At 44.5% G+C, this 99278-nt stretch carries 68 protein-coding genes, 1 pseudogene and 2 riboswitches; of the genes and pseudogenes, 35 read left to right on the top strand and 34 right to left on the bottom strand.

Annotated features, from left to right (window positions below):
- Positions 1–152 precede the first annotated feature (152 nt).
- Both DWX23_RS22125 and msrB read right to left on the bottom strand, forming a co-directional pair.
- Positions 153–2570 carry an outer membrane beta-barrel family protein gene (locus tag DWX23_RS22125; RefSeq protein ID WP_122376093.1) on the bottom strand — a complete coding sequence of 806 codons (2418 nt, stop codon included), beginning with the start codon at positions 2568–2570 and terminating at the stop codon, positions 153–155.
- A 63-nt stretch (positions 2571–2633) separates the two neighbouring features.
- Positions 2634–3092 (bottom strand): annotated as a pseudogene (gene msrB, locus DWX23_RS22120) (peptide-methionine (R)-S-oxide reductase MsrB); the annotation flags it as partial.
- A 322-nt stretch (positions 3093–3414) separates the two neighbouring features.
- Between msrB and DWX23_RS22115 the strand changes: the two are divergent.
- From DWX23_RS22115 to DWX23_RS22105, 3 genes are read left to right on the top strand one after another with little or no spacing between them, the layout of a single operon-like run.
- Complete coding sequence (locus DWX23_RS22115) at positions 3415–5274, top strand: SLC13 family permease (RefSeq protein ID WP_122376092.1); 1860 nt, start codon at positions 3415–3417, stop codon at positions 5272–5274.
- A 50-nt stretch (positions 5275–5324) separates the two neighbouring features.
- Positions 5325–6287 (top strand): DUF2156 domain-containing protein, encoded by a 963-nt coding sequence (locus tag DWX23_RS22110; RefSeq protein ID WP_122376091.1) that lies wholly within the window; start codon positions 5325–5327, stop codon positions 6285–6287.
- Positions 6241–7200, top strand: a complete 960-nt coding sequence (locus DWX23_RS22105; protein WP_122376090.1) for a GNAT family N-acetyltransferase — start codon at positions 6241–6243, stop codon at positions 7198–7200. The genes DWX23_RS22110 and DWX23_RS22105 overlap by 47 nt, the downstream gene beginning before the upstream one ends.
- Positions 7201–7218: 18 nt before the next feature.
- Here the strand turns inward: DWX23_RS22105 and DWX23_RS22100 are convergent, their stop codons facing one another.
- Both DWX23_RS22100 and DWX23_RS22095 read right to left on the bottom strand, forming a co-directional pair.
- Positions 7219–9615: a glycoside hydrolase N-terminal domain-containing protein gene (locus DWX23_RS22100; RefSeq protein WP_122376089.1), complete on the bottom strand. Its 2397-nt coding sequence runs from the start codon at positions 9613–9615 to the stop codon at positions 7219–7221.
- A gap of 10 nt (positions 9616–9625) precedes the next feature.
- Positions 9626–9850, bottom strand: a complete 225-nt coding sequence (locus DWX23_RS22095; RefSeq protein ID WP_122352656.1) for a hypothetical protein — start codon at positions 9848–9850, stop codon at positions 9626–9628.
- Between the two features lie 88 nt (positions 9851–9938).
- Between DWX23_RS22095 and DWX23_RS22090 the strand changes: the two genes are divergently transcribed.
- Positions 9939–11483, top strand: a complete 1545-nt coding sequence (locus tag DWX23_RS22090; protein WP_122376088.1) for a ClC family H(+)/Cl(-) exchange transporter — start codon at positions 9939–9941, stop codon at positions 11481–11483.
- A 10-nt stretch (positions 11484–11493) separates the two neighbouring features.
- Here DWX23_RS22090 and DWX23_RS22085 read toward each other — a convergent pair whose 3' ends face one another.
- The gene (locus DWX23_RS22085; RefSeq protein WP_122376087.1) at positions 11494–13170 is read right to left on the bottom strand and encodes a putative transporter; all 1677 of its coding nucleotides are present in this window, start codon (positions 13168–13170) and stop codon (positions 11494–11496) included.
- A 112-nt stretch (positions 13171–13282) separates the two neighbouring features.
- Between DWX23_RS22085 and DWX23_RS22080 the strand changes: the two genes are divergently transcribed.
- Positions 13283–14092, top strand: a complete 810-nt coding sequence (locus tag DWX23_RS22080; protein ID WP_122376097.1) for a peptidylprolyl isomerase — start codon at positions 13283–13285, stop codon at positions 14090–14092.
- 33 nt (positions 14093–14125) lie between these two features.
- A complete protein-coding gene (locus DWX23_RS22075; RefSeq protein ID WP_233587740.1) occupies positions 14126–14497 on the top strand; it encodes a hypothetical protein in 372 nt (123 codons plus the stop codon).
- A 9-nt stretch (positions 14498–14506) separates the two neighbouring features.
- On the opposite strand, the gene DWX23_RS22070 is transcribed toward DWX23_RS22075, so the two are convergent.
- From DWX23_RS22070 to DWX23_RS22040, 7 genes are read right to left on the bottom strand one after another with little or no spacing between them, the layout of a single operon-like run.
- Positions 14507–16096 carry an NAD(P)/FAD-dependent oxidoreductase gene (locus DWX23_RS22070; RefSeq protein ID WP_122376085.1) on the bottom strand — a complete coding sequence of 530 codons (1590 nt, stop codon included), beginning with the start codon at positions 16094–16096 and terminating at the stop codon, positions 14507–14509.
- A 26-nt stretch (positions 16097–16122) separates the two neighbouring features.
- Complete coding sequence (locus DWX23_RS22065; protein WP_122376084.1) at positions 16123–16845, bottom strand: hypothetical protein; 723 nt, start codon at positions 16843–16845, stop codon at positions 16123–16125.
- Positions 16842–18650 (bottom strand): hypothetical protein, encoded by a 1809-nt coding sequence (locus tag DWX23_RS22060; RefSeq protein ID WP_122376083.1) that lies wholly within the window; start codon positions 18648–18650, stop codon positions 16842–16844. Before DWX23_RS22060 ends, DWX23_RS22065 begins: the two co-directional genes overlap by 4 nt.
- 32 nt (positions 18651–18682) lie before the next feature.
- Positions 18683–20056: a DNA repair protein RadA gene (gene radA / locus DWX23_RS22055; RefSeq protein WP_122352649.1), complete on the bottom strand. Its 1374-nt coding sequence runs from the start codon at positions 20054–20056 to the stop codon at positions 18683–18685.
- A 34-nt stretch (positions 20057–20090) separates the two neighbouring features.
- Positions 20091–21047 (bottom strand): hypothetical protein, encoded by a 957-nt coding sequence (locus DWX23_RS22050; protein WP_122376082.1) that lies wholly within the window; start codon positions 21045–21047, stop codon positions 20091–20093.
- A 35-nt stretch (positions 21048–21082) separates the two neighbouring features.
- Complete coding sequence (locus DWX23_RS22045) at positions 21083–21625, bottom strand: ferredoxin domain-containing protein (RefSeq protein WP_122376081.1); 543 nt, start codon at positions 21623–21625, stop codon at positions 21083–21085.
- A gap of 35 nt (positions 21626–21660) precedes the next feature.
- Positions 21661–23781: a KamA family radical SAM protein gene (locus tag DWX23_RS22040; protein ID WP_122352854.1), complete on the bottom strand. Its 2121-nt coding sequence runs from the start codon at positions 23779–23781 to the stop codon at positions 21661–21663.
- Positions 23782–24378: 597 nt separating this feature from the next.
- Between DWX23_RS22040 and DWX23_RS22035 the strand changes: the two genes are divergently transcribed.
- From DWX23_RS22035 to DWX23_RS22025, 3 genes are all read left to right on the top strand, one after another.
- On the top strand, positions 24379–25065 hold the full coding sequence (locus DWX23_RS22035) for a response regulator transcription factor (protein ID WP_122376080.1): 687 nt from the start codon (positions 24379–24381) through the stop codon (positions 25063–25065).
- Positions 25066–25081: 16 nt separating this feature from the next.
- Positions 25082–26848 (top strand): ATP-binding protein, encoded by a 1767-nt coding sequence (locus tag DWX23_RS22030; RefSeq protein WP_122376079.1) that lies wholly within the window; start codon positions 25082–25084, stop codon positions 26846–26848.
- 84 nt (positions 26849–26932) lie between these two features.
- The gene (locus DWX23_RS22025) at positions 26933–28174 is read left to right on the top strand and encodes an Hsp70 family protein (RefSeq protein WP_122376078.1); all 1242 of its coding nucleotides are present in this window, start codon (positions 26933–26935) and stop codon (positions 28172–28174) included.
- Positions 28175–28259: 85 nt separating this feature from the next.
- On the opposite strand, the gene DWX23_RS22020 is transcribed toward DWX23_RS22025, so the two are convergent.
- From DWX23_RS22020 to aspT, 5 genes are all read right to left on the bottom strand, one after another.
- Positions 28260–29606 carry a citrate/2-methylcitrate synthase gene (locus DWX23_RS22020; protein WP_122376077.1) on the bottom strand — a complete coding sequence of 449 codons (1347 nt, stop codon included), beginning with the start codon at positions 29604–29606 and terminating at the stop codon, positions 28260–28262.
- Positions 29607–29626: 20 nt separating this feature from the next.
- Complete coding sequence (gene icd / locus DWX23_RS22015) at positions 29627–30886, bottom strand: NADP-dependent isocitrate dehydrogenase (protein WP_122352642.1); 1260 nt, start codon at positions 30884–30886, stop codon at positions 29627–29629.
- Between the two features lie 12 nt (positions 30887–30898).
- The gene (locus DWX23_RS22010) at positions 30899–33145 is read right to left on the bottom strand and encodes an aconitate hydratase (RefSeq protein WP_122376076.1); all 2247 of its coding nucleotides are present in this window, start codon (positions 33143–33145) and stop codon (positions 30899–30901) included.
- Positions 33146–33419: 274 nt separating this feature from the next.
- Positions 33420–35072, bottom strand: coding sequence for a bifunctional aspartate transaminase/aspartate 4-decarboxylase (locus tag DWX23_RS22005; RefSeq protein ID WP_122376075.1), 1653 nt, complete (start codon positions 35070–35072; stop codon positions 33420–33422).
- 180 nt (positions 35073–35252) lie between these two features.
- Entirely contained in the window at positions 35253–36950 is a 1698-nt protein-coding gene (gene aspT, locus DWX23_RS22000; protein WP_122376074.1) for an aspartate-alanine antiporter, read from the bottom strand.
- A gap of 140 nt (positions 36951–37090) precedes the next feature.
- A riboswitch (cobalamin riboswitch) is annotated at positions 37091–37287 on the top strand.
- Positions 37288–37411: 124 nt separating this feature from the next.
- On the opposite strand from aspT, the gene DWX23_RS21995 reads away from it, so the two are divergent.
- The 8 genes from DWX23_RS21995 to cbiD all read left to right on the top strand — a co-directional run bounded on the left by DWX23_RS21995 (position 37412) and on the right by cbiD (position 50205).
- Entirely contained in the window at positions 37412–38326 is a 915-nt protein-coding gene (locus tag DWX23_RS21995) for a sirohydrochlorin cobaltochelatase (protein ID WP_122352853.1), read from the top strand.
- Positions 38327–38344: 18 nt separating this feature from the next.
- Positions 38345–39826, top strand: coding sequence for a PepSY domain-containing protein (locus DWX23_RS21990; protein WP_122376073.1), 1482 nt, complete (start codon positions 38345–38347; stop codon positions 39824–39826).
- Entirely contained in the window at positions 39823–42180 is a 2358-nt protein-coding gene (locus tag DWX23_RS21985) for a TonB-dependent siderophore receptor (protein WP_233587738.1), read from the top strand. Before DWX23_RS21990 ends, DWX23_RS21985 begins: the two co-directional genes overlap by 4 nt.
- Before the next feature lie 553 nt (positions 42181–42733).
- Positions 42734–43399: an AraC family transcriptional regulator gene (locus tag DWX23_RS21980; RefSeq protein WP_233587737.1), complete on the top strand. Its 666-nt coding sequence runs from the start codon at positions 42734–42736 to the stop codon at positions 43397–43399.
- Between the two features lie 470 nt (positions 43400–43869).
- Positions 43870–45282, top strand: a complete 1413-nt coding sequence (gene cobJ, locus DWX23_RS21970; RefSeq protein ID WP_122376096.1) for a precorrin-3B C(17)-methyltransferase — start codon at positions 43870–43872, stop codon at positions 45280–45282.
- Positions 45279–46487, top strand: a complete 1209-nt coding sequence (gene cbiE, locus DWX23_RS21965; RefSeq protein ID WP_122376070.1) for a precorrin-6y C5,15-methyltransferase (decarboxylating) subunit CbiE — start codon at positions 45279–45281, stop codon at positions 46485–46487. The genes cobJ and cbiE overlap by 4 nt, the downstream gene beginning before the upstream one ends.
- 7 nt (positions 46488–46494) lie before the next feature.
- Complete coding sequence (cobM, locus tag DWX23_RS21960) at positions 46495–48339, top strand: precorrin-4 C(11)-methyltransferase (RefSeq protein ID WP_122376069.1); 1845 nt, start codon at positions 46495–46497, stop codon at positions 48337–48339.
- A gap of 18 nt (positions 48340–48357) precedes the next feature.
- A complete protein-coding gene (gene cbiD, locus DWX23_RS21955; RefSeq protein ID WP_122376068.1) occupies positions 48358–50205 on the top strand; it encodes a cobalt-precorrin-5B (C(1))-methyltransferase CbiD in 1848 nt (615 codons plus the stop codon).
- An 11-nt stretch (positions 50206–50216) separates the two neighbouring features.
- Here cbiD and DWX23_RS21950 read toward each other — a convergent pair whose 3' ends face one another.
- From DWX23_RS21950 to DWX23_RS21935, 4 genes are all read right to left on the bottom strand, one after another.
- Positions 50217–50894 (bottom strand): hypothetical protein, encoded by a 678-nt coding sequence (locus DWX23_RS21950; RefSeq protein ID WP_122376067.1) that lies wholly within the window; start codon positions 50892–50894, stop codon positions 50217–50219.
- Positions 50895–50996: 102 nt separating this feature from the next.
- The gene (locus tag DWX23_RS21945; protein ID WP_122376095.1) at positions 50997–51995 is read right to left on the bottom strand and encodes an ABC transporter ATP-binding protein; all 999 of its coding nucleotides are present in this window, start codon (positions 51993–51995) and stop codon (positions 50997–50999) included.
- A gap of 2 nt (positions 51996–51997) precedes the next feature.
- On the bottom strand, positions 51998–53035 hold the full coding sequence (locus DWX23_RS21940) for an iron ABC transporter permease (RefSeq protein WP_122376066.1): 1038 nt from the start codon (positions 53033–53035) through the stop codon (positions 51998–52000).
- A 9-nt stretch (positions 53036–53044) separates the two neighbouring features.
- The gene (locus DWX23_RS21935) at positions 53045–54205 is read right to left on the bottom strand and encodes an ABC transporter substrate-binding protein (protein ID WP_122376065.1); all 1161 of its coding nucleotides are present in this window, start codon (positions 54203–54205) and stop codon (positions 53045–53047) included.
- Positions 54206–54252: 47 nt separating this feature from the next.
- Positions 54253–54456, bottom strand: a riboswitch (cobalamin riboswitch).
- Between the two features lie 68 nt (positions 54457–54524).
- Between DWX23_RS21935 and cobI the strand changes: the two genes are divergently transcribed.
- Positions 54525–55223 (top strand): precorrin-2 C(20)-methyltransferase, encoded by a 699-nt coding sequence (gene cobI, locus DWX23_RS21930; protein WP_122376064.1) that lies wholly within the window; start codon positions 54525–54527, stop codon positions 55221–55223.
- A gap of 88 nt (positions 55224–55311) precedes the next feature.
- Here cobI and DWX23_RS21925 read toward each other — a convergent pair whose 3' ends face one another.
- Positions 55312–55764 (bottom strand): hypothetical protein, encoded by a 453-nt coding sequence (locus DWX23_RS21925; RefSeq protein WP_122352627.1) that lies wholly within the window; start codon positions 55762–55764, stop codon positions 55312–55314.
- Between the two features lie 392 nt (positions 55765–56156).
- Between DWX23_RS21925 and DWX23_RS21920 the strand changes: the two genes are divergently transcribed.
- From DWX23_RS21920 to DWX23_RS21910, 3 genes are all read left to right on the top strand, one after another.
- Positions 56157–57824, top strand: coding sequence for a formate--tetrahydrofolate ligase (locus DWX23_RS21920; protein ID WP_122376063.1), 1668 nt, complete (start codon positions 56157–56159; stop codon positions 57822–57824).
- Positions 57825–58036: 212 nt separating this feature from the next.
- On the top strand, positions 58037–60322 hold the full coding sequence (locus DWX23_RS21915; RefSeq protein ID WP_122376062.1) for an NADP-dependent malic enzyme: 2286 nt from the start codon (positions 58037–58039) through the stop codon (positions 60320–60322).
- A gap of 91 nt (positions 60323–60413) precedes the next feature.
- Entirely contained in the window at positions 60414–61313 is a 900-nt protein-coding gene (locus DWX23_RS21910) for an MBL fold metallo-hydrolase (RefSeq protein ID WP_122376061.1), read from the top strand.
- On the opposite strand, the gene DWX23_RS21905 is transcribed toward DWX23_RS21910, so the two are convergent.
- Positions 61310–61717, bottom strand: a complete 408-nt coding sequence (locus tag DWX23_RS21905; RefSeq protein ID WP_122376060.1) for an FKBP-type peptidyl-prolyl cis-trans isomerase — start codon at positions 61715–61717, stop codon at positions 61310–61312. The genes DWX23_RS21910 and DWX23_RS21905 overlap by 4 nt on opposite strands.
- An 895-nt stretch (positions 61718–62612) precedes the next feature.
- Here DWX23_RS21905 and DWX23_RS21900 point away from each other — a divergent pair.
- The 4 genes from DWX23_RS21900 to DWX23_RS21885 all read left to right on the top strand — a co-directional run bounded on the left by DWX23_RS21900 (position 62613) and on the right by DWX23_RS21885 (position 70098).
- The gene (locus DWX23_RS21900; protein ID WP_122376059.1) at positions 62613–64013 is read left to right on the top strand and encodes an efflux transporter outer membrane subunit; all 1401 of its coding nucleotides are present in this window, start codon (positions 62613–62615) and stop codon (positions 64011–64013) included.
- 59 nt (positions 64014–64072) lie between these two features.
- Positions 64073–65188 (top strand): efflux RND transporter periplasmic adaptor subunit, encoded by a 1116-nt coding sequence (locus DWX23_RS21895; RefSeq protein WP_122376058.1) that lies wholly within the window; start codon positions 64073–64075, stop codon positions 65186–65188.
- A gap of 7 nt (positions 65189–65195) precedes the next feature.
- Entirely contained in the window at positions 65196–68330 is a 3135-nt protein-coding gene (locus DWX23_RS21890) for an efflux RND transporter permease subunit (protein ID WP_122376057.1), read from the top strand.
- A 301-nt stretch (positions 68331–68631) separates the two neighbouring features.
- A complete protein-coding gene (locus DWX23_RS21885) occupies positions 68632–70098 on the top strand; it encodes a catalase (RefSeq protein WP_122352598.1) in 1467 nt (488 codons plus the stop codon).
- Positions 70099–70197: 99 nt separating this feature from the next.
- Here the strand turns inward: DWX23_RS21885 and DWX23_RS21880 are convergent, their stop codons facing one another.
- The 7 genes from DWX23_RS21880 to DWX23_RS21850 form a co-directional block, all read right to left on the bottom strand.
- Positions 70198–73164, bottom strand: coding sequence for a hypothetical protein (locus DWX23_RS21880; RefSeq protein ID WP_147382563.1), 2967 nt, complete (start codon positions 73162–73164; stop codon positions 70198–70200).
- Positions 73165–73187: 23 nt separating this feature from the next.
- A complete protein-coding gene (locus DWX23_RS21875; protein WP_158607112.1) occupies positions 73188–74981 on the bottom strand; it encodes a fimbrial protein in 1794 nt (597 codons plus the stop codon).
- Positions 74982–74996: 15 nt separating this feature from the next.
- Complete coding sequence (locus DWX23_RS21870; RefSeq protein WP_122376054.1) at positions 74997–76103, bottom strand: FimB/Mfa2 family fimbrial subunit; 1107 nt, start codon at positions 76101–76103, stop codon at positions 74997–74999.
- A gap of 86 nt (positions 76104–76189) precedes the next feature.
- Positions 76190–78004: a hypothetical protein gene (locus DWX23_RS21865; RefSeq protein WP_147382562.1), complete on the bottom strand. Its 1815-nt coding sequence runs from the start codon at positions 78002–78004 to the stop codon at positions 76190–76192.
- 403 nt (positions 78005–78407) lie between these two features.
- Positions 78408–79274 (bottom strand): AraC family transcriptional regulator, encoded by an 867-nt coding sequence (locus DWX23_RS21860; protein WP_122376052.1) that lies wholly within the window; start codon positions 79272–79274, stop codon positions 78408–78410.
- A gap of 227 nt (positions 79275–79501) precedes the next feature.
- The gene (gene dnaJ / locus DWX23_RS21855; protein ID WP_122376051.1) at positions 79502–80662 is read right to left on the bottom strand and encodes a molecular chaperone DnaJ; all 1161 of its coding nucleotides are present in this window, start codon (positions 80660–80662) and stop codon (positions 79502–79504) included.
- 36 nt (positions 80663–80698) lie between these two features.
- Positions 80699–81283, bottom strand: coding sequence for a nucleotide exchange factor GrpE (locus DWX23_RS21850; protein WP_122376050.1), 585 nt, complete (start codon positions 81281–81283; stop codon positions 80699–80701).
- A gap of 221 nt (positions 81284–81504) precedes the next feature.
- On the opposite strand from DWX23_RS21850, the gene DWX23_RS21845 reads away from it, so the two are divergent.
- The 3 genes from DWX23_RS21845 to corA are packed head-to-tail and all read left to right on the top strand — an operon-like array spanning position 81505 to position 86511.
- Entirely contained in the window at positions 81505–82929 is a 1425-nt protein-coding gene (locus DWX23_RS21845) for a PDZ domain-containing protein (protein WP_122376049.1), read from the top strand.
- Between the two features lie 14 nt (positions 82930–82943).
- The gene (locus tag DWX23_RS21840) at positions 82944–85415 is read left to right on the top strand and encodes an endonuclease MutS2 (RefSeq protein WP_122376048.1); all 2472 of its coding nucleotides are present in this window, start codon (positions 82944–82946) and stop codon (positions 85413–85415) included.
- A gap of 13 nt (positions 85416–85428) precedes the next feature.
- Positions 85429–86511: a magnesium/cobalt transporter CorA gene (gene corA, locus DWX23_RS21835; RefSeq protein WP_122376047.1), complete on the top strand. Its 1083-nt coding sequence runs from the start codon at positions 85429–85431 to the stop codon at positions 86509–86511.
- On the opposite strand, the gene DWX23_RS21830 is transcribed toward corA, so the two are convergent.
- The gene (locus DWX23_RS21830) at positions 86508–87107 is read right to left on the bottom strand and encodes a recombinase family protein (protein ID WP_122352592.1); all 600 of its coding nucleotides are present in this window, start codon (positions 87105–87107) and stop codon (positions 86508–86510) included. The two genes, corA and DWX23_RS21830, sit on opposite strands and share 4 nt — an antisense overlap.
- Positions 87108–87392: 285 nt before the next feature.
- Between DWX23_RS21830 and DWX23_RS21825 the strand changes: the two genes are divergently transcribed.
- The 4 genes from DWX23_RS21825 to DWX23_RS21810 all read left to right on the top strand — a co-directional run bounded on the left by DWX23_RS21825 (position 87393) and on the right by DWX23_RS21810 (position 94917).
- A complete protein-coding gene (locus DWX23_RS21825) occupies positions 87393–87782 on the top strand; it encodes a hypothetical protein (RefSeq protein WP_122376046.1) in 390 nt (129 codons plus the stop codon).
- Positions 87783–87970: 188 nt separating this feature from the next.
- Complete coding sequence (locus tag DWX23_RS21820; protein WP_122376045.1) at positions 87971–91822, top strand: efflux RND transporter permease subunit; 3852 nt, start codon at positions 87971–87973, stop codon at positions 91820–91822.
- A complete protein-coding gene (locus tag DWX23_RS21815) occupies positions 91812–93278 on the top strand; it encodes a TolC family protein (protein WP_199673360.1) in 1467 nt (488 codons plus the stop codon). Before DWX23_RS21820 ends, DWX23_RS21815 begins: the two co-directional genes overlap by 11 nt.
- Positions 93279–93282: 4 nt before the next feature.
- On the top strand, positions 93283–94917 hold the full coding sequence (locus tag DWX23_RS21810) for an efflux RND transporter periplasmic adaptor subunit (protein ID WP_122376044.1): 1635 nt from the start codon (positions 93283–93285) through the stop codon (positions 94915–94917).
- Between the two features lie 80 nt (positions 94918–94997).
- Here the strand turns inward: DWX23_RS21810 and DWX23_RS21805 are convergent, their stop codons facing one another.
- Positions 94998–95225, bottom strand: a complete 228-nt coding sequence (locus tag DWX23_RS21805; RefSeq protein ID WP_122352588.1) for a winged helix-turn-helix domain-containing protein — start codon at positions 95223–95225, stop codon at positions 94998–95000.
- Positions 95226–95618: 393 nt separating this feature from the next.
- Here DWX23_RS21805 and DWX23_RS21800 point away from each other — a divergent pair, with 393 nt between their 5' ends.
- Entirely contained in the window at positions 95619–95918 is a 300-nt protein-coding gene (locus DWX23_RS21800) for a GNAT family N-acetyltransferase (RefSeq protein WP_122352587.1), read from the top strand.
- A 14-nt stretch (positions 95919–95932) separates the two neighbouring features.
- A complete protein-coding gene (locus tag DWX23_RS21795; RefSeq protein WP_122376043.1) occupies positions 95933–96154 on the top strand; it encodes a (4Fe-4S)-binding protein in 222 nt (73 codons plus the stop codon).
- A gap of 71 nt (positions 96155–96225) precedes the next feature.
- Here the strand turns inward: DWX23_RS21795 and DWX23_RS21790 are convergent, their stop codons facing one another.
- On the bottom strand, positions 96226–96714 hold the full coding sequence (locus DWX23_RS21790; RefSeq protein ID WP_122352586.1) for a hypothetical protein: 489 nt from the start codon (positions 96712–96714) through the stop codon (positions 96226–96228).
- Positions 96715–96870: 156 nt separating this feature from the next.
- Positions 96871–97506 (bottom strand): hypothetical protein, encoded by a 636-nt coding sequence (locus DWX23_RS21785; RefSeq protein WP_122352585.1) that lies wholly within the window; start codon positions 97504–97506, stop codon positions 96871–96873.
- A gap of 180 nt (positions 97507–97686) precedes the next feature.
- Here DWX23_RS21785 and DWX23_RS21780 point away from each other — a divergent pair, with 180 nt between their 5' ends.
- Positions 97687–98895 (top strand): DUF4861 domain-containing protein, encoded by a 1209-nt coding sequence (locus tag DWX23_RS21780; protein ID WP_122376042.1) that lies wholly within the window; start codon positions 97687–97689, stop codon positions 98893–98895.
- Positions 98896–99278: the final 383 nt, after the last annotated feature.

Below are 99278 nucleotides of genomic sequence, written 5' to 3'. Positions count from 1 at the left end.
CTTTCGGGTTTCACGACGGTAAATCAGCTGCACGTAAAGCGGCATGCGCTTTTCTCCGGATACGGATATACCTCTTTTAATTTTTACTGAGACTGTATACATAGACTTCTTTCATTTTGTTGTTCAATATAACAAAATGAAAGTAGCTTTGATCAATGATTCGTTCCTTCAAACAGATCGTGATCCTCTTTCCGCTGAGTAGTCTTGGCTTTGAAGTTATTGAATGTATAACTCAAAGTCAAGGTGATAAGCGGATAATTCGGACGGATACGGGTGATGGATTGTAAGTCTGAAGTAGTTATCTTACTTACATAACGAGCAGAATTGAATACGTCGCGGAAGGCAAGTGTAGCCGACAGTTTACGATTCATCAATTGCTGGCGGAGAGCAAGATTCACATACCAGAAAGCATCCGTTCGCCCCTGTGTGGTAACCGACGGGCCAACAAAATTTCCATCCAACTGGATACGGGTCGATTTCCCCAGATCGAAAGCATTATTCCAGATAATATCGTAATTAGTACTTTTCTCATTCGTTCCATCCTGTTTGTATTGGTTCTTTACCTTATAATGATATAAACTACCATTCAGGTTCATGTTCCACCAGCGGGTCAGCTGAACCTGACCGCTCAACTCCAGTCCGGTTGAATAATCATGTCCCACATTTGCCATAGAATCCAATGTCACGCCAGCCTGATAAGGAACACGTAACCGTTCTATCTTATCTTTCCGGCTACGGTGAAACACAGTGGCGGAAACCGTATGGTCGCCGATATTCTTCTTATAGTTAAGCTCAAAAGAGTTGATATATTCCGAACGGATATCCGGGTTACCGATCTCGGCCGAATAATAGTCACGATACGTAATATAAGGCTCCATAAAGAAAAGCTCCGGACGCGTGATACGGCGTGAATAGGATGCCATCAGTTTGTGATCTTTCGGGAAAGTATATCCCAGGTGAACCGAAGGGAAAAACTCGAATTTATTATATTCACGGTTCTTCCCGGGAATCGAACTGCGGAGAACACGATGTGTATGTTCCCCTCTTACACCTGCCTGGAAATCGAACGACTTATAACTGTCGCCGACAATGGCATAGATCGAATTGATGCCGTGCTGAAAATAAAAAGTATTGTAGATATCATCCCTCCAGTAAAACTCCTGCTTCTCAGGACTCCAGAACTGCATACTGTAATCGCCGTCCTCCAGATAGGAAAAATACTGATAACCGGCCTCGATATGTCCGGTTTTACTATACGGATACAAGTAATCGAGATTTCCACGTACTGTCCAGCGGTGTTCGTCTTCCCAGGCACGATGCCCCTGCTCGCGCTCATTATTCTTATTGAAGAGGTCGCTCTGGAAATATTCCATCGCATTGCCACCGTATTTCAGATAAAAACTTCCTGTAAGTTGATGTCCCTGGTCATTGAATTTATGGTCGAAACCCACACTTCCCTGGAAATATGTTTCATGCAGGTCGTAATCGTCACGGCTGTAATAATCTCCGTTCTCGAAAGGCTTCTTATCGACAACACGTTCTTCCGTATAGTCCAGGTCACCGTTACGGGTACGACCGCCGTAACCACCTTCCAGGTCGGCATTGAATGTTGTATGAGGCAAAGTATACATCCAACCGGCTTTCAACGAGTAATTGAAATTATTACTCTCACGCGGTCCGTTCGAATGGGAGGTCGTTGCCGTATCGGCTACGATCGTCGTCTTTTCCTGGTCGAAATCACTCTTTCGCAAACGGTCGGTCCAGCCTCCGCCGAAATACCATCGGGAAGATTTATTCTGTTGGGTAAGCAGGAAATCGACTCCTCTTGAAAGGAAAGTACTTCCCGTCAGGTTCACCATTCCGCTGAATCCGTGTTGCGCATGCTTCTTGGTAATGATATTGATAATCCCGACATCGCCTCCCGTATCATGACGGGCAGACGGGGTGGTGATGATCTCTATATTTTCGATATGTCCGGAAGGAATCTGTTCCAAAGCCTGAGTCCCGCTGAAAACACTCGGCTTACCGTCCACATAAACGGTAAAGCCTGTACTTCCACGGAAAGAGACTTCCCCCTCTGCATCCACACGGATAGAAGGTGTATTTTCGAGGATATCGACCGCCGTCCCTCCGCTCGCCAGCATATTCGAAGAGGCTTCGATCACTTTTTTGTCGAGTTTATATATCACCTGCTTCTTCTGTGCCACGACCTCTACTTCTGCCAGGCCGACTTCCAGCGGCTTCATAGCGATCGTTCCCAGATCGACAGTAGCCGACGACGATGCCAGCACAATATCCGGATGGGTAAACAAATCATATCCTACCAGCCGGATCATCAGGCTATATTCTCCGTTCTTCACATCTGCGATACCAAAACTTCCGTCCCTGTCAGGCAAAGCATGGAACACAGGATTACTGTCTCCCTTTTTAAACAGGAGCACATCCGCAAAATCTAATGGCTGATTTGTTCCGGCATCCACAATTTTCCCCTTGATACGGGATATCGGAGCAGCGGAAACAGACAGACTAAAACACAATAAGGCCACAATGAGATAAAAACACTTCTTCATTCTCTTCACATCAGTCGTTGTTAGCAATCCCGCGAAGATAATATATTCATTGCAGCCATGCAATTATTTATGCGTTTTCTCTAATAAAGAAAGATATTCACCATATCCTTCCGCTTTCATCTTATCTTTAGGGATGAAACGTAACGAAGCACTATTTATGCAATAACGCAAGCCCCCCGACTCTGCCGGACCATCGGTAAAAACATGCCCCAGGTGCGCATCACCTGTATGGCTACGCACTTCCACACGCGTCATACCATGCGAAGTATCCAGTTTTTCCTTTACCAGTTTTTTGTCGATCGGTTTCGAGAAACTGGGCCAGCCGCATCCGGAGTCGAATTTATCGGTAGAGATGAACAAAGGTTCACCTGTCGTAATATCGACATAAATACCTTCACGAAATTCATTCCAATATTCGTTATGGAAAGGATGTTCAGTTGCATTCTTCTGGGTTACTGCATACTGTTCATCGGTCAATATATTCCGTAAGGCTGCATCGTCCGGCTTTTGATAAGTTGTCTTTTCCATTGTCACTTTCTCCTTTTTATTAGAATTCATATTTTTTCTGTCTTGCGCAAAACCTGGCAACTGATATAAAAACATACATATAATAATCAAATACTTCATATCCCTATCCACTATATCTTTATTTTACAGAAAACAATCCATACCAGTATTTGGTTGATGACCAAACTTGAATTTGGCAGGCGGATATGTATTATAGTATCAATGTTTCTACTATTTTTGTACTAAAATCAGGTATTAGGTAAACATATAAACAAACTTTCCGGTTTATATTACAGTGGGATTTTGTGTTTAGTAAAAACCATCTTAATAACTTTTTATGATAACAACTCTTATTATTCTAGCCTTGTCGGCAGTCTTTTTTGTTAATGGGAAAATACGTTCAGACCTTGTTGCATTATGTGCCCTGGTCTTATTAATGGTGTTCAATATCCTGACTCCCGAAGAGGCACTTTCAGGTTTTTCCAACTCCGTCGTTATTATGATGGTCGGTCTGTTTGTGGTAGGCGGTGCGATCTTCAAGACCGGCCTGGCCAAAATGATCGGCAGTAAAATATTGCAGCTGGCAGGTACCAGCGAGATTAAACTTTTCATTCTGATCATGTTGGTAACAGCCTTTATCGGGGCGTTCGTCAGCAACACAGGAACCGTTGCCCTTATGCTACCTATCGTTGTCAGTATGGCTGTAAATGCCAATATCAGCCCGAGCCGTTTCCTGATGCCTTTGGCATTCGCAAGCAGTATGGGAGGTATGGCGACTCTGATCGGTACCCCTCCCAACCTCGTTGTACAAGAAGCACTTTCCAATGCAGGCTATAAAGACCTGTCCTTCTTTTCGTTCACTCCAATCGGCATCGTCTGTATAACTGTCGGTGTCATTATTCTGATCCCGCTCAGCAAATGGTTCCTCTCCAAAAAAGAAGATACTAAAAAGAACGATGCGTCTACCGGACGTTCACCGCAGGAACTGGCAAACAAGTATAGCCTTTCCGATAATCTGTACCGTGTACGTGTCCATAAAGATTCACGAATACGGAACAAGAAACTACAGGAATTGAATATCACCAGCCTATACAATCTGACAATTCTGGAGATCAGGCGCAAATCTTCCTCACAGAGCCGTTTCATGAAAACAGTCGACCAGAAACTGGCCGGTCCCGACACAGAAATACAGGAAGAAGATATATTATATGTATTCGGCAGTTTCGATAATATTAATAAGTTCGTAGAAGAAAATCATCTGGACCTGACCGAATCCAAGGTCTCCGAATTTACCGGTGACAATGAGAAACTGAGTATCCGTGAAATCGGAATTGCAGAAGTTTTATTGATGCCCGATTCCAAACTGATCAACAGGGCTGTCAAAGATTCCGGTTTCCGTGATAAATATTCCGTCAATATCCTGGGAATAGAACGGGGTAACGAATATATCCTATCCGATGTAAAGGACGTAAAGATGCACGCGGGAGATCTTCTGCTGATACAAGGGAACTGGGATGATATTGCCCGCATGAGCAAAAAACAATCGCAATGGGTAGTATTGGGACAACCTGTCGAAGAAGCATCCAAAGTCACACTCGACTACAAAGCACCTGTCGCTGCCGGTATCATGATTCTGATGATCGCTACCATGGTTTTCGATTTTATACCTATTCCACCTGTCGCTGCCGTACTGATAGCTGCTATATTAATGGTACTGACCGGTTGTTTCCGGAACGTAGAAGATGCATATAAAACGATCAATTGGGAAAGTATCGTCCTGATCGCCGCCATGTTACCGATGTCACTGGCACTGGAAAAGACAGGGGCTTCGTCGCTGATCTCTGAAAAGCTGGTTGGGGGCCTGGGTAATTACGGACCGCTTGTCCTGATGGCGGGTATCTATTTCACGACTTCACTACTGACGATGTTTATCAGTAATACGGCAACAGCCGTACTGGTAGCACCTATCGCTTTACAGTCAGCCCTTTCTTTAGGCGTAAGTCCTTATCCGTTCCTGCTTGCCGTAACGGTCGGAGCCAGTATGTGTTTTGCCTCGCCATTTTCTACACCGCCCAATGCACTTGTGATGTCGGCAGGTAAGTATACATTTATGGATTATGTAAAAGTCGGATTACCCTTGCAGATTATTATGGGAATTATTATGATCTTTGTGCTGCCTTTAATATTTCCGTTTTAAACATTAGCGGACACTTATTAGTTTTATATTTGTACGACAAAAAGAAAAGTATGAAGATTCCTTTTAAACCAATTAAAATAGAGGATAAAGAGCTTATAACATCATTCATTTATCCTCATAACTATCGCAATTGCGATTACTCGTTTGCCAACATTTGCAGCTGGCGCTTTCTGTATGAAACCGAATTTGCCGTTGTCGACGGTTTTCTGCTGATCCGTTTCTGGATAGAAGATAAAAGCCGTCTCGTTTACATGACACCTGCCGGAAAGGGAGACCTGAAGCATGCGCTGGAATTACTCGAAGCAGACTCCCTGGCACATGGCCACCCGCTTTGCATGTTGGGAGTCACACCGGATGCCAAAGATATGCTGGAGCAAGCATTGCCCAGCGGGTTCTTCTATATCCCCGAACGCGATTATTTCGATTATATCTATCTGCGTGAAGACCTGGCATTGCTGAAAGGTAAAAAGTATCAATCGAAGCGCAATCATATTAATAATTTCAAAAAAAGATATGAATACGAATATGCGCCTATCACTCCCGATCTGATCCAACAATGTCTGAAACTGGAATGTACCTGGTATAAAGCCAACAAGACGGAAGACGATGCCGAAGATCTGAACTACGAACGTATTTCCATGACGTATGCGCTTAATCACTTCGACGAACTGGGACTACTCGGAGGCGCATTGCTGGTAGACGGAAAAGTGATCGCCTTCACTTTCGGAGCACCGATCAACCATGACACATTTGGAGTTCATGTAGAAAAAGCGGATGTGAACTATGAGGGTGCTTACACTGTTATCAATCAGGAATTCGCATCGCGCCTGCCGGAAGAATTCATCTACGTGAACCGCGAAGAGGATCTCGGTATCCCGGGGTTGCGGCAAGCTAAACTATCTTATAACCCGGTCATACTATTAGAAAAGAGTGCCGCGATTAAGAAAACGCAAAACAATAAACAAGATGAACAAGCAGCAAATAATCGATCTATGGCGTCTCTCGTTCAATGATTCGGAAGAGTTCATTCGCCTTTATTTCGACCGGGTATACAAAGAAGAGAATACACTGGTCATCGAAAAGAACGGACAGGTGGTATCTGCCTTGCAGATGCTGCCTTACACAATGACTTATTATGGTACAGAGATATCCGTAGCTTATATCTCCGGCGCCTGTACCCTCCCCTCCATGCGGGGTAAAGGACTGATGCGGGAACTCCTGCAGAATGCATTTGAGGAAATGAAATACCGTTCGGTTGCCGTAACGGCTCTGATCCCTGCTGATCCCTGGTTGTTCGACTACTACCGTGTACAAGGATATACGGAAGCGTTCGATTATTCCGAAGAAGTTTACACACGCCCGGAAACTCCCGTTTATGCACCCGAGATCACGGTCGTTCCGCCGGAAGTTCCTTCCATCGATAAATTATATGCGTATTTCAACCAGAAACTCCGTGAAAGAAAATGTTGTGTACTGCATACCCAGGATGATTTTATAACAATACTGCGCGATTTACAACTGGACGGAGGACAAATGCTTACCGCATTGAATGAAAAAGACCAGCCGATCGGCATGGCTTTCGTTCTTTCACCGGACAACACACTTCCGGAAGAGAAAAAGCAGGTGTATGTAAAAGAATTCTTCTACGATGACGACCGGGTGGCAAATCTTTTGTTGCAGGAAGCGACCCTACAAAACAATGTAAATCGGGCAACCTACAAAACCCCTCCGGTCATACCGGCAACCCGTCCTTTCGGGATGGCCCGAGTTATCGACACCGAAAGGTTAAGACATCACTGGCTGTCTACACATAAGGATAGTCCCTTAACAGAGCAAAATCTGAAGGATATGGATATTCAAACATTTACCCGGATCGTCATGGGATACCCGAACCGGGAAGCATATATGAGTCTGATGCTGGATTAATCCGGCATCAGACTTCAATCAATCATAAGCGACTTCAAAAATATCACCTTTTTGCATGTCCACTCTTACGATACCGTAAGGGAGAGTGATCGGATCGAATATCTTCTTATTCCTATAATACTTCTCATGTCCGGTCCGTTCGGGTAACTTCAACTTCAAGGTATTATCGGTTGTTGCAGTAATCTGCGCATGCTTAACAGCCCCATTGTTCCAGGACAGATCAACCTGAAAACCACCGCGGGCACATAAACCTTTATAACTGCCCGTATTCCATTCTTCCGGCAAGCATGGAAGGAGTTCCACATATTCTTCGTGGCTCTGGAGCAACATCTCCATAATACCGGCTGCACCGGCTTCGTTACCGTCGAAAACGAATATATCCGTCGGAGCACCGGCAATACCTTTCGGAGAGATCGTCAGCATGTTCTCGCGACTTAGGTCGTTTATTAATCCCAACACACTTTCACTGGCTTTTTTGCTATCCTTCAGGCGGGCAAAGAAATTGATCATATTGGCCCTGCTCCATTCCACGTCTTCCCAATCGGCTGCATTCAGACGGCGGTCGATAGTCACAGCAGCGGCTTTCGCCCATTCGGGCGTTTCTTCCGGTGTTATCTGTGCATAAGGATACAAAGCAAGCAGATGGCTGGTATGCCGGTGATTAGGGACAGCCTCCTCATAGTCTTCCTGCCACTCCTGAAGCTGACCGTATTTCCCTATTTTAAAAGGAGGCAACCGGTCGATTGCATCGATCACACGTCCTCTTAATTCTTCATCTACCTGTAATAACTCAGCTGCACTCTGGCAGGCATTCAATATCTCATAAACGATCACCCTGTCACAAGTCGGCATCATGGAAAGCGGCAACTGTTTGCCGTTCCAAAGGAATGCATTTTCGGGTGAAGTAGACGGACCGGTGACCAGATAACCGCTATTCGGATCTTCTATCATATAGTCGAGGAAGAATAATGCCGATTGTTTCAGAACCGGATAGGCTCTCAACAGGAACACTTCATCGTTTGTAAAGCGGTAATAATCCCACAGGTGAGTTGCCAGCCATGCACCGCCCGTAGGATGAAGCCCCCAGCCTGTTCCCCAGCCCGGAGCCGTAAATCCCCAGACATTCGCCATCGTATGAGCTACCCAGCCGTCACAACCATAAACCGTCTTAGCCGTTTTTGCCCCGGCTTCGGCTAATGTTCCTATATAACTGAACAGGGGGACATTACATTCACCAAGATTACCGACATTGGCAGCCCAGTAATTCTGTTGTGTATTGATATCCAGATGGTAGTCGCAACTCCATTCCATGTTACAAGCCAGATTATCGTTCCATATTCCCTGAAGATTGGCTGGTAACGGAGAATTTTCCCGTGATGCGGAGATCAGCAGATAACGTCCGTACTGGCAAAACAGGGCAATCAGGTCCGGGTCGTTATTCCCTTCTTTCAGTAACTTCAGGCGTTCATCCGTAGCTATATTATTTTTCGCTGTGCCCAAAGAAAGACTGACACGGTTGAACAGACGGCCGAAATCCGCTTCATGTTCTTGCATTAATGTTTCAACTCCTTTCTTTCCGGCATTTTCCACTGTAGATAAAACCACTTCCTTCATATCTCCCGGCACAAAATCCGTACGAAGGTCTGCTATAAGGACTACTTCATCGGCATTTTCCACAGACAGGCTTTCCTTATTCTGTCTGATAATCCCTCCTTCCGTCAGAACTTTCACTTTCCCGTAGAAGTTTACACCACCGGGACCAAAGGTTGGAAAATCGACCTGGCCGGAAAAAGAAATGGCATCTCCTTCCGTCGTTACAACGGATTTCCTTAATGGATTCAAACCGACTTCCAGATTCTGTTTTCCTTTCTCCGAGGCACTGAGACGTACCACCAGGACATTAGCCGGATTAGAACAAAAATATTCACGAGCATAGGTCACGCCATCCTGCTGATAGGTTACGGATGCAACACCCCTGGCAAGATCAAGCGAACGGATATAACTTTCTGTTGCTCCGCCACTTTGCCTGAAAGTCAGTTCTATATCACCGAAAGGGACATGCGTTCCGAAAGAATTGCGAACGCCGACCAGCTTTTCTGAAGCCAGGGCGTTCCCTTCCTCCAGTTTACCATCCAGAAACATCTGCTGTATATCCCGCCATGCCTCTTTTCCGAAAGGCTTCTCCTGTTCCGGGTCGGGCTGTCCGGACCAGAGCGTGATCTCATTGAAGGCTATATTGTCTTTTTCTATGCCCCCAAATACCATTCCACTCAACCGCCCGTTACCGATGGGCAACGACTTCATCCAGTCGTCCGAAGGTTCGTCATACCACATCTTCACAGGGCTTTCCTGTGCGGACAGACCTTGCACCAGTAGTCCGAAACTAAAAACCAGACACAACCATTTCTTTTTCATAATAATACTCTTAACACGATTCGTTCCTTTTCTTTTCCAATGCCAGTTTATAAAGCTCATCCTGAAGAACAACATATTGCCCTAAATAACTTTCTTCCATCATTCCGCCGGATTCGCTCGCTCCGTTTGTTTCAATAAACAGGCTGATCCGTTTACTCATTTCTATATATTCATCGAAACCTTCACAGGATGAGTTCAATACGCTGATGATCGTTTTGTATCTCGGGGTATCCATAATAATCTAATTTATTTTAATTCAACAATACACAAAGATACTATTTTCTCTAAACCAAAGCCGATTCAGTCTTGTTTTTATCGAGCTTATGAAGGTAAACTGGAGGATATTAAAGCTGAAACTGGTGGATGCCAGGCTCTATTTCGTGAGCCTTATTGTAGGGTTGCTAACCGGGTTGGTAGCAGTTCCTTACCATTATTTATTACAACTTTTCTACAACTACCGGAAAGATTTCTTTGAATCGTCGCCTCCCTGGTATCTTCACGTTATCGCATTTTTCGCTTTCTGGGGTGTACTTATTTTCGTCTCCTGGCTGGTGAAACGCTGGCCTTATATATCAGGTGGAGGTATTTCGCAGACGCGAGGGGCGATCAACGGCAGAATCGTTTACAAACATTCCCTACGGCAGTTACTGGCTAAGTTTGCCGGTGGAGTACTGACGCTGAGCAGCGGTCTTTCCATGGGACGTGAGGGGCCGTCCGTCCAGATGGGATCATACATCGGGGACCTGGTCGGTAAATGGGGACATATCCTGAGTGGCGAACGGAAGCAATTGCTGGCAGCAGGCGCAGGTGCGGGATTGGCGGCTGCTTTTGCCGCTCCATTAGCTGCGGCTACCCTGGTTATCGAATCGATCGAACGTTTCGATGCTCCCAAGACAGCCATCACAACCATTCTGGCAGGGGTCGTTGCCGGAGGCATCGCCAATATGATATTCCCTATCAACCCTTATCACGAAATAAATGCGGTCGCCCCGGACCTTTCGTTCAAAGTACAGCTCAAACTATTTCTATTGTTTGCCGTTATCGTATCCGTTTTCGGTAAGTTCTACTCATTGCTAATGCTTTATGTCAAAAGGTTGTATCCTGCCATAAAGCAGCCTGAATATATCAAGCTGCTGGGATTGCTGATCATGGCTTATACCATCTCACTGACATTGACAGACCTGACCGGCGGCGGCGAACAGTTCCTGATGCAACAGGCTTTAGGCGGAAAAGAGAGCATCTTATGGATTACCGGAATGATGTTACTGCATATGGTGTTCACAGTCTACTCGTTTTCATCCGGACTGCCGGGAGGAAGTTTTATTCCGACATTGGTCACCGGCGGACTATTGGGTAAAATCTGCGCTTTGTTACTGGTACAACAGGGGGTTATAGCGCCGGAAAATATCAGCTATGTCATGCTGATCGGAATGGCAGCCTTTCTGGTTGCCGTCGTGCGCACCCCTATCACTGCCATTATTCTGATCACGGAGATTACCGGACATTTCGAGGTATTCTACCCTTCGATCGTTGTCGGAGGACTAACTTATTATTTCACGGAACTTTTGGAGATCAAACCTTTCAACGTCATGTTTTACGAAGAGATGATCAAAAAGCCGATCTTTCAGGAAGAAAAACGGCTAAAGCTCGACGTTGAAGTGATGGCAGGTTCTTATTTCGACGGGAAACAAGTAAACACACTACACCTGCCAAACAACTGTATCATCATCAACATCCACCGTGACCGCAAGGACCTCCCTCCTGCCGGACAAACCATCCTGCCCGGCGACCAGCTTACGCTCGAGATCGACGCGCAGGATATTGAAAAATTATACGAACCGTTGGTGAGTATGGCAAATATTTATTGAATTTACTTGTTTATGCAAAGAACAATATCAGTAACTGTGCTGTCAATACACGCAGGAACATGGTCAGCGGATAGACTGTTGCATACCCCACAGAAGGAGCATCATTTCCGGCCGTTGCATTAGAATAAGCCAATGCAGGGGGGTCGGTCGTACTACCGGCAATCAGCCCCATTAACGTGAAGTAATTCACTTTGCAGAAATAACGACCGATACAACCGATGATAAGCAAAGGCACAGTAGTAATAATAAAGCCATAACCGATCCAGGCGAAACCTCCATTATTTACGATCGTGTCGACAAAACCATCTCCTGCACTGATACCGACACAGGCAAGGAATAAAGTAATACCGATCTCACGCAACATCAGGTTGGCACTTTGGGTCGTATAGGTGATTAACTTATACTTATATCCGAAACGGCTGATCAGGATAGCTACGATCAGCGGACCGCCTGCCAATCCAAGTTTTACCGGCTGGGGAATACCAGGGAAAGTGATAGGAATACTTCCCAGGATAATACCTAAAGCAATTCCGACAAAGATAGTGATCAGGTTCGGTTCGTTCAGGCGTTTCATAGAGTTACCCAACACCTTTTCTACATTCGTTACAGCTGTTTCAGTACCCACAACATTCACACGGTCGCCTACCTGAAGCGTCAAAGCCGGAGTTGCCACCAGATCCACACCGGCACGGTTAATACGCGTTATATTGATACCATACAACTGGCGCAACTTTAACTGGCCTAAACGTTTTCCATTTAGTTCCGGTTTTGTAACCAGAATACGACGGTTAATAAACTGGCTCTCCATGCGGATCCACTGTTTACGTTCCATATCGATCTCTTCACCGATAAATGTTTTGATGGTCTGAGCATCCTGTTCGGTCGTAATGACAAAGACCTTATCGTTCTCTCTTAACAAAACATTTGCCGAAGCAATCTCGATCTGCTTATTGTCATCATGCCAGATACGGGAAATAACGAAGTCGCGGTGTTCCAGCAAAGCAGATAACTCACCGACAGACTTATTGAAAACAGCCGGATTTTTTACAATCAATGAAATAGGTTTAGCTTCATTGGTATGAGAAGCATCCGTTTTGTTCAGATCCTCATTTTCCTTATCGAAAGAAACCCGGAATACATAGCGGATAAAGATAAGGGACAAGATAATCCCGATAACACCCAATGGATAAGCAACGGCATATCCTAATGCAATTGTATTATCTGTAAAGCCGTGCATATCGGAAAAGGCCTGCTGCGCAGCTCCCAGACCTGGTGTATTCGTTACTGCTCCGGATAAAATACCAACCATAGTCGGCATCGGAATACCCGTCACATAATGCAGGATAATAGCTGTCAGTACTCCCAAGAAGACGATTCCACAAGCCAACATATTCAATGTAATACCACCTTTTTTGAACGAAGAAAAGAAACCCGGACCTACCTGCATACCTACGGAATAGACAAACAAGATCAAACCGAACTCTTTGAAAAAGTGAATCACATTATGATTGATCGTAAAACCAAAATGGCCCAATACAATCCCCACGAACAGAACCAGTGTAATCCCCAGCGATACACCAAACACTTTAATTTTTCCTAACTGAATACCCGCCGCAATAACAAACGACAGCAGCAGGATGGAGTGCCCAATGCCTTCTCCCCATAACAAATCATTGATCCAATTCATAATATTCTATTAAAAAATCTTTTCGCCATTAAATAAAGTTCGCAAAGGTAGCCATTAAGTTTGTGTTTAACAACATAAACACTATCTTTACCCGAGAAAAAAATAAATGTTCATGAAAAGATTATACAGCTTGACACTGGCTTTCTTACTGGCGGCTGCAAGTCTTAACGCTCAAAGCTCAGAAAAAGCAGTGACTATCAAAACGAACGTTGGGACCATGAAGGCCCGGCTATACGACGATGTACCGAATCATGTACGTACATTTATCAACCGCGCCCAACAGGGAGAGTTCAACGGTACACTTTTTACCCGTGTTATCAAAGAGTTCATGATCCAGGGAGGAGCACCCGATTCAAAGAACGCACCTGCCGGAGCACGTTGCGGTTTCGGTGATTCGTCGGCAGAGATTATGCCGGAACTGAAAGATAAATATTTCCACAAGAGAGGTGCCCTTGCTGCCCCGCGCCAGAATGACGATGTCAATCCGGAAAAGAAATCGGATATGTCGCAATTCTTTATCGTACAGGGGAAAGTATATCGCAACGGGGAACTGGATACACTGGAACTGATCGCCAACCAAGATATACGAAAAAAGGCGCTGGATAAGTACTATCGTCCTATTGCCGTAGACCTGAAAATGTTGAAACAAAGCAACAAACGGGAATATAACAAACGAGTAACTGCTGTGAATGCCCAAATAGATTCCATGATTCTGGCAACGCCAGGTCACCTGATCTTTACTGAAGAAGAGCGGAAGGCATACACAACAGTCGGCGGATGCCATCATCTGGACGGTATTTATACGATTTTCGGTGAACTGACAGAAGGGTTCGATGTGTTGGATGTTATTGCCAACCAGCCGAAAGACCAATATGACCGTCCCCAAAAAGATATCCGGATTATTAGTGTTACAATAGAATAAAATTCATCCAATATGCTGAAAAGAGATTTAATCATGGTACAGATAGAAGAACTAGGCAAGATGGTTGCCCAGGTAATCTTCAATCGTAATAACAATGCTGCCGGAAAGAATCCGGAACTGATACAAACCGTTTTCGAGAACCTGAAACTGGATCAGGATTTCCTGATGACAACAGCTCCCGACGATATCCTCCGTTTCCTCGACAACGAAGAGAAGAGTGGTATCCTACGTCTTGAAATAGCGATCAAAACCTTGATCGAAAGTAGTTACCAACAACCGAAGAACCAACAGGATATACTCCGCCGGGCAAAAGAATTGCTGGAATATCTACAGACGCATGATACCACATTCTCGCTGGAAAGGGTTAATCTGCTGAATGAGATCGAAGAACAGATAAATAGCTGAGTCTTGATTTCAGGGAACCGAGTTCAATAACTCGGCTACTCCTTCCGCACAACGTTCTCCATCGATCGCTGCGGAGACAATGCCGCCTGCATAACCAGCTCCTTCCCCGCAAGGGAAAAGTCCTTTTATGGTTATATGCTGATAAGTGTCCCGATCACGAAGAATGCGAACGGGAGAAGATGTACGTGTCTCCACTCCTATCATCAGAGCTTCGTTGGTCAGAAAGCCTTTCGATGTCTTGCCGAAATGACGGAAACCATCCCGCAAACGACTGGTTACAAATTCAGGCATCCAAAAATGAAGCGGTGAAGCCAACAACCCAGGCGTATAAGAAGAGACAGGCAGGTCAAATGAATTCTTCTTATTAACGAAATCGTTCATACGCTGGGCAGGGGCTATCTGTTTCATGCCCCCGTTTAACCAACAGACTTCCTCCAAACGTTCCTGAAAAGCCATCAGGGCCAATGGAGAATCGGCAGGAACTGTTATCTCTTCGTGTTTCATCAGTTCTGTATAGTCTTCCGGACGGATCTCGACCACCATGCCGGAATTGGACCAGCGGGAACCACGATTGGACGGAGACATACCATTGACAACGACCTGTCTGGGACCACTTGCCGCCGGCACTACGAATCCTCCCGGACACATGCAAAAAGAATAAACTCCCCGACCGTTTGCCTGGGTTACAAAACTGTACTCGGCTGCCGGAAGATACTTGCCTCTTCCTTCTTTCCGGTGATATTGAATCTGGTCGATCAGTTCTTGTGGATGTTCCAGACGTACACCTACGGCAATACCTTTTGCTTCGATAGGAATCTGTTTCTCATAAAGATAGCGGTAGACATCACGAGCAGAATGGCCTGTAGCCAGAATTACCGGACCATAGAAGCTTCTGCCTGTATTAGTCTCCACTCCGATCGCTTCATCTTTTTCGATGATCAGTCTGTCCATACGGGTTTCAAAATGGACTTCTCCGCCACAGCGGATGATCTGTTCACGGATATTTTCTATCACGCGGGGCAGTTTGTCTGTTCCTATATGAGGATGGGCATCAGCAAGAATAGATGTGCTCGCTCCATGCTGGCAGAAGACATTCAATATTTTATCTACCGATCCGCGTTTCTTGCTGCGGGTATATAATTTACCATCGGAATAAGCTCCGGCACCACCTTCACCGAAACTGTAATTCGATTCACCGTTTACAGTATGTTCACGGCTGATCAGGGCTATATCCTTTTTACGTTCCCGCACATTCTTTCCTCTTTCGAGGATGACCGGACGCAAACCCAATTCGATCAGGCGAAGGGCAGCGAACAATCCTCCCGGACCGGCACCGACAACAACGACCTGTTTTCCACCCGACACATCCTTGTATTCCACAGACTGAAATTCCGGTTCTTCCGGCTGTTCACCGATGAATGCACGTAGCTTAACGTTCACATAGATCGTACGCTGGCGGGCATCGATAGAACGTTTTAAAACCCGGACAGCCTGTATATCTTTCGGAGCAGCACCGGTCTCACGGGCCACCACCTGTTTTAATGACTGCTCATTTACTGCTTCTTCCGGCAAGATGCGGAGTTGTAATTCTTGTATCATTATTTTAATCCTTTATGCTTAATTATTTAGTACAGGGGTATATAAAAAATAAGACCTCCCTGTGCCCGAAAGCCACTCCAGTCAGCATTCTTTGTTAATTTTTTGCTTTTATCTCCATCCATATACAGCTTCTTTACCGCATCCCATTCATAACCTATACTTAGGTTTACAGCAACAAAACTACATAACTTTAAACGGGCACCGATTGCAGGAGCCAGGAAAAAGTTAGGTCCGGTAAACTTTAACTGCTCTTCCATTCCCGGAACGTTTTCCGGTGCCGGATTACCTGATATATTATAATGTAATGATTCTTTCAGATTCACATTATTAAATATCATCCCAGAAGACATTTCCAGGTAAGGTTGCAAATGTAATTCACCTAAAAGAACATCGGTCAGCGTGTAACGGTAAAAGATACCCGCTTTATATCCCTTGGTTCGTATCACCAGACTATAATCTCCCGAATAATCCGAAACCCCTTTCTTACCCGCGGTATTCATATAGTCAAACAGACCTCCCAACTGGTGTCTTTTCCATTCAAAACCAATCCGCATATCATGCATCAGATAACCAGGAAAATTGTCTGTCGTCTTCACTCCATTCAATTCGGGCAACATGGTATTCAACAGATCTTTCATTCCGGACAGATTATACGAACCAAAGCCCGCATTATACTCTACGGTAATCTTTTGAGCATTTCCGGCAAATGAGCCGGTTAATAAAAAAAATACAATTATAAGCCTTTTCATTTCTTCAGATATTTTTCTATATGCAAAGCATATCCGGTATTGGACAACAAGACATTCCCATACAATTTACATTCGGAAAAAGAAGAGACTTCCTTTGTATACAAGACTGTATTGGTCTTCATATCTATAACTTTTACATTTCCCGAACCGCGTAAAAGCAAGAAACCGGTCTTGGGATCAACGTTGCTTACTAACATTCCCGGATAATCCAACGAATGTATCAATGATAGGTCACGGCAGTTATACACCTGTATCTTTCCATTTGTCGAGACAATCAGCTGTTCGGGATTCAGAGGATTCATGCATAAACCGGAATAAGACAAATCCATCTTTTTCATCGATACGGGTCGGTTATTTTCCAGAATAACCATCGTAAATCCGCTTCTATCGCTATTCTCACAACACAGATAACGTCCGTCGGACGAAAAAGAAGCGTTATACGCATTCAGATATTCCGAAAACTCGAAAGAATTTTCCAATGCCCCGTCGGACATACGGTAAACAAATACAGTCTGATTCAGAGAAGAAACAAGGCAGACCAATTTATCATCTTTCGTAAAAGTCATCGCTCCAACAAAAGAATAGAGATTTCCAAGCTTGATTGTTCGTACATGCTGCATTTCCTTGCTTTCCAACACATCTATCGTCTGATTATGAGCTGCTGCCATCCGGCTATTATACATAGACAATGCATAATTGTTCACATTATTACCGTCCGGACCTTTATACTCTTTATACCGAATGATGTCCGGCCATAGCCAGTTTGTTATTTCACCGTATGAACTGACATACATTATATCTTCCTGCACATTATAGCCATAACGCGCCCAGTTCTGTTCCGGGGCAATTAATATACCTAAACTTGCCTGTACACTTTCATATTTGTGTATATTGGCACCGAACACACGGTCTGCCTTATCCCAGGGAAGGACCTCAACGACCATCTCAGGATTCGATGCACCAAAAGCAGCATATGGAACACGAATAAAATCAGCAGCATACTCACTGACTAGCAGTTTCCGGTCATACTCGATGTTCATAACCGACTTATAAGGTCTTATAATGTTTATCTGCAAACTGTCCGGATCACTGGAATCATAGGTGATTTCCGGATACTGCATCGGTAGGTTGGCATATCCTAACAACCACGGGGTTCTGCCATTCTTAAAATAAACAGAAACCTGATAATCTGTAGATTGACCGATGTGAGATTTGCAAATATAGGAGAGCTGATCCCGATCGGTTATCTTCACATCCAGACTAGAACCGATCACCCTGTAATAATCGAATATCGATTCATTCAGTAACGGTTTCTCCCATGACAGTTCCAGATAGCCATCGGCATTCGTTTTGTAAGTCAGACTGTATGCAGGTTCTTCATAGGTTATGACTTCGACTGGCCAACTATATGTACCCAGGTAATTTTCCATTCCTGTCTGATCGGCAATACTTCCGGAGCCGGAGCTTACGTATATGTCACATTTTAATGTATAATTACCAACCGGAACTTCTCCTTTATTAATAACAAATACACCGGAAGCAACCTTCTCTATCCATTGCTTCTCTCCCATGTTAAAGATACAAACAACCAGTTTATGTCCTGAGGTATTCAGATTATACTTAATCGTCGTACTTTCTTCGGAAATAACAATCTTTTGACCATCATTATCGGCAGTCAGTTCAACACTCATCTCAATCTCGCCTGCAGGTTTTTCCACATCAATGAAGTTGTCTCCTACCTGATATTCACACCCTGTAAACAAAAGGATGAAAATATACAAAAGACATGATACATTTTTATTCATTCGTTATATCTGATTTTTCATACAAGAAATATTTATCCAAACAATTGCCGGAAAGCCTCTTCTACTTTCCGTACCTGTACTATTTGTATCTTACATTTATTGGTATCGAACCCTTTCAGGTTATTATGAGGAATGATAATACGTGAGAATCCTAACTTCTCCGCTTCCAGAATACGTTGCTCGATACGGTTGACAGGACGGATCTCTCCCGACAAACCGACTTCACCGCACATACAGACACCTTGTTCGATACTGATATCCAGACTCGATGAAAGGATCGCACTGATAACAGCTAAATCTATCGCAGGATCGTTTACCTTCAAACCACCGGCAATATTCAGAAAGACGTCTTTCTGTATCAACTTAAATCCGGCACGTTTCTCCAGGACGGCCAGAAGCATATTCATTCTCCGAAGATCGAATCCGGTCGCACTACGTTGCGGAGTCCCGTAGACAGCAGAACTGACCAATGCCTGTGTCTCAATCAGGAAAGGACGTATCCCTTCGATGGCTGCAGCAATCGCCACACCGCTCAACCCTTCATGGTTTTGTGTCAGCAATAACTCTGACGGATTGCTGACTTCACGCAAGCCATCCTGACGCATTTCATAAATACCCAGTTCCGCCGTGCTACCGAAACGGTTTTTAATGCTCCTGAGGATGCGGTACATATAATGCTGATCGCCTTCGAACTGAAGAACCGTATCGACGATATGTTCCAATACTTTCGGTCCGGCAATACTTCCTTCTTTATTAATATGGCCTATCAACAAAACAGGCACACCACTTTCTTTGGCATATTTCAGGATTGCAGCACTACACTCACGCACCTGCGATACGCTACCGGGAGAAGATTCTACGATCTCCGTATAGATTGTCTGGATAGAATCTATGATTAATAAATCAGGTTGTACGTTGCGTGCCTGGATAAATATTTGTTCCAGATTCGTTTCACTCAGGATAAAACATTCCGGATTTTCGTGAGCGATACGATCGGCACGAAGTTTCAGTTGCCGGCTACTTTCCTCGCCGGATACATATAATGTTTTCAAATTATTCAGCCTCAAAACAGTCTGCAAAACCAGGGTAGACTTACCGATACCCGGCTCACCGCCGATCAGTACCAATGAACCTTTGACCAAACCGCCTCCCAGGACACGATTCAGTTCTTCGTCTTTCAAATCAATTCGGGTTTCTTCTTCGGATGTAATGTCACGCAACAAAACCGGACGGATTTTTCCTGTTTCCGTAATACCGGGAATAATACGTTTTGCTGCAGGTTCTTTAGTAGCTACGATCTCTTCCACATAGGTATTCCACTCGCCGCAATTCGGACATTTACCGATCCATTTAGGAGAGTCTGCTCCACAATTGGAGCAGACGTATACTGTTTTTGTCTTAGCCATACATCTTTAAGATTTGGCGTAAAGATAGGAAAAGTTAGCCAAATAAGTCGAGTGTAAGTTGTTTCTTCTCCGCCTCCAGCTTACGCAGGTGGCGCTTGCCTTGCGGAGTAACGATTTCCATTTTATCAAAACGGGTACGAATCACAGTGGTCACGGTATAGCTGATATTGATCGTCTCGCCCATCTCACTTAATTTACGAGCAATCTCCAGTACACAATCGATGCACATACCGCTTGTAAAAGATATCTTTTCATCGAACATCTGCTTTTTGAAATCTTCATCGCACATGTAGAAGTCGATCGTCTCGCCACCTTTGTTATAAATACCTTTCCAACGATAACGACTATCCTTCAATACCGGCGAGATAATCTCAATGGTAGCTTTATTATCTTTGACAGTCGGCAGGTCATCCGAACGAAGAATAAAGTAATCAAACTGTTCGCGCTTCACCTCCAAGGAGCCGGAACGGCTACGATTTTTATCATTTAATTCACGTACATTGATCTTCGTTACTTTGGGATATCCACGCAACGCTTCGTAAAAGTTGGATTTATATTTACAGAACTTCGGCCAGGATGCCAACAATTCCACCAGTTCGCGAGGTATCAAAGCCCCCGCCTGTTTCAATTTAAGCGAACGTTTCAATAAGGAGATTTCCTTCTGCATATCCTCTTCGTCGGCATTCGTCCTGTCGACTAAAGGTTGACCGCCGACAGACAATGTCGGCCTGGTTAAAACCTGCATCAGAATATTCAATACTACTGAGATAGAGCGCGAACTCTCGCCTGCTATCGGCCATACGACCCGGTATCCGCCTTCCTGCGAAAAGGGTTCACAATGGGCAGTCATCTTCACGTCCAGTACATCTGCCAACACACGCAGCATGGAAAGTATCTCTTTCTCACAGCGATGTTTGACCCAGGCATCCATATAACTGGACTTATCGTTAAATGAATAACGTAATTCAAGTTTGTTGTCAAACTTTATCATAAAGTCATCGTGTTATTTGTCCTAATTCCTGCTAATTATTTCACGGGTTGTTCTTTCGGTTTACGGTCGAAGAACGGGTTTTTTGAAGAGGCGCTGACCGGAATGGCCATCACACTCCTGCTCTCTCCCAGCCATCCCAAACGTTGGGCTGCCAGACCAGCACTGAACATAACACGGGTATCCAGACGCAAATCGGATGCGGTTGCACAAGCCGAGCCGATAGCAATACCCAAATCGACAGAGTTGATAGCACACGGTACTTCTGCCGGCTTCTCTACGCAGGTTTCAAAACCGCAATGAGCACAGTTAAGCCCTTGTACCTGTTGCCGTGTACCCAATATCACGATTGCTTCCGCACTTAAAATATTATCTGCATCACGCAAAATGAACTTAAATCCGGTCTCTGCCGCCAGGTTCAGCATCTCGTCAGACAAACGTTGTATATCTTCGCCGGTAACCATTGCTATTTCTATAATATCGATCCCCTTCCCCTTGGGAGCCGTACGGGCAGCCGTCATCATCTGACAGACAGCCTCTAACACATGTTCGTGCCGTATTTCTCTTTCGTTCTGTATCATCTTTTTATTGGTTTAGCAGGAACAAAGATACACTTTTACTCGCTTTCGAGTTCAAGATTAGTCATCTTTTCTGTAATCATGAACGGATAATCGGGATATTCATACAAGCTGAAACGCGGTTCCGTCTTTCCTTCGCAATAATTCCAGATGCTGCGATATTCTTTCACGTCCTCTCCCATCTCTTCCAATTGCCTCAAATAAGCAGCCACCGACTTATTCTCTACAATATATACTTGCCCCAGCTTATCGATGATCGGACTATGGCGACGGCCTGTATCATGATCAAACTTCAGGATGCGCTTCCCTTCGGCCGTTAATCCTACGGTTTTAAATGTCATACTTTTACCTATTGCTGGAAGATTCAGAACATTACGGTCTGTGGCTGCGAACAACAGATGATTCTCACGCAGGAAATTATATAGTTTCCTGCCTAAAGGACGTTTATTGGTCACTATATCGTCCAGTTCTGCCAGCTTATCATCGGGTACTCTACCGAAAATCTTCTCTTCATGTTGTTCCTGGAGCGAACGGCTGTTTGGAGTAAAAACAGCATAATTTTCATGGAAGCCTTTCACCGAGAACGTATAATAACATATCACACCGGCAGAATTGAGCGTCTGCCGTAATTTGGCAGTATGTCCGCGGCGGGAAGCAGCAACCGTATAAACCAACTGGTTCGTGATCACCCATCCGGCATCGAGTATCGCCTTTATAGCACGTTTAGCTTCAGGAGTCACTTCCAAAGGGGATTGAAAATGTGTTTGAACAATAAACTGGGAAACTCCGACAGTCGATGCTTTTTCCTTGAACTCTTTAAGGATAGATACCAGTTCGTCGGTAATTCGCAAAGGTAGATAAGCAAGCAAACGTGACCCCAAACGGACTCGTTGCAATTCGGCCAACTTCTCACCTTCCGGACGCAGTTCATTCGCCTTGCGTTTGCGGACCGCCATTTTATATACGGCTTCCAATATTTTACGTAATGTGGCGTTCTGGCTCATCAGGGCATCTCCCCCGGTGATCAGTATATCACGCAACTGTGCGTCTTCTTCAAAATAATGCATTAAACGGCGCAACTTCTTATCCCAGGTCTCTTTCGGTTTCAATGCTTCAAAATCGAAATTAAGACGTTCACTCTGAAAGTCATACATACGTTGACAAGAGGCGCATAAACCTCCGCAGGCCCTTCCCATCGAATCAGGGATCAGAATAGCAACCTCTGGATAACGACGGTGAATATTATGTCCTTCCGGCAAAAGCCATCCGGCTGCATTCGGCTTACCGGCTTCCACGATATCTTCTTTTTCCCAGGCTTTTATACTGCCGTAAGTATCGACCAGTTCATTTGAATAAAGGATATATGAACGGATCGTTTTATCATCATATCCATCTTCTCCGGGATTCAATAACGACAAGTAGTAAGGTGTAACGAAAAACGGCATTCCTTTTTTCCTGGCCCGCGCAAGGAGTTGCATCATTTCTTCCGAAAGGGATTCTCCCAGGAAATAATTCAATTCCGTCGGACTTTTGATTGCCAAAGCCAGATGAAAACGTGCAGTATTCCACCATTCTTTCACCTGGTCATACTTTTCTTCATAAGTCATTTCCGGTGAGAACTGAAAACGGGAAGAAGGAGCGTTCCTACGTTCGATCTTACGGATCAGTCTCTTTATAATACGGTCTTTATTGGCTTCACGTATCGCAATGACATCTTCATCCAATCCTGTAGGCCAGCGATTCATCTGGCGTTTCACCAAAGCACGGTCCGGCTCAACAGTCTCCGGATGTTCTAACAACGTGAACTGATGATAAAGATCTATAAACAGGTCAGGTGAAACCTCTTCCGTCAACTTTCCTGCCAATAATTGCCAGAAATAAGTGATAGTCTGTATAGACATCTCCTCTCCGGTCGAAAGCTCATCTATCGGAGATCCGTCATATTCTATTAAAAGTAAAATACGCTTCGCCACGGCATTCCCCATATTACTGCCACCTCCGTTGATTTCAATCCGGGAAGAAACGAATGAGCGTAGAGCTTCCCTGAACAATTTCACGTTCCGGCTCTCTTCCGCCATTGTCACCAAATGAGGAAAGTCCCTGTTAAACACTTTGAGTAAATAAGAATTGTCGTACGTTAGTTCTTTTCTTTTAATCATAAACATCACTGCTTTTTAGATAGATTAGAATAATATTATAAATCATGCCACTCACCTGGAGAGATTATATCCGGGGATACGGGTTATCAAATCATAAGAAATGGTTGAAGTAGTCCAGACTGTTACACATGTCCACAAATATAACATTTTTAATCGAAAAACTATGAATATCCACTTTTAAAACATTCTAATCGACAAAAAATAAAGAGCAAAATGACATTTCTGTGAGTTTTTAATTACATTTTGATCTCATTTAGGGCATTACACGAGAAAGAGGGTATTTTTACTTTTACACAAACCTTGAAAAATATGCGTTATAATTTGTTTTTATCAAAAACTATTTTTATTTTTGTGACAAGTAATATTTGAGGCTAAAGCCTCTCATTTTTAGGTAAAGGTATTGGTCATTATAAGTATTAAAAAAGTCTACTTGTGAAAGTAGACTTTTTTATTTTATCCAGAACACACCTCTCTTTTGTAACAGAAATGTAACAGTTATTTCACTCTGCCGAAATACCGAATGCCTTCCTTTGCAGAAAATAATTAATTTTGTAAACGATGGAATGAATTGTTCATTTCAAATAAAATAAAAAGACTATGGATATGCCCCGAATTCTTGTTGTGGATGATGAAGAGGACTTGTGCGAAATCCTCAAATTCAATCTGGAAATAGAAGGTTACGAAGTGGATACCGCCTTCAGTGCAGAAGAAGCTTTGAAAAAGGATCTATCTGCTTATCAACTACTTTTACTGGACGTCATGATGGGAGAAATCTCCGGATTCAAGATGGCGAGTATTTTAAGGAAAGAAGAAAACACTTCCAATATCCCGATTATCTTCCTGACAGCGAAAGATACTGAAAACGATATGTTGACAGGCTTTAACCTGGGAGCGGACGATTATATTTCAAAACCATTTTCGATCCGTCAGGTAGTCGCACGTGTTAAAGCCGTGTTACGAAGAACGGCTGAAAAGGAAAAAGTCGATATAAACGAGCGTCTCAACTATGAAACATTAGTGTTAGATACAAAACGTATCAAAGCATCGGTTGACGGCAAAGAAGTACCCCTGACCAAAAAAGAATTTGAAATACTTAAATTACTATTGGAGAATAAAGGGAATGTTTTTTCACGCGAAGAGATACTGTCACGCATCTGGAAAGACGAAGTATATGTGCTGGACCGTACAATAGACGTAAATATTACCCGGTTACGGAAAAAGATAGGCCCTTACGGAAAAAACATTGTTACCCGCCTCGGCTTCGGTTATTGTTTTGAATGCTAATCCTGTTATTTGAATTATGGTAAGAGTAGAAAAGATGAGAAACCGGATGCCGTTCAGTCAACGGCTATTCTGGTCCATTTTTGTGATGTTCCTTGGATTCACTGTTTGTTTTCTGTTGTTTCAATATCAACGGGAACGGGAATTTTCGCAGGAAAAGTTGAATAATGTATTGAGTAACTATAATTACCAATTATTTCGCCGTACCCAGCAAGATGCCGATATTAACAAAGTCGTACAGCAATTCATCGAGGAGATTCCACAGAAAGAGTTACGTGTAACAATTATCGATCCTAACGGTAAAGTGCTATTCGATAATAGCGGAACAGAAGAATTTAATAATCATAACGACCGCAGCGAAGTACGTAAGGCCCGTTTGTATAACGAAGGCTTTGCCATCCGAACCTCCGGATCGACAGGCAGACGATATTTTTATTCGGCCAGCAACATCGGCAGCTATATCTACCGCTCGGCACTCCCTTATGATCCGTATGTGCAAAGTGCCTTATCGACAGACAAGGACTTCATATATTTTATGATATTGATGACCCTGATTTTTTTCTTTGTCCTCTCCCGTTTCACTTTCAGTATCGGCCGGACCATCTCCAAATTACGAGATTTTGCCCTGAATATTGAAAAAGACCGGATACCGGAGACTGATTATACCTTTCCCAATGATGAACTAGGCGATATTTCAAAGAACATCATCACTTTATATCATCAACAGCAAAAGGCAAAAGACGAACTCTCTATGGAGCGTGAAAAGCTGATAAAACATTTCCAATATGCCAAAGAAGGGTTTGCCATGTTTACACCCGAAGGGAAAGAGATCCTGTCGAATATTCTTCTCATTCAGTTCTCGAACGTTATCTCCGACAGTCAGATACGGCAAGCCGAGGAAGTGATAGAGATCCATGAGTTGGAACCGATCAAGGCATTTCTGAATAAAAATATTCCTAATACGAATCGTAAACGCAAGGTTTTGCGTGAATCTGTCACCATCGATAAGAACGGAAAAATATTCCTGATCGAATGTATCCTGTTCCTGGATAACAGCTACGAGATCTCCATCAATGACATTTCGCGCCAGGAAGAGGAAAGCCGGATGAAACGTCAGCTTACACAGAACGTAGCACACGAGTTGAAAACACCCGTCAGCAGCATTCAGGGATATCTGGAAACGATCATCAGCAATCCGGAACTCACTTCCGACAAACGTCAGTTTTTCCTGGAACGTTGTTACTCACAAAGTACCCGCCTGACAGGATTATTACGGGATATTTCTGTTCTGAACCGTCTGGACGAAGCTTCCGACATGTTCGATCTGTCTGATATAAACATTCCGAAACTGATCGCAGAGATCCAAAAGGAATGCTCAAAAGAGATGGAAGAAAAACAGATTACTTCCGAGATTATTTTGCCCGGTGATCCTACGATACACGGTAATTATTCATTATTATATTCTATCTTCCGGAATCTATATGACAATTCAATTGCTTATGCCGGAGAAGGAAGCCGGATCACGGTAAACTGTTATAAGGAAGATCCTAAATTCTATTATTTCAGCTTTGCAGATAACGGTGTCGGTATTTCAGAAGAACATATCAACCGGATCTTTGAAAGATTCTACCGGGTGGATAAAGGACGCAGCCGGAAAGTCGGAGGAACCGGATTAGGATTGTCTATCGTTAAAAACGGAGTCAATTTCCATAAAGGACAGATCTCTGCAAAAAGCAGCCCGGGGAAAGGAGTCACTTTCTTCTTTACCCTGAAGAAAAAATTATAAACATAAATTACATGTATATATAGTATATAAATGTGTCGTATTTTATATCTTCGCGCCCTATTTTTCTTAAAAGATAAGGCAAAGATGAATATAAAAGATTTGACATGCGGTCTGGATTTCGGAACATCCAATTCCATTATATCACTCACAGACAAAGCAACACGGAAGGAAGTATTTTCATACAGCACCAGTTCCATTCTGTACTTTCCGGACACAAATGAAATGAAATACTATGTGGGAAAAGAAGCCCACAATAAATACATAGAAGAAGAAATGACCGGGCGTCTGCTGAAATCCGTCAAGACGCTGCTCCGTCAGGACAAATTTCTTTCTACCTGGATATCCGGTAAAAGAATGACGCCCGATCAGCTCGTCACCTGCATCATCCGCCATCTGAAAGAAAAAGCGGAAGCCTTTACCGACACAGAAATAACCGATGTGATACTCGGAAGACCTGCTGTTTTCTCTGAAGACATAAAACAGGAAAATCTCGCTGTCAATCGCTTGACGCTTGCCGCCCGCAATGCAGGTTTCAAAAATATCAAGCTGCAACTGGAACCAATCGCTGCTGCCCTCTCCTACGAACAACAACTCGATCATAGTGAAAATGTACTGGTAGCTGATCTCGGCGGCGGTACGTCCGATTTTACCATTATGAACCTGTCGCCCGGGAAAATCCGGAAAGAAGACCGCAAAGACGATATCATTGCTCATGGCGGTGTCTATATTGGCGGTGACCTGTTTGATTCGGAAATCATGTGGTACAAAGTGACTCCTCACCTGGGCCGCGGTGCCAAATATCAATCCTACGATAAGGAAATTGAAGTTCCCTCCATCCTTTACCGTGAACTGAAAAACTGGGAAAGGACATTTATGCTGAAAGAAAGTAAGCTGCGCCGTTCGATGGATAGTTACTATCATCTTTCAGGTAACAATCCCAGAATAAACAATGTCAGGGTTTTAATAGACAATAACTATGTATTCTCCCTATTCAAAAGAATCGAACAGTCCAAGATAAACCTCTCGGACGGAAAAGAAACTACGATAGACTTTGAAAAGGATGCTATCAGCATACACGAACCTTTCACACCATCCGAGTTCGCCACGATCATCGAACGACATACGAACGAGATCGAGCAATACCTCCGCAAGATGCTCGAAACAGCCAAATACAAAGCCGAGGATATCGATTCGGTTTTCATCACAGGCGGCAGTAGCCTTGTTATTCCGGTAAGAGAAATTCTTTATCGTATCTTCGGAGAGGATAAGATACGCACAGGGAATACATTTAATAGTGTGGCATACGGGTTATCGCTCAGTTACTAATCTCTAATAGATATCAAAACAAAGGCTATACGAAAAACTCATCGATGCTTTTCATATAGCCTTTAATTATACCTTTGATTTTCTATCAACGTTCGGATATCGAAACATAAGTCGCTTCTTCCAGAACATTCTTATAAGCCGGACGGATGATACGTTTACCGTCGAAGTGCAGCTCTTCGATACGGTGGGCAGTCCAACCGACAATACGTGCCATAGCGAATAGCGGTGTATAGATTTCCTGCGGCAGACCGATCATTTCATAGACAAAGCCGGAATAGAAGTCTACGTTTGAAGAAACACGCTTCTTCGTTCCTTTATGCTTCGCAAAACATTCTATAGCACGTTCTTCCAGTAACTCCAGGAAGGCGAACTCTTCTTCGCGTCCTTTTTCCTTTGCCAGATCGCGGGCCAGTTCTTTAAGTACGACGGCACGCGGATCGGAAATGGTATAGACGGCATGACCGATACCATAAATCAAACCGGTTTTATTATAGGCTTCTTTATTCAGCATACGCATAAAATACGTATCTATTTCATCTACATTCTTCCAATCGCCGATGTTCTCTTTCAGGTGATGGAACATATCGACAACCTGAATATTGGCTCCACCATGCAACGGGCCTTTCAGCGAACCGATACCAGCCGCAATGGAAGAATAAGTATCAGTTCCTGTCGAACTGGTTACGCGAACCGTAAAGGTCGAGTTGTTACCACCGCCATGTTCAGCCTGTAAAACAAGCAATAAATCCAATGTACGGGCATCCAGTTCGGTAAAGTCTTTCTTCAGCATGTGCAGGAAGTTCTCTGCAAGCGAAAGATTTTCGTGCGGGTGGCGAATATGCAACGAACGGCCGTGTGTACTATGACGGAAAATATTATAAGCATAAGCTATTATGGTCGGGAACCGGGAGATCAGTTCAATAGACTGACGCATCAGGTTGTCACGGGAGGTATCGTCCGGATTCGGGTCGAAAGTATACATTTCCAGTACGCTACGAGCCAATATATTCATAATATTCTGGCCTTCCAGATCGAGAATATTCATCTTTGTTTTCTGTTCCAGCGGCATGTTGTCGCAGATCAGTCCTTTGAAAGATTCCAATTCCTCCTTATCGGGTAATTTGCCGGAAAGAAGCAGATAAGCAACCTCCTCAAAACCGAAACGTTTTTCCTTGATCAGGGCATGTGCTAGATCTTCGACATCATAACCTCTGTAAAACAATTTCCCGGGGATGGCTTTCAAACCGCCGTTATCCGGCAGACGTTCGTAACCGACCACATTACCTATCTTGGTCAATCCGACCAATACGCCGCTGCCGTCTTCATTGCGCAGACCGCGTTTCACGTTATACATCGGGAACAGTTCATTATCAATCTTGCAGGCATCCTTCGACGCATCCGACAGCTTATAAATAAGATATTCTTTTTTCATCACGAATTATTTTTACGAGGTTACAATAAAGATATGATACAATCACCAAATTCCTTGGTGCCAAGAGTTTTTCCTTCCGGCATAAAGCGTGCCAGGTCATTCGTTGCTTCTCCTTTTGAGAATGCTTCTTCCATAGCAGCAGTGATCAGTCCGGCCGCTTTATCCCAGCCCATATATTCAAGCATCATCACGGATGAGAGCAAGAGGGATGACGGATTCACGATATTCTTTCCGGCAATATTGGGAGCCGTACCGTGGGTTGCTTCAAAAATAGCATAACCACTGTCGTAGTTAATATTGGCACCCGGTGCAATGCCTATGCCGCCAACCATCGCTGCTAACTGGTCCGATATATAATCGCCATTCAGATTCAGAGTTGCGATAACCGAATACTCTTCGGGAATCAACAGGGTGTTTTGCAGGAAAGCATCTGCTATCACATCCTTGATGATCACTTTTCCGGCAGCAGTCGCTTCAAACATCGCTTTAACGGCTTCAGCTTCGCCTTTTTCCTTTTTGATCTTTTCATATTGCGGCCAGGTGAATGTCTTATCTCCGAACTCGCGTTCTGCAAGAGCATATCCCCAGAGCTTGAAACCACCTTCGGTAAATTTCATGATATTACCTTTATGCACCAGCGTTACGCTCGGTAATTTATTCGTCAGAGCAAATTCGATAGCGGCACGTACCAGGCGTTCGGTTCCTTCTACAGAGACAGGCTTCACACCGAACGAAGACGTTTCCGGGAAGCGGACTTTCGTCACTCCCATTTCTTCCGTCAGGAACTTCAGGAATTTAGCAGCTTCCGGCGTTCCCTGCTGCCATTCGATACCGGCATAAATATCTTCCGTATTTTCACGGAAGATGTACATATCCACTTTCTGCGGCTCTTTTACCGGAGAAACAACCCCTTTGAACCAACGGACAGGGCGCAGGCAGACATACAGGTCGAGTGTCTGGCGCAAAGCGACATTCAGGGAACGGATACCGCCACCGATCGGAGTAGTCAGCGGTCCTTTTATACCGACCATATATTCGCGGAAGGCATCCATTGTTTCTTCTGGTAACCAGCTGCCTGTTTTATTAAATGCTTTTTCACCAGCCAGGACTTCTTTCCATTCTATGGAGCGTTTACCACCGTATGCTTTTTCAATAGCGGCATTGACAATCTTCTGACTGACCGGGGTGATCTCTGCTCCTACACCGTCACCTTCTATATAAGGAATAACCACCTTGTCCGGGACAATCAGGCGGCCGTTTTGTTTTGTTATTTTATTCATTGTGATAGTTTATTAATGTGCTACATTCAATGCCGACCCGGCTTTGAACCATTTGATCTGTAAATCATTGTACGTATGATTTACGGGGAATGACTCCTGTGTGCCGTCCGCATGATACAAGATAGCTGCCAAAGGTTTACCCGGCGCAAAGTCTTTCAGACCGACGATAGAGATATGATCGTTTTCGCGGATCTTATCATAGTCTTCCTTATTTACAAAGGTCAGGGCCAGCATGCCCTGTTTTTTCAGGTTCGTCTCATGGATACGGGCAAAACTCTTGGCAAGGATCACCTTCACATTCAGGAAGCGGGGTTCCATTGCCGCATGTTCGCGGGATGAACCTTCACCATAGTTTTCCTCAGCAACCACAATGGACGAAATACCTTTCGCCTTATACTGTTTGGCAACAGCAGAAACAGCCTCATATTCATTATTCAACTGATTCAACACTGCATTCGTCTGGCCGTTGAAAGCATTCACTGCTCCCATCAGCATATTATCGGAAATATTTTCCAGATGACCACGGAAACGCAGCCACGGACCGGCCATCGAAATATGGTCTGTCGTACATTTACCGGACGCTTTTATCAAAAGCGGCATTTCCAACAGGTCATTTCCGTCCCACGGGGCAAAAGGCTGCAAGACCTGCAAACGATTTGATTCGGGATTGATATTTACTTCCACATTCTTTCCGGTCGGAGCCAGATAACCGTTGTCTTTGACATCGAAACCATCAGGTGGAAAATCCGTACCCTGCGGTTCACGGAGTTTAACTTCACGACCGTCTTCGGTCTTCAATGTATCTGTCAGCGGATTAAAGCAAAGGTCTCCTGCAATTGTCAAGGCAAGTGTCAGTTCCGGAGAAGCGACAAAAGCATGTGTGTTCGGATTTCCATCTGCACGTTTGGCGAAATTACGGTTAAAGGAGGTTACAATAGAATTCTTTCGGGTGTTATCGTCGGTATGACGTTTCCACTGTCCGATACACGGGCCACAAGCATTTGCCATGATCGTTGCACCGATCTTTTCAAAGTCACCGATAATACCGTCACGTTCGGCTGTGTAACGGATCTGTTCCGAACCCGGATTGATAATCAACGGAGAAGCGACAGGAATCTTATCTTCAAAAGCCTGACGGGCAATGGAGACAGCACGGCTCAAGTCCTGGTAAGAAGAGTTGGTACACGAACCGATCAGACCGACTTCCATCTTACGCGGATAACCGTTAGCCTTCACTTTAGCAGCAAATTCAGAGATAGGTGTCGCTGCATCCGGAGTGAACGGACCGTTGATATGCGGTTCCAGTTCCGATAGGTCGATCACGATTACACGGTCGTAATATTCATCCGGCTGTGCCCTCACTTCCATATCGGCTTCCAGATAATCCTGAATAGCGTCGGCCCAGGCGGCAACCGTATCACGTCCGGTGGCACGCAGATAAGTAGCCATATTCAGGTCGTAGGGGAATAATGAAGTAGTTGCTCCGACTTCGGCCCCCATGTTACAGATCGTCGCTTTTCCCGTAGCGGAAATAGAGGAAGCACCTTCACCGAAATATTCGATAATGGCATTCGTCCCGCCTTTCACTGTCAGAATTCCTGCCAATTTCAAGATGACATCTTTTGGAGAAGCCCAGCCATTCAGACGTCCGGTCAGTTTAACACCGATCAGTTTCGGCATCTTCAGTTCCCATTCCATACCGGTCATTACATCGACCGCATCAGCGCCACCGACACCAATGGCAACCATTCCCAAACCTCCGGCATTCGGCGTATGGGAATCTGTCCCCACCATCATTCCGCCGGGGAATGCATAATTTTCCAGCACAACCTGGTGAATAATGCCAGCTCCGGGCTTCCAGAAACCGATTCCGAACTTATCGGATACGGATTTAAGGAAATCATATACTTCGCTGTTCCCCTTGGTCGCTGTTTCAATATCCGCTTTCGCCCCGATATTTGCCTGGATCAGATGGTCGCAATGAACGGTAGCAGGAACAGCCGATTTGTCTTTTCCAGCATTCATAAACTGCAACAATGCCATCTGCGCTGTCGCATCCTGCATCGCCACACGGTCGGGACGGAAGTTCACATAATCATCTCCGCGCCTGAACAAGCGGAGTGCTTCTTCATCATATAAATGAGCATATAAGATTTTCTCGGCCAAAGTCATCGGACGACCGATCTTTTCGCGGGCCGCATCTACCCGTTTCGGGAAATTGGAATAAAAGCTTCTCAGCATTTCAATGTCGTACACCATATTATAATCCTATTAGTTGTTTGTTTATCAGAATGCTTGTTTGTATGCAAATAAAACGATTCATTGCCATAAAGAATGTAATATAGATGACAGCTATCGTTTTGCAATTCTATTTTCTCATTAACAAATGTATATATAAATAAAACACCTTTTATTCAATAATGTCTATGAGACCATAGAGGATATCTATACAAATAAAAAGTTCGCCTTACGTTCATTTATAAAACGCGCGGCGAACTTATTTTGTTCAATAGATATTAACGAATATGTATGTTTATTGTTTTTTAGATTCCTTCCACCTGTCGGCATAACTGTGCAAAATAGAAGCAATCCCTTCTCCGATCCGTACATAATCACCCTGTTTCAGGTTTGCCAGCGAAGCGCGGATCGACCATTCGGGAGCATCGAAGCCACCTCCGTTCAAGAGGACGAGCGCAGTTTCCTGTGCCAGCCGGAATACGACATCGACCGGTTCGTAATTGGCTTTCAGATATTCTACAAATTCATCTCCGTAGAACTTCTTTGCCCAGACCTCCATATCTATCTCACTGTAATAACCGGCACGAAGAGGATCATCCAGCAAAGTAAAGCCTGTACTTTCCCAAAGCGTATGCAGGCGTTCATGGATAATTTCCACCATTCGCGACTGATACAGATTCTCGGTATCCAGGATAGAGAAGGAAGCAAACAAAGCCATCTGTGTCTGTTGCGGCAGGGAAAGACCGGCTGTATGATTAAGTGCAACCTGGCGGCTGTCGGCAACCATACGGTCGATGAACTTCATCTTCGACGGGTCGAGCATGATGCTGCTGTAACGTTTTGTCAGTGCTGCTTTCTTATCGTCCGGTAATTCAGTGATCATCCGGTCGTAAATATTCTTTTCGTGTAAAGAGACTACAGCCAGACGCCAGCCTGTGGCTCCGAAGTATTTGGAGAAAGAATAGACACACAAGGTGTTGTCCGGCAATTCCGCCATCAGGGAACGGAAACCGGGAACATAAGTGGCATACACATCATCGGTAATGATCATCAGGTCGGGATTGTAATTGGTTACGATATCGACCAGACGTTCCGTCAGTCCGTGTGTCAGTGCGTAAGAAGGCGGGTTACTCGGATTGACGATAAAGGCAGCCTTAACCGATTTATCTTTCAATATATCCAGGTCCTTTTCCTGATACTGCCAGGTATGATAGCCGTCACCCGTCATTTTCAATGCATGTATCTCTGTTACATCAAACAGGTAACGTGCCTGTTCGGGTATTTCGATATACGGTGTAAAGACCGGGGCGAACAAGACGATCTTATCTCCTTTATTCAACAGGAAGTTCTGTTGCAGGGAATCAAAAATGTAACACATGGCTGCCGTTCCGCCTTCAGTAGCAAACAGGTCGAATTTCCCTTCAGGGGGAAGGTTGTTGCAAAGAGCCTGATCCAGATAGTCACGGACTAGGACTTCCGTATATTTCAAGATACGGTCGGGGATCGGATACTGATCACCTATTACACCTTCCGCCCATTCATGGACGAGATCATTTTCATCGATACCTTTTTCACGTACCATATAATTATAAGTATCGCGTAAAAGCTTGGAACCCGGCGTTCCCTCGTGCTTATCGAGGAACTCCCGGAAACGATAGGCAATACTCGGTTTCTGGGGAACACCGGCAAGGCCGACCATTCCATCTTCCAGCTTAGTCCCCCGGCGGCATTCTTCCAAACCGAACTGGCCAAGCAGGAAAAAGGCTTCGCGGGGTGTGGTGGCGATCCAGTTCGGGTTGCCGCGTCCGGCATTCAACATGATGTGTGTGCTTTTACGTGCACTTTCATCGGCCAGGTCGATCAGGATATCTTTTAATTCGAATGGACTGATCTCCGACATCTTCTTTTCGTATTCACGGGTAACTACGATTTTCTTTTTATCTTCCATATTATATATAATGTATAATTAATGCTTGTTTTTACCAGATTTACTCTTATGAAAAGAGTATGTTCTCTCCTAAGCCGAAGCCAGTGCCACTCTAGTGGCAGAGTTATGCCATAGTAGTGGCAGAGTTGTGCCAAAGGCATGGCAGAGTCTTGCCATAGTAATGGCACTGGCCCGTTATCCCTACATCAACAACACGATTACTACTCCCCAGATAATTAAAAGAGTATTACCTACCGCATAGGTAACAGTATAACCTAATGCCGGTGTCTGGCTCTCCACCGCATCTTCCACGGCACCGAGGGCGGCAGTTGTCGTTCGTGCACCGGAAGTACAGCCAAGAGTGATGGCCGGATGGAATTTAAAGAGATAACGTCCCATAAGGACACCGGCAATCAACGGGATAGTCGTTGCCAAAGCGCCGATAACAAACAGGCTCACCCCTACTTCCTTAAACCCGGTCACAAAACTCGGACCTGCCGTAATCCCGACCACGGCAATGAACATATTCAGTCCGACATTATTCAACACCCAAAGTGAAGGCTCCGGAATGCGTCCGAATGTCGGATGTTTGGAGCGAAGCCATCCGAATACCAACCCGGCAATCAACGCCCCGCCACTCGTACTCAGGCTGACAGGAATATCCCCGAAGTGGATAGCCAGCGAACCGATTATACCACCGATAAAGATACCCAACCCGACAAAGATCATATCCGTCTGGTTCGTAGGTCGATCGGCATATCCCAAAGTAGCAGCCGCCTCATTCACTTCCAGCTTTGTCCCGACCAGTTCGAGCATATCGCCCGGATCGATCCGGGTCGCAGCCAATACCGGAATACTGATCCCGGCACGTTTGATACTCTTGATACTGACACCATGCATCACCTTTTCCTTGCGGAGTTGTGCCACCGTCATGCCTGCAAACTTCTTGCGGGAGATCAATACAGGTAATGTCTCTGCAGGAAAATCCAGCAAATCGATATCATTCACTTCATCCCCTATCCAGTCTTCCTCACCGATCACAAACTCACGCCGTCCGCTCAAGACAACTTCATTTCCTTTCTGGAGCATCAGGTCCGGCTTCACATCATAAATAACATTATTGATACGGACACGCTCCACAAACAGGCGGCGCCCCTGACCTTCCAGATAATCCTCCAGTTCCTGTACGGTCTTTCCGGCACCGAACCAGTCATTGCTTATCTTATAAGCCCGGAAAGTGATAGGACGTGCTGCAGGCATAAATCCGGGCTGCTCACTTTCGTCATCATTTCCCATCCTGGCCTCCAGTTCTTTACAAGCCTTTTTCACGGATGCCAGTCCACCCAGCAGACGGGGAGCCACGTCACTCATGATCCAGGCAGAACCCGCCGTACCGAAAATATACGACACGGCATAAGCCACCGGCATCACGTTGATCATAGCCGTTTTATCGGCATCGCTCAGGCTTCCCTGATTGATCGTATCTTCCGCTACTCCCAATACGGCCGAAATAGTCTGTGAACCGGCCAGTAACCCGGCAGCTTCGCCCGCATTATATCCCATCAGTTTGGCAAGAATGAAAGGAATGAACAAACAGAACAGGCACATCAATGCTGCAAAAAGCATCTGCGGAAGCCCTTCCTTCTTCAGTCCCCGAAAGAACTGCGGTCCTACGCTGTAGCCGACAGCAAACAGGAACAAAAGAAAGAATACCGATTTAATTGGTGCACCGATCTCTATATGCAATTGTCCGATCAATACTCCGACCAGTAGAACACTGGTAACTGTCCCCAAAGAAAACTTCCCTATTTTAAATTTACCGATCCAGAAGCCCAATGCCAGTGTAAGAAAAATGGCCAGTTCCGGATAATGTTTGAGTAAATCTGCAAACCACTCCATATATTAATTGTTTGGCGTTAATATTAAGACATACGATATGTCCGGTTTTATTGTGGTAAATGGAACAGTATCCACAAGGAAGTTGTTCCGGCCGATTCAATTAAGAGAATATAAAATCCATCTTATTTTAAATAATTTTCTATCTTTGTCCCCGCTTTGGTGATACGATAACATTCCGTTAATCGTATAAAAGGGAATCCGGTTTGAATCCGGAACAGTGCCCGCTACTGTGAAGCCCGATAATAAGGAAAGCATTCTTACACCACTGTCCGATACAAGGATGGGAAGGTCGCTTTCCGGGCAAGTCAGGAAACCTGCCAAGGTTTATTTATATCGTATTCCCCCGGGGTCAGGAGAATGATAAAACATACGGACAATCTCTTTTTGATAAAAGAAAATGTTTACCGACAGCCGGTATTGTGGCTTGTCGTATTCGTTCGTTACCTTTTAATTTACATTATATGAAACATTTACTATTACTTATTGCTTGTATGCTCGCACCTATGTGCTGGGCACATGACGGCGAGAACTTCAAGGCATCCGACATGCTGGCCTCCATGCAACCGGGTGACAAAGCCGCCTTATTAATGGTACATTTCGGTACCACGTATGACGACACCCGTGCTCTCACCATCGACGCGATCAACCGGAAAGCGCAAGAAGCCTTCAAAGACATGGAAGTACGCGAAGCCTACACTTCCCGCATCGTAGCACGCCGCCTGAAAGCCCGCGGTATCGAAAAACTGAATCCGGTCGAAGCGCTGGAAAAACTGAAAGCAGACGGATATACTCATATCCTCATCCAGTCTACCAACATTATCGAAGGGGTGGAAATGGAATCGCTTCGCAAAGACATTGCACCGCTGGAAAAGAATTTCAAAGAGGTACGTATCGGCAACCCGCTGCTTTATACACCGCATGACTTTGAAGATGTGATAGCAGCCGTAGCAAAGAACGGAGCCAAAGAAGGCGCGACGGTTCTTGTCGGACACGGAACGTATACACCAGCCACGGCACAGTACGCCATGATGGATTATATGCTGCAATCCAAAGGATATACCGATTACCATGTAACCACCGTAGAAGGCTATCCTTCTTTCGATGATATGGTAGCCAAACTGGATGCCAGCGGTGTAAAGAAAGTACTGCTGATGCCTTTTATGTTTGTAGCAGGCGACCATGCCAACAACGATATAGCAGGCGATATGAAGCAGGAACTGGAAAGCAAAGGTTACCAGGTGTCTGTCTTTATGCAAGGATTAGGACAAAATCCGGATATCCAGAAACTATTCATCGATCATGCCAGGTTTGCGGCCAAACATAAAATGGTCAATATCACTGAAAAGAAAAAACAATACGCTGCTGAAAAGGACTAAGTTCAAGCACAAAACTAAATGTTCAGAAAAATACTAAAACTTACACATAAGATACTCGGATTACTTCTGAGTATCTTATTTCTGATGTGGTTTCTTTCAGGTATAGTAATGATCTATCATTCATTTCCCAGAGCATCACAACAGGATAAATTAGAAAGGCAACAGGTTATCGACGGAAATTTGCCGGATATGGAAACTCTTCTGTCCGTTCTTCCCGATTCAGCACAGGTCCGTTCACTCTCCATGGAAATGTATTTTGACCGGCCTGTGGTTCATTTTCGGGGAAAGAATACGCCCGAAACACTCTATGCAGACTCTCTGCAACCAGTCGAAGCAATAAATGACGAAACTATCGAGCGGACTGCAGCACAATGGTGCTCATCTCCGATCCTGCGTGTGGATTCGATGTATAAGCTGGATCAATGGATTCCTTTCGGACGGTTGCGCGAAGAGTTCCCCATCTATAAATATACATTTGCGGATGATGGCCGCCATGAACTCTATATTTCTTCAAAAACAGGGCGCGTCCTGCAATTCACCGACAAAGACCAGCGCTTATGGGCGTGGCTCGGAGCCATTCCCCACTGGGTTTACTTCACATCGCTCCGCCAGAATCAGGTTGCCTGGATCAACTTCGTGAAATGGAGTTCCGGCATCGGTTGTATCATGTGCCTGGCAGGATTGATCCTTTCCATACAACTGGCCTGGCGCAACCGCCATAAGAAGTTATTTTCCCCTTACAGGAAAAGATGGTTCAAATGGCATTATGTCAGTGGATTGATCTTCGGCATTTTCACCATTACATTCGCTTTCAGCGGAATGATGTCGTTAATGGATATTCCCGACTGGATGAAAAAAGCTCCGAAAGAAAAGCAGGATATGTCACGCCGCATCCCGTGGGGCGGATCGGAAGGACGTTTTGTCGCCTCTGCCTATCATCTGGATTACCGGAAAGTACTGGAGGCGGTCGACAGTGTAAAAAGCATCGAATGGGCAACCTGGCAAAAGTATCCTTACTACAGGCTTACCACCGATTCGCAAACAATCAATATCGATGCGACCGATACAACAGCAATCCGGGTTTTCCTCCTGACCGAAGATATGGTACGGAAAGAGGCGGTTAAAATGTATGGAGACAGCATCCCCTATAAATTAGATTTACTTACAGAATACGACCAGGATTATTACGGACGCAAAAAAGATCGTACGCAGTTGCCGGTCTACCGTATCATCGTCGACGATGAAATGCATACACGCCATTACTATCAGCCGGAAACGCTGATGCAGCGACGGGTAGACGATGACGGCCGGTTACGCCGTTTACTTTACAGCGGTCTTCACAGTCTCAACATCAAATTCCTTACCGACCGTCCGGTACTCTGGAATATCGTTATGTACACTTTACTACTCGGCGGGACATTCCTGTCATTGACCGGGGTCGTATTATCGATCAAATGGATTATCAGAAAGGCAAATAGATTTTTTAAACAAAAAGTATGAGAAAGCAAATTTTACTCTTATCAATGGTTATCGCTTGTCCGTCATTCATGTTCGGACAGAGAAGTATCACCGACTCGATCTTTACCGTCGGCAATGTTGAAATTACAGCTAAAAAGAAACAGGCAACGCCATTACGGGAACAACCGGTCCAATTGCTGAACATGGATGTTCCACTGAAGTTCCTTCCTATCACTGTTACCCGCCTGGACAGCAAGACGCTGGAAAGAAAGCATATCCTGAATATGGAAGATGCCGTACGTTTCCTGCCGGGGGTTACATTGAGCAGCAACCAGCTGGGTGCTTTCCAGCGGTACAGCATTCGTGGTACGTCGGACGCCGTATTCGCTATCGACGGAATCCGTGACGAGCGTACACTGTTAAACACAATGCCGTTCGGCGATCTTTCTTTTGTCGAATCGATAGAAGTAATCAAAGGTCCGGCTTCTATCCTGAGCGGACACTCGGTCATGGGTGGCGTTATCAATATCATAACGAAAAAGGCATCTGCCGATTTCTCGGCAAATGCCAGTATCAGCTACGGTAGCTGGAACCAGAAAGAAGCAACAGTCGGTTTCGGTGGCAAACTGATCGGTCCGGTCAATTACCGTGCAAATATTCATTATGGTACAGGCGATGGTTACCGCGATGTGAATGCTGATCGTTTCTCCGGCCTCTTCGCCCTGGGAGCAGAAATAGGAAAAGGCTATTTCGAAGGAAATATCAGTTTCAATGACGACCATTATACCACGGAGATAGGTGCGGCGCCGACAATGCCGGGAGATATATTTTATGCATCCGATGACAAACTTTATCTACCTAGCGGAGCACTGCACCCCACAGCCGATCCCCATACCGTGTACAACGACTTTGCAAACAATAAGATGCACCGCCGTAACATGGATGTACGTATGCAATATACCCAACCGTTAACTGACTGGATGAAATTCCGTGAAACTCTATCCTACGGACACAGCAATTTGGATTACTGTTGTGTAGAAGGAATGTCATATGTCAGCAGTTCAGACCCTATTTATGATTTGTATTATTTCGATAGAAAAGGGAAAAAAACATATGTAAATCTCGATTCGCTACGATCAGGAGACCCGTTATGTTTTAATCCGGATAATTATTCCATCACAAATACCACCGAACTAACAGGAAAAATCGAAACAGGCTTCATCACCAACAATTATACATTGGGATGGAACTATACCTATTTCGATTATACCAATTATACAGGATATAACAGCGATGATGTTTGGGGACCAGGCAAAAATCAGATACTTCCGGTTGATAACCCTCATATTGTACGTGACTGGTGGGATAGTAAAGTCTCTAAAGCTAGTATTGCCAAATATATCACCAATGGTATCTATCTGCATGATGTCTTCGAGATCAACGATCACTGGAAAGGGATGTTGGGCGGACGTCTTGACATTTACAAATATAAGAGCGCCTCAGCATTGATCGATGACGGACGTCAACATTACGAAAAAGAGAATCGTACAGACTGGAATAAAGTTAGTACTGCTGCTTTTACCTATCGTGGCGGCATCGTCTATCTGCCGATTCCGGCAGTTTCTATCTATGCTTCCGCAGCTTCCTATTTCAAACCGAATAAAACATTTTATGATAAAAATATACTATATATGGGAGCCGATGGAAAACTCTTCAATCCTGATGAAACCGGAGGAGAAGTCTTCAAACCGGAAAGAGGTAATCAGTATGAAGTGGGAGCCCGTTATGAATTGAACCAGTTATTGGAAGTGAATGCCAGTATTTATTACATTCGTAAACATAATGTCGTCAAGACAATCGGTAAAATGTCTACTGAAGAAAATGAAGCTGCTGTAGATAAAAATGTTCAGGCACAAATCGGTCGTGCAGACACCAAGGGTTTTGACATCGATCTTACATTACGTCCTGTCGCTAACCTGCAAATCGTAGGCGGATGCGGATGGTCTGACTATCGTCTGATGAGTAGTTTTCTCAAAAATATAGACACGAATGCGGATTGGTTTAATTTCAGTGAAACAACCGGACAACGCAGCACAGGAGTTCCGCGCGTTACCTTCTATACTTATGCAGACTACACAATCCCTAAAGGTGCGTTGAAAGATCTGTCATTCCACCTGAGCGGAACATTTACAGACCGTATCTACCAGAATATTGCCGATAACTCATATATTCCATCCTGCTACATCGTTGATGCAGGTATTTACTATACCATTAAAAAGTCAATCAACCTGGCTGTAAACGTAAACAATCTCTTTAATAAAGAATACTTTGTAAAGAGTACCGTTTTAGGTAAACCTTGCAATTTTATGGCTACTATCTCTTACAATTTCAGATAAGATCCCGTTACCCTGTGCTTGCATACAGCACAGTATTATATAAGAACGGTCGCTTCTCTTAATATAGGGAAACGACCGTTTTTTATTCAAATAATCAATACTTTATATATCTTTGCAGTTCAAAGTCCAAGTGTGATTAACTCAAAGCTTCTATTTCAGAATACTAATATCCTTATACTATAATATTAATGGAGCAATAACAATAGATATTTTATCTGTTATCAACTAATTATTTATCTCATTCACTTGTATTTTTATTTATATTAATTTATGCACATAAAATGACATTTTGTATATATGCGGAACTGTAACATTGTACTTTTTTTGCATCTACATTCATAAGCGATAGAAATAATAACTAAATCTAGGCCAAAAGATGAAAAGTACGATCAACAATACTTCTTCCGAAGTATCAAATAACCAAATACTGCATGCCGGTTTTGATCTCTTTAATAAACCTGAAGGAACAAAACTAACAAAATCTTGCATATACAATAATATGATTATTTTCATTCTGGGCGGGTCTCTGAAAATAAACTCTCCACATATCAAAATGAAGTTTATTGAAGAACCTTATATGTTATTTCTTAAAATGTTCGATAATTGTACCTATGAGATTGCCCCATGCTCAAAAGTCCTGCTTTTTACCTTCGATAGCCTGACTATCGACGAGCTTTTGAGTTTCCAGGCCAAATATGACCTGCTGCCTGAATCGACATTCGAATGGATCGAATTGAAGATAATCGAACCTTTATACAGTTTCTTGAAACTCCTCATTCAGTATCAAGAGAATAATTACCTGGACTATAAACTGTACGCCTCCAAAAGAGATGAAATGTTCTATCTTCTTAAAAGAATATACACAAAAGAAGAACTAGGTAATTTTTTCTATTTGCTGGTCAACCATACCACAGACTTCGAGAGACATGTTGCAGCAAATTATATGAAAGTAAAGAATGTAAAAGAATTAGCCAACTTGATGGGATACGGAGTGAATACTTTCCGGATCAAATTCAAAGAGACATTCGGTATTCCCGCATATCAATGGCTACTGAATGAAAAAGCAAAACGTATCTTAAAATGCCTGACAACAAAAGAGGAGGATTTCAAGAGCATAATAGATGAGTTCGACTTCAGTTCGCACTCACATTTCTACAAATTCTGTAAGACGCAATTCGGAGTTACTCCCGAAGAATTAAGAAAAAAATTAAATCGATAAGAGATTATTATTCCTTTTCGATCAGTATTTCCACTTTTATATCAGATTATATATTTTATATGTGACATTGTATACACCTCTCTCCTTTTACACACTTTACCTTTGTATATCTAAATACAGATTCTTTAAATTATGATGACCAAAATGTATGTGTTATTATCCCAGATTAAGGGTTGGGATAATTGTCTTATTGAGGAGAAGATGTCAACTCCTTTAGTCAGTTATATTTTGTCGGGGGTGATTTTACTTGTTGTATTGATACGGGTAATTTCCTGGCTACAATATCTCCACCTCAAACGCAAGGCTTTAAAACGCTTTTCTGAACACAAAAAGAACAGAGTATGGAGAGCTGAACTTCCGGTTGTAATAATAGAAATACCAAATCTGCCCGAAAATAAGAATAAATAGATTATCTTTGTGTCTGTATGATTAATCATATAAAGTATCAGAATCAACAACTCAAAGCTAAAATGGGTACAGGTAAAATAATCGTAGCCGGGATAGGCCCTGGCAGTGAATCAGATATAACACCTGCAGTACTGTCTGCTATCCGACAATCAGATGTAATCGTAGGATATAAGTATTATTTCCGCTTCATCGAGAAAATAATCCATCCCGGAGCAATCTGCATCGACTCAGGGATGAAACGGGAAAAAACGCGTGCTGAGGAAGCATATAATTATGCAGCCGAAGGCAAAGTTGTAACGGTTATCAGTTCCGGTGATGCCGGTATTTACGGAATGGCACCGCTCATTTACGAGATGCAACGGGAAAAAGGGAGCAACATCTCTATCGAGGTTCTTCCTGGTATCAGCGCATTCCAGAAAGCAGCCTCTCTGCTTGGTGCTCCGGTAGGACACGATTTCTGTGTGCTCTCTCTCTCCGACCTGATGACCCCCTGGGAACTGATAGAGAAACGGATCAAAGCGGCTTCAATGGCCGACTTTATCACAGCTATCTACAATCCCAAAAGCGAAGGACGCTACTGGCAACTTTACCGCCTGATCGAACTTTTCCTGCAGGAACGCGACCCACAGACACCCGTCGGCTTCGTTCGCCAGGCAGGACGCGAAGAACAGGAAGTTACGATCACGACTTTGGCTGATTTCGATCCTGAACAGGTGGATATGTTCACTGTTATCCTTATCGGTAATTCACAAACTTATCGGTTTGACAACAAGATGATCACTCCGCGTGGTTATTACGGCGAAATCAAAATGGGTAAAGCTGAAACCGGGATCGGACAGGATATCATGATCCGCAGCTTCCGTACCATCGAGAAAGATCTGAAGAATAAAGATATTCCGTTAGATAAGAAATGGGCGTTACTGCATGCCATCCATACAACAGCCGATTTCGATATGGAGAACATATTGCGGATCGACGATAATGCGGTAGCTTCGCTATACGACAGGCTGAACAGCGGTGCAGTCCGCACCATTATCACCGATGTAACAATGGCAGCATCCGGCATCCGCAAAGGAGCCTTGCAACGCATGGGACTCGAAGTGAAATGTTATCTGCAGGACGAAAAGACCGTTGCTCTCGCTACTGAGAAAGGAATTACCCGTACACAAGCCGGAATCAGGATAGCTGTCGGCGAACATCCGGATGCATTATTCGTCTTCGGTAACGCACCAACTGCTTTGATGGAGCTATGCGATCTGATACGCAAAGGAAAAGCAACCCCTGCCGGAATTATCGCAGCACCTGTCGGCTTTGTCCATGTACAGGAATCCAAACATATGGTAAAACCGTTTACCTCTATTCCCAAACTGATCGTGGAAGGACGGAAAGGCGGAAGTAACCTGGCCGCAACATTGGTAAATTCTATACTTTGTTACAATGATGCTATTAATTTAAAACCAGGAAGAGACGTATGAGAACTCAATTTATCGTTATCGGCATCCCCGATGACCCCAGTTATATCAGCAAGAACAAAAAGATAGTAGATATCATCAACGGTAATACCTACTTTTCGGGAGGTAAGCGGCATCACGAAATCCTTATGCCTTTCCTGCCTGAGGGAGCTGTATGGATCGATATAAAAGTACCGCTCAACAAAGTTTTCGACGAATACGAATATCACCAGAAGATCGTTGTATTTGCTTCGGGCGATCCTTTATTCTATGGATTCGCTTCGACGATCCTCAAACGGATGCCGGACGCAGAGATAACACTCCTGCCCTCGTTCAATTCACTGCAGATGCTTTCACACGAGCTAAAAATATCTTACGACGACATGATCATGGTTTCCCTCACCGGACGCCCCTGGCATGAACTGGACCGTGCATTGATAGAGAACAGAGCCAAGATAGGCATCCTGACCGATCATGTACATACCCCGGCTGCGATTGCCAAACGTTTACTGAAATACGGCTTCACACAATATAAAATGTATATCGGCGAACATTTGGGTAACCCGGAAAAGCAACGTATCTCACGTTCGCTTATCTTGTCTGAAGCAGAGGAACATCCTTTCGATAGTCCGAACTGCGTGATCCTCCAGCGTATGTACAACGATATCACCTATCGCCCGCTGGGCATTCCCGACAAAATGTTCGAATTGCTCGACGGAAGGGAACGGATGATTACAAAAGCGCCTATCCGAATACTGGATATGAGTATGTTGATGCTCCCCATGTGTAATCATTTCTGGGATATCGGCTTCTGTACGGGTTCCGTATCCATCGAAGCCAAACGCCAGTATCCTCATCTGCATATCCACGCATTTGAAATACGCAAAGAATGCTGGAGACTGATCGAGGAAAACAGTTCCAAGCTGGGAGCCCCGGGTATCGATGTACATATCTGTGACTTTATGGAAGAAGATGTCTCCGACCTGCCCGCACCCGATGCAGTATTTATTGGAGGACATGGCGGCAAACTGAAAGAGATCGTGCACAAAGTAGCCCGTTATCTGGCACCCGACGGCTTACTGGTCTTCAACTCTGTATCCGAAGATAGCGAAAAAATGTTTATAGAGGCAGTCCACGAAGCCGGACTGAAATTGGACGATCCGTTGGATATACGTGTGAGCGATTATAATCCGATCACCATATTAAAGGCATTCAAAGAAGCAAAATAAGAAAACGATGAATAAGAAATCTATAGCAATTGTCGTAGTATCGGTCAGTAGCCTGCCTTTGGCACGACAAATAAAAAAGCAATATCCTAATGCGGTGATATATAGCAAAGAATCGCAGGAAGAGACAGTGGTGATGAAATCCATCGATTCCATTGTTGGAGATCTGTTCCTCCAATCGGACGCTATTATCTTTATCGGGGCAATGGGCATCTGTGTACGTTGTATCGCACCTTACGTGATGGATAAACACACCGATCCCGCTGTGATTTGCATCGATAGCACCGGTAAATACATTATTCCGGTTTTATCCGGCCATATCGGCGGAGCAAACGAACTGAGCATAGAACTGGCACAAATACTGGGAGGAAATGCCATTGTTACCACCCAAAGCGATAATACCGGACTATGGGCACTCGATACGCTGGCGGAGAAATTCGATTGGTCGGTTGTGGCCGATGATCTGACAGACAATGAGAATGCGATGAACGCATGTATTGCCGCATTCGTCAATAAAAGGCCGACCGCCCTCTTACTGAACATCCGCGATAAAGGCACAGAGTATCTCGAACAAAGCCGTCCCGAACATGTCCAAATATTCAATAAATTCTCCGACATTCCGCTCGACCAGTTCGAGTTGGTGATCACAGTCGGGCCGTTCATATATGAAGCCGAGATCAAGATGATCTCTTATTTCCCGAAAGTGCTACATCTAGGTATCGGTTGCCGGAAGGGGCTTAATGGCGATCCGAAGGAAATGCACCAGCATATTATCTCGACACTGATCGATAACAATCTCTGCCCTGAGTCGCTTGCCGATATCTCTTCCATCGACTTGAAAAAGGACGAAGTGATACTTGCTCTATTGTCATACGGCATTATGAATCGTCCTTTCAAAACATATCCGGCAGATACATTGGACAAATTATCTGTACCCAACCCATCTGCCAAAGTGAAAGAGGTGACCCAATCGTCGAGTGTTGCAGAAGCTGCCGCTATACAAAGTGCCGGAGGCGGCCTTTTGTTGCTGGAAAAACAGAAAGGACGACTGGGAGAACACAACGATTATACATTTGCCGTGGCAATGGATAAATCCGTTCAGCGGCAGGGCCATATCGAGATAGTCGGTGCCGGTCCCGGTGATCCGGAACTGATCTCTATCCGTGGCCGCCGGATGCTTGAGAAAGCGGACCTGATCTTATATGCAGGCAGTCTGGTCCCGAAAGAACTCACTTTTTGTGCCAAACCGGGAGCTACCGTACGCAGTTCGGCAGATATGAATCTGGAAGAACAATTCCTTCTGATGAAAGAGTTCTACGACAAAGGCAAATTCATCGTCCGCCTGCATACCGGCGATCCTTGTATCTACGGAGCTATACAGGAACAGATGGCTTTCTTCGATCAATATAATATGAGTTATCATATCACCCCGGGAATATCTTCCTTCCAGGCAGCTGCTGCCGCTTTACAGTCGCAGTTCACCATTCCGGAAAAAGTACAGACCATTATTCTTACCCGTGGTGAAGGCCGTACGCCGATGCCCGAAAAAGAACAGTTACACAAACTGGCTGCCAGCCAGAGTACGATGTGTATTTACCTGAGCGCAGGGATTGCAGACAAGGTTCAGGAAGAACTTCTCCAACATTACGCTCCTACCACACCGGTTGCCGCCTGCTACAAACTGACCTGGAAAGACGAACGTATTTACCGGGGCGAATTGAAAGACCTGGCTAAGATCGTCAAAGATAATCATCTGACATTAACAACCTTATTAGTTGTTGGTGATGCGATCGATAATCGGGAAGGTTTATCACGGCTGTATGCCGATGAGTTCAAACATTTGTTTCGCAAATAATTCATTTCAGCAAGAACGATGATACTGATATTAGGAGGAACAACAGAAGGCCGTGCCAGTGTGCGCATAGCTGATGAAGGAAGCGGACCTTATTACTATTCCACCAAAGGATCGCTTCAGGAAATAGAATGTGCGCACGGCATCCGACTGACCGGAGGCATGGATACGGCAAGTATGGAAACATTCTGCCGCGAAAACGGCATCCGGTTGCTGATCGATGCCGCCCATCCTTTTGCCACGGCACTACACCAGACTGTGGCAAAGGTATCTTCTTCCCTCCAAATACCGGTTATCCGCTACGAACGGCGTTATCCGCCACGTGACACAGATCTGATCTGGTGTGACGATTACACTGATGCGATCCGTAAATTGGAAGAACAGGGTATACATCGCTTACTGGCATTGACCGGAGTCAACACAATCGCTCCTCTCCGGCCTTGGTGGGAAAAGTACCCTGCCTGGTTCCGTATCCTGAAACGGGAAGAATCGCTCACAATTGCCACCGGACAGGGATTTCCTATAGACCATTTACTTTTCTATCAGAATGAAGACGATGCCGGCGAGATGATGGACCGGTTGCAGCCGGACGCTATCATTACAAAAGAAAGCGGGCAAACCGGTTATTTCATAGAAAAAGTAGCTGCCGCCCGTAAACGTTCCATCCCTGTATTTGTCGTCAAACGTCCGGTACTTCCCGAAACATTTTATATCGTTTACGGAGAGGACGGATTACGCAAACAAATAGAACGGTTATTACCGGAATTTTTTCCTTTACATCATGGCTACACGACCGGAGCCTGTGCCACAGCCGCTGCCAAAGCAGCACTGATTGCACTGCTCAATAAGGAGAAACAAACCCAATCCTCCATCACTTTACCTTCGGGCGAGATGATTACTTTACCTGTTGCAGATACCGTATGGGACGGTGACAGTGCCACTTGTTCGGTCATTAAAGATGCAGGAGACGATCCGGATGTAACGAATGGCTCTAAGATCGTTGCAAGAGTTGCTTTTTCGGAAGAACCGTCTGTTGTTCCTATCCGTTTTATCGCGGGTCCGGGAGTCGGGACAGTTACATTGCCCGGATTAGGCCTTGAAATCGGTGGCCCGGCAATCAACGCGACACCCCGGAAGATGATAACGGAAGAGTTGACTGCTGTCCTGAAAGAGCACAAGGAATCCATTTCCAATCATAACAATCCGGCAGAAACAGGAACATGCGCACTGACGGTCACTATCTCCGTCCCCGGAGGTGAAGAGTTAGCAGCCAAGACATTTAACCCGAAGCTGGGAATTGTCGGCGGTATCTCCATTATCGGAACATCCGGCATTGTACGTCCGTTCTCTACCGATGCCTTTATCGCATCTATCCGTAAAGAGTCAGAGGTCGCCAAAGCAATCGGTTGTACCACATTAGTCATAAACTCAGGTGCCAAAAGCGAACGCTACCTGAAAACGCGATATCCCGAACTTCCCCCGCAGGCATTTGTCCATTACGGAAATTTCATCGGTGAGACCTTAAAGATCGCCTCCACACTAAACTTTCCTCAGGTAGTCATGGGAATCATGATCGGAAAAGCAGTCAAACTTGCTGAAGGATTCCTCGACACGCACAGCAAGAAGGTTGTTATGAACAAAACCTTCCTGAAAGAAACTGCCAGCGAGGCCGGTTGCCCGGACACCTCCATCCAACAGATCGAAACGATCACGCTGGCACGTGAACTCTGGCAGTTATTCCCTCCGGAAGAACAAACACGCTTCTTCTCTCTTTTATTAAAAAAATGTTACGATCATTGCACCCCACTTCTCCCTCAAGGGAAGTTACTGATACTCCTGATCACAGAAGAAGGAGAGATTTGGAAATAGGATACATTTCCTTATTCCAACGAGATCTCCTTGCTCTGAATATAGGAAACATTCAGCTGACCTCCGGCATTTCCGTTACTCTCCTGCAAAGGATGAGTTTTTGCACGGCTGAGCGACAAGGTTCCTTTAGCGGGCAAAGAAGAATTACTGAAACTAATATTGATGGATTTACTGCCTTCGGTACGGTTAAATACGCTGTATGATCCTCCACTGTAAGTTACATGTACCTCTACCAGTTCATTCTCCCCTACCGGATCACCTTCCCAGGTAAGCGTAGTCGTACCTGATGTTTTGGCAGAAGTAAAAGATTCGGGAATAGCGATCGGTTTCACATCGTTTATGGAAGCCACATTCGTATAGACACTATCTTTCGCACGTGTAAAGACAAAAGTCATATCATCCAATCCGGAGAATGAATCAGTATAAAAATAAGTACCCACATTATCGAAGTCAGGTGTCTCACCATTGATTGTAATGGAAGCCGGACCATTCAGCCTGATATTGATCCCGGCACTATCCAACTTATTGAAATTGGCTCCGACACGCGTCGTATTATTAGTGACGTCGTAAGCGACACCCAGATTCTGATAGAAGGGAACATCCGCATCGATATCGGGAGCGTCATCGTTATCGCAGGAAGTAAATGCCCATGCAGAGGCCAGAAAGGCAAACAAGAAATACTTTTTCATGACGTTTAATGTTTTAAATTACCTCTATATAACAAACGAAATGAAAAAAGTTTATCCTGTTAACATATTTCAGTTGACAGTTGACAAGTGACAGTTGACAAATTACAGAGATAACAATAACTCCTCGATGGAAGCAACCTCTTTCCTTTGTCTGCCTGAAAAACAAAGAGTGATGGTAGATGTCGCAGTATCACCGGTATCGATCCAATTTTCCGATTCTATTTCAGAGTCGGCATAGATGCCGTTCCGTAAAAGAGCCTTACGTACCATCGCATATTTCTGGCCGCCACCGACAAGGCGGATCTTCTTATCATATTGATTGTCGATGCGGAACAGTCCGGTCTCCATATCGAAGATAATCCCTTTACGAGCAAAGAAACCGCTCAGATAACCGCTCAATGCCAGGTCTTCAGGCGTACCGGTACTGATCCCTTTCTCCCTATCCATCAGCCAAATTTTATCGGCTATCTGAAGGGCCAGTTCGAGATCGTGAGTGGAAAGGAAAATCGTTTTATTGGTGGAACGGGTAAGACTATGCAACAGTTGCATGATCTCGACTTTGCTGGGAAAATCGAGAAAAGCCGTCGGTTCATCGAGAAAGATAACAGGTGTTTCCTGCGCCAGCGCTTTGGCGATCATGACCTTCTGCCGCTCGCCATCGGAAAGGGTGTGCACCATGCGTGAAGCAAGGTTTTCGATACGGACCAAGGAGATAGATTCTTCTACGATCTGCTTGTCTTCTTTCCCCAGCCGTCCCCAAAAACCGGTGTACGGACTGCGCCCCATCCCGATCAGTTCCCGGACAGTCATGTTACGTATCTCACACTTATCTGTCAGCACCACTCCCACTATTGTGCTAAGCTCCTTGTCACTATAGTCCTGTATATCGCGGGACAGTAGTGCTATTTCGCCGGATATACGAGGCTGGAAAGCGGACAAGGTACGTAATAAAGTAGACTTCCCGACGCCGTTGGCTCCCAATAGGCAGGTTAATTCACCACTATATATTGTTGTCGTTATATGGCTAGCTACCAGCTTTGTATCATTCTTGGAATGATAGCCGATAGAGAGATCGTTTATCTGAATAGTTGCCTCTTTCATACTCATTCGTTCAGTTCGTTTTTACGTCTGCGGAATAATACGGAAGCAACGACCGGGGCACCGACCAATGCGGTTACCGAGTTGACCGGCAAAGCTCCCTCGAATCCCGGCATACGTGCAATCAGGTTACAAGCCAATGCCAGGGCTGCCCCCACAAATAAGACACCGGGCATCAGTATGCGATGATCGGATGTCTGGAAAATGGCACGGCAAAGATGAGGAACAGCAAGTCCCAGGAAGACGATCGGACCACAATAAGCGGTCACGATAGCAGTCAATACACCGGCAGAGGTGATAACGAGCAAGCGTGCCCGTTTGATATTCAGTCCCAGGTTACGGGCATACCCGTCGCCGAGAAGCATCAGGTTCAATGTCTTTATCAATAGAAACGAAAGAGGGATCAGGATAGCCATAATCGCCACGAAAAGCATCATCTGATTACCGGAGACACGTGAGAAACTTCCCAGCCCCCAGATTACATAAGCACGGATATCTTCTTCCACACTAAAGAATTTCAATACACCGATCACGGCATTTGCCACATAGCCGATCATCACTCCGATAATCAAGAGCGTCACATTCCCTTTTACCTTCTGCGAGACATAAACAATCAGTGCCATGACAGATAAGGAACCGACTATGGCCGCAATGGATAAAGCAATCTCCCCCATAAAGCCTAGCTTACTCAACGCCACACCACCCAGGCTTCCGCTCAGTAAGACAACGAAAGCGACTCCCATACTTGCACCGGAGCTGATACCCAACACAGAAGGTCCAGCCAATGGGTTACGGAATACGGTTTGCATCTGAAGTCCGCTGATCGCTAATCCGGCTCCGGCTACTAATGCCGTCAAGGCCTGCGGAAAGCGTGACTTCCAGATAATATTCTGCCAGGTGACCGGTTCATCTCCATTGCCGCAGATGATATTCCAAACCGAATGGAAAGGAATCGAAACAGAGCCCAACACCAAATTCAAAAACAGCAACACGACGATCGAGGCAAGGATCAAAAGCATCAGGATAGTGTTAGAATACTTCATCGTCCCTATTTATTTAAGTAAATCATAATAGACAGGCGTATGGTCCGGCAGTAGATTCGGGTGGAAGATATGCAATAAATCGCCCAATACAACTTCCGGCTCGGTCGGCATGCTTTCGTAAAAAGGTTTCTCCCGCATATTACAGTAGATCACTCCTTTTTCTTTGAAAGCACGGAAGTCTGCATAACGGGGATCCTGATCTTTCAGTGATTTATAAGTATATATTCCCGGATAGCTGTTTACGATACGCCAGTAATCGGCTTCATCCGCCTGGTTATAAACCGTCTCGAAGTCGAGCGTCACACCGCCGGAACGATCGTCGTCTTTCAAAAAGTAATCAGCACCGGCATCTTTGAAAAGTTGTGCAAGGAAGCTCTTTCCTCCTACTGCATACCAGTTGCCACCATGTATTTCGCCACTGAACACGATAGGACGTTTCTGCACTTTACCTTCGGCAGTCAGTTCTTTCAGTTCGTTGTAACGGTTCTCTATAGCAGAGAATTTCTCATTGGCTTCCTGCTCTATCCCGAGTAACAGGCCGACAAACTTAATCCATTCAGCCTGTCCCAGCGGCGTCATTTCTTTATATCCCAGATGAGGAATCAGAGGGATACCGATATCTTTCATCGTCTCGTATCCGCCACGCTTAAAAGGAGAGATCAGGATCAGGTCGGGATTGATACTCATAATTACCTCATTATCGAAATTACCTTCGATCCCGATCTTCGCCGTCTTTCCTTCCTTCAGCTGATTATTGATAGTCTTATTAAACAGATGGCGCGTACTCGTGATACCTACCACCTTATCCTCCGCTCCCAACTTAATGAAATTGGAGAGTTGCAGGGAGGTCATACAAATGGCACTACGCACAGGTGTTTCGATCACCGTATAATCGGCAGGAATACCTTCCGGCTTTGTCCCACGGGGAACCAGCGCATACAGGAAATGCGTGCTTTCTTCATTCTGAGGGTCATGTATATCCATCAGGACATAACCATCGGCATAGGTCAACTGAAAACCTTCGGCATATTTAGGTGTGATCTGAACCATCCTATCCGTCGTAATCGTTTGTTGCGACGATGCATTCTCTTTTTCCTGCTGATTTCCTTTCGATGCGCATGATGTAGCCATTAACGCTAACAGGCAGCCACCGACTAAATACTTATTCATATTCTATTTGTTTTTATCCGACACAAACCGTCCAAACCCACGAGGACAATCGTTATGCAAAAAATGGCAGGTCTTCTGACTTACTTCCATCCCGAATGCCTTCCCGATCGCAAAGACCAGTGGCAAAAGGTATTATCAGGATGTTTATAAAGCTTCACAGCAGCGTGGACTGTCCGGGATTCTCACCCGGTTCCCTTTTAATCTGTCTCCATGAACAGGAGTTTTACAGAACCGACTTCGAGCGCAAAAGTAATAAGAAGTTTGCAACTTTACACTATTTTCAGCACATTTGCATCCCAAATAAAAGAACAAGAATAAAATGACTTATCCGATCAGTTTTGTATCATTAGGTCCCGGCGAACCGGAACTTATCACGGTGAAAGGTCTCCGCCAACTCCAGACAGCAGATATCATCTACTGTCCCGCCACCCGCAACAGGCAAGGCGAAAGCATCTCGCGAGCCGCCGATATCGTACGCGCCCTGGAGATAAGCGAAACAGCCATCCGGTGTTTCATGCTTCCGATGAGTAAAGACCGCACGGAGGCCTGGAAAGCCTACGATGCCCTGTACAACGAAGCTGAAAGTAATTACGCAGAAGGAAAACAGATCGTTATCGTAGCCGAAGGCGACGCCGGTTTTTATTCCTCCATACAATATATATACGACAAATTTACAGCTGCGGGAATCGCTGTTCAGCGCATTGCCGGAATACCGGCCTTCATTGCTGCCGGAGCGCTGGCAGGCTTACATATCGTTAAGCAGGAAGAACAGATCGTCGTCATCCCCGGTACGCCTTCCGCCGACGAATTGAGTGAAAAGATAAACGCAGGATATGTAATCGTTATCATGAAACTTTCACAATGCGTGGAAGCCGTACACGAATGTATCCGCAAGCATCCGCAAACACAATTCCATTACTTTGAAAACGTGGGGACAGAAAAAGAATATTATACATCCGATAAAAAGATCATAGCAGACAAGATATACCCCTATTTCTCACTGATGATCATACAATAATCCCCTTCATATTCCGGAGGTAGAACGCTTCCGGAAATGAAAGGGATATGTACAGATACTATCTGCTCCGATTATTGTTTTGCAAAAACTATGCAGATTCTACGATGCCACGCAGGCGGTTTACATGATAACGAAGTGACTGAACAGACTCCCAGTTCTGATGCCCTGACTTGCATAACTCACGTGCACTTACCAATACACCCGAAATATGGCTGCTGATCTCTTCTATCTTCTTACTCGTCTCATTATAAAGAGATTCCACCTCTTCCGGCGAATAAATAGAAGCAGACTGTGCCAGCGATTCCAGTAATTCCATCTGATAGACTCCGGCCTTGGGGATCAAGTTGCGGACGGCATAGTGATGAAGATCCTGGATTTCCTTTTGCTTGGTCGTATCCCAACCGACACTACTCGTACTTACCGAAGGATTCATCTTTGAAAACATACGGATTCCCAGACAATCAACAATTGTTCTTATCCATGATCCTGTTTCTGCTTCTCTTGAGGCTACACCCGCCAAACTAAATCTCATTGTTACCATAATCAAATCTCCTTAATTACATAAACCGAAGTTTTTAAAACTGTTATATACTTTCTTTTTATCACTATAAACTTGCTGTTAGTTTCATTTTGATATTGTGACAGCGCAAAATTAGGCAAATTATCATACACCACAACCCTTTATCCATATTTTAAAATACTTTAAGACAAAACCTATCCAAATGCATTGATATTGCCAACTGAAGATTACAAATAAATCGAAAAACGCCCACTTTACTTACCAAACAGTCATCCCCATCCTTCTTTTAGTAACTTTTATCAATATAACACCAATAACATGGAGTTATCCGGCTTTAAAACCTTTCATACTATCATTTTGTTATTTAATTAAAAATAATATACTTTTGTTGCCTCTTAAACTTACATAAGCACATGAAATCGGATATAGAAATTGCAAGAGAAGTCTCCCTTCGTAAAATAAAGGAAGTAGCCACAGGTTTGGGTATTCCGCGCGAAGAAGTACAAAACTATGGTCGGTATATCGCCAAAGTGCCCCTTCACCTGATCGATGAAGAGAAAATCAAAGAACATAACCTGATCCTGGTAACAGCTATTACGCCAACCAAAGCAGGTATCGGTAAAACAACCGTATCTATCGGCCTGGCTCTGGGACTGAACAAGATCGGTAAGAAAGCAGTTGCCGCTTTACGTGAACCCTCGCTGGGGCCATGTTTCGGTATGAAAGGTGGAGCAGCCGGAGGCGGATACGCGCAGGTATTGCCGATGGAAAATATCAACTTGCATTTCACAGGCGACTTCCACGCCGTTACATCCGCTCACAATATGATTACAGCCCTGCTGGACAATTATATCTACCAGACACGCCATTCCTGCGAAGGTTTGAAAGAAATCAAATGGAAACGTGTACTCGACGTGAACGACCGCAGCCTGCGTAATATCGTATCCGGCCTGGGTGGTTCGGCCAACGGTGTCCCGACCGAAACCGGATTCGACATCACACCGGCTTCCGAGATGATGGCTATCCTTTGCCTGGCAACCGACCTGGAAGACCTGAAACGCCGCATCGGTAATATCCTGCTGGGATATACGAACGACGACCAGCCGTTCACGGTCAACGACCTGGGTGTTGCCGGAGCGATCACTGTATTGCTGAAAGACGCTCTCCTACCCAATCTGGTACAGACAACCGAAAACACACCGGCATTCGTACACGGCGGCCCGTTCGCCAACATCGCTCACGGTTGCAACTCGATCATCGCCACGAAGATGGCACTTACATACGGCGACTATGTCATCACAGAAGCCGGATTCGGTGCCGACCTGGGAGCGGAAAAATTCTTCGATATCAAATGCCGCAAAGCCGGATTGAAACCGAAACTGACCGTTATCGTGGCTACCGCACAGAGTTTGAAACTGCACGGTGGTGTTCCTGAAGCACAGATTAAGGAACAAAACATCGAAGGTCTGCGCAACGGTTTTGCCAACCTCGACAAACACGTAGCCAATATGAAACGTTTCGGCCAGGAAGTGATCGTTACTTTCAACCGTTACGCAACCGATACGGACGAAGAAATCGCTCTGGTTGCCGAGCATTGTAAAGAACTGGGTGTCGGTTTCGCTATGAACAGCGTATTCGCAGAAGGCGGAGACGGTGGCGTGGAACTGGCTAAACTGGTAGTAGACATAATTGAAAACAAGCCGTCGGGTCCTCTGAAACTCGTCTACGAAGATACAGACACTGTACGCGATAAGATCAAAAAAGTATCCGAAGAGATTTACGGAGCCGCTTCTGTCACCTATACGACACTGGCTGATAAAAAGATCAAGCAGATCGAAAGCCTGGGTATCTCTCATTATCCGATCTGTATCGCCAAGACGCAATATTCATTCTCTTCCGACCCGAAAGCATACGGCGTTGCGAAAAACTTCGAACTGAAGGTTCGTGATATCATCATCAACAATGGTGCCGAAATGATCGTGGTCGTTATGGGTGAGATCATGCGTATGCCGGGACTTCCGAAAGACCCGCAGGCAAAACGGATCGATATCGTCAACGGACTGGTCGAAGGTTTGAGTTAATATAAAGATCATTATTATATGGAAAGAAAGGAGCTTCGTCGGAGTTCCTTTCTTTTTATATCCTTGTTCATCAAATACATCAAACTAACCATCCTTTCAAATATGAAATTATTCCCAACTAATTGTAAGCGTTCAGTACTATATATCTAATAATTTGTTACTTTTGTGGGCGATTTCAAAACATGTACTGAATCTACTAATATCATAAGTCTATGGCAAAAGTAACAAAAGAGGAAGCACTTCGGTATCATTCCGAAGGCAAACCCGGAAAGATCGAAGTCATTCCAACAAAACCCTATAGTACACAGACCGATCTGTCGCTGGCATATTCGCCCGGAGTGGCAGAACCATGCCTGGAAATAGAGAAAAATCCGCTCGATGCTTATAAATATACATCTAAGGGAAACCTGGTAGCTGTCATCTCGAACGGAACAGCCGTTCTGGGATTGGGTAACATAGGTGCACTTGCCGGTAAGCCGGTCATGGAAGGAAAAGGGCTTCTGTTCAAGATATTCGCCGGTATCGATGTGTTCGACATTGAAGTGGACGAAAAAGACCCTGATAAATTCATCGAAACCGTAAAAGCGATCGCCCCTACTTTCGGTGGCATCAACCTGGAAGATATCAAAGCTCCCGAATGCTTCAAGATCGAACAACGCCTGAAGGCGGAACTGGATATTCCGGTTATGCACGACGACCAGCATGGTACGGCGATCATCTCCGGTGCCGGCCTGATCAATGCACTGGAAATAACCGGCAAGAAAATCGAAGACGTAAAGATCGTTGTCAATGGCGCCGGTGCAGCTTCTATCTCCTGTACAAAACTATATGTGATGCTGGGAGCCCGCAAGGAAAACATCATCATGTGCGATAGTAAAGGAGTTATCTCCACTCACCGTACAGACCTGAACGAATCGAAAAAAGAGTTCGCTACGACAAGAGATATCAAAACATTGGAAGAGGCCGTTGTCGGCACAGACGTATTCCTGGGATTATCCGTTGCCAATGTTCTGACACAAGACATGGTTCGCAGCATGAACGAGAACCCGATCGTATTTGCACTGGCAAACCCGAATCCGGAAATCTCTTATGCAGATGCAATGGCTTCACGTGAAGACATCATCTTTGCAACCGGACGTTCGGACTATCCGAACCAGATCAATAATGTACTGGGATTCCCCTATATCTTCCGCGGTGCACTGGATACACACGCCAAAGCGATCAACGAAGAGATGAAACTGGCAGCCGTTCATGCGATCGCCGAACTGGCAAAAGAACCGGTTCCGGATGTTGTCAATGCAGCTTACAAACTAAAACGTACGACTTTCGGACGTGATTATATCCTGCCGAAAGCACTCGACCCCCGCCTGCTGACACGTGTATCCGTTGCTGTAGCCAAAGCGGCTATCGAATCGGGCGTTTCACGAAAGACCATCACCGATTGGGAAGGTTATGCCAACCACCTGCGTGAAATGATGGGCTACGATAACAAGATGCTTCGTTCCTTCACCGACATGGCAAAAGCCAATCCGAAACGAGTGGTATTTGCCGAAGCAAACCACGTCAACATGCTGAAAGCTGCTGTAGAAGCAAAAGCAGAAGGAATCTGTTACCCGATCCTGCTGGGCAACGAAGAACGTCTGGCTAAGATTGCAGAAGAAGAAAACCTGAGCCTGGAAGGTATCGAGATCGTCAACCTGCGTCACGACCGTGAAGAAGAACGCCGCGACCGTTATGCCCGTATCCTGTCTGAAAAGAGAGCACGCGAAGGCGTTACTTTCTCTGAAGCACGCGAAAAGATGGTCGGCCGTAACGCATTCGGTATGATGATGGTAGCGACAGGCGACGCAGATGCATTCGTTACCGGTGTTTACAGCCGCTATTCGGAAGTAACGAAACTGGCTGAAGAAATTATCGGCATCCGTCCTTCATACAAACATTTCGGAGCCATGAACATTATGACTTGCAAGAAAGGTACTTTCTTCATCTCCGATACATTGATCAACCGCCATCCTTCCACAGAAGTGCTGATCGACATCGCCCGTCTTACACACGACGCCGTGAAATTCTTTGCACACGATCCGGTAATGGCTATGTTGTCTTATTCAAACTTCGGTTCCGACAAGCAAGGCAGCCCGCAGAAAGTACATGATGCCATCGATTATCTGCACAAGAACCATCCGGAGATCATGATCGACGGAGAAATGCAGGTAAACTTCGCTCTCGACAAGAAACTACGCGACGAGATGTATCCGTTCAACAAGCTGAAAGGAAAAGATGTCAACGTTTTAGTATTTCCTAATTTAAGTTCTGCCAACAGTGCCTATAAGTTACTGGATGCACTGGGTATCACCGAAACGATCGGCCCGATCCAGATGGGATTGAACAAACCGATCCACTTCACCGACGTAGAAAGCTCTACCCGCGACATCGTCAACCTGACAACAGTTGCTGTCGTAGACGCCATCGTACAGGAACAGATCGAAAAGGGAGAATAAAATCCGATATCAGAAAAATAACCTCAAACAAAGGAGTGTATCCGAAGTTCCGTAAAAGAACTTTAGATACACTTCCTATACATAAAAAGCCATGGATAGAAGAACATTTGTAGGATTGACAGCATCGACTCTACTGGCAGGAACTCCCGACAATATCAAAGCAAACCTTTTTAATGCAAAAACGGACGAGCGTATCACTGTCCGCTTTTTAGGGACAGGTGCTGCCGACTGGGACGGACGGGACGAACGCGGGGAACTACGCCGCTTAACGAGTATCCTTGTGGACGGACATATTCTCATTGATTTCACGCCGACCGACAAAGATATGCTACCTGCCGATTGCCATCCGAAAATCATCTTCTACACACATTCGCACGGCGACCACTACAACCCTTCTGCGGCTCTTAAACTTGGTATCAAACAAGTCTACTTAAGTCAGACCTGGTACGACATAGCAAAAGATGAATTTGAAAAAGCCGCTAAAGAGCTGAATCTGGATCTTCCTGTGATCACTCCTATTTACATCGGACAGCAAATCACGATAGGCGATTTGACTTTTACTCCGCTTCCGGGCAATCACGCAACGGACCATCTCTTTGAACAGGCTCTCATTTATCTGATTGAAAAACAAAGAACGCGTATACTTTACGCTACAGACACATCCGGGCTCACAGCGACGGCAACCCGTTTGATCGGGATCGACGCACATCAGAAGGGAACTCCTATCACCGCCTTGATCATGGAAGCGACAATAGGAATGGGACATGACAGTGACTACCGCCTTTTTACGCACACCAGTGTGGTACAGATCGAACAGATCGTACGTGTCTTAACGGCCACAAAACGTTACACACCGTCCATTGGACAACCTGTCTACCTCACTCATCTTGCACGTACCTTACATGGAACACAAGCCGAATTGGATGCTCACCTTCCTGCACCTTTACGTGCCGCCTACGATGGACTCGAGGTTGTTTTTCAGGCAGACTAAGCAATTCCCAGCAACTCCACTTCAAAGATCAAGGTAGAAAATGCCGGTATCGGACCGGAAGCCCGGTTTCCATAGCCGGAGGTATATGGTATATAAACGACCCATTTATCCCCTACATGCATCTGTTGAAGTGCTATCTGCCATCCTTCTATTACCTGATTCAGCCGGAAAGCCTCCGGACAGTTACGTTCGTATGAATTATCAAATTCACGCCCATCGATCAGAGTTCCCCGGTAATGCACGGAAACAACGTCATCCGGACGGGGAGAAATAGTCCCGCTGCCCGGCTCCGTTACTTTATATAATATCCCCCCTGCCAGTTTCTTTACACCTTCCTGCAAAGCAATTTCTTCCAGAAACAGCAGATTCTGTTCTTTATATTCTTCTTTCCTGTTCTTTGCCATTTTTTCCTTTTTAACGACAAAGATAAGTCATTCTTTAAAACGAGCCTAAACTTCATTTTGCATAACAAGGCAATCGCTCTAAATTAGAAAGATTTGAGCCAATGTTGCAATAATAGAAAATATTGAACCCAAATGACAGGTTTTGTAGGGGCGGGGGTTACCCGCCCTTTGCGACAATAATATAACAACCGATGGAGAAGGGCGGGCAGACCCCGCCCCTACCAACGACACTACATTCAATTTTGATAATTTCTGAATCAAAATTTTCAGAACTCCAACCAGGCATAATCAGATTGTAGGACCAAGAGTTTTGATACTAATTCTATATCGTACAATTAAAGAAATTAAGTTATACGCTGAGTTATACATACCTTATACGCCATATCTGTTGAATTTCAATAGACCGAAACAAGTTATAAAACATACCTTATACACATGGACCGGTCTCTCTTTAAATATAGATAGAAGTATCTTTAATATAGAATTTATAATAGGGTATTTTTTCAGTAGAAGTCAAACCGTTCTCTAACGCTCTATTACAAAGTAAATCATTTTCCAAAACATATATGTTTCGTTTGCAAATCATATATGTTTTGTCGTTAAAACACCTATGTTTCGACAGCGGTTGTCAGCTCTTTTTCCAATAAAGAATAACTGTCTTTATTCAGCACTAACCATCCCTATCTGCTCCTATCCGGTAGTCACTTTTCAATTGTACTTACTTTTGTGAGGTTATCGATTATCTGATAAGAACCGGAATAATTTATTTTGGTTCGATTGCTCTATTTAAAGCAAGGTACTCCCCACCCCTCCTTATTATCTCGTGAAAATTAGTCCTTTATTAAACCAAGCATGACTTTTTTATGTTTATGTGTAGAATCTAAACAAAAAAGTTATGCACATAAGTACATGGTGTTATACTGTGCTTTGTCTTTTTCTGCCGATAACGCTAATGGCACAGACAAAGCATAAGTACCTCGATCACGCATTACCGGAGGCGTGGCAGGAGAATGACAGTAGTTTCCAACAGACCTTACCCGTAGAAGACAACTGGTGGAAGAATTTTGATGATCCGGTATTGGATTCCCTGATCGATGTAGCCGTGAAGCAGAACTATTCTGTGCAGATGGCCGCCGACCGTATCGCCATGGCAAAAGCCAACCTACGCATACAGCAGGGCAGTTACTCACCTACACTGGGACTTTCGGCCGGATGGACCAGGCAGCAGAGCAGTGGCAACACCAGTAGCCTGCCGCAGACAATTACCCAATACGCCGATGCTTCGCTTTCGATGAGCTGGGAAATAGACGTATTCGGCAGTATCCGCAATCGTGTAAAGGCCCAGAAAGAAAACTTTGCAGCCTCCAAAGAGGAATATAATGCAGTAATGGTGTCTCTTTGCGCCCAGGTCGCATCTGCTTATATTAATTTGCGTGAACTGCAACAGGAAGTCGACGTAGTCACACAAAACTGCCTCTCCCAACAGGCAGTCGTCGAGATTACCCAAAAAAGATATGAGACAGGGTTGGTTTCAAAACTGGATGTAGCACAAGCCCAGTCTGTCTATTACAGTACCAAAGCCTCACTGCCCATGTTGGAAGCAGGCATCATCCAGTATACAAACGCATTGGCGGTATTGATGGGACTTTATCCGCAGGACGTCAAAGGATTGATCGACACCCCGCGCCCGCTGCCTAACTACATCGAAACAGTCGGAATAGGCTTTCCGGCAAATCTCCTGCTTCGCCGTCCGGATATCCGCTCCGCCCAGCGCCAGGTGAATGCACAGGCTGCCACACTGGGAGCGTCGAAATCCGATTGGTGGCCACAGGTATTCGTCAAAGGTTCCATCGGATTCGCTTCGCACGACATCGATAAAATAGCCAATCATAACAGTCTGACGTATGAAATCGCACCGGCTATCTCATGGAATTTCTTTCAGGGAGGTAAATTGGCACAGGCAACGCGCCTGGCAAAAGCCCAACTGGACGAGACGATCAAGCAGTTCAATGAAACCGTCCTCTCTTCCGTACAGGAAGTCGATAATGCGATGAGTTCGTATAAAAATTCGATCAAACAGATCGTCGCTCTCCGCGAGGTGGTCAATCAGGGTAAGCAGACACTCGATCTGTCGCTCGACCTGTACAAACAGGGACTGACCCCATTCCAGAACGTGCTGGATGCCCAACGCTCGTTACTCACCTACGAAAATCAGCTGACACAGGCTAAAGGCAGTTCACTTCTTCATCTGATCCAGCTCTATCAGGCACTGGGCGGCGGCTGGAACCAGGAATAACTTCTTTATCTCACGAAGTCGAGAGAAAGAGACGACCAATAAAACTAAAAAACGCAAATATGAATACGACAATTAAAATCACCCTGATCGCCCTGTCATCCCTCCTGATGGCATCGTGCAAAGGGAAAAAGCAACCGACGGAGGCCCCGGCTCCTTCCATCAGTGTAACAACACCGGAAGTCAAGGATATTACGCTGACAAAAGATTATCCCGGTTATCTGAGCTCCGAGTTAATGGTAAACCTGGTTGCCCGGGTAAACGGATATCTTCAGACCTCGCACCTGGTAGCAGGCAGCAAAGTCCGGAAAGGCGATCTGATCTTCGTGATCGAACCCGATACCTATAAAGATAATGTAGTACAGGCAGAAGCGGCACTCAAAACCTCCAAAGCGCAACTCGATTATGCCCGAAGCAATTATGAGCGGATGAAAGAAGCGGCTAAAAGCGGAGCTGTCAGCCAGATCCAGGTCTTGCAGGCTCAATCGACCGTAGCCGAAATGGAAGCCTCCGTACGCAATGCGGAAGCCGGGTTGAACACCGCCCGGACCAATCTGAGCTATTGCTATATCCGCGCTCCGTTCGACGGACGGATCACACGCGCTAACTACGATATAGGCAACTACATCAATGGTTCGGTTCAGCCCGTCACGCTGGCTACTTTATATAAAGACGACCTGATGTATGTAAACTTCAATATCGAGGACAACCAGTTTATGAAGATGATGATCACGGCCGCCCGGAACGACTCCACCGTCCGGCTGCCCGAAACAATCTCCGTACATCTGGGAGAAAACGGACGTCAGAACTACACAGGCCGGCTGGATTACCTTTCTCCCAATGTAGACCTCTCGACCGGGACACTGAATGTCCGCGCCAATCTCGATAACAAGGACGGGGAACTGAAAAGCGGATTATACGTCACCATCACCCTCCCTTACAGCGAAAAGAAAAACGCCGTCCTGGTGCGCGATGCCTCCATCGGTACCGACCAGCTGGGAAAATACCTTTATATCGTCAATGATTCCAATATCGTACGATACCGCCATATAGAACCGGGACAACTGGTGGACGACACGCTGCGGCAGGTCATCAGCGGGATCGAACCGAACGAACGTTACGTCACCACCGCTTTACTGAAAGTAAGGGACGGAATGAGTATCACCCCCATAAAATAAGAACGTCATGGTAAAATTCTTTATAAACAGACCGATCTTTGCCACCGTTCTTGCCCTGATCATTGTGGTAGCAGGACTGGTCACACTCAACGTATTACCCATCGCCCAATATCCGGATATCACGCCGCCTACCGTACAGGTCTCGGCCGTTTATCCGGGGGCGGATGCACAAACGGTCTCACAGACCGTCGGATTACCGATCGAACAACAGGTGAACGGTGTGGACGGAATGCTCTATATGAGTTCCAATTCCTCCAGCTCCGGTGCCTATTCACTGACCATCACATTCGCGGTCGGTACGGATATCGACATGGCGACCGTCATGGTACAGAACCGTGTCAGCATCGCGCAAAGCAGCCTTCCGGAAGCCGTGATCGTACAAGGTATCACGACTCGCAAACAATCGTCAAACATTGTGATGATGCTTTCACTGACCTCTAAAGATCCCCTCTATGACGGGCTTTATCTGAGCAATTATGCCAGCCTGAATCTGACCGACCAGCTGGCCCGCCTGCCGGGAGTCGGTTCAGTGAATGTCATGGGAGCCGGTAGTTACAGTATGCGTATCTGGCTCGATCCCGAAGTCATGCGTATCCGTAACCTGACGCCCGACATGGTTTTTCAGGCTATCTCTACGCAGAACAGGCAGGTATCCGCCGGTTATGTCGGGCAACCGATCGCGCAGGCAAACAATCCTTATCAATATACCCTGACGGTAAAAGGCCGATTGACCACTCCGGAAGAGTTCGGAAATATCATCATACGGACTGAACAAGGCGGCAAAATACTCCGCCTGAAAGATATCGCCCGTACTGAGCTGGGCAGTTCCTCTTACAATGTGACCTCCCAGCTAAAAGGACAACAGGCGGCAGCGATTGCCATCTACCAGTTACCGGGTTCCAACTCGTTGGAAGTATCCAAAGCCGTACGGGCGAAAATGGAAGAAATAGCCGCTACCCTGCCGCAAGGTGTTGAGTATAATGTAACACTCGACACGACGGAAGTCATAAACGCCTCCATCGACGAAGTATTAGTAACCTTCCTGGAGACAACTGCATTGGTCGTCCTGGTTATCTTCCTGTTCCTCCAAAACTTCCGGGCAGTAATCATTCCTTGCCTCACCATCCCTGTTTCATTGATAGGAACACTGGCTGTAATGGGGGCGCTGGGATTCTCGGTCAACACCTTGACATTGTTCGGGTTAATACTGGCTATTGCCATTGTGGTGGATGATGCGATCGTGGTCGTCGAGAACTCGTCGCGATATATGGATACCGGGAAATATACGGCACGCGAAGCGGTGACCAAAGCGATGGGCGAGATTGTCGGACCGATCGTCGGCGTCGTGCTGGTCCTGTTGGCGGTATTCATCCCGACGACCTTTATTGGCGGTATCTCCGGGCAACTTTACAAACAATTCGCCCTGACCATCGCAGCCGCAACCGTATTGAGCGGTATCAACTCGTTGACGTTGACACCGGCTCTCTGTGCCTTGTTCCTGCAAGTCACCAAAGATCCGACCTTTTTCGTATTCAAAGCATTCAATAAAGTATATGACAAAACGCAAAAGGTTTACGACGATGTGGTCGACCGCATGCTGAAACATCAGATCGTCACACTGGTCATCTTCCTGATCGTCTCAGCTGCAGCAGCTATTCTGTTCATGCGCTGGCCGTCTACTTTCATTCCGGAAGAAGATGACGGATACTTCCTGGTTTCAACCCAGTTGCCTCCGGCAGCCAGTCTGCCCCGTACACAGGAAGTAAGCCGGAAAATCAACAAGATACTCGACAGTTATCCGGAGGTCAAAACCTATATGGGTATCAGCGGTTTCTCCGTAATGGGAGGCGGCGAATTATCGAATGCCGGAACCTATTTTGTCGTACTGAAAAACTGGAATGAACGGAAAGGGAAAGGTCATACGGCACAAGATGTCGTCACCCGCTTTAACCGGGAAGCCTACGGTATCCAGGAAGCGCAGATATTTGCCCTGGTCCCCCCTGCCATCCCTGGCCTGGGTGCTTCCGGCGGCCTGCAACTGCAACTGGAAGACCGCAAGAACCTGGGACCGACCGAAATGCAGCATGCCATCGAGACATTGCTGGAAACCTATCATACCAAGCCTCAGCTCCTGAGTTTATCCAGTATGTATCAGGCTAATGTGCCACAATACCGACTGAACATAGACCGCGATAAAGTACAGCTGCTGGGATTACAATTGAGCGATGTCTTCTCGACATTAAGTTATTACATGGGAGCTGCCTATGTAAATGACTTTGTCGAGTTCGGACGCATCTACCAGGTGAAGATCGAAGCCAGCGGACAGGCTCAGAAAGTGATCGACGATGTCATGCGGTTAAGCCTGGAGAACAGCGCAGGTAAAATGGTTCCTTTCTCCGCCTTTACAGAAGCCGTACAACAATTGGGACTGGACCAGATCAACCTGTATAATATGTATTCTTCCGCCTCCATCACCTGTATCGCTAATCCGAAATACAGTTCCGGAGAAGCCATACAGGCCATGGAAGAACTTATACAGGAACAACTGGGTGATAATTTTGGTTACGAATGGACCTCCGTCGCCTATCAGGAAACAAAAGCCGGATCGACTACGATCCTGATCTTCGGTATGGCATTACTGGTTGCCTTCCTCGTACTTTCGGCACAATACGAAAGCTGGACAAGCCCGCTGGCTGCCATCCTGGGATTGCCGATCGCGTTGCTGGGTGCTATTCTGGGTTGCTTCATCATGGGCGTGCCTGTCAGCGTCTACACCCAGATCGGTATTATCCTGCTGATAGCCCTCTCCGCAAAGAACGGTATCCTGATCGTCGAGTTTGCCCGCGACTACCGTGCCGCAGGTAATTCCATCCGCGAATCAGCTCTTGAAGCCGGACACGTCCGCCTGCGCCCGATCCTGATGACTTCGTTCGCTTTCGTGTTGGGCGTTATGCCGTTGCTGTTCGCTACCGGAGCCGGAGCCGCCAGCCGTGTCTCATTGGGTGCAGCCGTTGTATTCGGTATGGCGATCAATACGATCTTCGCCACCGCTTTCATCCCGAGCTTTTACGAATGGATGCAAACCATTCAGGAAAAGTGGCTGGATAAATCGTCACCCGACAGCTCCGGGGGAAAGAAGTGAACCTTTCAGATCGTATTAGGGGACGCAGATGACGCAGAAAGCGCAGACGCTCGCAGACTTTTTATTTTTCTTTTAAACAATAATTTATCTGCGTTTACTCTGCGTTTTCTGCGTCATCTGCGTCCCCTAATACAAACTATTAATAAATAGCTCCTATATACCTATCAATATTACCTATTTGATTTCTGTTTAATAACATTTTACTTTTGTTCAGTAATAGAAAACAAATCGCGTATAAGGTTGGTTACATTAATATTCAAGGTAAGATGTTGTCGACTTTATACAAATAAAAAATTTATTTATGGAGAACAAAAAGCTAACAGCTGCCAACGGTCGCCCCGTTGCAGACAATCAGAATTCACAGACAGTAGGTCCGCGTGGACAAATGTTATTACAAGATCCCTGGTTTTTAGAGAAATTGGCCCATTTCGACCGCGAAGTCATTCCCGAAAGACGTATGCATGCCAAAGGATCCGGAGCATTTGGTACTTTTACTGTGACACACGACATTACTAAATACACAAAGGCTGTGATCTTTAGTGAAGTCGGTAAAAAGACAGACTGTTTCGTCCGCTTCTCTACCGTTGCCGGTGAACGCGGAGCTGCAGATGCTGAACGCGATATTCGTGGTTTTGCCATGAAGTTTTATACAGAAGAAGGTAACTGGGATTTAGTCGGAAACAATACACCGGTATTTTTCCTGCGCGATCCGTTAAAATTCCCCGACCTTAACCACGCCGTCAAAAGAGATCCGAAAACAAACCTGCGCAGCGCAAACAATAACTGGGATTTCTGGACATTGCTTCCGGAAGCATTACATCAGGTTACCATTACCATGAGTTCTCGCGGTATCCCCTATTCTTATCGCCACATGCACGGTTTCGGTAGCCATACTTATAGCTTTATCAATGCAAAGAACGAACGTATCTGGGTAAAGTTCCACCTGAGGACATTGCAGGGGATCAAGAACCTGACTGACCAGGAAGCAGAAGCGATCATCGCAAAAGATCGCGAATCGCATCAGCGTGACCTGTTTGAAAGCATTGAAAAAGGTGATTTCCCTAAATGGAAATTCCAGATCCAGCTAATGACGGAAGAACAGGCAGAAAACTACCGTATCAATCCGTTCGACCTGACAAAGGTATGGCCGCACGGCGATTTCCCGCTGCACGACGTTGGTATCCTCGAACTGAACCGTAACCCGGAAAATTATTTCGCAGATGTGGAACAAGCAGCCTTTAACCCGATCAACACGATAGAAGGTATCGGTTTCTCTCCGGACAAAATGCTTCAGGGACGTCTGTTCTCTTACGGAGATGCACAACGTTATCGCCTGGGTGTGAACTCTGAACAAATACCGGTAAACAAACCTCGTTGCCCTTTCCATGCTTACCATCGCGACGGAGCTATGCGCGTAGACGGTAATTACGGTTCGGCAAAAGGATATGAACCGAACAGTTACGGCGAATGGCAGGATTCTCCCGAAAAGAAAGAACCGCCTTTGAAAGCCAACGGCGATATCTACAATTATAACGAACGTGAATACGATGACGATTATTACAGCCAGCCGGGTGCTCTGTTCCGCCTGATGCCAGCCGACGAACAACAGGTTCTGTTCGAAAATACTGCCCGTCAGATCGGTGGAGCCGAATTGTTCATCCAGCAACGTCACGTACGCAACTGTTACAAAGCCGATCCTGCCTATGGCAAAGGTGTTGCTGATGCACTGGGCATCAGCCTGGAAGATGCTTTGAAGGAAACAAGATAGTATAAGTACCCCCTTGATAAATTCTGTTCAAAAAGAGAATGCCTACAATACCGGAAGGTAAAGAGGCATTCTTCTTTTTTGGATAATTACATACCTACATCACTCTTTCACACACCGAACAGAAAACCCTTCCATAGAAGCAATCGACAAATAAGTATCAAAAACAAACTTACTAGAATAATAGCCAGTTGCCAAATACCACATCTGATTGCTATTCATCGTACTTGACCATAGATTAAATTCTCCGCCTGTACCGATAAGCTCCCCTCTCCGCGTTTGTCCACTACGAGATCCGGATGAAGGAATGAAAATAGAGGCATAGTTATAAGGATTGTAAACAAGCATACCCGCATAACCAATATTTGTTTCATCTCCCACCATAGTTGGAATACGGTAAGTTGTTCCATTTACTGTTTCCGACATATAAATATTAAAACCCTCGTTGGATCTCCCTTGCGTATTTGGGATACGTATAGGTTTTCTGTCAAAATAACCATCTGCAATATATCCACGAAGCATATTACCATAATCAGAAGTCGCTACGCCATTTTGGGGATATAACCAAAAAGACTGACGCATCTCCGATCCCTCTATATAACCGGCATTACCATTCACTCCATCGGCCGGCCGGCGATAACCGGATGGACAAACATTCCTTGCATCACTATAATCTCCGGTTGAAGAATAATTACTCCATCCTACCTCACTGGCAGTGCCGACAGGATAATATGCCACATTCGAATTACCTTGAAAAAAATAACCACCCATAGAAGGGTATGAAGTATAAATTCCTCCATTTTGTACAACCTCTACTTTTTTTGCACCTCCCTTCACTGTAATATTATAAGGCTGTATCTTTACAGCTTTAGGACGTCTTGATAACACGACAGTTCCGCTATTTTCATCCGTTACAGGATCATACGGACGCATCAGATAATCAGGTTCTTCCCCCTGCCGTACATAGATCAGGTGAGTTCCTCCCGAATGAATGAAAGCTATCAATCCATAACGGGGAGCTGTTTCCTGACTACTCAATGTACTTTTCAAACCCACACGAAAATAGATATTGTCAGCTGTTCCTGTGACCAATGATTTACCTTTCTGATTCTCTGTGAAACAACAATTAGCCTCAATTGCTTCATCTGTAGAATACAGAGGTTCTTCCGGATCATAGCTTGTAGGATTATCCGGGTCATCCCAACCATACGGGTTTAGGGATATTTTGCTATCATTACTCTTATCTGTATCTAACTCTATAAAATCCTGCCCTACAATAACAACTGCAGTCCATTTTTTTGTCCGGTCTTTTTCAAAAGAACGGATACGAATAATACGTTCAGCCTTTTGATTCCAACGATGGAAAGTTCCGACAAAAGTATAAGGCCGTATTTGGGCTAATCCGGTATAAACATCCAGTTTTTCCTGATGAAACATCACTTTAGTCCGGCCATCATCCTTAGAACTTGCGACATAAAACTCTCCGTCACGCTCAGATACACTATTATTATATCCTACATTGGCTGAAACAAGGGCATATAGCTTACCTGTACGACTCTCATAAGATTCATTTCCGTTGTCTGTTCCATATTTTCCGGAATCATCTCCGAAAAGCACCTTATCTTTCATTTCCATGGCCCTGTTGCCAATCGTTACATTTTCAAACGACATTTCTTCCGGTACGGCAGGCAAAGTGCTGCGACGAATAACTTTTACCACTTTACTTAAATTGCCTATCCGGAAAATAAGGGAGCCTTCCGTCAAGTCCGGCGAACAGTTTATCTTTATCGGCTTATCTTTTGTCTCCGTAAGAGCCAATGATTGAGTCGTTTTGCCATCGCTAAAAGTCAATCCATTACCAGAAGTTGTCACAGAGCCTTCCCCCCAGGCGGTTACCCCATCAGTCGGAACGGTATAACTAACATTTACTGCTTCCACATCCCTACGTATTCCACTTTTTATATTATCGTATAAAATCAAAGTACTATTTGAAACACCCAGATACTGTTCCCCGTTAGAAACTATATCATGCGAATTCAAATCAGTAACATCAATATTAAACTGAATATCCCGGTTTGATGCCGGATTTTTCATTGCATCTGCAGCGGTAGCATAACCGGCTGAAGATATCTTTTGAATATTTATTTTATAGTAGGTATTGCGTTCTATCGGCAAATATTGTTGATTACTACTCCCTGCTTCTTTCTTCCATATATTTAACCGATGATATCCGGGAACACCATCATATTCCCCTTTGATAATAACAAATACACCTTCATCATCTTTTTTTACCGGTGCCTCGAAAAGATATAACGGTTCGGTTTCTTTTGAGTCTTTAGGCACACCGCGCATCATATATTCCGGAGAATATGTATTACCGGAAACAACACCTGCGTACGAAGCTCGGCCTATGTTTTCTATCTGTTGGTTATTGGGAAAGACATATCCTTCAAGTGGAGCATTTCCCATATTAGCTCCCAATAATGTATAATGATCATTTCCAGAGTTATTTATTACTGTAACTTTTGCTGTGGAAGGACTTAATTCAAAAGAAAGGGTTGTTGGATCAGAACTATCATACGACTCAGGTTCTGAAACCATTGGAGGAAAAGAAGGGTCTGCTATTATGTAATCCTTTCCTTCAACTTTCGCCGTCGATAACTTTATCTTCAATGCCTCCTGTAGCTCTCCTAATGTTGTAATTCCACCCAGTTGCTGCCCTGACAGATAAGAAGCTATATTGGCAAAAACATACATCTTTCCTTTCAGATTTTCATCTTTTAAATCCGCTCTGTACGTATTATCTCCTACCGAGTTAGCTTCTGACGATGCCAGAATCCTTGCATCACCAGGATCTGCTTCATCTTTAACAACCACAACATAGACACTATTTATCCCTCCGGATCTATTTTCTCCGGCACGTGTATCCATTACTTCTTCATCAGCCATAACAATCGTAAAACGTAACTGCACATCTTTTACGCCTGGTTTTACCAACTGCTCATCCACACATGAACTGAGAAAAAACAGATAGATAAACCACACCAGCCCCAAAAACAAATGTTTCATATCCTTTCCTTTCATTCTCTAAATTACTTATCGATCCACAAAGCACTCAAATACGTAGTACTCCCATGTAACGTTACCGTGAGATTACCATTTCCATCGTCCGGAACTTCCGCCCCGGATGATGTATATGTCCATTTACCTGAAAATACCATGCCGGAAGGAGAAATAAAAACCGGGATATCTACACTATGAACTGTTATTTCTTTTCCAAGGATGGCCATCCCTTCCAGCTGACTATATCTTACCTCACAAGGATTGGTAGAGCCACTTCCTCCATTAGCATTGAATATAATTTGTGCAACAACCGGATTGGATTCGATCACTACAGTTCTTTTCAATCCGCCGGCATTCAGTATCAATGTATATTTGTTGTTATTGTTATATGTATCAGAGGATACAAACTTAATATCCATATATCCGTTATATGGATAATATGAACTCTCCTGACTTTTAAAAAGATGAAAATTAGACACTCCCTGGCCTGCCAGATTATCAAAGAGATTATTTACGTTGAATTTACTGCCATCATAGGCAATACCTTCCTCTTCTATAAATACTTCCTCCTGATTTGTCCAGAAAAAGACCCGTACCGTTTCTACAGACATCGGGATATCTTTACTCGTTACATTTAAGACAGGCGTATTTACCGATCCGCTAATTTCTTCTGTTTTAGTCCAACCGGTTACATTTAGTTCTATTTGGAAAATGGCCAATGTGCCTATGGAAGAAACCGTTGCATTTACATTATACTGCGTATTCCGGGTAAGACTTAATTCCGACTGAGATAAATCATTAATCTGCTTCCCTGAATTATTATATAATTGCTGAACTCCGTTTCCCAATGGAATTTTGTATGTAGTTTTCAGATCCTCTGTATCCGTATGATAATCTGCCGTAATTTGCAGATAAGAATATTGCTGATTATTAGATTGGCTCATAATAAACTCCGGCACATAAAAAACGAGTTGTTTGGAAGAAGGTAATGATGAAGATTTACTAACCACATACGAATCGAATGGACTTGTCGTCGTCGATATTTGTGAACCCTCATAAGGGAGTGCTCCCAACCCCATAAAACCATATTGCGGTATACGAACCACTGAGGCTTCCTTAAATGTCACTTCTACATTATTATCCCAATCATTACCCGACAAAGTCCCCTTCGTTATTTGCAATACAACTTTAGCCACCGACCGGATCAGCGACATATTGATTATTTTCCCCTGACCGGCATTCCATTCATCAGTACTAAGCGATTTGGTTTCAGCATACATCGGAATATATCCTTTATTCGAAGCATTCCCCTGACCAGCAAGAGAAATGTCCAACATTCCATTTGAATCATAAATGGACGAGAAATCAAGACGCGCATCTCTTACCTGTTCGTAGGTAAGCGTACCGTCCATCGATTTCAATTCATTTGCTACCAGACAAATAATGATGTTTTGTTTCTTTAAAAGTTCCGAAATTTTAAATTCATCATCAGCCGTCTTGACAAAATAAGTAAATGTATTAGAAGGGATTTCTCCTGCGGCATCCGATGTCAGGAAATATTTGTTGAGAAGCATCGTTTTGCCATCGGATGAAAAAACAAACAACCGTAAAGAACGAATCGCATTTTCTTTATCCGAAGCTTTTGCCTCACCAGCTCCAATATCCGACGAAACACGGGTTACAATACAGATAGCATCTGTATGATCGGTTGTCTCTGTTTTCTGGTCGATAAGAACTTCCTGTTCACAACCACATATACCGAAAACCAGCAACAAACAACCGGTTAAGAGGTTCAGCCTATATTTTTGAAACAATCCTTTCATCTCCATTTGTCCATTTTAGGGAAATACAGGATAAATATCCTGGACTTTCCATCCATTTACATAAATAGTGAAACGAATATTACCTTCACTTTCCGTTTCTTCAAAATCAATCGTATAAAAATCCTGTCTATCCAGATATTCTACACCAGGCAGGACCATTATGGGATCACCGTTACTGTCGGTTTCTATATTCCCCTTCTCATCACGAAGAGGAATACGACTATCCAATATCACCTTTATGATATCAAGATTCCGGCATACAACCAGATTGGTCGGTTTATACACTACATCCAGATAAAGAGGTGCATTGGAGAAAGGGTCTTCCTCCTCCTCTCCCATCAACCTCATGACTTTTATATAGGCATAGACTGTGTCGGAACTAAGATTCATATCGTAAGTGGTATATGTCAATAAAGGCGCATATTCTTTAATCGTATTATCATATTTATAATGGCCATTTCTTCCGGAAATATGTATATCCCAGTTTTCCTGAATATTTTCAGAGTTTATTCCAGTCTTCGGCCACCCACCAATGCCGACACGCACTACATTTGTGTTTTTTATCAACGATGTATGGACAAGAGTTTCCTTATCTTTCTCCACTACTACATTTTCCACCAGTCCATGAAATAGATCCTTGAATTGCCGGGTCTGAGGAATTGCCCTGTCATTATCTGCCAGATTAATATTGTAATTCAAAAAAACACGAAAATCTTTCAGATTTGTTTTCCCTATAACCGGGCTACAAACACTTTCATCCGTCGCGCAGGTTGACTGTAATATCTGAAAATCCCGATCAAACTCTTCACTCCCGGCCCATGTAACGATCGTATACACACCAGGGGCCAGATCGATCTTACGCTGCCATCCTAAACATAATTCTCCTGAACCTACCGGAGGGCGTAAAGTATCACATAAAATTCCATTACTATCAAATACAAACGTTTTCAGATCTTGCACAGCTTCTCCTAACTCATCTTTATACTCCATATTACATAAGAAGTCATAACTAAGTACCACTCCATTCTGGGGAGGGCATTCCGGCAAATCCTCATAGATACAACCATATAGCGGTAGCAAGACTACGGAAAAAAGCAGAGCTATTTCTTTTTCAAACGTCATTGTTTCTTTAGATTAAAAAACTTTATCAGAGAATTCCTTTTTCAAGGCCTTCTCTGATAAAAGCCTTTGTTCAATCAGACTGTTTATTAAATAGAAGGAGTGATATCCGTCACTTTCCACGGATTAACTTTCACACTAACCACCACATTTACACCCGGCATCTCCGGATCCGGATCAATCGGATCTTTCGGATCTACTGTTGCAACTCCTCCGGGAACAGGTATTTTACCGACAAAAGCAGAGATCAGGCTATTCAAATCGATCCTGTAAATATATCCGGCCTGAAATGAGGTAAGAAAATCATTGTTGACAGAACCATTCACTGTAAAGACTTTCATTGTAATAAATTCTTTTCCTGAAGCATACTTCTCTTTTTCAGTGCTTTCATAAGCGGTTTTGCTCTCATAAGCTTTCACTTTCAAAATAACATGAGGTAACTCATTTGCCAATGCCTCTTTCGTTGTACGGTTCGATGACTGAGCATAAATCTGAAAAGCAGATGTTTTATCTTTTACTATGCCTATATTACGATTAGCAGATGCACCTCCACCTATCGTCGTATTCCAATACTGGCCTTTATCCGTCACTGGAGTTGTTTTACCTACATAGATCTCCATTTCATCTTTTGTTCCTAAACTAGTAACACTCGGGTATTGTACCTTTATAACATTGGCATTACTTCCCACTATACGATCCCACATATTCCCCATGCATAAGAAAGTATTATTTTCAGAAGTACCGGCTGTATGCCATCCTTTTTCATGATAAGCTTTGTACCAATCCGGCCATCCGGCTGCAGCCTCACTCCCGGGCCACGGAAGCATAAAAGGATCACGGGAAGCATCACGTACCTTTATATTATTTACATAAATTTCCTCTACATCAACTGCATAGTAGTAATTGGGAAACCATTTAACAGACTCTGCATTGGGTAAAGTCCCAAAATCAGGCACAAGGACCCATCCGAAATCAATATTATTAGTATCGTCGTCTATCTCCGCTTCTGTAGCAACAGTTCCTTTACTTCCCCCCATAATATATTCAGTATTTTTTTCCGGTTGAGACAACGTTTTTCCTGCTTGGACATGCCAATAATGATCCGGAATATAAGCTTTGTCATCAGGAAAACCATTACCACTTGTACCAGTCCCTACAACAATACCATATTTTGTTCTGGCCGCTTCATCAAATTTAGTTTCCATGTCAGTTTTAGGCATTGTTTTCCATTTACGACCAAAATAATCTTTCCATTCTTCTTCTTCAGCGACCTGAATACCTCCATATACTTCCAAACGAGCCAAACTGGGTGAAACCTCATAAGTCATTTTATAGACAGGCTTTCCATCCTTTCCGGTCGTATTACTATCAAGGTGGCCTTCCAAAGCAGCACCACGTCCATAATCTTTCGTAACAAGGGTTACCCGTTCAAAATTATCAGTACCTTCTTTATAAGGATTATCTCCTTTCCCTTTATTATCTCTATAATTAAAATAATTAATATTTGTAGTACCGTCATCCGTAGAAGGACGATTTAATAATACGTCTACATGAGTCGTTCCGGCAGGCATACCTATTGTAACACCTTCAGGTTGAGTATTTGAATCAACAGTAGTTCCTGCTAAAATATAATTTCCATACAATGCCTTACCCAGCTGATCATCGGTCAATTTTATTTCACCCAATGATACTCCATAACTATTATAAGGAATAACCAAAGCGGAATAAATTTTGGGAGCATACGTTTGTTTAGAAGGATGACCGGTTTCAATCGCTTTCGTTACAGTTTTATCGACGTGTATCCTCAGATTTACCACTGCATCGTCATTGTTAATCACCCCCTCATCTTTATTACACCCAATGAGGGATATGGCGGCTATCGCCATAATAAATACTTTTTTCATATTATACAATATTATATAGGTTAATTAATCCGTACTTATAAATATTCATTTATATAGATCAGAATAGTAAAATTCTGATTGTCGAGACGGAAAACGAGCAAAGGGATTGTACTTTAGACGTTTTTATTTCAGACGATCAAACATTTGCTTTTTACAAACTTTTCTAATAGCGAAATTATCAAAAATAAAACCAATGAATATGTATTTAAAAGACATTGTTTTGTATCCAAACGTCACGAATAAAAAATCGTCATTCCCTTATAATCAATTTATAAAACAGAGTAATGAAAAGTATATTGAAATATGTAAAACACATCGTATCCTAACATAAATTAACTTAGACTGTTGTTTATTTATATCAGGATACAATGTCATAAATGAAAGGTGGGAAGTAAACTGTTTTCTACTTTATCTGCCGCATCAGCTCTGCAGGCGTACAGTCATAAAAATGTTTACAAAACTTGGTAAAATGAGACATATCGGTAAAATCAAACTCCATAATAATATCGGAAATAGTTATTCCCGGTATGGATAATTTCAGCCTGATATTCTTTGCCTTCTGCTTAAGTAGCCAGTAACGCGCCGGTTCACCGAACTCAACATAAAATTTGCGGGAAAAAGTACGAAGCGACATATTCATCTTCGAAGCGATCTCACTAATGGAGAGACCATTTCTATAGATCGCCTGGAAACGTTGTTTGAAGCTGGTCCCATATCCTAATACAGGATAGAAAAACTCGGCCAGTTCCTTTCGGGTATAATTATAGGTAAGAATGATGAACAGTTCCTTTTGCTTCAAATCGTACAGATAATCACATGGTATCTTCTTAGCAGCCAACAAATAGCTCACCATCTGATCTTCAAAAAGCTTCACTTGGGGAGTCACCTGTAATGGCCGAAAAAGATTGGAGACATCTTTCTCCTCCTTTACATAATTATAACTCTTCACATAACTATAAAGGGTACAATTGTCACACGGAAGCTCCACCCTGTTACCAAACGAAAGTAATAGGACACGCGAATCAACCACAGCAGTTCCATATATACCTGTCGCATGAGGCAGGAAGAAAAAATCATCCTGTTTGAACCTCTGCCGCAAGAAATCGCTCGATGAAAACTCGATTTCGCCCTCCAGCACAAACACTAAATTACAAAACTCAATATTATTAGCAGCGATATGATCATCCTTGTCAAGGATGATCAATCTGAAACCGGTTTCAGATTGAAAGCGCATGCATTTTTCAAATCCCTCATTTTTTTCTGCACACATAAATTTCTTACCTCGTTATTAAAACGAGGCGTAGCAAATATATTTACTTTTTTAATATAATATTTTTATACTGACGAAAATATTCTTCATCAAGTGAAAAAACAAGGCTTACATAAAATAAAACACCTCTCATTTATGACAAAAAACAGAAAAGGGTACCGCAAAAGTCTCATTATAAAACTTCTATGGCACCCCTCTCCTGTCAAATGAATGACAGAAACAGATATTTAATCAAACATATGTCTGAATTTGCTGAAGATCTTTTCTTTCATCGTACGGTTCGGCTGGAAATTCGGCGAGTTTTCCAGGCCGGTCAATGTTTCTTTTTCTGAAGCAGACAACGTCTCAGGAATATATACGCTTACATTGACAAGGAGGTCACCCGTTCCGTAACTGTTCACGGAAGGAAGTCCCTTGTTTCTGAGACGTAATACCTTACCCGGCTGTGTACCCGGTTCGATCTTCACCTTCGCTTTCCCGTCGATGGTCGGTACTTCGACAGTTCCTCCCAAAGCGGCCTGGGGAACGCTTAACAACAAGTTATATAACAAGTCATTCTCATCGCGGATCAGTTCCGGATGCGATTCCTCTTCGATCAGGATCAAAAGGTCACCATTCACACCGCCATGACGGGCAGCATTACCCTTGCCGCTCATGGACAACTGCATGCCTTCTGCCACACCTGCCGGGATATTGATCGTAATAACTTCTTCGTCACGCATAACACCTTCACCGGTACACTGCGTACATTTTTTAGTGATGATCTTGCCTTCACCACCGCAGGTAGGACAGGTCGACTGTGTCTGCATCTGCCCCAGGATCGTATTGGCAATGCGGGTCACCACACCACTTCCATGACAGGTTTCACAAGTTTTAGAGCTGTGATCGTCTTCCGCACCACTACCGTGACACTTGCTGCAGGGAACGTACTTTTTGACTTTTATCTTCTTTTCTACTCCGTTAGCGATCTCTTTCAGGTTCAGCTTTACCTTCACACGCAAATCCGAACCACGGTTCACACGACGGCCGCCACGTGAGCCTCCGCCAAAACCACCGAAACCACCAAATCCGCCAAAGTGCCCGCCAAAGATGTCTCCAAACTGAGAGAAAATATCTTCCATTGACATTCCGGCCCCACCAAAGCCACCTCCCTGAGAGGCGCCTCCTACTCCGGCGTGTCCGAACTGGTCATAACGCTGACGTTTCTGAGCATCACTCAATATGTCATACGCTTCGGCAGCTTCTTTGAATTTCTCTTCTGCTTCCGCATCACCAGGATTCTTGTCCGGGTGGAACTGGATCGCTTTTTTCCGATATGCTTTCTTAATTTCTTCCACTGTGGCGGTTCTTTCCACCTCCAGCACTTCGTAATAATCTCTTTTAGCCATCTTTGTATTGTTGTTATTTGCCCTCTAGCATATTGCTTATTCTCCTACCACTACTTTAGCGTGACGAAGCACTCTATCATTTAAAGTATAACCGGTCTGTACGCAATCCAGGATTTTTCCCTTCATGCCAGGTTCCGGAGCAGGAATCGTAGCTACAGCTTCAAACATTTCGGTGTCGAATGGTTGACCTACCGCTTCAATAACTTTCACTCCCTGCTGGGCCAGATAAGCCATAAATTTGGAATAGATAAGCTCTACACCTTCTTTCACAGCTTCCACGTCGTCCGATTTGCGGATGTTCTGCAATGCACGCTCAAAATCATCTACAACCGGAAGCAAGTTTTTCAGGGCGGCTTCACCACCATTCTTGATCAGGTCTGCCTTTTCACGCAAAGTACGTTTACGGTAATTATCGAATTCTGCCATCAAACGAAGATGAGAGTCGTTCAATTCGTCATACTTCTTTTTCAACTCTTCCAATTCTTCGGTCACAATGTCAGTCTGCGCACATTCTTCTGCCGCATTTTCCTGTTCCTGCTGCAAATTTGTCGCTTCCTCGTTGTTCTGACATTCATTCTTTCCAGCCGTTTCTTTCTTTCCGTTAAAATTCATCTTGCTCATAACTATCTTAATTTTTTTATTATTACCTAATTGTCAGCATAATACGACAACCTTCCTCTACTAACATTCCACATATAGAAAAAGTTATCCCTGCGATCATTCACCGGAATAATATCAAATATGCTGCCAACTATTCATACTCAACAAAAATATCTTTACCTTTGCCTGTATATTTAGGTATAAACAGGTATTATTAATACTATAATAGAATTACTGGCATTATGAAAAGAGTTGTTTTATCCATATTACTGTTATTTGCATTCTTAACCGGCTATGCACAGAACCGGAACGCGTCGATCTGTAGATTAGGATTCACTTACGATATCAGTCAAAGTAATAACTGGGGAAAATATAAACCCGTTGTTACAGGAGTCATTCCTTATTCTTCGGCAGAACTTGCAGGAGTGAAACAGGGCGATATCCTGGAAGCGATAGACGGAGTGCAATCGACGGAAGTTTCACCACAGGAGATTGCAGAGCTATTGAACCCTGCCGGTAAAAATGAAGTGATACTCACTATCTCCAATCTTGCCGTACCGACTAAGCAGGTGATGGTAAAAAAAGATTGCAAAAAGGTCAACTCGATCACGGAAGACCAACTGGCATCGGCTTTTTCAATGTACAGCCTGGAAACGACCAGCGAACGGAACTTTACCTGTCCTTTCAAAACCGTGGTAACACCGGATTCTGTCAACTTCGGCAAATTCAAGACATTTGCATTCGCAACAATCGATGAAAACAACCGTAAACTGGAAACTGCCATTAACGAATGTATCGAAAAAGAAATGACTAAAAAAGGTTTGACCGTAGATATCGTCCAGCCGGATATCCTGATACAGACATTTTACTTCTTCGATAAGAATCCGAACTTTAAAGGAGCGAACAAAGTTATGATAGATAAGGAACCGACTTACCGTTATAATTTTACAGTGAGCAAAATGGACACTTTCCCGTTCCTGGGTAATTCGGCGGCAGAGGCGGAAGCAGAATACCTGTTGCAGTTCGGTTTCCGTATGATCGACCAGGCATTTGTTCCGGGCCGTATCCTCTGGGAATGTGAAGCAAACGAGTTGCTGGAAGATTCCTACAAACTGGAAGAATATGCCCGTATACATGTGCCGCTGATGCTGATGCAATATCCGTACGTAAAATATGGCCGGAATGTATTATATAAAGTAAATCAGAGAACCTATAATTATACGGGTATCAGCTATGACATCGACCGTCTGGAACTGATTACGGATGTCGACCGCAATTCGCCCGCTTACGCATCCGGACTTCGTCCGCGCGATGTGATCGAAAAGATCAATAATAACAAGATGAATTATTCCGCAGAAGAATTTACAGCAGGCTATAAGAACTTCATTTCCAAAACGATGAAATATCGCGATCCTAAAACACAGTTTACGGATGCCAATGGTTTCAAACGCTGTATGTACTGGGATACATTCAACTACCCTAAGGTTGCCGATGCTTTACAAAGTTCCGGCAATGTAGGAGCTTTCTCCTACTTATATTATTATGCTCCTTATGTCAATCCGGCAGGTAACAATGCCTGTACGTTCGATATCAAACGGGGCAAGAACAAAATGGAAATCATCGTCCGCCCTACTATCCGCAGGGAGATTACGGTGGAGATAAAATAAGCATATAAATAAACGTGATATACCCACAAAACTTTGAACAAAAAACGGGGTTCGATAAAGTACGCCGTTTAATTTCCGATAAATGTTTAAGCCTGCTGGGACAAGAGCGGGTAGCAGAGATGGAATTCTCTGCCGATTATACAACCGTTATTGAACGTCTGGAACAAACAGATGAGTTTGTCCGTATCCTGCATGGAGAGGTAGAATTTCCTGCCAGTTTCTTTTTCGATGTACGTTATTCACTGAAAAGGATACGTCCGGAAGGAACCTGGCTGGATGAAAAGGAACTGTTTGACCTGAAACGTTCCCTACAGACAATCAACGATATCGTCTGTTTCTTCCGTCCGACTGAAGAGGAAGAGATCGCTTATCCGGCTCTTACTGCATTGGCGGGTGACATACTGGTATTTCCCCAACTGATCGGAAAGATCGACTCCATTCTCGACAAGTTCGGGAAAGTTAAAGACAATGCCTCGCCCACCCTGGCACAGATCAGAAAAGAGATTACAGCAACGATGAGCGGTATTTCCCGCAGCCTGCAATCCATTCTGCGAAGCGCCCAATCGGAAGGTGTGGTCGATAAAGACGTGACTCCGACCATGCGTGACGGACGTCTGATGATACCTGTCGCTCCGGCTTTCAAAAGGAAGATCAAAGGGATCGTGCATGACGAATCGGCAAGCGGTAAAACAGTTTTCATCGAACCGGAAGTCGTCGTAGAAGCCAATAACCGGGTACGGGAACTGGAAGGTGACGAACGCCGGGAAATCATGAAGATCCTGACAGAGTTTACCAATATAGTACGCCCGATGGTTCCGGATATCCTGCAGTCGTATGAGTTTATGGCAGATATAGATTTTATCCGTGCCAAGGCTCTTTTTGCAGAACAGGTGAAAGGGATCAAACCGGTTGTCGAGAATATACAACAGGTAGACTGGGCACGTGCCGTTCATCCGCTACTTTACCTCTCTTTGCAAAAACAGGACAAGCAGGTTATCCCGCTCGATATCACATTGAGTGAGGAGAAGCGCATACTGATCATTTCCGGTCCGAATGCGGGTGGTAAATCCGTTTGTCTGAAGACGGTAGGTTTGCTGCAATATATGATGCAGTGCGGTCTGCTGATCCCGTTGCACGAAAGTTCGCGTACCGGGATATTCTCCCGTATCTTTATCGATATCGGCGATGAACAGAGTATCGAGAATGACCTGAGTACATATAGTTCCCACCTGACTAATATGAAGTACTTCGTCAGGAACTGCGATGAAAAGACAATCATCCTGATCGATGAGTTCGGTAGCGGTACGGAACCCCAGATCGGCGGTGCGATAGCCGAAGCGCTACTCGACCGGTTCAACCGGAACCGTAGTTTCGGTGTGATCACGACCCACTATCAGAACCTGAAGCATTTTGCAGAAGATACGGAAGGCATTGTAAACGGTGCCATGTTATATGACCGCCACCTGATGCAACCGCTGTTCAAACTGTCGATCGGAAACCCGGGTAGTTCGTTTGCCGTCGAAATCGCACGGAAGATCGGGTTACCGGAAGATGTGATCGCGGATGCTTCTGCGAAAGTCGGTTCCGATTATATCGATATGGACAAATACCTGCAGGATATCGTCCGCGACAAGCGTTACTGGGAAAGCAAACGCCAGAATATCCGCCAGCGTGAAAAGAAACTGGAAGATATCACATCCCGCTACGAAAAGGATCTGGAGGAGGTAAATAAGCAACGTAAAGAGATCATGCGCGAAGCAAAGGCTGAAGCACAGCGAATACTGGCCGAAGCAAATGCAAAGATCGAAAATACAGTTCGCGAGATCAAAGAGGCGCAGGCAGAAAAAGAACAAACCAAACTTGCCCGTAAAGCCTTGGAAGAGTTCAAAACATCTATCGAATCAACCGGCGAGGAAGATGACAAGATAGCTCGCAAAATGGCGAAACTGCAGGAACGGAAAGAGCGTAAAAAGCAAAAGCAGAATTCCCCGCCCACCAAACAAGCGTTCAACCGTGACGTGATCGAAGTCGGCGACAATGTGCGTTTAAAAGGACAAGTTTCTGCCGGGACAGTTATGGAACTTCAAGGAAAACAAGCCGTTGTAGCATTCGGTATGATAAAAAGTACTGTAAAACTCGAACAACTGGAAAAAGTAAGCAAAGGCCAGATCAAGAAAGAAATTCAGAAAAGCACCTTTGTCAGTGTGGGTACGACCGATCATATGCACGAGAAAAAACTGAACTTTAAGCAAGAGATAGATGTTAGAGGTATGAGGGGCGATGAAGCACTGCAAGCTGTCACCTATTTCATTGACGATGCCATCCAGGTCGGAGCTGGGCGAGTCCGTATTCTGCATGGAACAGGTACGGGTATCCTACGGCAACTGATACGCGACTATCTGCATTCGGTTCCGGGTGTCGAGCATTACCACGATGAGCATGTCCAGTTTGGTGGTGCAGGTATCACTGTTGTAGAACTGGATTAAAACAATTGTAGCTATGAGACGAAAAGAGGGAACACATTTGCATAGGCGCAGACATATTTCAAACCGGCATTTGTCGGATAAATATTATTATGCCGGTGAACATGAAACTGTAACCGACATTCGTCTCACACAATACAATTCAGATGGAATCCACACGACTGAAGTAAAAAAAGGAACTACTTCGTTTAATAAACTGGTCGACCCAAACAAAGTAAACTGGTTTCAAGTAAGCGGACTTACCGATTCGGAAACGATCACACGTATCGTAAACGATTTTGGACTCCATAATCTGGATGCCAAAGATATCCTGACACCTCAACATGTGGTAAAGATTGAAGAGTATGCGAATCACATGCTTATTATCCTGAATTCCAGTTATTATGATGCCAATATGGAGATACACTCCGAACACATCAGTATCCTGGTCACCGGTAATGTCGTTATTACTTTTACGGAAAGCAACAACCCAGTCTTCGCCAACACAATGAAAGCACTGGAATCAGATATGTTGAGCCTGCGGAAAAAAGGTAGCGGACTCTTACTTGCTTTCCTGCTGAATACGATCATCGCCAACCTGGTCGAGACGGCTTCGAAGGTGGAGGAAATGTTGGAAGATATAGAGGAAACATTGCTCGATATCAAAAGCGACCAAGGGAATATGGGTTCGATGATCCAGCAACGCCGTCACGAATATATGCTTATCCGTAAAAACAGCCAACCCCTGAAAGAACAATTTCCCAAATTACTGCGTACCGAAAACGGGATAATCAGTCCCGACATGCTTCCGGTCTACACAGATTTGTCAGACCAGTTGCAATTCGTTATACAGACAACCGAAAGTTGCCGGGAAATCATATCTTCTTTGGTGGATCTTTATATCTCCAACAATGACCTGCGCATGAACGCGATCATGAAACGGCTGACAGTCGTATCTACCCTGTTCATTCCATTGACATTCCTGGTAGGCGTATGGGGAATGAACTTCAAACTTATGCCCGAGCTGGACTGGGAATACGGCTATGGTATTGCCTGGGGAGTGATGTTCCTTACCGGTATACTGACCTGGATATATATGAGAAAGAAAGATTGGTTTTAGAGTCCGTAATTCCTTTTAAACTGATAATAGGTATTTCTGGATACATTGAAATGCTTGCAGATCATGACAACAGTATCTCCCCTCTCAAGCATATTCATCACTTCTTCTTTGTTGGCATCCAGCAAAGACTGCTTCGCATCGGTCCCTTTCGGCCGTCCCAGTTGCAGTCCCTCCTTATCTTTCTTATGATTCAAAGCCTCTTTCGTCCGGACAGACATCAGATGATGCTCGATATCCGAAACCAGGTTACAGGTATCCGAGACGACTTCCGTATTCAGGCTGTTGTCTAGCAGATACCGGTCGTTGATACTATATACATGAATACCCCGGGCCATACATTTTCCCAAAAGCGTCATCACTTCGGAAAGGGTACGACCAAACCGGGCAATATCCGTGATAATCACCTTGTCATCCTTTTTCATTCTGTCTATCAACCGATACAAGGAAGGTTCACCTTCTTTCCTCTTTCCGTCTACTATATCAGTTATCCATTTACTGATCTCCAAACCATTTGCTGACGCATAACGAGTAATTTCATCTTTTTGCGTTTCAAGATGTTGCTTGTCAATAGTTACTCTCAAATAAGCTATTATCATAAAACTTCTGCTACTTACTATTTTGAATGTACAAAATATACTTTTAGTTCACGCGGTGAAGATACAATAAAGTAACGACAGCTCATATACTATTTTTCTTTTCATAGCATAAAAAAACGCTAAAAAGCAAGCTGTAGCAAGTTAAAAAACAAGCCTTTACATTTTATGCTAAACTTTCCCTTTTATTGAAAGAAAATGTTATCGAAAACAAGATGAAACATTCTTTAATAAGCGCTCCATACATTTTATAATTATATACGGAGAAATAAACCTATCTTTGCAAATATGAAAAAGTATCTTCTAGTCATATTAACCATCCTCTATATCGGGGTTTCCTGCGGAATTATCCTGAATATCCATCATTGCATGGGTAAGATAGTGGAAGTTGAGTTATGGCAAAACGATACCTGTCCTTCATGCAAGGAAAAGAAACAAGCAGGCCATTGCTGCTCTACGGAGACACAACTGGTTAAAATGACGGTCGATCAGGATATCCATCAGGTACCGGCTATCGACTATACACCGGTCGCCCTGTCCTTGCTTTTTAATATGAATGCTTTGCAGATTCTCTCCGAAGCAAGTGAATCAGGCATACCTAATCCTTATTATAATACCCCACCTGACGAATGCAGCGGTACAGAACGATGCATTCTTAACTGTTCTTTTCTGATTTAGTTGATATTGGCTTTAGGGCCAACCATATCTTTTGTTTAGAATCCATAAACAAAAAATTATTATAATCTGTTCCTTTTGTGTAACACAAGAGAAAATAGAAGGTGTACAGCCATTCTTTGTAAAACAAAGTCTGCTGTAGACTCAGATTGTATGCATCAATTAATCCATCAGAATAAAAACAGTACTCTATGCTAAATAAAATAATCCGTTATTTCCTTGAGAACAGGGTAGTAACCATGCTATTATTAATACTGGTTGTTGTGTGGGGAATATCGACCTCTCCTTTCAACTGGCACGGGGGCATTATCCCACGTAATCCCATCCCGGTGGATGCGATCCCGGATATCGGTGACAACCAACAAATTGTCGCTACCGAATGGATGGGACGGTCACCTAAAGACATACAGGACCAGATCACTTATCCGCTGACAACCTCGCTACTGGGCATTCCGGGTGTGAAAAGTATCCGGAGTTCCTCCATGTTCGGTATGTCATTCATTTATATTATTTTCGATGATGATATCGAATTTTACTGGAGCCGTTCACGTATCCTGGAAAAATTAAATTCGTTGCCACCCGGAACATTGCCGGAAGGCGTACAACCAGCTCTGGGACCTGATGCAACGGCTTTAGGGCAAATATATTGGTACACACTGGAGGGCAGGAATCCGGAAACAGGCAAACCTACCGGAGGATGGAATGCCGAAGAACTGCGTACGATCCAGGACTTCTATGTTAAATATAGTCTTTCGGCAGCCGAAGGCGTATCGGAAGTTGCTTCTGCCGGAGGCTTCGTAAAAGAATATCAGATCGAGCTCAATCCGGATGCCATGCGGGCATTCAATATATCGGTCATGGATATTATGAATGCCGTAAAAAAGAGCAATCTTGATATCGGTGCGGAAACAATGGAGATCAATAAAGTAGAATACCTGATCCGGGGATTAGGATATATTAAAGATGTATCCGATCTGGAGAAAGCCGTTATCACTGTTCGCGACGGTGTCCCGGTACGTATATCGGATGTTGCTTTCGTAAATATCGGCCCGGGGACACGGCGGGGAGGATTGGACAAGGAAGGAATAGAAGCTGTCGGTGGTGTCGTCATCGCCCGTTACGGAGCCAATCCGCTGGAAGTGATCGACAATGTAAAAACAAAAATCAAAGAAATAGAAGCCGGACTTCCGCAGAAAACATTGGAAGACGGGACAGTCTCAAAGGTCAGTGTCGTGCCGTTCTATGATCGCACCGGACTGATAAAAGAGACAATCGGGACACTCGAAACTTCACTCTCCCATGAAATACTGATCTGTATCATCGTGATTATCGTACTGGTGCTGAATCTGCGTGCTTCGGTCATTATTGCAAGCATGTTGCCGATAGCTGTACTGGCAACATTCATTATTATGAAATATACCGGGATAGAGGCGAATATTGTCGCATTGTCCGGCATCGCTATTGCGATCGGTGTTATGGTGGATGTCGGTGTCGTTTTCGTAGAGAGTATTATACGGTATATGGAGATGCCCGAGAACAAAGGCATTCGAAGTGGTAAAGCGTTCGTAAACCTTATTTACAAAGCGGTAAGCGAAGTATCGGGAGCCATCACTACGGCAATGATTACAACGATTGTCAGCTTCCTGCCCGTTTTTGCCATGGAGGCACAGGAAGGGAAAATGTTCTCTCCCCTCGCCTACACGAAGACGTATGCATTGGCTTCTTCCTTTATCCTGGGGTTGATCTTATTGCCTACTCTTTCTTATTTGTTATTCTCTGTCCGAATAAATTCGAAAATAATACGCAAAATCGCCAATTATCTGTTGGTCGCGGCAGGCATTGTGCTTATGATCATTTACGGAAGTGTTCCGGCACTCGGACTAACGGCCGTAGGACTAAACAACCTGTTTGCATCCTACTGGAAAAATCCGAAGATGGCTACTTACATCAATATTGGTATTACATTACTGGTTGCCGTTTACTATTTGTCGGAAGAATGGCTGCCGATGGGACCGCAAGCCGGGCTATCCGCCAATATCTTATTTGTTGCGGCGTGTATCATCATCATTCTGTCCCTTCTCTGGATACTGGTTATCTATTACGAACGGATATTGAGATGGTGCCTTAACCATCGCTGGCAGTTCATGATCGTTCCGGCTGCAACGATTGTATTTGGCTTCATGATCTGGATGGGATTCAACCGAACATTCGGGCTGGTCGCTTCCGGATTCGAGACACTGGGATGGAAAGACTTCCGGCAAACAGCTTTCTGGGAAAAGGCTTCGGCCGAATTTCCCGGTATCGGTGAAGAATTTATGCCCAGCCTGAATGAAGGATCTTTCCTGCTGATGCCTACCAGTATGCCTCATACCGGAGTTGCCCAAAACCTGGATTATATTGAAGCACTGGATAAACGCCTGGCAGCCATTCCGGAAGTAGAGACCGCGATCGGGAAATGGGGACGTGTGAACTCGGCTCTCGACCCGGCACCGGCACAGATGTTTGAGAATACGATCAATTACCGTCCGGAATATATATTGAATGAAGACGGCGGACGGGAACGGTTTAAAGTGAACAGGCAGGGAGAATATCTTTTAAAAGACAGCAGTACCTACAATCCGGCCGATGGTTTCCGGCTGATTCCAAAAGATAGCCTGATTCCCGACCGGAAAGGAGATTACTTCCGTCAATGGCGTCCGGAGATTAAAAACACAAACGATATCTGGCAACAGATCGTGAATGTCACTCATTTGCCGGGTCTGACCTCTGCTCCCAAACTACAGCCGATAGAGGCCCGTCTCGTGATGCTTTCGACCGGAATGCGTGCACCTATGGGATTAAAGATATACGGACCGGACCTGGAAACGATCGAACAAAGCGGAAAAGCCATCGAGCAGGCATTGAAAGAGGTACCTTCCGTAATCCCTTCTTCCGTCTTTTATGACAGGGCGGTCGGTGCTCCATACCTGGAGATCAAACTGAACAGGGATAATATGGCCCGTTATGGAGTGAATGTAGAAGACCTGCAGGAAATATTAAGTGCAGCTGTCGGCGGTATGGTTCTAACGACAACAGTAGAAGGCAGGGAGCGCTTCCCCGTCCGTCTCCGCTATGCACGCGAACTTCGGGATAACCCGGAAGCTTTATCCATGTTGTTGGTTCCTACCGCAACCGGTGCACAGATTCCTTTGAAGGAACTAGCCGATATCGATTACACCCGGGGAGCACAGATGATCCAAAGCGAAAACACCTTCCTGGTCGGTTATGTGATATTCGATAAGCTATCCGGCAAGGCGGAAGTGGATGTTGTAAAAGAAGCGACACGCATACTGGATCAAAAGATAAAAGACGGAGAACTGACCCTGGCGAAAGGTGTATCCTATAAGTTTGCCGGTAACTACGAACAGCAGGAACGCGCCACCCAACGGTTGGCAATCGTTGTTCCCCTGGCACTGCTTATCGTCCTGCTCGTCCTGTATTTCCAGTTCAAGACAGTAACCGCTTCCCTGATCCATTTCTCCGGTGTATTCGTTGCCTTTGCGGGTGGTTTTATCCTGCTTTGGCTGTACGGACAAGATTGGTTCATGAACTTTTCCGTCGGAGGAGAAAATATGAGGGATCTTTTCCAGATGCATACTATCAACCTGAGTGTGGCAGTCTGGGTAGGATTTATCGCCCTGTTCGGAGTGGCGACAGATGACGGAGTGTTGATGGGAACTTATATCCATCAGACATTCCTGCAACAGAATCCCACCACAAAAGAAGCGATCCGTGAAGCAGTCGTTACAGCCGGTCTCAAACGCGTACGCCCCGCTGCTATGACCACTGCTACAACGCTGATCGCCTTGTTACCGGTATTGACTTCTACAGGAAAAGGAGCAGATATCATGGTTCCGATGGCAATACCAACTTTCGGTGGTATGCTGATCCAGTCCATGACCATGTTCGTCGTCCCCGTCCTGCAATGTTGGTGGCGTGAAGGCGCTATAAAGAAAGAACAAAAGAAACAGAATCTTCAAAACAATAGAAACGATGAGAAATAAAATCAAAATACAAATATATATAACAGGAATAACCTTGCTGTTCGGCCTTTTTCCTGCTTTCCCACAACAGGCGGACAGTCTGTCGTGGTATCTGGAAACGGCAGCACGCAACAATCCGCTGATAAACTCCAATTTTGCTTTATATAAAGCATCATTGGAAAAGATTCCGCAAGCCGGAGCATATGCCGATCCAGAACTTGATATCGGTCTTTTCGTCAAACCGATGGAGACTTTGAGTGGCAAGCAAATTGCCGACTTTACGCTTATGCAGATGTTTCCCTGGTTCGGAACACGTAAAGCCGCCCGCAACGAAGCAACCGAGATGTCGCGCATGGCTTACGAACAATTTCGCGAAGCCAGGAACAATCTGTTCTATGAAGTGAAAAGCCAGTGGTATCAGTTATGCAACCTCAACGAGCAATACAAGAATACACAGGCAAACCTTCTGTTACTTGAACAACTGGAAAAGCTGGCACTCAACCGCTACTCAGCTCCTTCCGCCAATGCTCCAACCCCGACAACTGCACCCGTTGCCACCGTTGTCGCAGCACCTCCCGTTGCTACAGGCAACAGTATGGACAATATGGGAGGAATGGGTAACTCTTCCCAAACAGCAACACAGGGAATACCGGCAGGAAACTCTTCCATGCAAAGTATGGGAGCCGGTTCGATGGGAACAAGTAATTCCTCCGGTAGCATGTCGGATGTATTGCGCATACAGATAGAAAAAGCAGAACTTCAGAATAATCTGGAAATCCTCGCTTCTAACAGAATAGCAGCCGAAGCACGTTTCAATGCCTTGTTGAACCGTAAACAAGATATGCGGATAGCCGTTCCCGATTCACTGGAACAACTGCATTTCCTGATCGATGACCAGACAATGACCGACAGTATCATTACTGCCAATCCTATGCTTTCCATGCTTGAAGCGGAAGCGAATGCTTATCGTGCCAAAGCCGTCATGGATAAAAAGATGAGTTATCCGATGTTCGGTATCGGCCTGCAATATTCGCTTGTCGGGAAATCAAACAATAAGATGGTCATGGACGATATGAACGGGATGGATATGTTTATGCCGATGTTCAAGATCAGCATCCCTATTTTCCGTAAAAAATATCAGGCACAACAGAAAGAGAGCCAGCATTACCGCCGGGCAAGCGAACTGAAATATGAAAACACGTTGAACGAACTGCAATCCGAATACCAGACAGTCAAGCAACAACTGGCCGATGCCGCACGTAAAATAGCCCTTTATAAGAAACAACAGGAACTGTCGCTCTCCACCTGGCAACTGATCGTACGGGAATTTTCTGCCGGCACGACAAGCCTGACTGACGTGATACAGGTAGAGCGCCAGCTATTGGATTACGGACTCAAAAAAAGTGAAGCCATTGCCGAATACAACACGATGGTAGCTGGATTGGAAAAATTAGTAGCAACTTCAATAAACGAATAAAGACATGAAAAAGATAAAAGAATGGTTTAAGACCAAAGAAATACGATATACATTATTTGCATTGGCAGGTTTATTCCTCGGCTGGTTGTTCTTCAGTCCGTCTTCCACCCCGTCACCGGCAAACGACGAACAGCATAGTCATGACAGCATCGAAGGACATACACACAGCCATGACCTGCAACAGGATGAAAACGGGGTCTGGACTTGCTCTATGCACCCACAGATCAAACAGGACAAACCCGGTAAATGCCCGATATGCGGTATGGACCTGATTCCCTTACGTAAAAGCGGCAATAACCACGAGAACGTAGATCCTTCAGCGATCCAATTGTCGGAAGAAGCAATTGCTCTGGCGAATGTACAGACCTCCCGCCTCAGTAAGGAAAACCCGGTGAAGGAAGTCCGCTTATATGGTAAAATCGCTCCGGACGAGCGAAGCCTGCAATCACAAACTGCCCACGTAGGAGGCCGTATTGAAAGTCTTGCTGTCGACTTTACCGGAGAAACAGTCCGCGCCGGACAAACTCTTGCAACCTTATACTCACCGGAATTGTTCACGGCACAGCAGGAACTGATAGAAGCCCTGAAAATGCAGCAACCTGCGCTGATCAAAGCAGCCCGTGAGAAACTACGACTCTGGAAAATGACGGATGCGCAGATTACTGCTATCGAACAATCGGGAACAATCTCTCCCACCGTAGAGATCAAATCGAACACAAGCGGTATCGTGATGTCGAAACGTGTCAGCCAGGGAGATTACGTATCGCAGGGAGCCGTTTTATTCGATGTAGCCAACTTGTCAAAAGTATGGGCAATGTTCGATGCTTACGAAACCGACCTGCCGTTCCTCAGCAAAGGCGATCTGGTCACATTCACCATGCAGGCATTTCCCGGCAAAGCATTCAAAGGGCGTATCGCTTTTATCGATCCGATCGTCAACCCGACCAGCCGTACCTCCCGTGTACGTGTCGAAGTTGCAAATCCAGGTATGGAATTAAAACCGGAAATGTATGCGACAGCTATTGTAGATGCCCCTTTGAAAGGATATAAGGATCAGATCGTCGTTCCCCAGACAGCCGTTCTCTGGACCGGCAAACGATCTATCGTTTATGTGAAACAACCGGACACCACTACTCCGACATTCCTGATGCGGGAAGTAGAATTAGGCCCGTCATTAGGCAATGCCTATGTGATACTGAAAGGACTTGCGGACGGAGAAGAGATCGTGACAAACGGCGTTTTCTCTATCGATGCCAGTGCACAGCTGGAAGGAAAAACGTCGATGATGAACAATGACGGGAATGCGGCCCATCCGATGACGGGACATGCAGGACATCATATGCACGGAGAAACAGCAGCTCAAAGCACAACCCAAAGCGAACATGCTATGTTTGGAGTAAAAGGAGCCTGCGATATGTGTAAACAACGGATCGAAGAAGCAGCCAAAAGTGTCAAAGGAGTCACCTCCGCCTCTTGGGATAAAGAAAACCAAATGGTCCATTTACAGTTCAATCCGGCACAAACTTCCGTCGATGCCATTGCCAAAGCAATAGCCGAAGCCGGACATGACAACGATAAATACAAAGCTGACGACAGCATCTACAACAAGCTCCCGGCTTGTTGCAAATACCGTCAATAGATCACTGAAGCGCAAACAAAAAGGGCTACAATTTATTTTGTATCCCTTTATCGTTGCGCTTCAAAAATATCCTCTTCTTTTCAATAATACGTCTCTGTCAGTGGAATATTTACTTCTACGGATAGCATTCCAGTACCATCACTACAAAAACGTACCTTATTTTCCCGGGCTAACCACCCCAATGCAAGAAAAATAACAGACTCTTTACAATGAGTCATCTCACCGATCTTTCTGATAGACATGTTACCTCTCTCTGCAAGCAAACGCCAAATCTGGCCGGCATTTGAACCAACGTCATTCTTATTCATAACACTCCATTTTTTGATATTTGACTTAAAACTAATCATAATAAGTCAAATAAGACTGTCCCATTTGGCTCTTATATTAGTTATTTATACCACTTTTCAACTCTCGCACAAAACAAAATGACTTTGCTTTATGAATAGAACAATCCTTACATCGATAATGTTTCACGAAAATCATACAACTTCCATATAATTTGAAAGAAAAATAGCTTTTTAACTTACGATCATCAACTTATACTTTTAATTTACAAGCAATAATGTTTGTCTATGAAAGAGACTGAAACCATCATCCTTTTACTTTCCGGGTCTCTGCTGAATTAATTAAAAGAAACCGTAAACAAAGCCTTCTTTTAAAATGTTTGAATAGTATAGAATCAAATAAAACAATTAGGCGATATGGACGATTATGAATTGATTGATAACGAGGAGAACCACCAATACGAATTTCATATTGGTAAATACATTCCGAGAATTGAGTATATAAAAACCAAGAACGGCGAGATATATCTCACGCATACTGAAGTGCCTGTAGCTCTTGAAGGAAAAGGTGTAGGCAGCCAGCTGGCTGAAAAGGTACTGAAAGATATAGAAAAGCAGGGATTACGTTTGGTTCCGTTGTGTCCCTTCGTTGCCGGATACATCCAAAAACATCCGGACTGGCGACGTATAGTAATGAAAGGTATTAATGTAGGATAAAGCGATTATAGAGTATGGGAAAGAAAATTGAATATTCAAACGGTGAGCTGACCATTATCTGGCAGCCCGAATTGTGCAAGCATGCCGGTATTTGTGTAAAAACATTACCACAGGTATACAACCCGAAGGAAAGACCGTGGGTTAAAATAGAAAATGCAACTACGGAAGAACTGATCGCGCAGATCAATAAATGTCCGTCGGGCGCACTTAGTTACAGATTGAATAAAAAAGAATAGATTTAAACAGGCTATAACTTAATTAATGACAGGCTTCCGTCAGGTTCGTTCACAAACCGGCGGAAGTTTTTTTATTTGAGACGTCCTTCTATGCCCAACTGATAAAGAAATAATCCCCAGTTTTCTTCACGGATCTCTTTGTTCAAGCGCACCTGTTCAGGATGGAGATGCCCCGGATAACTATCATTCAGATAGTACTTGTCTTCTGCAATATCATAATAGAAAACCAGATCATCATAAGCGGCACTTATTAAACTCGAGACATTAGTAGCTGTAAATAACTCCGTTCCGGCTAAAATGACAAGGATCTTTTCATATTGCCCCAGTTTTTCTGAAAATGCCGAATGATCATAAAAACGAATCTCTCTGGTATCTTTGTCGAACCACTTGATATCGTTGCCTGTGAAAAGTATCTCATTTCCCAGAGGGAGATTATATACTTTATGCCCCAGACCAACAACAATTATTTCGGATTCTCCGTTCAGAGAACCATCATTCTCACAACCGACAAATGTCAGCAGCAAAAATAAAAACGACAGGAAGCAACATAACTTTTTCATCAGACAATCATTTAGTACAGGTTCTTTATATAAAAATGCAAAACCTCCCGAATTACTGCGTCTGCATGAGATAAATTCCGGAGTGAAGAATATCAGTCTCAAAATTAGCATTTTAAATTGGATACACAAATCATTACGGGAGAAAATGTATCCCTGTCAAGGCATCGAATTATAATAACGCCAGGTATTATCCCGTTTACGGTTTCTCCGTTTATTCCTTTCTTTTTTTGAAAAGACCCATTCCAGCATATCATTCAGCGAGAAATAAAGTTTTACAGACCCGCCCACAGTTCCTCGTTTCTGTCCGTCTTTCACCACATCCGAAGAGTACAGATTCCTCCCTCCTGCTGCAGCCGTTACCGGCAACTTTCCTACTTGTATCTCCTTTTTGTCGATAAGACGCGTAGGAGGCGGCGTATAGGCTTCTTTGTTTATCTTTGGAGTAGTATCCAGTTCCATCGTATACAGACGGTAAACACTCGGGGGCATCGATTTATAATCCAGATCTTTATGTACGCTATCCGTATCTGCCCGCAAATATTCGGAAAAGTCTTTCAAGACAGGCAGCTCGGCAGGTGCTTCCAGTATCTGCTGCCCGGGTTCGTCTTCCAGGTGTATGAATGTACCTTCCCGGATCGCCTTTTGAAACTCCGGGTTAATACGTACCGTATCCGTTCCGGATAAAATACCGGATAACCACACCGAATCTTTTTCACTCCAATTCTGCCCGTATACATGTACAGGCAGTGATCCTGTCAACATCAGAACAAGTAAACACAGCTTCAACTTCATACTATAGAAACGACGATATGAATAATATACTGCATAAGAAGGTCCACAATCAAACAGAAAAAAACATTTGTTTACTACCGATGAGCTTTGTAAACTTCGCGAATATTCATACTTTTACTGCCGGTTTTAAAACAAATAGTAACAAGGGCAGAATATTTATGAACTAACAATATATTATTTATGAAAAAGATTATCAGCTTATTTTTAGCGGCTACAGCTTTTGCCTGTACGCAGGAACAAAGCATAGACGTAACGGTAACGAACCCGTCGGCCATTAACCGTTCAAACGAGATCACAGAAATCCCGAAGGATGCCGTTGCAAAACTGAATGGCGAGTCTTTCATCATCTCCGACAACAACGGGACACAAATCCCTTATCAGATCACTTACGACAATAAAATTATTTTCCCTGTCGATGTGAACGCAAACAGCAGCGTTACTTATCAGATCAAACCTGGTACTCCCGAAACACCTGCGACTGTTGCCTGCGGTAAATTTTATCCGGAACGTGTGGACGATATCGCCTGGGAAAACGACCGCATTGCCTTCCGTACTTATGGTCCGGCTTTGCAGGCTACCGGCGAACAGGCTTTCGGTTATGATATCTGGGTAAAATGTGTATCGCAACCGGTTGTCGATATGCGTTACAAGACAGAACTCGATCCGGAATCGAGAGCTAAAATAGCAGAATTAAGAAAGACCGACAAGAAAGCGGCACAGGAACTGGCAAACTCTATTTCCTACCATATCGACCATGGGAACGGACTGGATTACTACAAAGTAGGTCCGACATTGGGTGCTGGTACTTCCGCTCTTTTATCCAACGACTCCATCGTTTATCCGTACTGCTACAAAGAATATGAAATCCTGGATAACGGTCCGCTGCGTTTCACAGTCAAGCTCGTTTACAACCCGCTGAAAGTTAAAGATAATGAGAATATTATTGAAACCCGCCTGCTGTCGTTGGATGCCGGTTCACAGTTGAACAAAATAACACTTTCGTTCGCCAACCTGAATGAACCGACCCCACTGGTAACCGGTATCGTTCTGCACGAACCGAGTACAGATCACCAGGCAGACGCAGCCAGCGGTTATATAGCTTACGCTGACCCGGAAGATCCGACAAACGGACAGATATTCGTCGGTGCCGTATTCCCGGAAAAGTTAAGCGATGCCAAAGCAGTAAACTTCTCTGAAGCAGAAAAGAAACAACGCGGAGCAGACGGTCACGTATTGGCTTACACAACTTATGCACCAGGTAGTGAATATACATACTATACAGGAGCCGGATGGAGCAAATGGGGATTCCAAAACTCTACCGAATGGTTCAACTATGTAAAAGAGTTTGCTCAGAAAGTTAAGCAGCCGTTACAGGTAACAGTAAAGTAAAAACATATTCTATGTAAATGTATCCTATAAACCATTCACCTTTCATCTGCTATTCATATCCTATTGTTATATGAATAGTTACGTTCGATGCACGGAGTGAATAGTTGGTGAAAGGAGGTGATAGGTTTGATTCAACCTTTCACCTCCTTTTCAACTAAGGCTTTTCCAGTAAAGAAGAAAGATTAAAGTACTTGACTACTAAGGTCAAAGTGACTATCCTTTCACTTGTCGACCACCGCCGTTAAGGTTAACGACGGTGGTCGACAAGCTTAACGATATACGTCAGCAAGCTTAACGAGCGTCATCGCAAAGCTATCAGGTAATATTGTCCTGTCCTGAAATAAGTTGACAAAACACCACGGTAAACTTATGTCAGAATCGAA

Origin of the sequence: Parabacteroides sp. AF18-52 (genome assembly GCF_003479145.1) — a bacterium.
Classification (GTDB): Bacteria; Bacteroidota; Bacteroidia; order Bacteroidales; family Tannerellaceae; genus Parabacteroides; species Parabacteroides faecis.
Note: the sequence above shows the minus strand (reverse complement) of the source record. Positions and strands in the feature narration are given on the sequence as shown.

Bases quoted from the DNA above. Each gene is read 5' to 3' on its own strand.
- DWX23_RS22020 (WP_122376077.1), bottom strand. From the start codon at position 29,606: ATGAAAAAAGAATATCTTATTTATAAGCTGTCGGATGCGTCGAAGGAT.
- DWX23_RS21865 (WP_147382562.1), bottom strand. From the start codon at position 78,004: ATGAAAAAAGTATTTATTATGGCGATAGCCGCCATATCCCTCATTGGG.
- DWX23_RS22060 (WP_122376083.1), bottom strand. From the start codon at position 18,650: ATGAATAAAAATGTATCATGTCTTTTGTATATTTTCATCCTTTTGTTT.
- cbiE (WP_122376070.1), top strand. From the start codon at position 45,279: ATGAGAACTCAATTTATCGTTATCGGCATCCCCGATGACCCCAGTTAT.
- cobI (WP_122376064.1), top strand. From the start codon at position 54,525: ATGACTTATCCGATCAGTTTTGTATCATTAGGTCCCGGCGAACCGGAA.
- DWX23_RS21945 (WP_122376095.1), bottom strand. From the start codon at position 51,995: ATGAAAGAGGCAACTATTCAGATAAACGATCTCTCTATCGGCTATCAT.
- DWX23_RS22075 (WP_233587740.1), top strand. From the start codon at position 14,126: ATGGTACAGATAGAAGAACTAGGCAAGATGGTTGCCCAGGTAATCTTC.
- DWX23_RS22065 (WP_122376084.1), bottom strand. From the start codon at position 16,845: ATGAAAAGGCTTATAATTGTATTTTTTTTATTAACCGGCTCATTTGCC.
- DWX23_RS22080 (WP_122376097.1), top strand. From the start codon at position 13,283: ATGAAAAGATTATACAGCTTGACACTGGCTTTCTTACTGGCGGCTGCA.
- DWX23_RS22010 (WP_122376076.1), bottom strand. From the start codon at position 33,145: ATGGTGTACGACATTGAAATGCTGAGAAGCTTTTATTCCAATTTCCCG.
- DWX23_RS22110 (WP_122376091.1), top strand. From the start codon at position 5,325: ATGAAGATTCCTTTTAAACCAATTAAAATAGAGGATAAAGAGCTTATA.
- DWX23_RS22005 (WP_122376075.1), bottom strand. From the start codon at position 35,072: ATGGAAGATAAAAAGAAAATCGTAGTTACCCGTGAATACGAAAAGAAG.
- DWX23_RS22095 (WP_122352656.1), bottom strand. From the start codon at position 9,850: ATGGATACCCCGAGATACAAAACGATCATCAGCGTATTGAACTCATCC.
- DWX23_RS22100 (WP_122376089.1), bottom strand. From the start codon at position 9,615: ATGAAAAAGAAATGGTTGTGTCTGGTTTTTAGTTTCGGACTACTGGTG.
- DWX23_RS21790 (WP_122352586.1), bottom strand. From the start codon at position 96,714: ATGAAAAAGTTATGTTGCTTCCTGTCGTTTTTATTTTTGCTGCTGACA.
- DWX23_RS21890 (WP_122376057.1), top strand. From the start codon at position 65,196: ATGGTAAAATTCTTTATAAACAGACCGATCTTTGCCACCGTTCTTGCC.
- aspT (WP_122376074.1), bottom strand. From the start codon at position 36,950: ATGGAGTGGTTTGCAGATTTACTCAAACATTATCCGGAACTGGCCATT.
- DWX23_RS21875 (WP_158607112.1), bottom strand. From the start codon at position 74,981: ATGAAAGGATTGTTTCAAAAATATAGGCTGAACCTCTTAACCGGTTGT.
- DWX23_RS21780 (WP_122376042.1), top strand. From the start codon at position 97,687: ATGAAAAAGATTATCAGCTTATTTTTAGCGGCTACAGCTTTTGCCTGT.
- DWX23_RS21920 (WP_122376063.1), top strand. From the start codon at position 56,157: ATGAAATCGGATATAGAAATTGCAAGAGAAGTCTCCCTTCGTAAAATA.
- DWX23_RS21940 (WP_122376066.1), bottom strand. From the start codon at position 53,035: ATGAAGTATTCTAACACTATCCTGATGCTTTTGATCCTTGCCTCGATC.
- DWX23_RS21845 (WP_122376049.1), top strand. From the start codon at position 81,505: ATGAAAAGAGTTGTTTTATCCATATTACTGTTATTTGCATTCTTAACC.
- DWX23_RS22045 (WP_122376081.1), bottom strand. From the start codon at position 21,625: ATGATACAGAACGAAAGAGAAATACGGCACGAACATGTGTTAGAGGCT.
- DWX23_RS21795 (WP_122376043.1), top strand. From the start codon at position 95,933: ATGGGAAAGAAAATTGAATATTCAAACGGTGAGCTGACCATTATCTGG.
- DWX23_RS21935 (WP_122376065.1), bottom strand. From the start codon at position 54,205: ATGAATAAGTATTTAGTCGGTGGCTGCCTGTTAGCGTTAATGGCTACA.
- DWX23_RS21915 (WP_122376062.1), top strand. From the start codon at position 58,037: ATGGCAAAAGTAACAAAAGAGGAAGCACTTCGGTATCATTCCGAAGGC.
- DWX23_RS22115 (WP_122376092.1), top strand. From the start codon at position 3,415: ATGATAACAACTCTTATTATTCTAGCCTTGTCGGCAGTCTTTTTTGTT.
- DWX23_RS21870 (WP_122376054.1), bottom strand. From the start codon at position 76,103: ATGACGTTTGAAAAAGAAATAGCTCTGCTTTTTTCCGTAGTCTTGCTA.
- DWX23_RS21825 (WP_122376046.1), top strand. From the start codon at position 87,393: ATGAAAAAGTATCTTCTAGTCATATTAACCATCCTCTATATCGGGGTT.
- DWX23_RS21995 (WP_122352853.1), top strand. From the start codon at position 37,412: ATGAAACATTTACTATTACTTATTGCTTGTATGCTCGCACCTATGTGC.
- DWX23_RS22090 (WP_122376088.1), top strand. From the start codon at position 9,939: ATGAAGGTAAACTGGAGGATATTAAAGCTGAAACTGGTGGATGCCAGG.
- cbiD (WP_122376068.1), top strand. From the start codon at position 48,358: ATGATACTGATATTAGGAGGAACAACAGAAGGCCGTGCCAGTGTGCGC.
- DWX23_RS21895 (WP_122376058.1), top strand. From the start codon at position 64,073: ATGAATACGACAATTAAAATCACCCTGATCGCCCTGTCATCCCTCCTG.
- DWX23_RS22035 (WP_122376080.1), top strand. From the start codon at position 24,379: ATGGATATGCCCCGAATTCTTGTTGTGGATGATGAAGAGGACTTGTGC.
- radA (WP_122352649.1), bottom strand. From the start codon at position 20,056: ATGGCTAAGACAAAAACAGTATACGTCTGCTCCAATTGTGGAGCAGAC.
- DWX23_RS21905 (WP_122376060.1), bottom strand. From the start codon at position 61,717: ATGGCAAAGAACAGGAAAGAAGAATATAAAGAACAGAATCTGCTGTTT.
- DWX23_RS21800 (WP_122352587.1), top strand. From the start codon at position 95,619: ATGGACGATTATGAATTGATTGATAACGAGGAGAACCACCAATACGAA.
- DWX23_RS21990 (WP_122376073.1), top strand. From the start codon at position 38,345: ATGTTCAGAAAAATACTAAAACTTACACATAAGATACTCGGATTACTT.
- cobJ (WP_122376096.1), top strand. From the start codon at position 43,870: ATGGGTACAGGTAAAATAATCGTAGCCGGGATAGGCCCTGGCAGTGAA.
- DWX23_RS21805 (WP_122352588.1), bottom strand. From the start codon at position 95,225: ATGAATAAGAATGACGTTGGTTCAAATGCCGGCCAGATTTGGCGTTTG.
- DWX23_RS21830 (WP_122352592.1), bottom strand. From the start codon at position 87,107: ATGATAATAGCTTATTTGAGAGTAACTATTGACAAGCAACATCTTGAA.
- DWX23_RS21885 (WP_122352598.1), top strand. From the start codon at position 68,632: ATGGAGAACAAAAAGCTAACAGCTGCCAACGGTCGCCCCGTTGCAGAC.
- DWX23_RS21950 (WP_122376067.1), bottom strand. From the start codon at position 50,894: ATGAAAAAGTATTTCTTGTTTGCCTTTCTGGCCTCTGCATGGGCATTT.
- DWX23_RS21910 (WP_122376061.1), top strand. From the start codon at position 60,414: ATGGATAGAAGAACATTTGTAGGATTGACAGCATCGACTCTACTGGCA.
- DWX23_RS22025 (WP_122376078.1), top strand. From the start codon at position 26,933: ATGAATATAAAAGATTTGACATGCGGTCTGGATTTCGGAACATCCAAT.
- DWX23_RS22030 (WP_122376079.1), top strand. From the start codon at position 25,082: ATGGTAAGAGTAGAAAAGATGAGAAACCGGATGCCGTTCAGTCAACGG.
- corA (WP_122376047.1), top strand. From the start codon at position 85,429: ATGAGACGAAAAGAGGGAACACATTTGCATAGGCGCAGACATATTTCA.
- dnaJ (WP_122376051.1), bottom strand. From the start codon at position 80,662: ATGGCTAAAAGAGATTATTACGAAGTGCTGGAGGTGGAAAGAACCGCC.
- DWX23_RS22085 (WP_122376087.1), bottom strand. From the start codon at position 13,170: ATGAATTGGATCAATGATTTGTTATGGGGAGAAGGCATTGGGCACTCC.
- DWX23_RS21820 (WP_122376045.1), top strand. From the start codon at position 87,971: ATGCTAAATAAAATAATCCGTTATTTCCTTGAGAACAGGGTAGTAACC.
- DWX23_RS21900 (WP_122376059.1), top strand. From the start codon at position 62,613: ATGCACATAAGTACATGGTGTTATACTGTGCTTTGTCTTTTTCTGCCG.
- DWX23_RS21810 (WP_122376044.1), top strand. From the start codon at position 93,283: ATGAAAAAGATAAAAGAATGGTTTAAGACCAAAGAAATACGATATACA.
- DWX23_RS22070 (WP_122376085.1), bottom strand. From the start codon at position 16,096: ATGATACAAGAATTACAACTCCGCATCTTGCCGGAAGAAGCAGTAAAT.
- DWX23_RS22125 (WP_122376093.1), bottom strand. From the start codon at position 2,570: ATGAAGAAGTGTTTTTATCTCATTGTGGCCTTATTGTGTTTTAGTCTG.
- cobM (WP_122376069.1), top strand. From the start codon at position 46,495: ATGAATAAGAAATCTATAGCAATTGTCGTAGTATCGGTCAGTAGCCTG.
- DWX23_RS22105 (WP_122376090.1), top strand. From the start codon at position 6,241: ATGAACAAGCAGCAAATAATCGATCTATGGCGTCTCTCGTTCAATGAT.
- DWX23_RS21815 (WP_199673360.1), top strand. From the start codon at position 91,812: ATGAGAAATAAAATCAAAATACAAATATATATAACAGGAATAACCTTG.
- DWX23_RS21785 (WP_122352585.1), bottom strand. From the start codon at position 97,506: ATGAAGTTGAAGCTGTGTTTACTTGTTCTGATGTTGACAGGATCACTG.
- icd (WP_122352642.1), bottom strand. From the start codon at position 30,886: ATGAATAAAATAACAAAACAAAACGGCCGCCTGATTGTCCCGGACAAG.
- DWX23_RS21985 (WP_233587738.1), top strand. From the start codon at position 39,823: ATGAGAAAGCAAATTTTACTCTTATCAATGGTTATCGCTTGTCCGTCA.
- DWX23_RS21860 (WP_122376052.1), bottom strand. From the start codon at position 79,274: ATGTGTGCAGAAAAAAATGAGGGATTTGAAAAATGCATGCGCTTTCAA.
- DWX23_RS21850 (WP_122376050.1), bottom strand. From the start codon at position 81,283: ATGAGCAAGATGAATTTTAACGGAAAGAAAGAAACGGCTGGAAAGAAT.
- DWX23_RS21880 (WP_147382563.1), bottom strand. From the start codon at position 73,164: ATGAAACATTTGTTTTTGGGGCTGGTGTGGTTTATCTATCTGTTTTTT.
- DWX23_RS22050 (WP_122376082.1), bottom strand. From the start codon at position 21,047: ATGATAAAGTTTGACAACAAACTTGAATTACGTTATTCATTTAACGAT.
- DWX23_RS21925 (WP_122352627.1), bottom strand. From the start codon at position 55,764: ATGGTAACAATGAGATTTAGTTTGGCGGGTGTAGCCTCAAGAGAAGCA.
- DWX23_RS22040 (WP_122352854.1), bottom strand. From the start codon at position 23,781: ATGATTAAAAGAAAAGAACTAACGTACGACAATTCTTATTTACTCAAA.
- DWX23_RS21980 (WP_233587737.1), top strand. From the start codon at position 42,734: ATGAAGTTTATTGAAGAACCTTATATGTTATTTCTTAAAATGTTCGAT.